Origin of the sequence: Paenibacillus sp. FSL F4-0097, from assembly GCF_038593125.1 — a bacterium.
In the GTDB taxonomy this organism is placed as follows: Bacteria; Bacillota; Bacilli; order Paenibacillales; family Paenibacillaceae; genus Paenibacillus_AQ; species Paenibacillus_AQ odorifer.
Genome location: NZ_CP151965.1, coordinates 692,055 through 807,397 on the forward strand (window position 1 = coordinate 692,055; position 115,343 = coordinate 807,397).

Below are 115,343 nucleotides of genomic sequence, written 5' to 3' on the forward strand. Positions count from 1 at the left end.
CAAGCCGGGGTTAACGGATCCAGTACGCTGCTTGGACCAGAGGAGCTTGCCAGCTTTAAATATGAGGTCTCCTCAGGCCGCTGTGGCCGCTGTGGGAATAACTGTGCGCTGACGATCAGTCGTTTTCCGGATAAGAGCTTTTATGTGACCGGCAATCGCTGCGAACGTGGCGCAGGAGTCAAAAAAGAGAAAAATGTCCTGCCGAATCTGATGCAGTATAAATATGAACGGTTTTTTGAATACGAGAGTTTACCGGAAACAGGGGCATGGCGGGGGACCGTCGGGATTCCGCGTACCATGAATATGTTTGAGAATTACCCGTTCTGGCACACCTTTTTCACCAAACTTGGCTATCGGGTGATTCTCTCCCCTAAATCCAGCAAGAAGCTTTTCGAAAGCGGAATGGATACAATTCCTTCAGAATCGATATGTTATCCTGCGAAGATGGCACATGGACATGTGCAAAGCCTGATCGGTAAAGGTGTCGATTTTATTTTTTATCCAGCGGTGGTGTATGAGAAAAAAGAAGATGAAGCCGCGGATAATCACTTCAATTGTCCAGTGGTCGCCTCGTACCCCGAAGTCATTCGCAACAATATGGATGGGTTAAAGGACAATGGAATCAAGCTTGTCAGTCCATTCCTGACCTTTGATGATATTTCTGCGCTGACCAAAGGGCTGGTGAAGACATTTACCAGCATTCCGCGAGATGAGATTACGTCCGCGGTGCAGGCGGGACTTACAGAGGCTGATAACGCCAAAAGTGATGTGCGTACTAAAGGTGAGGAGACCCTTGTGTATCTAGCTGATACTGGAACCAAAGGAATCCTGCTCTGTGGGCACCCTTATCATGCCGATCCTGAGATTAATCACGGGATAGCGGATATGATAACCGGGATGGGACTCGCCGTGCTGACAGAAGATTCTGTCTGCCATCTGGACCACAGCGAAGGAGATGTGGCTGTTGTGAATCAGTGGACCTACCATGCCCGGATGTACCGTGCAGCCCGCCTTGCTGCAGTCCGCTCGGATCTGGAGCTTGTTCAATTGACTTCCTTCGGCTGTGGGATCGATGCGATCACTTGTGATGCCGTACAGGATATTATGGAAAGACATAACAAGGTATATACATTGATCAAAATCGATGAGATCAGCAATCTTGGTGCAGCGCGCATTCGGCTTCGTTCATTGCTGGCGGCAATGCGTGAGCGTGAAAAAGGTAAGGTAGTGCCGCAAAAGCCGCCAAAAGTGCAGGCTAATGTGTTATTTACGAAGGAAATGAAAGAGACCTATACCATTCTTGCACCACAGATGTCGCCTATTCATTTTGAATTGTTTGAGCAGGTTTTTCGCGATGCCGGGTACCGTCTGAAGATACTTGAGACTACCGGACCCGAAGAGACAGAAGAAGGCTTGAGATACGTTAATAATGATGCGTGTTATCCGGCAATTGTGACGATTGGCCAGATTCTGTCGGCGCTGAAGAGTGGGGAATATGATCCGGATCGTACTGCTGTGATTATGTCACAAACGGGTGGCGGCTGCCGGGCTACGAATTATATTTCTTTGCTCCGCAAAGCCTTAAAGGATTCAGACCTTGAACAAATTCCGGTGATTTCACTCAATGCTTCGGGGATGGAGAATCAGCCGGGTTTCCGTATCAGTCTTAAGCTGGCGAATCGGTTGATAGCTGCCGCTTGTTATGGTGATCTTATGATGCGGATGTTAAATCACTTTAGGCCGCATGAGGTTGTTCCAGGAAGTGCGGAAGTTCTATTCCGCAAAGGGATGGAGCGTTGCAAGGCAAGCTTATCCAACTTTTCATTCCGAGAATACAAACGCCTGATTCGTGAGATTGTTGCAGAGTTCTGCAAGCTGCCCGTTACGGGTATTGCTAAACCAAGAGTGGGCATTGTCGGTGAGATCCTGATCAAATTCCATCCGGATGCCAATAACCGCATTATAGAGATGATCGAGGCAGAGGGCGGGGAAGCGGTAATGCCGGACTTCCTGGATTTCATTTTCTATTGTGTATATAATCCGATCTACAAAGCTGAGCAATTCGGCAAAAGCAAACGGCTCGGCTATATCAATCCCATGCTGATCTCTTATCTGGAAATTTACCGTAAGCCGATTAAGGTTGCCCTTGAGGATGCGGGGTTAGCTAAAGGACGGGAGAATATTTATGGTCTTGCCGAGAAGGCCAGCCGACTGGTGTCCGTAGGAAATCAGATGGGTGAGGGCTGGTTTTTAACCGCAGAAATGATGGATTTGTTGGATAATGGAGTGAACAACATCGCCTGTATTCAACCGTTCGCGTGCCTGCCCAACCATATCACCGGGCGTGGGATGATTAAAGGTCTTAAGGAATTATATCCGGGTGCAAATATCGTGGCGATTGACTATGATGCTGGAGTCAGCGTAGTCAACCAAGCGAATCGGATCAAGCTGATGATGTCAATTGCCAGCAGCCAGGAAGAGACTAAGCCATCTAATTTAAAACTGCCGGATAAGCCTCAGCAGCAGACTTTACCTGAAAGTTCATACAGCTTAACCTGAGCATTGTTCAGACGAAAAAGCGGACCAAGGATCTACCTTGGTTCGCTTTTTTATGCTTTGTGCACTTATGTATGATTTTCATGTTTTTCCTGCAATATAAAATTACCTTTCAGAAAGTTACAGCAAATTATTGACCGAAATTTAGTTAAGGTGTAAAATAGTACGCATGCGAACTATTAGATGATCTAACTAATTAATTCTTTGGAGGTGAAGATTTGGAAGATAAGGAGCAGCAATTAGATGATATTTTCTCCTCTTTTCGCCGGATTAGCCATGCATTCCAGCAGTTGCTGTGGAAGGATGCCGAAGAGCTGGACATCACACCAACACAGTTAATGGTTCTCCGCAAAATATCTGCAAATCCCGATATTGGCATTACAGATCTTGCCGAGCTATTACATTTGGGGAACAGTGCAGCGAGCGGCGTAGTGGACCGGATGGTGAAAGCCGATTTGATCACAAGACAGCGCTCTGAGGTAGATCGGCGTATATACAACTTGGCGATTACTGAAAAGGGCAGAGAGATCAGGGAAAGAAGTAAGCAATCGCTCAGAAGACACTTACTTCCACTATCCAATATACCTGCCAAGGATGCAGGTGAATTACTTAGGATTCATAACGAAATCATTCAGATCTTAGAGCAGGGGAGAGACAAATAGAATTTATGAGTACAATTACAGGTAACGCTGCAGCGGCAACTAAGGGAATACGTAGAGGACCGATTATTGCAGCGCTCTTAATAGGTGCGTTTGTCGCACTTTTGAACCAAACACTTCTTAATGTGGCATTGCCGAGCATAATGGACGATCTAAAAATCGCTACGAATACGGCACAGTGGCTAACAACGGGATTTATGCTCGTGAACGGTGTGCTGATACCGATTAGTGCATTTCTGGTGGAAAAGTTTACGACCCGCCAGCTATTCATCACCGCGATGTCACTTTTTTCGTTAGGCACACTTGTCTGTGGAATCGGAACAGGCTTTGAAATGATCATGGTCGGCAGAGTCATACAGGCGGTTGGCGCAGGGATTTTGATGCCGTTAATGAATATTGTGTTTCTTCGTATCTTCCCAATTGAAGAGCGGGGAAAAGCGATGGGGCTAATGGCGGTAGCCATGATTTTTGCTCCAGCTGTAGGTCCAACGTTGTCAGGGTGGGTAGTTCAGAACTATTCTTGGCGCGTATTGTTCTTTATCGTTCTTCCGCTGGCCATTCTTTCTACCTTGCTAGGTATGAAAACAATGCAAAATGTAGGGCAAACAACCTCTCCGAAGCTGGATAAAACGGGTGTTATCCTGTCTACCATTGGTTTTGGGGGATTGTTGTACGGCTTCAGTGATGCTGGAACCGATGGTTGGGGAAGTGCAACAGTCATCACCTGCCTCATTGTGGGTGTGATTGCACTGGCTTTATTCGTATGGAGAGAGCTTAAGGCTGAGACACCACTGCTTGAGTTCCGGATTTTCAGATACAATATGTATTCACTCACGACATTAATCAATATCATCATTACGATGGCTTTATATTCGGGTATGATTTTGCTGCCGATTTATTTGCAGACGATCCGTGGTTTTACACCAATGGAGTCCGGTCTTATGCTGTTGCCGGGAGCCATTCTAATGGGAATTATGTCTCCAATCACGGGGATTATATTTGATAAAATCGGGGCAAGATGGCTGTCTGTGGTAGGCCTGATTATTACAGTAATTACGACTTGGCAATTCAGCCAGCTTACAGACAGTACGACGTATACGCATATGATTATTACTTACACGGTTCGGATGTTAGGCATGTCGATGTTATCGATGCCGATTGTAACGGCTGGACTTAACCAGCTGCCACAGCGTTTAAGCTCGCATGGTACAGCAATGTCGAATACGTTGCGGACGGTCGGGGGCGCGCTGGGAATGGCGTTGTTCGTCAGTCTAATGACCAATAAGACGAAGAGCACAATCACTGATACGCTTATGAGCGGAACGGTTTCGTTAAACGATAAAGCAGCGATGCTTAAGCTTACGCAAGAGGCTACAATTAGCGGGGTTACGCATGCCTTTAACATTGCTACCTGGATCACTGTAATTGCTTTGGTATTGGCTTTCTTTATTAAAAAGACTTCACCGCAGCCAGACTTCCTGAAGACGGAGGAAGTGCAGCCACAGCAGGACAATCAATAAAAAACTGGGCTAAAAAAGAATGGAAAAAGGAGCGTCCTACGAACCGTTATGGTTCCTAGGGCGCTTCTTTTTGTTGTGCTGCTATTAGTTAGCTGGAGACACAGCTGCAGGATCGCTCCAGCGTTTCAAATGTGGCAGCTGCTCCGCGAGAAGTTTACGGGCAACATTCTCATCCATTCCTTCTTCGACCATATAGCCTGTACAAATGTCAGCCATTTCTTGCAACGTGATATTAGGCTGTTTGAATGCGCCATTCTCATAGCAGTACACACAGTAATCTTCGATCTTGTTGCCATTCTGGTCCGTTCCAAGCAATTCCGCCGTAGGCATTGGCATCCCACAGCTTTGACAAATTTTAAGATCTCCTTGCTCTACATGTTCATGTCCCATATTTAACACTCCTTTAAAGGTATGCAAGCTCTCGAGCGCCCGCTTTAAGTTCAGTATAGAACAATAAACCTGACGGCATTCCGTCAGGTTTATTGTTAGGTTGTATATTTTGATGCTATGCCTGCTGCAAGCTGCCCCAGCTTTTGCCGAATATGCGGTGGCTCTAAGACCTCTACATGCATCCCGAAGCTTAGCAGGAAACCATACAGCCATCCATCCTCAGGATAGTTGATGGTAACCTTGTAACCTCCATTACCGTCGGGCAGTAGCTCGGTAGAATCAAACCGCTCTTCCGCTAGATGTTTGCTTTCAGCCTTAAACTGCAAAACGATGGGTGTTGCTGTTGTTACGGTTGATCTCTGATACTCGTTGCTCCAAGGCAGCTCGCTTGCATCTACATCTTTTGCAATAAAAACTTGGGTATTCTTAACGAGCTCTTTCATGCGCAACAGCTTAAACAGACGGAAATCCTGACGATTCAGACAAAATCCATATAAGTACCAGGCTTGCCCCTTCAGCACTAAAGTATAGGGCTCTACCGAACGCTGGCTTGTCTGACCCGCAGCATCCACATAATCAAAGTTTACGGTCACGCTTTCCTCAAGTGCTTCTTTTAGAGTGGCAAGCTTCTCTTCCAGAATACGTTGAAGACCCCATGGGGAGAAGTCGATGATGAGCTGAGTCGTTTTGCTGCGGAAGGCAGCGGATTGGGAGGGCGGGATTACGCTGCTGATCTTTTCCATGAGCAGCGTATGTTCATTTCCTCCATAAGACGAGACGCTCTGCAGAGCCGTGAAAATATCCGCCAGCTCACGATCCGTCAAGACATTGCGGTCCAGCCGGTATCCTTCCATAAGCCCGATCCCACCGTTAGCTCCCTGATAGGTGACGATAGGAATTCCGGCTCCATTAATGCTTTCAATATCACGATAAATCGTGCGCACAGATACCTCGAACATATCGGCTAGCTCCTTCGCCTGAATTAGGCGGCGGTTCATTAGCAGGATAACGATAGAGAGCAATCGATCTATTTTCAAAAGACAATTCCCTCTTTCCCGGAGATTTCCGTGAAGTAATGCTGTATTTCATCTTAGCAAATCCTTGAAAATAAAGCATTGTCATAAATAAATGATTCGATTAATACCTAATTAGATATATGTATAAATAGATGAAATGAGGTTTATTTTATGAATAATCACTCAGCTGTTGCGATGTTTAGGAGTCATAAGGGATATTCACGATTGTTCACAGCCGGCTTGATCAATGGAATTGGTGATCGTTTTACTAGCGTTGCAGTACTGGCGCTGGTTCTGCAGTTGACGGGATCAGGCATGGCGGTGGGGATTTCGTTAGGTGTGAGACTGCTTCCTTATTTATTTCTGGCCCCGCTTGGAGGCATACTTGGCAGTAAAATTCCACGCAAATATATCATGATAGCTACAGATATGCTGAGGGTCCCAGTAGCCTTAGCCTTTTTATGGGTGGATGGGGAGGAGAACCTGTGGTTGTTATATATGGCAAGTTTTTTGCTGGCAGCGGGAGAAGCCATTTACAGCCCTGTTCGTAAGTCCACTATCCCTTTGCTCGTCACCAAAGATTCTCTGCTGACCGTCAACGGACTAGAGCAGTTAATGAGCGGCTGCGTGCTGATCCTTGGGGCGTTCAGTGGAGGGGTGGTGTCGATGTGGTTTGGTTCGGAGGCAGCGTTCATTATGAATGCAGTGTCTTTTTTAATTGCGGCGATGTTAATTTACGGTATCGAGTTTCCACAACATACGGAAATGGCGACGGTGGCTAAGAAGGCTACATATTCTCCTGAGGGGGACTTAGAAAAATCTGCTGAAGAAGCAAAATACGGTCGGCTGCGTGCTCTGGGAATGGTAATTGGCGGGAGCCTAACGCTGCAGGTCATTTTCGGTTATGAGCTGTTGGTGCCGTTGTTAAATGGTCTGGATAATGTACTGATCAGTGTATATGCGATACAGGTATTTCACACGGGCGATATTGGAGTAGGGGCATTTTATGCGGCGCTTGGCGTCGGTCTTAGCCTTAGTTTTTTTATCTCACGTTATTTAAAAAAGGGACTGCTGATTGTAGCCATCGGAGGGCTTTTGCTCGAAGGTGTATTATTGATGGGCATCAGTGTCAGCAATCATTTTGCGGCAGCATTAATGTTATACATTCTGCTGTCATTTGCCGGGGGGACGGGGAATGCCTGTCTGGATACGCTTGTTATGCGGAAAGCGCCATCTGCTATACAGCCCTTTGTGTTTGGACTTCTGTCTGCAGTAGGAAATACGCTGCTGGGGTTATCTATGCTGTTCGCCGGGTGGCTATTAGAATGGGTGGAGCCAAGAATGGTAGGGTTTGTTGGGGGAGCGGGATTTGCCGCAGTTGCGCTTTTGCTTGCAGGATATGCGGGGGTACGCAGCAAGAAAAAACGTACTTAAAAAGGGCGGTGGCTTCACCGTCCCTTGGAAGTTTTTTTGACCTGAGTCTGTAGCTTTATGGCAGCTTTGCGCGGGAACAGGCGGATGCTTATCTTTTTGCGGTAGCGATACAGGATTACAAGGGCAGCTATAGCTACACCGCCGGAGATAATCCATAGTGCATATAACTCGAATAAATGGAAAATACCCATCCACTGCGGACCAAATACCCGTCCTATGCCAAGAAACAGCACTACCCAGAATAATGCTCCACTATAAGCGTAGAGGGCGAATTTACGGAAGGGCAGCGCAACTATACCAGCAAAATAGCCGGTGAAGTGACGAACGCCTGGAATAAAATATCCGATGGAAATAAGGATGCTGCCGTATTTCTCGAACCATTTTTGCGTTTTATCCAGCTTGGCAGGGGAGAACAGCAACCACTTGCCGTATCGCTGGATGAAGGGCATTCCGGCTTTTAATCCGACAAAATAGGTGAGGCTCATCCCGGCGGTGGTCCCTGCAAACGCCACTAGAATCAGCGTTATGAAATCAAGTCTTCCCGTATAGGAAAGGAAACCTGCAAAAGCCATGGTAGTTTCTCCGGGAAACGGCAAGGCAACGAATTCGAGCAGCAATCCAAAAAACAATACGCTATATCCATATTTGCTGAATAATTCTTGTATAAAGTTCAGCATTTCCATAAGATTCTCACTCTCCAAGGGGCAGTTGCCTTATTCTATTTTGTAGCTTGTCTTCATACAATCTACCAAATGGCTTTTGAGCCAATAGAATGCTGGAGGTAGAGAAGATGAAAGGTAACAAAAACACTCACGGCCGCCGAAACTTCATACGCGGATTGCTTGTTATGGTTGTAATCGTCATCGTAATGCTGGGATGGAACGCAGGGGAGAGTGTAGATTCTTGGATGAATCGTTCATTACAGTCCGCAAGCGCGGAGTCTGTCTCTGTTAAGAATAATCTCCCGTTAGTGGCGATGCAAGAATTGCCTCCTAAAGCAGAGTCCATTGTGACTGCTTCTCCAGAAGTTAAATTGAATTCCAGTACGGCACAAGTATCCAAGGTGTCAACAACATATTCGGCAATTACAGCCGCAAAGAAAGCTTCAAAAACAGTCTATATTACATTTGACGACGGACCGAGTGACAATACCTTCAACGTTCTTGAAATTTTACAGCAGCAAGGTGTGAAGGCGACCTTTTTTGTCCTTGGTAATCAAGCGAAAAGCCATCCAGAGCTAATTAATGCCATATGGGAACAAGGACATGCTATTGGCAATCATACCTATAATCATAATTACCATGATTTATATAGTGGATTCACTGAATTTTGGAGCCAGATTAAAAAGACCGAAGAAATTATTCGGGGCATTACAGGGGTTCGCCCACAACTTATCCGCGCCCCCGGCGGAACCTTTGATCACTTTGATAATACCTACTTCAATTTGTTGAAGCAAGCCGGTTATATCGTTACGGATTGGACGGTGGACAGCGGGGATTCCAAACGCAAAGGGGTACCGGCGTCAGAAATCTTAAAAGAGTCAACCGCGGATCTGAAGTCCTCTCGGGTTATTCTGCTGCTGCATGATGGCGGCGGCCATCAGGAGAGTGTTAAAGCACTGCCTGATATTATTGCGCGTTATAAGGCTGCTGGATACAGCTTTGGCCTTTTAGATGAGACGGTGGAGCCTGTACAATTCAGAGTCTCCTCAAAAGCCAATAGCTTGGGCAGAGTGAAACCTTCGGAAGCTTGGATCACCTCGAATATCATACCGAATGCAGAGCTGTTTGCGCCCGGCAAACCTTTGGTGCTGGAGGTTGGAAAGCTGGAGACGAAGCTGGCGCCAGGTGAATATACTCTGCAAAAAGGAAAATATATGGTGCCACTTCGCGCTGTGATCGAACGGCTGGGAGGGCAGATTAGCTGGGATGCGGGCAGTCGCAGTGGAAGGATTGCCTGGAACGGAAAAAATATCATCGCGGATGTGGCGAACAAGGAACTCCTTTTAAATCTTCCTGATCATGTTCAAAAGATAAACGGTGCCAGTGTGGAGATGATTGGCGGTTCTATCTGGGTATCGCTGCGTGAGCTGCTGGAGACAGCCGATCACCCTCCTTTAAATATAAGCGTGACGGAAGGTGAGCGCCGGGTAATAGCCTTCTGAGATTTAGCGCTCGGGCAGTTTTTTTAAAAGAAAAAAACAATGTCTGGGCACCCTTTTTCATGGGAAGAATAGATAGTAATAAGTTCCTCAGCTGGGAACAAGTCTAGACCCAAAGGAAGGGTGTTCGTTCCATTGTCCTCTTCAAAAAAAGTAGAGCACAAATTAAATAACAAGACTGAAAGAGTTAGAAGCTTCTCCTATCCGCGTAGCCGTAGTGCATTGGCTGAATGGTTGCGGGTGCTGACTGTGGCTGGAATTATAGGTGTTTTATATGCATGGCGCGGAGGCGCATCACTCTTATTTCTGCTGATCGCTGTAGGCGTTATCATGGTTGGCGGACTTATCGTTCAACTTTCAGGTCCACGGGCGATAAAGATTGAACGTACAATTACTCCTGTAAGACCGATAGCTGGAAATACACTGCTTGTGAAGGTGCGGGTGAATTTCTCTGCCCGGCTTCCACTGCCATGGCTGACTATCGCTGATTTTTGGGGGGACAGAGGACATCACAAGCTACTGTTTCCGGGATTCAGACGCTCTTTTGAATACACCTACATTCTTGAGAATATGCCACGCGGACATCATCATTTGCAGGGCTGCAGAGTAACCTGGGGAGATTTGCCCGGCTGGTTCACAGGCCGATCTGAGCCCGCTGAAGAGCATAGCGTTAAAGTGCTGCCAGCCCCCCTATATTATGGCGGAGCAGTCCCGGACAGCGGCTTTATTAGCGGTGATTCTCTCTATTCTAGAAGGGGAAGAAGCAGCAATGATGAGACCATGGAATCGCGGGAATATGAGCCCGGTGATCCGCTTAGCCGAATTCATTGGAAGAACAGCGCCCGGCTAGGAAATCTGCAGAGCAAAGTTCCAGAGCGTGAAAAGGCAAAAATGAGCTGTATCGTGTTGGCTAATGATCCCAAAAGCTATGAGATTCCAGCCAATGCACTTACACCTCGTGGCAGTCGGGAGGAGCAGCTTCCGGTATTTGAGAAGGCGGTGTCAACGGCGATGGGGCTGATGCTCTTTGCTGAGCAGTCAGGTGCTTATGTCCAGTTATTCAGCGGAGGCTGGCCGGAAGGAATGGCTAGGCATGAAGGACTGGGCAAAATCCCAGGGAGAGTGCTGGATATTCTAACTGATATTTCTCCGAATGGAACAAGAACCCTGTCCGAGCTGTTGGAGGATGCTTCTAGAGGCTGGATTCCGGGAATGACCGTTGCTATAGTGACCGGAAGATTAGAGGAACAATCCGCTAAGGTTATCGCTAAATTCTTAGTGCAAGGTGTAAAAGTTGAGCTCTATTATGCTTGGGATCAGCCAGCTCCGGTGCCTGCGGAGGTAACGCTGCAGGAGATCCGCCAGCCTGTGCGGGGAACGGTTGGGGATAGTCTGGGTCGTCTGGGAGCACGGATGTTTTGTCTGGATGATGCATTGCCAGCTTACAGGCTCAGGGAGGTAGAGTACCATGAATCATCCGGAAAACCAACGCTACGGTAAGCGGATACCGGGTGACACAAGCTTCTCTATGAATGGGCAAAGTGGGAAGGAACCAAAGCAGCTCCATTTGGAAAAACTAGAGAGCAGTCATGCCGGTAAACAGAGAAAGATACCTCTGTATTATCGCATGCTGTTCTCTTTGGCTATTTTGGGGCTGTTTTTAGAATGGCTGCTCCCTTTATATAGAACGACTTCATTGGAAGATACTGCTAGATTGCTGCAGATTCTGATGATTTCTGCTGCCGTGCTGTTGATGTGGGGAATCCTTCAGATTCCCGGATGGCTATTGCTAAGTATCCAATGTTTGATGATCGGCACGGCTTGGCTATATCTATGCAGTGAGAGCGTAGGGACAGGATGGTTGGGCATTTATGCAGTAGAAATTCCAAATGATCTGATTTTGCTCTTTTCAGGGCATGTTTCTCAGCTTAGCGAGATCAGCAGACTTTTGATTTTGATTGTTGGCTGGGGGCTGCTGGTATCTTCGGTGCAGCAGCTTGCACTTTTCAGAGGAAGCACGCTGCTGTTTACAGCGGTGACCCTCATTTATCTATTGGTTCTGGATATTGGCTTTGGCGTTAATACGACAACGGATGTTGTAATATCAGTGGGGCTTATTGTATGGATGCAAGCAATGAGTGGTTTGCTCCGTCTGCGGGAACGGGTGGGCAGCATTCACCTGCCGTATGCCCGATGGGGAGTTTTGGCATTAGCGGCTGCCATATTCGTAATGATGACAGCATGGTTCGGTGGGCAGGTATATGAAGTACGACCGCCTAACCAAACTACACTCCAGTCAACCTTTGAAAAGCTGCAGGAATGGGCTTCGGGCCATATGCCGGAAGATAATGAGGCTATACCTGCAGGAACAACAGGGTATAGTACAAATGATGGAGAACTGGGTGCTCCATTGTCACGCAATACCGAGCCAGTCTTCACAGCATTGACCAGCCTGCGTACCTATTGGCGCGGGGAGAGCATTGCCTATTATGACGGACGCCGTTGGATCAGAGGTGGTGAGGAATTTACTCCGCTTAACTTGTCCAGCCTGCCTCAGATTCCGGCGACGGTAACTACTACTAATGGTGGACGGACTTTACAACAGCGGATACAATTTGCCAGCCCTTCTTCCGGAGGAATTCCTGTATTCAATGCGGGCACCATAACGGATGTTGAGACAGTTCAACTATCTAATGGCAGCCAGCTTGGTTATGTTCTGGCGAATAAGGACAGGGATACCTTTCGTCTGCCAGATTCGGCGGGTTCAACTCGGATCACTGAGTATATAGTTGATTCTATACTTCCCGAGAGTAATCCAGTACTGCTGCGCGGGTTGGGTGATGCTGATCCTCAAGAAATAAAGAACAAATATTTGCAGCTGCCTGATTTATTACCTGAGCGAGTGAAAGCTCTGGCAGAGAAGCTCACAGCTTCCTCGGATAACCGATATGACTCCGCAACCGCCATTCGGGATTATTTGCAAAACGGGTATTCTTACACGCTGGATACCATGGTTCCGCCAGCTGGCGCTGATTTTGTGGATCATTTCCTGTTTGAGACCAAGCAAGGTTATTGTGTGCATTTTGCAACAGCGATGACCGTATTGCTGCGAAGCACAGGCATTCCAGCGCGGTATGTTCAAGGGTACGGACCTGGAACCCAGCAGGAGGAAGCCATGCCGGCGAAGTATTTAGTCACCCAAGGGGATGCCCATGCCTGGGTAGAGGTTTATTTTGCCGGCGCAGGTTGGGTTCCTTTCGATCCGACGCCGGGTCCTGCGCTTGCGGCTGGCTTCCCCGCGCCGGCACGGCCTGCGGCAGCGGCGCTCGCGCCGCAAGCAACGCGCAGCGCGGAACTACCCGTCCTGCCGCTGGCGGGCGGACCCTTTTCAGCGCCGCTGACTGCCGCGGCGCTGCTTCCCGCCGCCGCTTGGCGCTGGCGGCGCAGTCTGGCTCTGCTGCTGGCCGCGTGTCGCGGCAGCAGCTTGAGCCGTGAGAGGCAGCTGCGCGCGGCCTCTCTGGCTTGGCACGGGCTGGCGGAGCGGTTTGGACCGCCGCCGCCCGGCGTTACTGGCAGGGAGTATGTGGACTCCCTGCGGATTTACGATGCCGGACTAGACGTGGCCGTCCGGCAGTTCGTCCGCCAGTGGGAGACCCTGGCGTACGCGCCAGCTTTGGCATCCACAGCCGTGATCTCTGCCCGCGGCAATTCCTTAAAATCCGCTCCCGACCTTGGCGGCGAACCTGCGGCTTCTGATGCGAACGCGTTTATTCGCGAATGTCTGATCATTACCTTCCGTTTAACATAAACGGGCAAGAACGCTTAGATCCGCTATCTAATTTATGCCATAGCAAGGAAGGTTCTGCATGAAGTTTTATCACTCTCTGATTATGAGAGGCGTGTCCTCCTTTCCTTGACGATGAGAATTAACCATGAGTATAATGAATCCAATAATCAAGGGAGGCACGTAATGAACAAGCCAAATGAAATTATCGTCGTTCTCGATTTTGGAGGACAATACAACCAACTTATCGCGCGCAGAATTCGGGACCTGGGAGTATACAGCGAACTTTTGCCGTACAATACGCCAGTTGACAAGATTAAAGCACTTTCGCCTAAAGGAATTGTCTTCTCCGGCGGACCTAGCAGTGTATACGCTGAAGATGCACCACACGTAGATCCGGCTATTTATGATCTAGGAGTGCCGATCTTCGGTATTTGTTATGGTATGCAGCTGATGGCTCATCAGCTTGATGGTAAAGTAGAACGTTCAGCTAAACGGGAATATGGTAAAGCTGATGTTGACTTTGCAGAAGGAACTGCTTTAGTTGCAGGATTGGAGAACCGCCAGACTGTATGGATGAGCCACGGTGACCATGTAGTTGAGCTTCCAACAGGCTTCAAGCTGGATGCAGGTACAGAAAGTGCTCCAATTGCAGCAATGAGCAATGCGGAGCGCAAATTGTTCGCTGTGCAATTCCACCCAGAAGTACGTCACTCCGTTCAAGGTAACGAGATGATCTCGAACTTCTTATACCAAGTTTGTGGTTGCGACGGCAAATGGACAATGGAATCGTTTATCGATGAAGCCGTTCAAGATATTCGCAATCAAGTCGGAGATAAAAAAGTACTCTGCGCTCTTAGTGGCGGAGTGGATTCTTCCGTTGTGGCTATGCTTATTCACCGTGCAATTGGAGATCAATTGACTTGTATGTTTATTGACCACGGCCTTCTGCGTAAAGGTGAAGCAGAAAGCGTTATGGAGACTTTCGTAGGCAAATTCGATATTCATGTAGTGAAAATCGATGCACGCGATCGCTTCATGAGCAAACTTGCAGGTGTTGAAGACCCTGAGCAAAAACGTAAAATCATTGGTAACGAGTTTATCTACTGCTTCGACGAAGAGTCAGCTAAGCTCGGAGATTTTTCATTCCTTGCACAAGGTACGCTTTATACGGATATCGTTGAGAGTGGAACAGCTACAGCGCAAACGATTAAATCCCACCACAATGTGGGCGGTCTGCCAGAAGATATGAAATTCAGCTTGATCGAGCCGCTAAATACCTTGTTTAAGGATGAAGTTCGTAAACTCGGTGAAGAGCTGGGCATGCCACGTGCGATCGTATGGCGTCAGCCTTTCCCAGGTCCAGGTCTTGCTATTCGTGTCTTGGGTGAAGTAACAGAGGACAAGCTTACTATCGTTCGTGATTCTGACTACATTCTGCAAGAGGAAATTGCTAAAGCGGGATTAGACCGTGAAATTTGGCAATACTTCACTGCCCTGCCTAACATGAAGAGTGTCGGAGTTATGGGTGATGCTCGTACGTATTCCTACACAGTAGGTGTTCGTGCAGTAACTTCCATCGACGGCATGACCGCTGACTGGGCACGTATCCCATGGGATGTTCTTGAAAAAATCTCTGTACGTATTGTCAACGAAGTTGAGAATGTAAACCGCGTAGTGTATGACATTACTTCGAAACCACCTGCAACGATTGAGTGGGAATAGCATATAGCAATAAGAAACCTGCAGCTCCTTATTTATTAAGGGACTGCAGGTTTTTTTATTTACCGTGAAGCTTGTGACGGACCCTATATAGCAACTTTAGAGAATGTGATAAACTGGAAAAAATAAACTTACAGGAGCCATTAGAATGGGATTCTCACTTATTGGAACACTAATAGCTATGGTTATTCTTGCCCCAAGTTTACTGATGATTAAGTTTCCGCCCGATCATGTTCCCAGCGGTTTAAAAGATGCCGGCATCGTCTACACCCTTTTGGAGAGAGTAGGGCAGTTGGGGTGTATAGCTATTCTTGCGATTTCAAAGGATAACTTCGAAAATGTAGAATTCGGGATCTGGGCTGCACTTATCTTTGTGTTTATCACGATTTATTACGGTTTATGGATTCGTTATATGGTTAAGGGACAGCAATTCAGATTATTATGGGCTCCATTATTGTTTCTTCCGATTCCCATGGCAGTTCTCCCTGTTTGTGCATTTGGATTTGCGGCTATATGGGGCAGATCTTTCTGGTTAGGTATTGCAGTGATTTGTTTAGCTATAGGGCATTTTGCTAATTCTTGGCATAGCTATCAGTATTCCAAAGGCCAATAAGCTAGGGCATGTTGAAACTGTTTTATAGGGAAAAATACCCATTTAATAAGGCTTTTGATAGTTAATAAGCTGCATGGTTTAATGGATTTTGGGGTTGAAGTTAAAGATAAAAATGTATGAATTACGAACAATAGAAAAAATAAAGTCGAAAATGTTCGCTTTTTTCATTGACAACTTATGTGATGTCCCCCTAAAATGATAAAGCACAACAACATAATTCTTTCGTATATTTCCGGGAATAGGCCTGGAAGTTTCTACGAGGTCACCGTAATGACCTGGCTACGATTAAGAAGAGCTGAGCAACCCGTATTGTCCTGAATCTAGGGCTATAGTCATGGGTGCTACTCTTTTTTTCGAGCCGGTGTCGATCAGATACCGGCTTTTTGTTGCTGTCAGCCACAACATACCTTAGGGGGAGAACAATTTGAATCGGTTTTTCAAGTTGAAAGAGAACGGCACTACAGTACGTACAGAGATAATGGCCGGCTTGACTACGTTCATGGCTATGGCTTACATCCTGTCGGTTAATCCGAGCACATTAACAGCCTTTGGCCGCATCGATATGGGCTGGTACTCTGTATTTCTAGCGACTGCGCTGGCAGCAGGTATTTTCACCATTGCAATGGGCGTGTTTATAAACTTTCCAGTAGCATTGGCACCAGGTATGGGACTTAATGCATACTTTGCTTCCGTAATTTTGTCTTCTGCAACCTCAGAACATCCATTCACTTGGCAAATGGGTCTGACTGCAGTATTTATTTCCGGTTTGATCTTCATCCTGCTCACGGTTACCCGAGTGCGGCAGATCTTACTGACAGCCATTCCTGACAGCTTGAAGCATGCCATTACCGTAGGTATCGGGATGTTCATTACAATCCTTGGGCTTAAGAACAGTGGTTTGATGACGATTGGTGTCGAAGCTGGTAAAGATATTTCCGCCAATACATTCACAGACGTCCTATCCTTTGAAACAATCATTCATATGGGTAGTCTAGAGAACACTGATGTACAATTGGTAATTATCGGATTGCTTCTTATTTCCATCCTGATGGTACTGCAAGTTAAAGGTGCGATTTTATTCGGTATCTTGGGTACAACCCTCGCGGGTATACTGATGGGTGTAGTTGATTTTGGCTCATTGTCCAGTCCGACAACCCCTTGGGTGCCTGACCTGACGCAATTGAACTTTTTCGAATTTGACTGGGATGGTATCCTGCACACCGGTATTGTTTCAGCAATCGCAACATTCACTTTTGTAGAATTGTTCGATACATTTGGTACACTTGTAGGTACTGCTCAACGCGCTGGTATTATGGACAACCCTGAAGAAGGTAACAAACGTGTAGGTAATGCAATGTTTGTCGATGCTATCGCTGTAGCTGGTGGTGCGGCATTGGGTACTTCCACTACTACTGCTTTTGTAGAAAGCGCGGCAGGTGTTGCTGAAGGTGGACGTACAGGTCTTACAGCTGTAACAACGGGTGTGTGCTTCTTGCTTGCGTTATTCCTTGCACCAATAGTGGCTCTGATCCCTGGATCTGCTACAGCTGCAGCATTGATTGTCGTAGGCGTGCTCATGGCACAATCGATTCGCGAAATTGATTTTCAAGATATGGTTGTTGCGATTCCAGCGTTCCTTACTCTAGTAATCATGCCTTTCACTTATAATATTGCTAATGGTATTTCCTTTGGTATCGTAACTTATGTAATCCTTGCTTGTGTAGCTAACCTTGCTGGCAAGAAAAAATACGATATTCACTGGATGATGTGGGTACTTGCTATTCTGATTATTCTCCGTTATGTATTTCTTGGTAGTGCGGGCTAACTCATATATAGCATACAGATGTGCATTCAAAGGCTCCTTCATAACTGAGGGGGCCCTTTTTTTATATTTTTGTTGGCACTTAACCGTTCAGGTTAGTCTATGTTTCTAGCTTTTCATCATCTATGATTTAGATTATATTGTTGAAGAGGTGATGTTCAGGACGAGGCAGCCTTGGTGTTAGAGTCCAATTTGTTACCCACCTTGATCCTGATCTCTGTTTTTTTTGCTCCGGCATTTGCTTTAGCCACTGCGATTCTTCTATTCTATATAAGAGTCTATATAAGAGCCTTGAAGCTTAGGGCGATCCTATGGAATGGAGTATTGTGGATGGAAGGGTTTGCGATCCAGATAAGGTAAACATGCCCTATATTTATATGCTCTTTTATGAGAAAATCAATCCAAATGATTTCTTAGCAACGGTGAAATACACTAATTCGGGAGCTGTTTTTCAGAAGGTATATGCTTTTGGCTGGACTAAGATGAATATAGGACGAGGTGAGGTTGGGACGATGATCAAGAGTACACGTGCGGCCGTAATGACTGTATTGATGCTGTTATTGTTTGTGCTTCCTGTAACAAGCATTTATGCAGAGGGGAATCTATTGCAGAACCCTGGCTTTGAGGAGGGGGGAGATGATGCGCCTTCTAACTGGACTAAGGATATGTGGATTTCAGGAGACAACTCAGGCCTACTTTCAATCCAATCGGAGGAAGTCCATTCCGGCAGCAAGGCGGCAGTCATTGAGAATATCGAACCCAATCATTCGAAATGGGTGCAGACGATTGAGGCTACGCCGAATAGTTATTATAAAATCTCTGGATGGATCAAAGTAGTAAGTACAGCAGGCGAGGGAATGGGCGCCAACATTCTTGCCGTTGGAGTAGGCGGGGGGTATCCCAGCGTAACTGATACGGCAGGTGAATGGCAGTATCTTGAATATATCGGCCAGACAGGACCGGAGCAGAAGTCATTTGGCATAGGCGCAAGTCTGGGCGGCTACTCTAGCTTAATTCAAGGTAAGGCTTATTTTGATGATTTTGCTGTAGAAAAATTAGACGCGGCTCCCGAAGGGGCTAACGTCATTTCGCTGGATAGTGCAGCGGTTAGTCCAGATGCAGGCGACAAAAAGGCAGACACTCCACATAAAGTATCTCCAACTAAGATGTTGCTGATCTCAGCGCTGTTTAGTGTGTTTTTTGCAGTGCTTTATACTAAAGCATTCCGTAGTGAGAAGCTTATGAAGCAGCCTGAGAATATTTATTCCAAATGGCTGAGTATTGCCATCGGAGTTGCTTTTATCCTGAGGGTGTGGATTGGTCTTACCGCGCAAGGATATCAGAATGATATGAATACCTTTATTTCTTGGGGACAGCGTATGGTGGATTTAGGTCCAGGCAAATTTTATGAAGAAGGTTATTTTGCCGATTATCCTCCAGGCTATTTGTACATATTGTACGTGCTTAGCGCCATACGTGGCGTTTTAGGATTCACTCAGGGCTCAGGTGGAGAGAATTTACTCTTCAAGCTCCCTGCGATTCTTTCTGATTTGGTGCTCGGCTACTTCATTTATCAAATGTCACGCAAAAAACTCGGCACAGGAATTGCTTTCGGCTTGATGTTGTTGTTTCTGTTTAATCCTGCGGTACTTATTAATTCAGCGGCTTGGGGACAAGCAGATTCGTTCTTTTTGATCTTCCTGCTGCTCAGTATCCACGGCGCTGCGAACAAAAAGTTTGTTCGCTCCGCAATTTTGTTTGCCTTAGCGACGCTAATTAAACCGCAAGCGTTGATATTCACGCCGGTATTGTTGTTTGCTTTTTATCATCACCGCGCTTGGAAGCAGCTTGGATTCGGAGCTTTGTATGGATTAGGGATCTTCGGATTGCTTGCGGCACCATTTTTCTGGAATAACGGAGGTCTGGTAGGGATTATTGATCTTTACAAGAGTACGTTATCTTCCTATCCGTATTCTTCAGTGAATGCATTTAATCTGTATGCACTGACTGATCCGATGTGGTCATCCCTTGATCTAACCTGGCTTGGCATTCCATACCGTGTATGGGGCTTCATATTTATTTTAGTGGCTGTAGCTGTTGCGGCATTTTATTCCTTTAAAAAGGATCGCTTGGACCTGACCAAATCCTATTTTATCGGCATGGTGCTTATAGTAGTGGTCTTTGTGCTTGGCACCAAAATGCATGAACGTTATATGTTCCCTGCTCTTATTCTTTGTTTGTTTACTTATATAGAAAGTCGGGACCGCCGCTTTTTATCGCTATTTCTCGGATTCAGCTTAACGCAATACATCAATGTGGCGTACACCTTATCTCACCTGAATGCAGATGTTAGCCCGGGTGCAGACGGAATCGTATTAGTGACTGCTATAGCTAATCTAGCATTACTGCTTTATATGCTGAATATCGGTTACGATGTGTATGTCCGCAAGGGTATAAAACCTCTTCCAGCACCAATTACACTGGAAGAACAATATGAAGAAGATTTGAGAGTTGTCGGGCAAATTAAACCGCATCAGAAGGGAGGGCGATCTAACGATGAAGTTTAAGCGTATAGATTGGATATGCCTAATAGCTATTACGGCCGTTTACGCAGCGCTTGCTTTATATAATCTTGGCTCTACTAAATCTCCAGAGACCTTATGGGAGCCTGCTGCCAGTGGTGAAAGCTTCTATGTAGATTTGGGACAGAGTAAACCATTGGAACGGGTCAATATCTTTGGTGGCGTGGGCACGGGTAAGTTCAAGCTGGAATTCAGCGACAATCCTGAGGTCTGGAGCAGTCCGATGGATGTCAGTGAGGATGTCGGGAATGTCTTCATCTGGAAAAGCCAACCCCTGAACGTTACTGCGAGATATGTGAAGTTTACAGTTACCTCTCCAGGGTTCACTTTGAACGAAATGGCCTTTTATGAGCAGGGGGGAGAAAGAATACCCCTTCCTATTGCTGGTGTGACACCGGATGCTAACGCAGTTCCTAAAAGAGGAGCAGCGGCCAATCTTTTTGACGAGCAGTCGCTCATTCCGGAATATTCTAACTTTATGAATAGCACTTATTTTGACGAGATCTATCATGCGCGAACAGCTTATGAATATACACACGGGATTGTGCCTTACGAGAATACGCATCCACCGCTTGGTAAGTTGTTAATTGCCATAGGGATGGAGCTGTTCGGGGTCAATCCATTCGGCTGGCGTATTATCGGAACCTTGTTCGGAGTTGCCATGTTACCTCTCATATATGTAATGGCGCTGCGTTTGTTTAAGAAAAGCAAATACGCCGCCCTCGCGGCAGGATTGTTTGCACTGGATTTCATGCATTTCACACAGACAAGAATCTCCACGATTGACGTATACGGAGTATTCTTCATTATGTTGATGTTCTATTTCATGCAGCGGTATTACACAATGAATTTCTACAAGCAGCCTTTGAGAAAAACATTAATTCCGTTATTCTGGTCTGGCTTATTCTTCGGAATCGGCGTAGCTTCGAAATGGATTGTGCTCTATGGAGGAGCAGGGCTGGCCATTATGCTGGCTATCTCCCTTTTTGAACGCTACAGAGAATACCAAGCCTCCGGACGCCTGCTGGCCGAGGGGAAGATTAAAGACAAGGAATTGCTGGGCACCTGTCGTGAAGCGGTAGATTCTTTTTGGAAAAAGACTATTATTACGTTGGCTAGTTGTATCGGGTTCTTTGTAATTATTCCAGTAATTATTTATAGCTTATCTTTTGTGCCAGGGTTATCTGCATCAGCAGAGGGCTTCACTATTAAAGGGTTGATTGATTCCCAAAAGAATATGTACAACTATCACAGTCAGCTTGTAGCTACACATCCCTTTGCTTCCTCATGGTGGCAATGGCCGTTTATGAAGAGACCGGTCTGGTTCTTTAGCGGCGGTGAAGGTTTGCCGGAAGGTCAGGTCAGCAGTATAGTGACTATGGGGAATCCTCTTATCTGGTGGACGGGTATTTTTGCGATGCTGGCAACGCTGTGGATTACGCTGAAACGTAAAGATAAGAACCTCTACATGATCTGGATCGCCTTCTTCTCGCAATATGTTCCGTGGATGCTTGTCCCAAGAGAAACATTTATTTACCATTATTTTGCTATGGTACCATTTATGATTCTTGGTATTGTATATATAATGAAGTTGCTGGATAGTAAATTCCCTGAGGCCCGTTACGTACAGTATGTCTATGTAGCCGTTGCTTTGCTGCTCTTTATCGCTTTCTACCCGGTACTGTCAGGGATGCAGGTCAGTGGAGATTACGTGAAAGATATGCTGCGTTGGTTCCCTACTTGGGTTTTCTAGGATTTAATAAAAATCTATAAAATAAGTTTATGCATGCAGCGTTATTATGAAGTGTAGATGGATGTAACGCTCCAAAAAGCTTGTAGGAGGAATAAAGGTGAAAGCCAGATATAGTGTGATTGTACCCATGTTCAATGAGGAGCAAGTAATTAGCCATACTTATGAACGTTTGAAAAAAGTAATGGACGAGTGCGGCGATACTTATGAGCTGGTCTTCGTCAATGACGGCAGTCGTGATCGTTCCGCCCAGATGATTCGGGAGATCTGTGAACGAGACGAGCATGTCAAGCTGATTGACTTCTCGCGTAATTTCGGACATCAGGTAGCGATTACAGCTGGCATGGACTATGCCGAAGGTCAAGCGGTTGTTGTTATTGACGCTGATCTTCAGGATCCTCCGGAGGTCATTTTGCAAATGATCGAGAAGTGGAAAGAGGGCTACGACGTTGTATATGCGAAACGCCTGAAGCGCCACGGAGAAACGATGTTCAAAAAGGTCACCGCGAAGCTTTTTTACCGCCTGCTCAGCAGTATGACAAGTGTGGATATTCCTACGGATACAGGCGATTTCCGTCTTATTGACCGTAAGGTATGTGATGTCCTGCGGGGACTTAAAGAAAAGAACCGCTATGTCCGAGGTTTGGTGAGCTGGGTTGGCTTCAAGCAGACTATGGTGGAATATGAACGGGAAGAACGTTTTGCCGGAGAAACCAAATATCCGCTGAAGAAAATGATTCGTTTTGCGTTAGATGGCATCACCTCTTTTTCACATAAGCCGCTTAAGATTGCTACGTATATTGGATTCTTCCTTTCATTCTCTAGCTTTCTCTATTTATTTTTCGTCTTGTTTCAAAAGATATTTTTCACCTCCTGGACGGTTCCGGGCTGGGCTTCCATTGTAGGCGTCAATCTGCTCTTTAACGGTATCGTTCTGATGCTGTTAGGTGTGATTGGGGAGTATATCGGACGGATTTATGACGAGTCTAAAGATAGACCGCTATACATTGTTAGTGAGACTAAAGGCTACCAGAACGAAGAACAACTGGACCGCCGGAAGGACCACAATGATGTCAGATAAGAACTTGCGTGCTGCATTCATACAGTTCCTTAAATTTAATGCCGTAGGTTTGCTCAATACGCTTATTGATTTTGTGATTTTCACATTGTTGAATTCACTAGGGATGGTATACGCATTGGCGCAGGTGATCTCCTATAGTGCAGGTACGGCGAATAGCTTTATTTTGAATAAAAAAGTAACCTTTCGTGATCGCAACCGGGGGAATAAAGAAGGCTTCGACCGCGTGCAGCTGGTCAAGTTTATCGTGCTGAATCTGGTAGTGCTCGGAATATCACTGCTGCTAATGCATCTGTTGACAGACAGACTAGGTATTCAAGTCTTGATCTCAAAGGTGCTGGTTACATTTATCACGGTGATCATCAATTTCTTTGGAAGTCGTAAATGGGTATTTTAAACATTAATTTCAGGCAGAAGGAGTTGCTATGCTTAAAGGCAAGTAGCTGTTTCTGCTTGATTTGTATATAACCATAGAAACAATATACGGAGGTGAATAACATTGCGTAAATTCTCCTATCTACTCATACTGGCTGGGATACTTATCATGTTATATCCGACAGCTAACGAATGGTACAACGACAGGCAGCAGGAGAAGTTATTAGAAACGGCTGAACTAAGCACTGCCGATAGTACTCCCCAGCCAGATTTGAAGAGCAGGTATGCTGAAGTTACTCAGCTGTTAGCAGAGGAATCGGTTCTGGATGCTCAGGCACAGCCCCAACCCCAAGAGACAGAAAAGCCTGAACCGGAGATTGAGGTCGGTGGCAAAGTAATCGCACTAATTGAAATCGGTAAGATTGATTTGAAGCTGCCTGTATTAGAAGGGGCTACAAAAGCTAATATGAAACATGCTGCAGCCCATATGAAAGAAACGGCACCCCTTGGAGAGATCGGAAATGCTGCAATCGCGGCGCATCGGGCTAGAACTACGGGTCGTTTGTTTAACAGATTGAATGAGGTTGTTGTGGGGGATGTTATCACGGTAAAGACTAGTGATCAGGTGTTTAACTATGAGGTATACGATATTTCTGTTGTAGATCCGAGTGATGTCTCCGTTCTTGACGGGAATGACAAGGATAAGATTCTTACTCTGATTACATGTGATCCGCTAGTGAATCCAACGCATCGGCTGATTGTTCATGCCAAATTAACAAAAGGAGAATAGTGAATGACAAGAAAACACAAATACCGGGAGATATTTATAAAATAATGGGTAATCTAGTAAATTAGGTCTTGTTCACAACTATAAATATGATAGTATTATACTATGAAAGCTAAACACGATAACGGCAAACCTTCCGAAAGGTAGGGACGCAAAGCTAAAGGGCCTTTTCCCGAAAGGATGGCAGCCAGCTACCGAATGAAGAGGCTTTTTTTGTTTGTTTCAAATGGATTCTATCAATTATATCTAGTAAAGCTAGAACAGATAGAGCTTATACGATAACGGCAAACCTATCGAAAGGTAGGGACGCAAAGCTAAAGGGCCTTCCCGAAAGGATGGCAGCCAGCTACCGAAAGGAGTTTTATCCGTGAAAAAGGTTTATTTTATGCTGGTGGCGTTATTCGTCCTAATGACTTCAGTTCCGATAAGTACAGCTCAAGCTGCAAGTGCAGATGCCAGCTGGCTGATTACATCCAAAGTGGCTCAAGGTGTTATTGGTATTAACTATGATATTCCGAAAGATAAAAGAATCAAACTCATGATCACCAAAGATAACAGCAGCTATACATATAACTTGTATGCTTCTGGACAAGCTGAGGACTTCCCTTTGCAACAAGGAAATGGGACTTATAAGGTTTCTGTTCTGGAGAATACAACCGGCAATAAATATAAAGCGTTATATTCCGAAGTAGTAGACGTAACCATGAGTGACTCGAATTCCGTATATTTGGGCTCCGTACAGAATGTGAAATGGAGTTCTTCTGATAAAGCGATTGTCAAAGCTAAACAATTAGTACAAGGCAAAACAACAGACGAAGAGAAAGTTAAAGCGATCTATAACTATGTAGTTGCGAATGTACAATATGATTACTCTCTTGCTAATAGTGTAACTACTGATTATATTCCAAGCATCGATAAGACATTGACTACTAAAAAAGGGATTTGCTATGATTACGCTTCTCTTTTTGCCGCAATGCTGCGGAGTGTAGATGTTCCTGCTAAGTTGGTAATGGGGAATACAAGCTACGTTACGCAATATCATGCCTGGAACGAAGTGTTGCTTAATGGGAAGTGGGTTACCATTGATACTACAGTGGATGCAGGACTTGCAAAGAGTGATAAGAAAACCGATTTAATTAAAGCCTCAAGCAAATATACTGCGGCAAAATACTATTAAATTCGTTGCTATAAACATAACTCTATTAAATAAACAACTAGCTTAATTATTAAGCTAGTTGTTTATTTTTATATTAGGGGTTGCTTTTCTATTAATAGTTGGGGTATTATAGGTAAGCGTTGTTAGACAGCGTACAGGCGATACAAACGAGGCTGATAAAAAGCTTCGAAAAATAAAGCTTGCATTTCTGAAAACAACATGATATATTATAAGAGTTGCTGCTGAGACATTAAACGGCGTCAACGAGAACTTGATCTTTGAAAACTGAACAACGAGTGAGTAGGAAATCACGTAAGTGATATCCAAAATTAGAGAATTAATTTTCTCGTCAGATGTTTCAAAATGAGCATATCGCTCTTTTCAATACTAATTGGAGAGTTTGATCCTGGCTCAGGACGAACGCTGGCGGCGTGCCTAATACATGCAAGTCGAGCGGAGTTATTTTGAAAGCTTGCTTTCAAAATAACTTAGCGGCGGACGGGTGAGTAACACGTAGGCAACCTGCCCTTCAGACTGGGATAACTACCGGAAACGGTAGCTAATACCGGATAATTTCTTTTTTCTCCTGAGAGAAGAATGAAAGACGGAGCAATCTGTCACTGAGGGATGGGCCTGCGGCGCATTAGCTAGTTGGTGGGGTAACGGCCCACCAAGGCGACGATGCGTAGCCGACCTGAGAGGGTGAACGGCCACACTGGGACTGAGACACGGCCCAGACTCCTACGGGAGGCAGCAGTAGGGAATCTTCCGCAATGGGCGAAAGCCTGACGGAGCAACGCCGCGTGAGTGATGAAGGTTTTCGGATCGTAAAGCTCTGTTGCCAGGGAAGAACGTCCGGTAGAGTAACTGCTACCGGAGTGACGGTACCTGAGAAGAAAGCCCCGGCTAACTACGTGCCAGCAGCCGCGGTAATACGTAGGGGGCAAGCGTTGTCCGGAATTATTGGGCGTAAAGCGCGCGCAGGCGGCTATTTAAGTCTGGTGTTTAAACCTTGGGCTCAACCTGAGGTCGCACTGGAAACTGGGTGGCTTGAGTACAGAAGAGGAAAGTGGAATTCCACGTGTAGCGGTGAAATGCGTAGATATGTGGAGGAACACCAGTGGCGAAGGCGACTTTCTGGGCTGTAACTGACGCTGAGGCGCGAAAGCGTGGGGAGCAAACAGGATTAGATACCCTGGTAGTCCACGCCGTAAACGATGAGTGCTAGGTGTTAGGGGTTTCGATACCCTTGGTGCCGGTTAACACAGTAAGCACTCCGCCTGGGGAGTACGGTCGCAAGACTGAAACTCAAAGGAATTGACGGGGACCCGCACAAGCAGTGGAGTATGTGGTTTAATTCGAAGCAACGCGAAGAACCTTACCAGGTCTTGACATCCCTCTGAATCTGCTAGAGATAGCAGCGGCCTTCGGGACAGAGGAGACAGGTGGTGCATGGTTGTCGTCAGCTCGTGTCGTGAGATGTTGGGTTAAGTCCCGCAACGAGCGCAACCCTTAACTTTAGTTGCCAGCAGGTTAAGCTGGGCACTCTAGAGTGACTGCCGGTGACAAACCGGAGGAAGGTGGGGATGACGTCAAATCATCATGCCCCTTATGACCTGGGCTACACACGTACTACAATGGCCGGTACAACGGGAAGCGAAGCCGCGAGGTGGAGCCAATCCCATCAAAGCCGGTCTCAGTTCGGATTGCAGGCTGCAACTCGCCTGCATGAAGTCGGAATTGCTAGTAATCGCGGATCAGCATGCCGCGGTGAATACGTTCCCGGGTCTTGTACACACCGCCCGTCACACCACGAGAGTTTACAACACCCGAAGTCGGTGGGGTAACCCGCAAGGGAGCCAGCCGCCGAAGGTGGGGTAGATGATTGGGGTGAAGTCGTAACAAGGTAGCCGTATCGGAAGGTGCGGCTGGATCACCTCCTTTCTATGGAGAATCGTTCTCTGCAATGAGGACATTCAAATCGGAAGCTCAGCTTCCAAAACTCAGGTTTAGGCCTGTTACTCACTCGTTGCTCAGTTTTGAGAGTTTAAGCTCTCAAGTAAGACTTGATCCTTGAAAACTGGATACCGAAACGAATTTGCGTTTTAGAACATCTTTTAGCAACTTGTGCAAACAAGTAAATGTTATTAGTGAGATTTTTCTTCGGAAGAATCAAGGTTAAGCTAATAAGAGCACACGGAGGATGCCTAGGCGCCAGGAGCCGACGAAGGACGTGGCGAACAACGAAACTGCCTCGGGGAGCTGTAAGCAAGCTTTGATCCGGGGGTGTCCGAATGGGGAAACCCAGCTGTGGTAATTCGCAGTTACTCATACCTGAATACATAGGGTGTGTAGAGGCAGACCAGGGGAACTGAAACATCTAAGTACCCTGAGGAAGAGAAAACAATAGTGATTCCGTCAGTAGCGGCGAGCGAACGCGGAACAGCCTAAACCAAGGGGCTTGCCTCTTGGGGTTGTGGGACGTCTCACATGGAGTTACAAAGGAATATGGTAGGTGAAGAGGTCTGGAAAGGCCCGCGATAGAGGTAAAAGCCCTGTAACCTAAACTGTGTTCTCTCCGAGACGGATCCCGAGTAGTGCGGGGCACGTGAAACCCCGTATGAATCCAGCAGGACCATCTGCTAAGGCTAAATACTACCTGGCGACCGATAGTGAAACAGTACCGTGAGGGAAAGGTGAAAAGCACCCCGGAAGGGGAGTGAAATAGAACCTGAAACCGTGTGCTTACAAAAAGTCAGAGCCCGATCTATGGGTGATGGCGTGCCTTTTGTAGAATGAACCGGCGAGTTACGTTTAACATGCAAGGTTAAGCCGAGAAGGTGGAGCCGCAGCGAAAGCGAGTCTGAATAGGGCGACTTAGTATGTGGACGTAGACCCGAAACCGTGTGATCTACCCCTGTCCAGGGTGAAGGTGCGGTAACACGCACTGGAGGCCCGAACCCACGTACGTTGAAAAGTGCGGGGATGAGGTGGGGGTAGCGGAGAAATTCCAATCGAACTCGGAGATAGCTGGTTCTCCCCGAAATAGCTTTAGGGCTAGCCTCGGTATAAGAGTAGTGGAGGTAGAGCACTGATTGGGTGCGGGGTCCGCAAGGATTACCAAGCTCAGTCAAACTCCGAATGCCATATACTTATTGCCGGGAGTCAGACAGTGAGTGCTAAGATCCATTGTCAAAAGGGAAACAGCCCAGACCATCAGCTAAGGTCCCCAAGTGTGTGTTAAGTGGGAAAGGATGTGGAGTTGCACAGACAACCAGGATGTTGGCTTAGAAGCAGCCACCATTGAAAGAGTGCGTAATAGCTCACTGGTCGAGTGACTCTGCGCCGAAAATGTAACGGGGCTAAACACACCACCGAAGCTATGGCTAGATACGTATGTATCTGGGGTAGGGGAGCGTTGTGTAGGGGTTGAAGGTGTACTGAAAAGAGCGCTGGACACTACACAAGTGAGAATGCCGGTATGAGTAACGAAAAGATCAGTGAGAATCTGATCCGCCGAAAGCCCAAGGTTTCCTGAGGAAGGCTCGTCCGCTCAGGGTAAGTCGGGACCTAAGGCGAGGCCGAAAGGCGTAGTCGAAGGACAACAGTTTGAAATTACTGTACCACCGTAATCCGCTATGAGCGATGGGGTGACGCAGGAGGGTAGTGACGCGGACTGATGGATGTCCGTCTAAGCAGTGAGGCTGATGTGTAGGCAAATCCGCACATCGTTAAGGCTAGGCTGTGATGGGGAGCGAAAATTATAGTAGCGAAGGTCATGATCTCACACTGCCAAGAAAAGCCTCTAGCCAGGAGAAGGTGCCCGTACCGCAAACCGACACAGGTAGGCGAGAAGAGAATTCTAAGGCGCGCGGAAGAACTCTCGTTAAGGAACTCGGCAAAATGACCCCGTAACTTCGGGAGAAGGGGTGCCCCGGTAGTGTGAATAGCACGAGGGGGCCGCAGTGAAAAGGCCCAAGCGACTGTTTAGCAAAAACACAGGTCTGTGCGAAGCCGCAAGGCGAAGTATACGGGCTGACGCCTGCCCGGTGCTGGAAGGTTAAGGGGAGTGGTTAGGGGTAACCCGAAGCTATGAACCGAAGCCCCAGTAAACGGCGGCCGTAACTATAACGGTCCTAAGGTAGCGAAATTCCTTGTCAGGTAAATTCTGACCCGCACGAATGGCGTAACGACTTGGGCGCTGTCTCAACGAGAGATCCGGTGAAATTTTAATACCTGTGAAGATGCAGGTTACCCGCGACAAGACGGAAAGACCCCATGGAGCTTTACTGCAGCTTGATATTGAATTTGGGTACGATCTGTACAGGATAGGTGGGAGCCGTAGAAATCGGAGCGCAAGCTTCGGTGGAGGCGCCGTTGGGATACCACCCTGATCGTATCTAGGTTCTAACCTAGTGCCCTTATCGGGTACGGGGACCGTGTCAGGCGGGCAGTTTGACTGGGGCGGTCGCCTCCTAAAGAGTAACGGAGGCGTTCCAAGGTTCCCTCAGAATGGTTGGAAATCATTCGCAGAGTGCAAAGGCATAAGGGAGCTTGACTGCGAGACCTACAAGTCGAGCAGGGACGAAAGTCGGACTTAGTGATCCGGTGGTACCGCATGGAAGGGCCATCGCTCAACGGATAAAAGCTACCCTGGGGATAACAGGCTTATCTCCCCCAAGAGTCCACATCGACGGGGAGGTTTGGCACCTCGATGTCGGCTCATCGCATCCTGGGGCTGAAGTAGGTCCCAAGGGTTGGGCTGTTCGCCCATTAAAGCGGTACGCGAGCTGGGTTCAGAACGTCGTGAGACAGTTCGGTCCCTATCTGTCGTGGGCGCAGGAAATTTGAGAGGAGCTGTCCTTAGTACGAGAGGACCGGGATGGACGTACCGCTGGTGCACCAGTTGTTCCGCCAGGAGCATGGCTGGGTAGCTACGTACGGACGGGATAAGCGCTGAAAGCATCTAAGCGTGAAGCCCCCCTCAAGATGAGATTTCCCAATTAGTAAGACCCCTTGAAGACGACGAGGTAGATAGGTTGGAGGTGGAAGTGCAGCAATGCATGGAGCTGACCAATACTAATCGGTCGAGGGCTTATCCTATACTTAGAATGCAGATTCGTTTCGGATTCAGTTTTCAGGCGATTAAGCCTGTAATACGCTTAGAAATTCATTGTCACTTCTGGTGATGAACCGAATTTCACGCGGCAGCGTCTGTTTCACAGACGCATGTTTGGTGGCGATAGCGGAGGGGTTCCACGCGTACCCATCCCGAACACGACCGTTAAGCCCTCCAGCGCCGATGGTACTTGGACCGAAGGGTCCTGGGAGAGTAGGACGTTGCCAAGCACACGAAGCCATTGTTGATTTATCAACAATGGCTTTTTTGTTCCCTTTATCGCTTAATTTAAATAATGTGGATAAGTTATGGGGAATTAACGAAATTATAAAAGTTACTAACATGTGGATGAAATAATAAAATATATTCAAAAATGAAAGTAGTCCCCAATTTATGTGGATAGAGCAGTGGTATATGTGGATACTTCAAGTAAATGCAAGGATATTTTGCATGGCAGGAGGATAAACAATGGACAACAGTAGCAATCTTGTGTGGATAGAAGATTTTTCTGTACATGCGAGCGACACGGATTATCGTTCGCAGGGTAAGTTATCCTTTATTCTGGATATCATGCAATGTGCGGCAGACTTCGCAGTGGGTAATTTGGGGATAAGTGTGGAAGAGATTCTGAATGCAGGAATGGGCTGGATGATGATTACGTTAGATCTTGATTTTAAGCGTATTCCCCGCCCAAATGATGTGCTTAGCGTACATACCTGGAGTAAAGGCACTAAAGGGGCACTGTGGCAACGGGATTATCGTATTTTCGATGCAGATCATATAGAAATCGCCACAGCACGATCCATATGGGCTTTAGTAGATATTGAGAAGAGAAAGATACTTAGACCGAATGCCCTTCCAGTTCAGGTTAAGCACTATAATGGCGATTCAGTAGGCGATATGCCTGTTAAGGTAACGATCCCTTCTGATATTACTATGGAAGAAGTTTATCGGTATCAGGTAAGATATAGTGGGCTGGACAGCAACGGACATTTGAATAATGCCCGATACGGGGATTTATGTTGTGATGCGCTCACTTTAGCGGAATGGGATAATGCAGAGTTCACACGCTTCCGGATTACTTATCTACAAGAAGCTAAGTTTGGGGATGAACTGACTATTTTACGTTCAGCTGTAACGGATGATGGTATATATGTACGCGGTCAGAATAGTGATACTGTGTATTTTGAAGCATGTATAGCGTTAAAAGGTGTCCATTAGTACGAATAAGTAAGTAATTTATAAATATGGAATATTATTATAAAAGCGATTTCTCCGAACATCAATCGGGGCAGTCGCTTTTTTTATTGAAAAACGGATAATGTTTCTAACATATTTGGAAAAATTTTTGAGCCTGTCACAATTAAAGGGATCACATTCGTTATATAGTTGTAGTCAATAACAAGGAGGTGATTCTTTGGAACGTCGCAGCCCCGGGGTCCAAGTGAATCAAACAATAATTGAAGAGGCTATCGATCAGGTTCTTGCGGGTAACCGCGAAGCCTATAGAACTATAATACAAGCCTATGAAAGAAAGATTTATACGTATTGCTATTATATTTTGAGAAGTCATGAAGAAGCAGAGGATGCTGTGCAAGATATATTTGTAAAAGTGTATCAGGAACTCAGACGTTATGAGAAACGAGTCTCTTTTAGTGCATGGCTGTATAAAGTGGCCTATCATCATTGTCTGGATCAGGTTCGCAAACGCAAGCGAAGAAACCGTCTGTTATCGCTATATAAAGAGCAGCAGCCCAAAGCCTATTATAATCCTAACGATGAGGAGCCATTGCAGAAGTTATTTATGGATGACCTGACAGCCGAAGAGAGCAATCTCCTGATTCTTAAGGTGGTTGAGCAGTACAGCTTTGAAGAAATGGGTCAGATTATGGATTGTAATTCAGCTACATTACGTAAAAAATTTGAACGTCTACGCAAAAAGTTAGTCCGGCAAAGAATGAATGAAGGAGGCAGCCCTCATGGAGAAATGGCAAGATCCAACTGAAAGTCAGAAGATGGAGCACATTCGTCAAACATTCCTAAATCATGAAATGCCGGTAGACAGTTTCAGCGATTCAATTATGAAGCGAATAGGAGACGAGGGAATGGAAAAACGAGCGTCAAGAAAAAATGGAAATAAGTTCCTAAAAAAATCATTGGTGGCTGCCTCGGCAGCAGCAGTGTTGGGTGCGGGCATAATCGGTAGCGGATTTGTATCCCCGGTCATGGCTGAAACGTTGAAGCAGATTCCTGTTGTAGGTAGTATTTTTAAGGGAATTGACGATAAAGGTCTAAATGCTGCTGAGGAAAAAGGATTATCTACTGCCCCTAACCAAAGCGTTACCCATGATGGAGTGACCTTAAAGGTTACCGATGCCTATTATGACGGCTCGCGGTTGGCTTTTGCGATTGAACGGGAAGGCATTGATAATGATAAGATGATGGCTGAGATGATTATTGAACCGATTGAGTTCGATCCATCGCTAACAGAACAACATGGGAAAGTGACAATGAACCAGTCCGAAAAAGGGTTGTTGGGTTCAGCAGAAGTGAAATTGCCGAATGGGAAAAAACTGGAGAGCCAAATGTCGTCTTTTGGTGATGTTGAGGGCAAAAAGAATGCTATTTTATACGATTACAGAAATCTAAATAATATAGAGGCTTTGGGGGATGAATTTGAATTAAGCATCAGTGTGCCGGTTACACAAATTGCAGAGCCTTTTGTAATCAAGGTGCCGGTGAAAAAAGTAACGGAAGGAATTATCAAGCTTGATCTGAACCAAACAAAAGAGGCAGAAGAATTCAGTTATACGATTACCAAGCTGGAATTAACTCCAGCCACAAGCAGATTACAGCTCAGCGAAGAAGGTAAAGCGCCAACTGTGAAAGAAAAGGATGGATACACAACCTCTGAAATGTTCTATGAAATTGTTGATGAACTAGGCAATGCGTTCTCATCGGGTGGGTCATTTAACTTGCCAGCTATAGTCTATCCTTTGGTAGACAAAGATTTCATTCCGTTCGCGCAAACACCAAAGACAATTACAGTTAAGCCGTTTACTTACTCCATTGATGAAAACCATAAAGCATTAAGGGATGAAGAAGGAAAACAAGTTAAACATTATTATCCGGAGCTTGAACAAACGATTCAGGTGGAGCAAAAGTAACTATTAATTCCATAAGCAAAAAGAAGCCCGTGTCTGCATAGCAGATACGGGCTTTTTGTTAAAAATGAGAATTTATAAGCTACAAAACTATAATATCTTTATATTTCTAAGAGTAACGGTTGTCATCTATAAAAGACGACAACGTAGTCTTTTCTTGTAAAAAATCTAACGGAATGTAGATTTCACTCACCGAGTTTTCGTTATCTGGTCCAAGGTACAATTCACCATAATACTCCAATTCAAATGAAATGGACATCCTGTATTCTGTTTTCGGCAGCCAGATTCCGTAGATATATTTATAGGTAGAAGGGATACCACAAGAGCGGCCTTTATGGATGAATTTCAGATAACGTATGGGTGGTAAGATCTGAAGGGGGAAAGTCTGATTGTGGTCTGCTTTTATAGGACTAATTTCGCAGGCACACATGATCGAAAACCCATTACTCTCATAGTCATCTGGCCAGAAGCCAAGCTGATAATATTTTTCAGGCTGTATTCTATCCGATATAGTGGCTACCTTATTGAAAAGCAAAGGCCAAGTATCAGAAATGACGGAGAAATCATGGTCTACTTTAACTACAGGTCCTTGAAGTATAATTTCCCCGAAATCAACGAGCTGGGGGGAGAGATCACTATCAGAAAGGAATTGAAGTAGATCCTGTTCATATAGTCTAGAGAGCAAAGGGAGTTTCGTTTCAGTAAGTCTTTTTCGAACAAGAGAGGGAGTCGTGTGCAGCATTCTTTTGAAGGCACGGGTAAAGGTCTCATAGTTACTAAAGTTATAGTCTAATGAGATGTCCTGGAGTGAGCGCTCTGGCATTCTATGAATGTCCAAGGCTGCTTCAGTGATTTTGCGTCTGGCTATATAGTCGCCGGGTGCTATCCCAGTGACTGCTTGAAATAGACGGGTGAAATGATAAAGGGAGTATCCCATTTCTTTGGAGAGGACAGCTACAGGAAGAAACGTGGTTAAGCGATCCTCAATGAGATCTAAGGCTTGAATGATTAGTTGGCGATTGTTCAAGAGATGTCCTCCCATAACAGTTAATAGAAATGGTGTCTAGCACGATTACTTCAATTATTTGCTGTCCAGTCGCCCCAAGCAGCAGCCCAATCGGGAACAGTCACTTCCATTACGCGATCTGCACTAGGAAAATAGGCTTTGATGTCGAGAACCGGTGTACCCGGATAGGCATCAAGCCCGGCCACCTCTACTATTCCAGAGTCTACATCGACAGACAGGATTGCTGCTACACTTAGCCCAATCGGATTAGGGCGAATAGGGGAACGGGAAGCGAATACTCCAGTTAAGGTCGCATCATAAGGAGGCTGAATCTGTGTAGTCTGGCGGAAATGATCATCTGCAAACTCATGCAGCCACCAAAGCACTTGGCAATGACTAAACTGAGATAAACCTTTAAGCGCCGGTCTGAATTCCGGGTTGATTTCAAGCCGCAAATTTTGTGCTGTACCTCTAACCCATCCTATAGGTACTATATTATAGCTTTCTTGTTCATACATTGACTATGACTCCTTTCGGGTATCAGATATGATCTAGTGTATAACAGAGGCATACGGTAAAGCCTGACGATATTTGCTAACATTCATTTAATGCTATAATGAAATTTGATGTGGAAAGGGGAGCATTATGAAGACACTAGTACTGGCGGAGAAGCCGTCTGTTGCACGCGAGATTGCACGGGTCATGGGATGTAATAATAAACAGAAGAGTTATATTGAAGGTCCAAAATATGTGGTTACCTGGGCGCTTGGTCATTTGGTCGGCCTGGCAGAGCCTGAGGATTATAATAAAAAGTTTGCAACTTGGGCCTTGGAGGATCTGCCGATTTTGCCGGAGAAGACCAAGCTGAAGGTGCTGCGGGAGACCAACCAGCAATACAAGGCTGTCCAGCATCTAATGAAACGTCAGGACATTGAGGAGCTTATTGTTGCTACAGATGCTGCCCGTGAAGGGGAGCTGCTGGCTCGCTGGATTATGAATATGGCAGGGTGGAAGAAGCCATTCCGGCGGTTATGGATATCCTCGCAGACTGATAAGGCAATTAAAGAGGGATTTGCAAAACTCCATCCGGGTCGGGAATTTGATCGGTTGTATGAATCTGCACGTTGCCGCGCAGAGGCGGATTGGATGATTGGTCTGAATGTCACGAGAGCTTTGACCTGTAAGTTCGGTTCGCCGCTCTCAGCAGGACGGGTACAAACGCCGACATTAGGGATGATCATGGATCGTGAACAGGAGATTACGGGTTTCCGTTCCGTCGATTTTGAGACGCTGACTGCTGATTTTGGGGATTTCCAAGCGGCATGGCGAGCCAGTAACGGTGATGGTCGGATATTCGAAAAGGATAAGACAGCCAGCTTAAAGGATAAGCTTACAGGACGCAGCGGCCGTATTATTAAGGTACAGAAGAGTGAGAAAAGTGAACCTCATCCACTGGCTTATGATCTGACTGAACTGCAGCGTGATGCGAACCGGAAGTTCGGCTTCTCCGCGAAGCAGACCTCCAGTGTGCTGCAGCGGTTATATGAGCAGCATAAACTTGTCACATACCCGCGTACGGACAGTCGTTACTTAACTTCAGATATGACGGGCACACTCAAGGAAAGACTGGATAGTGTTGCGGTCGGTCCATATGCAGCGTTAGCACGTCCATTGCTGCGCAAGCAGCTGCCGATTACGAAACGAATCGTGGATGATAGTAAAGTCAGTGATCACCATGCTATTATTCCTACAGAACAGACCGTATTGTTAAATGGTTTGAGTACTGAGGAACGTAAGTTGTATGATCTGATTGTGCGGCGTTTTATAAGCTTGTTCTATCCGCCAGCTCGTTATGATGCGGTAGCTGTAACCGTCAATGTAGAAGGCGAAAATTTTCATGTCAAAGGGACGACGGTTAAAGATGCCGGTTGGCGCGAAGTATACGGCGGAGATATGAGTAGTGATGACGAGGAGGAATCTGCGGACGAGCCGGCAGCGGGCAGTGTAAAGCTGCCTGAGCTGCGCGAAGGGGCTGCTGTCACGATTAGCCGCTGTATGGTGCGTGCTGGCCGAACGCAGCCACCGAAGCGTTATAATGAAGCTTCGCTGTTGACGCAAATGGAGAAACACGGCCTCGGAACCCCGGCTACCCGCGCGGATATTATTGAGAAGCTGGTAAGCTCCGATACGATTGAGCGGCAAGGTAATCTCCTGCATCCGACAGGAAAAGGTAAGCAGTTAATCGAGCTGGTATCCACTCAGCTACGTACCCCAGATCTAACCGCACGTTGGGAAGCTGAGCTGGAGAAAATAGCGCGTGGTCAAGGCAAACCGGAGCTCTTTTTACAAGGTATCCGCAGTATGGCACAGGAATTGGTAACAGGTGTGAAAACTAGCGGAGCAGAATATAAGCCGCATAATGTCTCTAACAGCCATTGTCCGGAATGCGGTACAAGACTACTCGAGAAGAAGAGCAAACGAGGGAAGCTGCTGGTATGTCCTGCAGATAACTGTGGTTACACCCGTGCAGGTGAGAAAAGACTATCGAATCGCCGCTGCCCACAGTGCCATAAGAAAATGGAGCTTAAAGAGGGTAAAGCAGGCATGTTCGTACAATGTCTAGGCTGTGGAATCACAGAGACCTTAGATAAGGATCACAAGCATGTTAATAAACGTGAACAGCAAAAGCTGGTGCAGCAATACAGTAAGCAGGAAAGCATAGGTTCTAACCTTGGGGAACTGCTGAAAGCAGCGCTTGAAGGACAAAAGAAGGATAAGTAGTAGGAATCATCGGATGGTTAGCTTCAATTAAAACGAATGATTAGAATAATGAAGGCTGCTGAGTGTGCTCAGTAGTCTTTTTTCTATCCTAGTAAGTTTATGTGGTCTACGGATAGGCTTTGAATTAGAATGGTAAGCAAATGAGTGGAGCAGGTGATTAGGTGGCAGCTGAGCAGCAGGCGAATCCGTTGAAAGCGGCAGATCGCCCACAGGGGCAGGGAAGCAGCAGGTTTTTCTTTTTGGTTATTGTATTTATGTTTTGGTTCTCTTCTTATATTTATGTGCCGGTGCTTTCACCATATGTTGAGCATTTGGGATCATCGTATTTTATGGTGGGTATGGTGCTTGGGATATATGGGTTAATGCAGATCCTATTCCGTATACCCATTGGCATCGGTTCAGATTATTTAAATAGGCGGCGGCCGTTTATCTATCTGGGATTGATTGCGAGTGGAGTCAGCTGTTTTCTTTTTATGTGGGGAGCACAGCCGGGTTGGGCGTTGGCAGCACGTGCGGTATCCGGGATAGCAGCATCGGCATGGGTTGTGTACTCTGTGATGTTCGCAGGATATTTTCCAAAAGAGGAAGCTGGAAAAGCAATGGGCATGCTGCAATTTACTACAGTAATCGCCCAATTGACCAGCATGATGATCAGCGGCTATATGGTAGAGCATTGGGGCTGGAATGCCCCCTTCCTGATTGGTGGAATTGTAGCTATTGCGGCACTAATTCTTGCGCTTCGGTTACCGGAACAAAAGCAGGAAAAACGGCAAAATGCCATACAGATCAAGGAGCTGGCTGGTGTCGTAAAGGAACCTCTGCTGGTAAAAGTCTCGCTGTTGTCTGTGCTGGCACACTGTGTGCTATTTATAACGATGTTCGGATATACTCCGAATCAGGCGCTGAATATCGGAGCAAGCAAAGAAAGTTTGGGCTGGCTAACACTCGCTTTTATGATTCCGCATGCCATCGCAACACTCTACGGTTCACGTCTGTTTGGAGGGCTACTGGGTGATAGAGGGAAGCTTATGCTAGGCTTTGCGGGAAGCGCACTGTTTACGCTGCTCATTCCCTCTATGTCAACGTTAGCGGCACTTTGTCTGACTCAGGTGGGGAATGGTTTTATGCAGGGACTTATTTTTCCGCTGCTGTTGAGTAAATCGGTATCAGAAATAGATCCCTTTAAACGGGCTACAGCTATGGGTTTCTATCAGGCCGTTTATGCGATAGGGATGTCAGCAGGGCCATTTGTAGCAGGTTGGATGAGCTCTGTATATGGCTTGACCGGAGGATTCTGGTTAGGTGGGATTGCGGCGGCGTTGGCTACAATTTTATCCTGGGTATGGATGAAGAATACGAAGCAGAAGCAGCTTAAAGAAACTTAACAGACTTGGCAGAGCGTGTAAGGATGATTGGTTTTTTGTGCAAAAGGGGAATATAATAGAGATAGGAAGCAAGGAGGAGGAGCCCGGGAGAATGGTCAAGGTTGTAATGTTGTGGTTTGTGGTAATTAATATTATCGGGTATGTAGTGATGTCCGAGGACAAGAATAAAGCCCGCAAAAGGCGGGAACGTGTACCTGAGAAAACACTTTTTCTGCTGGCAGCCATGGGCGGCGCACTAGGTGTGCTGATTGCCATGTACCGTAAGCGCCACAAGACGCGTCATACATCCTTCAGGATCGGAATTCCGCTTCTGCTGCTGCTGAATATCTTTTTGTACAGCTATTTTTTAAGATAATAGTCTTTAGGATTACAAACTAGAAAAAGAGGTGGCGTACATGTTATTCTCTAAAATTTTGCTAGCCTATGACGGTTCAAAGGCTTCTAATCAAGCATTGGAGCGCGCAATTGAACTCGCTAAAGTCACACCAGGTTCTATATTGCATGTCGTACACGCATTTGAATTCCCAAGATTTTTTATCGGAGAAGCTCTTGCACCTCTACCAGCTTCAGTAAATAAAGAATATTATGATTTGGCAGTGCAGACTACCGAAGAAGTGAAGGGACGCCTTGAGGCTGAAGGCCTGAATGCTGAGGTTGAGCTTTTACAAGGATCTCCTGCGGAAGTGATTTTGAAATATGCTAAGGAAAATGCTATAGACATCATAGTTATCGGCAGCCGTGGGCTTGGCGGTATACGTGAATTTGTTCTGGGCAGTGTCAGCCATAATGTAGTACAAAGCGCTCGTATTCCAGTGCTGGTTGTAAAATAATATAGAGTTCAAAGGGACGCTGATAGCGTTCCTTTTTTTCAATTTAAGGAAGTATAGGTCGTATTCTGGAGCTTAAACAACATAGAGTGTTAGAGCTAGGAGTGTACGGAAAGAAGTCTTTCTTCACAAAATATAAGGTTATTGAGAATTTAAATTCGTCCAAAAGCGAACATTTATTATCGTGTTTTTACCAATGTTCGTGTTTGAGTTGACATCATGTGTAGGGGATTGTTAAACTGATGTCATGAAGAGCTCGTATAAAACCGGGAATATGGCCCGGAAGTTTCTACCCGGGAACCGTAAATTACCGGACTACGAGGAAATAGGATGCTAGAATGCGATAGTTCAGTCCAGATAATGGAGTGATGCATTGTGCAGCTTTCCGTGCTTAATGCCAGTTTGGTGAGAGGCAAACGGGAGTGTTTTTTCCTAATTCCTTTACTAGTCCGATCCTCCCGCAGCAAAATGCGTCTGGACATCGGGCTTTTTTAATATAAGGAATAAGTTACACGTAATATATCAACCTTATATTATTAAGGAAAACGATAGTCATCCCTGAAGGACGAGAATGTAGTCTCTGCTTGTTCGGATTTACAAGATAAAGATATCTCATACTAGTGATTGGAAGGTAGGTCGAATCATGTCTGTGCAGGTAGCTGTCATCATGGGTAGTAAGTCGGATTGGGATACGATGGAGCACGCTTGTAGGGTGCTGGAAGAGCTGGGATTGTCTTATGAGAAGAAGGTAGTATCCGCGCACCGTACACCGGACTTGATGTTCCGCTATGCGGAGGAAGCCGCAGGCCGCGGCATTCGCGTGATTATTGCAGGAGCAGGCGGCGCCGCGCATTTGCCGGGTATGGTGGCTGCAAAGACAATCCTGCCAGTGATTGGAGTGCCCGTGCAGTCGAAAGCACTTAATGGGCTGGATTCGCTGCTCTCCATCGTGCAGATGCCTGGAGGCATACCGGTAGCAACGGTAGCTATTGGTAAGGCAGGCGCTGTAAATGCAGGCCTGCTGGCCGCACAGATCATCGGAGCGTTCGACCCTGAAGTGCAGCAGCGTGTGCAGCTGCGGCGGGATGCGATCCGCGATGAAGTATTGGAAAGCAGCGACAGCTTATGAGACCGGAGGAGCTGAAGCTGCAGGAGGCTGGCGGCGCAGCTTCGCCAGCCGCACAAGCGTCCGGTGCGGACACCGTCCGGACGCTGCTGCCCGGCTCGACCGTCGGCGTGCTCGGCGGCGGGCAGCTCGGGCGCATGATGGCGCTGGCCGGCAGCGCCATGGGGTACCGCTTCGTGGCGCTGGATCCTGCGCCGGATGCGCCTAGCGGTCAAGTTACGCCGCAGATCACGGCGGCGTATAACGACCGGGACGCGGCGCGGGAGCTGGCCCGCCGCGCGGACGTCATCACGTACGAGTTCGAGAACGTCGACGCGGGCGTAGCCGCGCTGCTGGCGGAAGAATCGTACGTGCCGCAGGGCAGCGCGCTGCTGTATACCACGCAGCATCGGCTGCGCGAAAAAGCCGCCATCGAGGCGGCGGGCGTTCCGGTCGCCCCGTACCGGAAGGTGGACAGCCTTGCGGAGCTAAAACAGGCGGCGGCTGAACTTGGACTACCTTGTGTGCTCAAGACAGCCACAGGCGGTTATGACGGCAAGGGTCAAGCTGTGATTCGTCAGGAAGAAGAGCTGGAAGAAGCTTTCCGGCAGGTTGCACCCGGTGAGGTGATTCCGGAGCTGGTGCTTGAGAAGTTTGTAGCTTTTCAATGCGAAATATCCGTTGTTGCTGCACGCAGTGCATCTGGGGAGGTCAAAAGCTTCCCGCCTTCTGAGAACATTCATGTAAATAATATTTTGCATCTGTCCATTGTACCTGCAAGAGTGTCAGCGGACATTCAGCGCAGAGCTTGCGAGCTGGCTGAGACTTTAATCGCAGGGCTGAATGCGGTTGGACTGCTTGCCGTGGAAATGTTCGTCACAGCGGACGGTGAATTGTTCGTCAATGAGCTGGCACCAAGGCCGCATAATTCCGGCCATTACACCATGGATGCTTGCGTGACCTCACAGTTCGAGCAGCATGTCCGGGCGATTTGTAATCTGCCGCTGGGCGATACAACGCTTTTGACACCTGTAGTTATGGTAAATGTATTAGGTCAGCATTTGGATGGCGCTATTAAAGCGACCTGTACACATGAGGAAAAAGATAATAAGCTGGGTATTGTACCTAAGCTTCATATATATGGCAAGACTGAGAGTAAGACTGGTCGTAAGATGGGTCATATCAATCTGCTGTGCAAGGATACCGGAGACGGCCTATCCTGGGTGGAGCAATCTAAACTTTGGAGGAACTAAAGAATATGATCGAACGTTACAGCAGACCCGAGATGCGGGCCATTTGGACTGAGGAGAATAAATTCAAAGCGTGGCTGGAAGTGGAAATATGCGCTTGTGAAGCATGGGCGGAGCTGGGAGTCATCCCACATGAAGACGCTGCTAAGCTGCGTAAGGATGCTAAATTCGACATCGCACGTATTGATGAAATCGAACAGGAAACACGTCATGACGTAATTGCCTTTACACGTGCGGTTTCCGAAAGCCTTGGCGCAGAACGCAAATGGGTACACTACGGCCTTACTTCCACAGATGTGGTGGATACAGCACTGGGTTACTTGCTGCGTCAAGCGAATGAGATTCTAGAGAAGGATATCATCAACTTTATTGAGATCCTTAAAGATAAAGCTATTGCTTATAAAGATACACCGATGATGGGCCGTACACATGGGGTTCATGCTGAGCCAACTACTTTTGGTCTGAAAATGGCATTGTGGTACGAAGAAATGAAACGTAACCTGGAGCGTTTCCGCCATGCTGCGAACGGTGTGCAATTTGGCAAAATCTCCGGAGCCGTTGGTACGTATGCCAACATTGATCCATTCGTAGAAGAATTTGTCTGCCGTAAGCTGGGTACAAGCCCTGCACCGATCTCGACACAAACTCTACAGCGCGACCGTCACGCTGAGTATATGGCAGCTCTTGCTCTGGTAGCAACCTCGCTAGACAAATTCGCTACCGAAATCCGCGCTCTGCAAAAGAGTGAGATTCGCGAAGTAGAAGAAGCTTTTGCCAAAGGTCAAAAGGGTTCATCTGCTATGCCGCATAAACGGAATCCTATTGGCTGCGAGAATATTTCCGGTCTGTCCCGCGTGATTCGCGGACATATGGTTACAGCTTATGAGAACGTGCCGCTCTGGCATGAACGCGATATCTCGCACTCTTCAGTGGAACGTATCATCCTTCCGGATGCAACGATGCTGCTGAACTACATGCTGAACCGTTTCGGAAACATCGTGAAGAACCTGACTGTATTCCCAGAGAATATGAAGCGTAACATGAACCGTACCTTCGGCGTTCCTTTCTCTGGCCGGATCTTAACCAAGCTGATTGATAAAGGCTTCAGCCGCGAGCAAGCGTACGATACCGTTCAACCACGTGCGATGCAAGCTTGGGAAGAGCAAAAGCAGTTCCGTGATATCGTGGAAGCTACACCTGAAATCACTAATGTCCTCACCCCAGAAGAGATTGAAGATGCATTTAACCCTTCTTGGCACCTTAAGCATGTGGATACCATCTTCCGCAAGCTAGAACTTATCTAAAAAAGATAAGTTAGTGGTGAACTAAGGAGCTAGGAATAGTACGAGCGGTTAATGTTGTGCAGAATTGAAATGCAACTGGTCGATAAGGAACGGAGAGAAATTTTGGAACTGTAGAAGCGTTAGCGTTCGCCTTTATCCTCGGATTTCTACCACGGGCAGTGGTTCAAATCAGGAAATCTGAGGATAACAGCGATCGGAAGTCCAAACATTTCTTGTAGTGGCCCGATTGACCCAACAGATATTTCCGATTTTGCAAGAGACGTTTTCGCTCAAGTAATAATTAATGATCATTAGTTCAAGGGAGGAAAGGTCATGACATCATCGGCCGTATCCACAGCCGTGGAACTCATCAATGCGCCGCTGCTCTACAAAGGGAAGGTTCGCGAGCTATACGATTTAGGGGAAAATGTACTGATCGTAGTTACGGATCGGATATCTGCTTTTGACTATGTGCTGGACCCGGCGGTCCCTGAAAAGGGTAATGTGCTTAACCGTCTGAGCGCGTTCTGGTTCGGACAGACTAAAGAGCTGATGGAGAATCATGTCGTTCATATCGATGTGGATCTGCTTGGCGACGTAGTTAAGGACAAAGAGGCCCTCAGAAACCGTGTCATGGTGGTACGCAAAGCGGAGCGCATTGATATCGAATGCGTAGTGCGTGGATGCATCACTGGCGGCGGCTGGAGACAGTATCAAGAAACAGGCAAGGTAAATGGTATTGAGCTTCCTGCTAACCTCCGCAAAAACGCGCTGCTGGCAGAGCCGATTTTTACCCCTGCGGCTAAAAATGATGTAGGTCACGATGAGGATATTCCGTTTGAGAAAATGCAGGAATTAATCGGAGCTGATCTGGCGCTTGAGCTGCAGGAAAAGAGCTTAAAGCTGTTCGCTTTTGCTAGAGAGTATTGTGCTGAGCGGGGGATCATTCTTGCGGACTGCAAATTCGAATTCGGCTTGTTGGACGGCAAGGTGATTCTGATCGATGAGATTTTTACACCGGATGCTTCCCGCTTCTGGGCTAAGGATAAATACGCGCTTGATATTGAAATTGATAGTATGGATAAAGAGCCTGTTCGTACGTATCTATCTGCATCTGCCTGGGATAAGAATAGTAAACCTGATCCGCTCCCAACTGAAGTAGTAGAAGAAACTACACGGCGTTATCTGGACATTTATCATCGTCTTACTGGCAAGTCTTTATAGTTCAACATAGTGTGTGCACTCATGGGAATAAATTCAGTATATATTTTTGAAGCTAAATGTACTCATTGTAGAATTTCAGTTTCAGAGGGTATGCTCATTAAAATTTAGGAGGAACTACAAGCATATGTTAAAAGCGACGGTATATGTCACCATAAAGAAAAGCGTTCTTGATCCACAAGGGGTAGCAGTACAAGGAGCACTTCATTCGGTAGGCTTCCAAGAAGTTGAAAGCTTGCGTATCGGGAAATATATGGAGCTGACTTTGGATACGGATAACCGTGCTGAAGCGGAAGTTCGTCTCAAGGAAATGTGCGAAAAGCTACTTGCCAACACGGTGATCGAGGATTACCGCTACGAATTGGAGGACTAAACGACATGAAATTTGCTGTACTTGTCTTCCCAGGCTCCAACTGTGATATTGATTGCTACAAGGCGGTAGAGGACAGTCTCGGCGAACCAGTCGATTATGTGTGGCATACAGCGACGGATTTGTCGGCGTATGATTGCATTTTGGTTCCAGGCGGATTCTCATATGGTGATTACTTGCGCTGTGGCGCGATTTCGAGATTTGCTCCTGTTATGGCGGAAGTTGCTAAAGCAGCAGAGCAAGGGAAATACGTGCTAGGCATTTGCAATGGGTTCCAAATTCTTACTGAGGCTGGTTTGCTGCCAGGTGCGCTTCGCCGCAACATGTCGATGAAGTTCCGCTGTCACGATACAGTGCTTAAGGTTGTTAATAATGAAACCCCATTTACTATTGACTATGCTAAAGATGAAGAAATCATCATCCCAATCGCACACGGTGAAGGAAACTACTACTGTGATGACGAGACTTTGGCAGAGCTGAAAGCTAACAATCAGATTGTGTTTACCTATAGCGATAATCCTAACGGCTCCGTAGCCGATATTGCGGGTGTTAGTAACGTACAAGGGAATGTGGTTGGCATGATGCCTCACCCTGAGCGCGCGGCTAATAGTTTACTTGGTTCAGAAGACGGCAAAAGAATGTTTACATCCATACTGAAGACTTGGAGGGATCGTCATGACGCAGCAAGTATCCGTTAAGGAACCGACCGCAGAACAGATTGCGGAGCAGAAAATTTACAGCCAGTTCGGTGTGTCGGACAGCGAATATGAGCTGATCAAGTCTTTTATGGGACGTTTGCCGAACTACACTGAAATCGGCGTATTCAGCGTAATGTGGTCCGAGCACTGTGCCTATAAGAACTCCAAACCACTCCTGAAACGTTTCCCAATTTCCGGACCACGTGTCCTGATGGGACCTGGCGAGGGCGCAGGGATTGTAGATATCGGTGACAACCAAGCGGTTGTTTTCAAAATCGAAAGTCATAACCACCCTTCAGCGGTAGAACCTTTCCAAGGTGCGGCAACGGGTGTGGGCGGGATTATCCGTGATATTTTCTCCATGGGCTCCAGACCTATCGCAATCCTCAATTCACTACGTTTCGGGAAGCTGGAAAGTGATCGAGTAAAATATTTGTTCGAACATGTTGTGTCTGGTATTGCTGGTTATGGTAACTGTATCGGGATTCCAACGGTTGGCGGCGAAATCATGTTTGATGATAGCTATGATGGCAATCCGCTAGTTAATGCAATGTGTGTGGGTCTGATCGATCATGACAAAATCCAACGTGGTGTAGCTAAGGGTGTAGGCAACCCAGTCTTCTATGTAGGACCTCCTACAGGACGTGATGGAATTCATGGTGCTACTTTTGCATCGGTAGAGCTTAGTGAGGAATCAGAAGCTAAACGTACCGCTGTACAGGTCGGCGATCCATTTATGGAAAAGCTCGTAATGGAATCTTGTCTAGAACTGATCGACAGCGGCATCGTTATCGGGATTCAGGATATGGGTGCAGCGGGTCTTACATGCTCTAGTGCGGAGATGGCAAGTAAAGCAGGCAACGGTCTGGAGCTATATCTTGATCAGGTGCCACAACGTGAAGAGGGCATGACGCCTTACGAAATGATGCTTTCAGAATCACAAGAACGGATGTTGTTCGTCGTTGAGCCGAAGGATGAGGCCCAGGCACAAGAGATTTTTGACCGCTGGGGTGTTATCTGCTGTAAAGTCGGTAAAGTTACGGATGATGGCCGCTTGAAATTGTATCATCACGGCGAGGTTGTTGGTGACATGCCAGTAACGGCGCTCGTGGATGAGTGTCCAGTATATAACAAACCTTCTGAGGTTCCTGCTTATTATATTGCGAATGAAAAGGTAGATACCCTTCGTTATGAGGAAGTTACGGATCTGGGCGGTGCATTGCGTACAGTACTTGGATCACCAACCGTAGCAAGTAAAGCATGGGTATACAATCAATACGATTACATGGTGCGGACGAGCACAGCTGTACGTCCTGGATCTGACGCGGCTGTAGTTACCATTCATGGTACTCGTAAAGGACTTGCGATGACTACAGACTGTAACGGCCGTTATGTTCATCTTGATCCTGAAGTGGGTGGACGTATTGCAGTCAGCGAAGCGGCACGTAACATCGTTTGTTCCGGTGCTGAACCGCTGGCTATCACGGATAATCTGAACTTCGGAAATCCTGAGAAGCCTGATGTGTTCTGGCAAATGGAGCGTGCGGTTGATGGTATGGCTGAAGCATGTCGTGTGCTGGATACTCCGGTTATCGGTGGTAATGTCAGTCTTTATAACGAAAATACTACGGGTTCCATCTATCCAACGCCGGTTGTCGGCATGGTTGGTTTAGTAGCGGACACGGATCATATTACGACTCAAGGGTTCAAGCAAGAAGGCGATTCCATTCTTCTGCTGGGAGTGACCAAGGCTGAGCTGGGCGGTAGTGAATTCCAATATGCTGTTCATGGTGTGACCGAAGGTCGCCCTCCGGCTTTGGATTTGGCTACTGAGAAAAAACTGCTGAACGCAGTCCTTACCTCAATTCGTGGCGGTCTGGTGCGTTCCGCACATGACTTGTCCGAAGGTGGACTTGCCGTAGCGCTTGCAGAGAGCTGTATCAGCGGCGAAATCGGAGCGAACGTTGAACTTTCAGCTAACGGTCTTAGATCTGATGTAGCATTGTTTAGCGAAAGCCAATCACGCATTGTGCTGACAGTCGCTCCTGAACGTGCGGAAGAGCTGAAAGCAGCGATTGCAGCCAGCGGTGTTCCAGTGGAGATCATCGGAACTGTAGGTGGAGACAGACTGCGCGTAAATCTGGACGGTGTGTCCGCACTAGATGAAGCTGTAGCAGAATTGAAATTCGTTTGGGAGGATGCTATTCCATGTCTTATGAAATAAAGACCGGGAAAGAGCAGGAGACTCCTATCCTGTGGACTGGTGACTTTTACAATGAAGGAACGGGCTCGGGAGATATTTTTGACACATTAAAAGAGGAATGCGGCGTTTTCGGGGTCTTCGGACACCCGGAAGCGGCGTCCATGTCTTATTACGGCTTACACGCCTTACAACATCGTGGAGAAGAAAGTGCGGGAATCTGCGTAGCGGACGGTCGCGATTTCAACTATCACCGCGGGATGGGGTTAGTAAAAGAAGTATTCGACAAGGACAAAATAGCCTCATTGGTTGGAGACATGTCCATTGGGCATGTACGTTATTCCACTAGTGGGGACAGCCGTTTAACCAATGCGCAGCCGCTGGTATTTAAATATCGTGACGGCGATTTGGCAATTGCTACGAACGGCAACATAGTAAATGAACCGTTGATCCGCAAACAACTGGAGCAAAGCGGATCGATCTTTCAAACTACGAGTGATACAGAAGTGCTGGCGCATCTGATTGCCCGTTCGCCAAAGGATTTTGTTGAAGCGGCAAAAGATGCGCTGCAGCAGCTCGTTGGCGGGTTTGCTTTTCTGCTTATGACAAATGATAAGTTAATTGTCGCTTCAGATTCCCATGGCTTGCGTCCGCTAGTGATGGGACGGATTGGTGAAGCTTATATTTTTGCTTCCGAGTCCTGCGCATTAGAGGTCATTGGGGCACAGCTGGTTCGTGATATTGAGCCGGGCGAACTGCTAGTCCTCGACAAAAACGGTCTCTTGGAGGACCGGTTTACCGAACCCAAACGTAAAGCGCTGTGCGCGATGGAGTATATTTACTTCTCACGCCCAGACAGTGATATGAACGGCTCTAACCTGCACTCCGCCCGTAAGCGGATGGGTAGCCGCATGGCACTGGAAGCTTTTGTCGATGCTGATCTCGTAACCGGGGTGCCGGATTCCAGTATTTCAGCAGCCATCGGGTATGCCGAGCAAACGGGAATTCCTTATGAGCTTGGGCTCATTAAGAATAAGTACACTGGACGGACCTTCATCCAGCCGAGCCAAGAACTGCGTGAGCAAGGTGTGAAGATGAAGCTGAGCGCCGTGCGCAGTGTAGTTGATGGCAAACGTGTCGTTATGATCGATGATTCTATCGTTCGTGGCACGACCTCACGCCGAATCGTCAATCTGCTTCGGGAAGCGGGAGCTGTTGAAGTGCATGTGCGGATTACTTCGCCGCCGTTCAAGAATCCTTGCTTCTACGGCATTGATACACCAGACCGCCGCGACCTCATCGCGTCCTACAAGACCATTGAGGAAATGTGCGAAGAGATCAACGCCGATTCCTTGGCATTTTTGTCGCCGGAAGGCTTAATCTCTTCCATTGGTGGACACAACAAAGATGACTACAAAGGCGGACTTTGCCTTTCTTGCTTTGATAATGATTACCCGACGCAGGTGGATTTTGGCGGGGCAGAGAAAGATGGCTGCTCGTGTTGACATCCCCCTAAGTCCCCCTTTCAAAGGGGGATTCCGAAGGGCTCTGCCCTCCGGCCACCCGAAAGCTCGGCGGTAGGAGTTGGGTTATAACTTGCTAAGAAGACTTGGGTACGAGTGCTCGCTTTGTCCCTGTGTGCTGCGCACGGACGGGACACGCTTTACGGCGCTCCGCCCCCCGGCTGCATCCGCCGCCGGGACTGGCTCGCCAAGCTTCCCTCTGTTTGCTTCGCAAATACGAGGGCCGCTTGTCTCGCTAAGGAGGCACTTGGCTGCGCTCTAAGCACCAAGATCAGCTCTCCAAGCTCGTCCCTGTTTGCTACGCAAATGCGGTACTCGCTTGTTTCGCTTAAGAAGGTGCATGGCGCAGCTCATGCACCGAGGTCTTGAGGTCCGTATGCAAGGCGCGCACTGCGGCTTGCAGTAGGGACAAACCGGTGGTTGGAGGGAGTTATGGAGAGGAAGTTTGGAACTGTAGAAGCGTTAGCGTTCGCCTTTATGCTCGAATTTCTACCGCTCAGCGGTAAAAAATTCAAAGGAATTCGAGCATAACAGCGATCGGAAGTCCAAACATTCCTCGCAGTAACTCCCCTACAACCACCCAAAAGCCGAATGCGCCCAAACGCGCTCTAAACTATTAAAAGATGAGGTGTCCAATAGTGTCGGAAGCTTATAAAAACGCCGGAGTGGATATTGCGGCTGGTAATGAAGCGGTAGAACGCATGAAAAAGCACGTAAAACGTACTTACCGTCCAGAAGTAATGACGGATCTTGGTGGGTTCGGAGCGCTGTTTGGCCTCAATAAAGATAAATATGAAGAGCCAGTGCTTGTATCGGGAACTGATGGTGTAGGCACAAAGCTCAAAATCGCATTCGCGGCGGATCGTCATGACACGATTGGCATCGACGCTGTAGCTATGTGCGTGAACGACATTGTAGTGCAAGGTGCAGAGCCACTCTTTTTCCTCGACTATCTGGCTTGCGACAAAGTGGTGCCGGAGAAAATCGAAGCTATCGTAGCTGGAATCGCTGAAGGCTGTCACCAAGCGGGTTGTGCACTGATTGGCGGCGAAACGGCTGAGATGCCGGGTATGTATTCAGCAGGTGAATATGATATCGCTGGATTCACAGTGGGCGTAGCTGACAAAGCGAAGCTGGTAACAGGCGCTAACATCGCTGCTGGAGACACAGTGATTGGTCTGGCTTCCAGTGGTGTGCACAGCAATGGCTTCTCGCTGGTGCGTAAGCTTTTGCTTGAGCAAGAGGGTTATGGTCTGAAAGACGTGCTTCCTGAGCTTGGCGCTCCGCTGGCGGATGTACTCCTTGCACCAACTAAGATTTATGTGAAGCCTTTGCTGGCACTGCTGGAGCAGCTTCCGGTAAAAGGTATGGCTCACATTACGGGTGGCGGATTCATCGAGAATATCCCACGCGTATTGCCTGATAATGTAGACGTGGAGATCAATTACGGATCATGGCCGATTCTGCCAATCTTCGGATTGATGCAGGACAAAGGAAACGTGAGCAACCGTGATATGTTCACTACTTTTAATATGGGAATTGGTCTTGTTCTGGTAGTTAGCGCTGCTGATGGAGAACGCGCTCTTGAACTGCTTAAAGCTAGCGGAGAAGAGGCGTATATCATTGGTAAAGTAACAGAAGGGGAACGCAAAGTAACCTTTACTGGAGCTGAAGTGTGATGCAATCAAGTCGAATCGCTGTTTTTGCTTCGGGGCAGGGCAGCAATTTTGCAGCACTGATCGAGGCACAGAGAGCAGGCTTGCTTGGAGACGGCAGGATTGAATTGCTTGTCTCGGACAAGCCGGAAGCGCCTGTAGCACAACGTGCGGAGGATGCGGGAATTCCCGCCCTCCTGCTGCGGCCAAAAGACTTCGCCAGCCGTGAGCTCTACGAAGCAGAGATTGTCGCAGAGCTTCAGCGGCGGGAAATCGGGCTGGTTGTGCTGGCAGGGTATATGCGCCTCATTACACCAGTGCTTTTAACGCCGTATGCGGGTCGGATTATTAACATTCACCCATCGCTGCTGCCTGCTTTTGCTGGAAAGGATGCGATCGGACAAGCGCTGGATTATGGCGTGAAGCTGACGGGAGTCACTGTGCATTTTGTCGATGGAGGTATGGATACCGGGCCAGTTATTGCTCAGCGTAGCGTAGTTGTGTTGGATAACGACACGGCGGATTCATTGGCGGAACGGATTCATAAGGTTGAGTATGAGTTGTATCCTGAAGTGGTTGGCGCTTTCGCCAGCGGGAAAGTGGAACTGAGTGGAAGAAAGACGATTATCCGCGAAAAGTAAGCCACACTGTAGTCATTCGAAGTTTTGGATCGACATTTGGTGACAGGCGGAGAGATTTCAGGGTATTTCTCGGGAAATATTGCATAAGCGGCATTATGTGTCGTGTAGTAGGTAATAGAGTCAGATTCTTTCTTATAGTAATTTCCCAAGCTTTTAGATGTCATCACATTAAATCGCACGTACAACCCGAAGGAGGACTATTCAAAGTGAGTATCAAAAGAGCGCTAGTTAGCGTATCGGATAAACAAGGTATCGTGGATTTTTGCCGCGAGTTGTCTGCATTAGGCGTAGAGATTATTTCCACAGGTGGAACAAGCACGCTTTTGGCTAAGGAAGGTGTTCCAGTCATCGGTATTTCCGATGTTACAGGATTCCCGGAAATCATGGATGGACGTGTCAAAACCTTGCACCCGGCTGTACACAGCGGATTGCTAGCGGTTCGTGACAATGAGGAACACACGCGTCAAATGAAAGAGCTTGGTCTGGACTACATTGATCTGGTAGTAGTAAATCTGTATCCGTTCGCGGAAACCATTGCTAAACCGGATGTATCGTATGAAGAAGCCATCGAGAATATCGATATCGGCGGACCGACGATGCTGCGTTCTGCGGCGAAGAACCATGCTTTTGTAAGTGTAGTGGTAGATGCTAACGACTATGCTACAGTGCTTGAAGAGGTTCGCGCAGATGGAGATACAACGCTGGAAACACGCAAACGTCTTGCGGCAAAAGTGTTCCGTCATACGGCGGCTTACGATGCCTTAATTTCCGATTATTTGGCTAATGTTACTGGCGAACCGCTTCCTGAGCGCTACACCGTGACTTATGAAAAAATTCAGGATCTGCGCTACGGCGAGAATCCACATCAAAAAGCGGCATTCTATCGCAAGCCTTTGGCTGCGGGGGATACTCTTACAGCAGCTGAGCAATTGCATGGCAAAGAATTATCCTACAACAATATCAACGATGCTAACGCAGCGCTGCAAATCGTGAAAGAATTTGAAGAACCTGCTGTCGTAGCCATTAAACATATGAATCCTTGTGGTGTAGGTGTCGGTGAAAGTGTATACGAAGCTTATCAAAAAGCTTACAACGCAGACCCAACCTCTATCTTTGGCGGAATTGTAGCCGCTAACCGGATTATCGACGCGGACACTGCTAATCTGCTGAAAGAGATTTTCCTCGAAATCGTATTGGCGCCAGGCTTTACGGAAGAAGCACTGGAAATCCTTACGAAGAAAAAGAACCTGCGTCTGCTCAAAATCGGCAATCTCAGCACGGCTAGTGCGCGTAAGAGCAGCTTCGTAGTTACCTCTATTGATGGAGGAATGGTTGTACAGGAGAGCGATGTGCATTCTGTGAACCCGGATGATCTACAAGTTGTTACGGACCGTAAGCCAACCGAAGAAGAATTGAAACAGCTGTTGTTCGGCTGGAAGGTAGTTAAGCATGTGAAATCTAATGCGATTGTATTAGCTGCTGATGATATGACAGTTGGCGTAGGTGCAGGGCAAATGAACCGCGTTGGCGCAGCTAAAATTGCGATTGAACAAGCTGGCGAGAAGTCCAAAGGATCAGTCCTTGCCTCTGACGCCTTCTTCCCAATGGGAGATACACTTGAAATGGCAGCCAAAGCAGGCATTACTGCAGTTATTCAGCCAGGCGGCTCCATTAAAGACGAAGAATCGATCAAGGTCGCGAATGAGTATGGAATTGCTATGGTCTTCACAGGCGTCCGTCATTTCAAACACTAGAACGCTGGGAGGATTTTATTCTAATGGATATTTTAGTGGTTGGCGGCGGCGGCCGGGAGCATGCGATTATTTGGAGCCTGTCCCAAAGCCCCAAGGTTGGTAAAATCTATTGCGCACCCGGCAACGCCGGGATCGCGCAGCTAGCAGAATGTGTGCCTATCGGTGTGTTCGAGTTCGATCGTCTGACGGCTTTTGCCAAAGAGAAGGAAGTTGGCCTTGTCGTAATCGGACCGGATGATCCGTTAGCAGGGGGCATTGTGGATGCTTTTGAAGCACAGGCTATTCCTGTGTTTGGTCCACGTAAGAATGCAGCTGAGATCGAAGGCAGCAAAACCTTTATGAAGGATCTTTTGCACAAATATAATATTCCGACAGCAGCCTATGAAAAATTTGATGGCTATGAAGCTGCACTGGCTTACTTACGCGAGCAACCGCTGCCGATTGTAATCAAGGCAGATGGGCTTGCCGCAGGAAAAGGCGTGACCGTTGCCTATTCACGGGAAGAGGCAGAGCAGGCACTAGCTGATATTATGGTAACCAAAGTGTTTGGTGAAGCTGGCGCTCAGGTTGTCATTGAAGAGTTCCTAGCGGGTCAAGAAATGTCGATTTTGGCTTTTGTTGATGGAGAGACAGTTCGTCCGATGGCTGCCGCTCAGGATCATAAGCCCGCTTACGATGGAGATAAAGGTCCTAATACCGGTGGAATGGGCACCTATTCGCCTCTGCCGCATATCGACGAGGCGATTATCCAAGAAGCGATTGAGACCATCATTAAGCCAACAGCCAAGGCTATGGTAGCTGAAGGCCGTTCTTTCAGCGGCGTTTTGTTCGCAGGGCTGATGATTTCTCCAGAAGGTAAACCAAAGACCATTGAATTCAATGCCCGGTTTGGGGATCCGGAGACACAGGTCGTGCTGCCTAGATTGAAGAGCGACTTGTTAGAAATCTTTTTGGCAGTAACCGAGGGCAGACTTGCGGATATCGACATTGAATGGAGCGACGAAGCAGCGGTGTGCGTGGTTCTCGCTTCTGGAGGATATCCAGGCTCTTATCCTAAGGGGGTGCCGATTGAAGGGCTTGAGGACAGCCAAGGAGGGCTGATCTTCCATGCCGGCACAGCACGGGGGGCAGATGGCAGCTGGGTAACGAACGGCGGACGGGTCTTAGGCGTGGTAGGCCTGGGTGCTACGATTGCCGAAGCTCGTTCAGCAGCCTATGCTAGGGCTGAAGGAATCTCTTTTTCCGGGAAACAGAATCGCAGCGACATCGCTATGAAGGCTCTGGTATAAGGATAAAGCACTGTATCTAGCAATTTTTTGCGCTTTAAGTCCTAAAAAAGGACTGACAAGTGATAGAAGAAGTGCTATAATACTACACGTACGGGGGAAAATGTGCGGATATATACAGATAAGGGCCTTTCCGATCATGGGAAGGCCCTTTTAAATCGGAGTCCTTCAGACTTTGTGCAGTAACCTTATAAAGGATGCCTCGTGCCTGAAAATGTTGATACTTATAGTGCATACTAGCGATACGCTTATGGCGAATGGCTACTCACAGATTTAAGGGGGAATTCGTTTTGAGTAAGATTGGAAGAAATGATATGTGTCCTTGCGGAAGCGGGAAAAAATATAAGAAATGCTGCCTAGGGAAAGAAACTTCTGCAGTGGAATCCATCATGCGACTGGTAACAACGGAAGAATCCGCTGCTACTGTGGCTGTGGCCGAGAAACCAGAAGCGGCAGCCATTTCTGAAGCTAAACTTACCCTAACCACGCTCAAAAAAAAGGTGTCACGTGATCTGAAATGGGAGCATCCGGCGCATGAACAATTGGCTATGCACCTTATTGAGACCATGAGAGACAGCTATGACCGGGAGCTAATCTGGGAAGGTCTGGTTCTATGGAATGGTTATTCCCGTCACATCAAGCCTGCAGTGAAGAAAATGGGCTCCTTCTGCGCGGCTATCGAATTTATCTTGTCTGAGGAATATGGTTTCCTTCAAACTCAAGCTGATCTAGCGATCAAACATGAGGTTACTGCACCTACCATCTCCAGAAAAGTTAAAGAGATGCTTAATTATATCGAACAGTACGGCATGGGCGGGGCAGAGGAAGAATTACTTTTGCTCAACGTTTCAGGCACTCCGAAGGATCAGGAACAGGCTTTGCTGCAAAAAGCAATGGAAACTAAAGCATCCAATCGTCGGATCCAGCTAGCAGAAGCGGCATTGGAAGTTTATCCGGACAGTCCGGACGCCTATCTCATTTTGGCTGAGGAAGCCGAGAATGAAGCAGATGCCCGTGCTTATCTGAAAGCAGGGATGGAAGCGGGTGCGCGTGAGCTTGGAGAAGCCTTTTTCACTGAGAACAAAGGACATTTCTGGGGTCTTTACGAGACACGTTCTTACATTCGAATCTGCAAAAGCTACGCTGACTCCTGCTGGTTTAGCGGAAATGCAGAAGAAGCACAAAAGACGTTGGAGCACATCCTAGAATTGAACCCAGAAGATAACACAGGTGCGCGTTACCTTCTAACGGCAACGTACCTTTACACCAATAAGCTTAAGAAGACCGAGAAGGTACTGGAGAAGTTCGGCAAGGATGCAGCAGCAACAGTAGCATATGACCGTATGGTTTTAGAATATAAGAAGAACGGGATCACTTCCCAGCTCAAAATGCTCTACCGCGTGGCGAAGAATGTGAACAAGCATGTGCCAGATTATCTGTTAGGCATCAAAAGATTGCCGCATAACCTGCCTGATTTTGTAGGTGTGGGTGACGCTAACGAGGCTATCGAATATGTTATTGTACATTCACGTTTGTGGACAAGCTTACCAGACCTGGTGAAGTGGATGCTGAAGCAACAGGACTAGTAGGTTTCATAGCGTAGGGATAGCAATTAGTAAGAGACTATAGGGTTCCTTTAGTCTCTTTTTCTTTATCACTGATTAGGATGCTTGAAAAAATGTCCTCGGGAGAGTATGTTACAAGAAGTAGAATAACAGATAGATAGTGAGGCGAGAGGGTTATGAGAGAAGAGGAAGACCGAATCGTAGGAATGGAAGATATTGTGCGGGCTCATCACGTACTGCGTGAAGTCATAATCCGGACACCCCTACAACGTGATGCTGTGCTGTCAGCCAAGTATGATTGTGATGTGTATTTGAAGCGCGAGGATTTGCAGATTGTACGTTCTTTCAAAATCCGCGGAGCTTATAATATGATTCGTAGTTTGTCAGCAGAAGATAGAGCAAAAGGCATTGTTTGTGCGAGTGCGGGCAACCATGCGCAAGGCGTAGCCTATTCCTGTAAAGCGCTTGGAATTAAAGGCAAGGTCTATATGCCAAGCACTACACCTAACCAGAAGGTTAAGCAGGTTCGACGGTTCGGCGGTGAGTTTGTTGAAGTCATTCTGAAGGGCGATACCTTTGATGACGCTTATGATGAAGCACTGCAAGCTTGTATAGATCATGGGATGACGTTGATCCATCCCTTTGATGAGCCACGAATCATTGCGGGCAACGGCACCATTGCAATGGAAGTGATGGAGAGTCTGGACAACCCTGCAGATTTTATGTTCGTAACCATTGGTGGAGGCGGCCTGGCAGCGGGTATAGCCACCTATGTGAAGACAGTTAGTCCTTCTACCAAGTTGATTGGTGTGGAGCCACTCGGAGCCGCTTCTATGACGGAAGCGATCAAGCTTGGAGAAGTGGTGACTCTAAAGGAAATTAATAAGTTCGTGGACGGAGCGGCTGTAAAACGTGTTGGCGGCCTGACATATGATATTTGCTCCCGTCATCTGGATGACATCGTGATGGTGCCTGAAGGCAAAGCTTGTACCACGATTTTGGAATTATATAACGAGAATGCCATAGTGGTTGAGCCAGCAGGTTCGCTGCCTATCGCAGCGCTTGATCAATATCGTGATCAAATCCGCGGCAAAACAGTTGTCTGTATCATAAGCGGCGGGAACAACGATATTGACCGGATGCAGGAGATCAAGGAGCGTTCATTGATTTACGAAGGCTTAAAACACTATTTCATGGTGAACTTCCCGCAACGGGCAGGTGCGCTGCGTGAGTTCTTGGGTGAAATCCTTGGACCTCACGATGATATTACCCGTTTCGAGTATATTAAGAAGCATGATAAAGAAAATGGTCCCGCGCTTGTTGGCATTGAATTATTGTCAACGGATGCCTACGAACCTCTCATCGAACGGATGCAGCAGAAGGGCGTCGATTATGTAGAGATCAATAAGGATTCTAATCTCTTTAACATCCTTATTTAATGCTCGCATCCACTTAATAATCATGTTAATGAACACGCAAAAGCCCGTCCCTATTCATTTCAGGGACGGGCTTTTGTGATTTCTTTATTAGAGAGGTAATGAAGTCTTACGATATTGCTCGACCTCATCGGTCAATTTATAGCTATTGTCTTTCATTAATTTCATGAAGCTATCCAGCTTTTGGAGAAAGGTGCTGTTGTCATTGTTTTTGGTCAGAATACTGGAGTAAGACTTTTGCGCCTCCAAATCCATTTCCAGATTGTCATAATGGAAGAGAGGAGTGTTATTCTGGCCGTAAAACGTATTATTCACATACATAGTGTACAAGGCTTTTACAGCAGAAATTCGGTTTGACTTTGGATGATTTTGAATGAATTGCTCTTGAGATAAAGCTCTGGCTGCAACCTCAGTCCAGGCGATAACTAGCCCGTTGTCCTTGGAAGAGGGCAGGTCCGATTCGGTGGCCATAATGGTAATATAAGCGCTGATATCATTGGTAACGTATAGCTTGTACTTGCGGTAAGCCCCATAATCGATCACCGGGAAAAAAGTACCCTCTGCTGTCTCCAGCTTATATCCGCTTTCGCTGGCACTTTTAAGCAGTGTACGCAGCTGGAGATCATCAGTAATAGCGGCAAGAGACGACATGCTGGCGCCTGCTTTATAAATGGCGGTGAGCTTCCGCTGGACAGCATTGGTACTGAATTTACTTTCCCAGGCTTGCAGCGCAGCTTTATGCAGATTCTCAAGCTTCAGGGTCATCATTGTTGCACGATATGACCCTACCGCATACATATTGGAGTTCAAATATTTTATGGCTTCGGGTAACTTGTCAGAGGTAGATAACAGCGGTAATGCAGCTTTATAGACAGCCTCTGCATGATTATTGCTAGCTGCTTGAGGAATTGCCTTAGCGCCTTCCCCAGTAGGGCTGGTAGCACCTTCGGCGTGAATAGCACTGGGCACTATGCCTAGCCCTAAGGCTATAGCTAGAACGGAGTAGAGAATATGATGCTTCTTAATCATGGAAGTTTCCCCCTATCTATCGGATGGAATAAAGTTTTCAGCCTAGGTATTTATTTTTTGAAAAATATAAATTTCAGTCCCAACCCCCCAATGATGCACAGAATTAAGCTTACCCACGGGGATATTGTAATGACCGGAAATAACCGATCGAGGAACATGCCGATAAATACAGCAGCTACTGCGATGCCAATATAGATGCCAAGGCTTTTTATATCAAAAGGTTTGGCACTGGGTGCGTCGCTCTCCGACAAGGAGGACATCCATTTCATAATGAGTTCAATCAAGATAATGGAGCCTACTCCCACAGCGAGCAGGGTGAAAAGGCTGATCTGTCCGAACATTCCAGGTGAATCGTCAGTCCATTGGAAGAAGAGTCCACCGATTGCCAATATCCCAAAAAGACAGGTCAGAGCTGCGCAGGGAATCATCAAGTAATAGTTCCATTTACTGCGCACCGGGCGCCCGGGAACACTGTCTATGATTTCTTTAAAATAATCGTGCGGATTCTCGCCGAATACTTGCTTGGCATTTTTCCCTTTACGTTGTTCCTTCAACAGCAGCTTGGCCGCATCCAGCAAAAGTTCTTCTCCGCGCAGGGTGTCAATTCGACTGGCCCGCATTGCAAGGATCATATCTTCTAAATAGGAGCGATTGAAGGGCGTCAACTGCTCACGCAGGGCGTTATTTTCCTTAATCATATCTTTCACTTTCATAATTTGGATGTAAACCTCCAGTGTTGTTAATCGGTATAGTCTTTAACCTAGAGTATACGTTTGCATGACAGGTCTACGCAAGGACAACCATTTCTATGGCGATATGCATAATCCTTTTAGAAGAGTGAACACTGATAATGTTGTTGCTTGATCAATATAGCATTGGGAAAGGTTGGGAGCTTTATGGAACATGAGAACAAGAAAGAACAGGGAAGATCCATGGGCAACGGTTTCGAGCCTACGCCCAATAATTCAATGGGGGATTGGGGCGGCTCCGATGGATTCAGCATGTGGGATTCCGCAGAAGATGCTCCCGAGGGCTTGCTTAAGGATTGGGAAGGCAGCCATGAAACCCATGAGATGTTTAACGACAGCTACGATTGATTAACAACCCTGGTCATTCATCTCGAAAAAACAACAGAGCAGCTATCCTCCGATCTGGGGATCGCTGCTCTTTGTTTTTTGGTGGGGTTCTCATACCCAAAGCCAAAGCCAAACCCAAGCACCCCCGGAACCCGGGAATCCCAGAGCTCCCAGAGCCCCCGGTTGTCTTAGATTCATCATCTTTCGGACTCAGATGACGTTATTAGCCAAATTATCGCCTTTTCAGCACAGTTTCGGACCCCAGTGACGCTATTGCTCGAAAAGAAGCTCGTATTTGCTGTTTTTCAGGGTGATAGCGACTATGGGGTCCGATAGAATTCAAAAGGTGTGCTAAATCTGCGAATAGGGTCTTCTGAGTCCGAAGGAGCTGCTGAGTCCGAAGGAGCCGCTGAGTCCGAAGGAGCCGCTGAGTCCGAAGGAGCCGCTGAATCCGAAGGAGCCGCTGAGTCCGAAGGAGCAGGTGAGACCGATAGAGCCGCTGAGCCCGATGAAGCTACTGAGTCTCAAGGAGCCGCCGAGTTTGATGGAGCTACTGAATCCGATAGAGCTGCTGAATCCCGCGCGATTGGCGGTTCCAATCCACTCGACGTGTGCGCCCCAGAGTCATGTTCATATCTTACAGAAAACCCTGTTTGTCGTGCAGACTCTAATGCCCAATACTCCCCGCAGATTATTAAGAATTGTCCCTTGCTGTTGACAATATGAACGAAATCTTTATAATTAGATTATAATTCATACTAAGTTAATCGGAATTCTAATAAATTAAAATAAATTAAATTATTAATATAAATATAATTATAGGAGGATGCGGCAATGGAACGGAATATTGTAATCCGGCATAACGGAGAAGAATTGACGGCGAGCATACATTACCCGAACAAAGAGAAGGGAACCTCTTCGCGTTGCAAGGATAGACTGCCATTAGCCGTGATCTGCCACGGATTTGTGGGGAATCGGATTGGTGTAGACCGGATTTTTGTGAAGGCGGCTCGTGAGCTGGCACAAGAGGGATATATGGTTATTCGTTTTGATTATGCGGGCTGCGGCGAGAGCAGCGGGAATTATGGCGGTGAAGACATGGAATCGATGATCGCTCAGACTAGAGCAGTGCTGGATTACGGAATTAGCTCTGCTGATGTGGACCCGCAGCGCGTGACGCTGATTGGCCATAGCCTCGGTGGCGCGGTGGCGCTGCTGACAAGTATTCGCGATCGCCGCGTGAAGAATCTCGTGTTATGGGCCTCTGTGGGTTATCCTTTCAATGATATTGTGAAAATTGTAGGGCGGGAGGCTTATGATCGTGCTGTGAAGAATGGATCAGCCGATTATGTGGGCTACTCGTTTACGCCGGTATATTTTAATTCTTTGGCGGCATTTCAGCCCTTCCAAGAAGCGAGCAAATTTAGCGGCGATGTACTCGTTATCCATGGCACCTCTGATGATGTCATTCCGGTGGATTACGCTTTTCTTTACCAGAAGCTGTTCTGGACACGTCCCGAAGGACGTTGCGATAAAGAGATCATTTTTCAAGGGGATCACACCTTTTCTTCTGGACCGGCACAGCAGCAGCTGCTTAAGCGGACTATAGAATGGATGAATGAACAAGAGCATCTGCAGACAGAGTGGCAGAATTGGATGATTTAGGAGAAGGTTTTTATTCGCATTAACTTGCAATAAGCGGTAAAATAAAGATGCACACCATATACTGGGTTATGGAGGTTGGCATCCTATGAAATTACCGTCATTTTTTATTGCGCACGGTTCTCCGCTCCTCGCACTGGAGGATAACGAGTATACCCGTTTTCTGGAGCGGCTTGGTCAAGAACTTGAAGCGCCACGCGGTATAGTAGTTTTCTCAGCGCATTGGGATAGCCCTGAACAGCTACTTACCGTTGATGAACTGCACGAGACACAGCATGACTTCTACGGATTCCCTGAAGAAGTTTACACGCTGACCTATCCGGCCCCGGGCGATCCGGCCCTAACAAGACGGATTTCTGAGCTCTTCAAGGATAACAATCTTTCACATCAGCCCGTTCTGGGGCGAGGACTCGATCATGGAGTCTGGGTGATACTGAAAAAAATGTTCCCGAACGCCGACATTCCGGTAGTTGCTTTATCCGTCGATTCCCTGCGCTCTCCCAAGGAGCAGTACAATATCGGGCGGATGTTAGCACCGCTTCGTGACGAAGGCATACTGCTGATTGGAAGCGGTGGACTTGTTCACAATTTGCGGATGCTAAGTGAAAGTGAGCAGCCTGAGGATTGGGCACTTGAATTCGATGCCTGGATTGCCAAGGGACTAGAAGCCTGGGATTTGCCTTCACTTTTTGCGTATGAGAAAAAAGCTCCAAATGTACGCGATGCGGTTCCTTCTTATGGAAGAGAGCATTTTGCACCTCTCTTTTACGTGATGGGAACAGCGGATGGCAGCAGGAAGGCAGAGCGGATTTTTCAGGCTTATCAGTATGGGACATTAAGTCTGAATTGCTGGAAGCTAGACTAACTGAATGAATAAGAAACCTGCAGGGTGCAGCCGCAATGGCTGTACCCTTTTTTAATATAAGAATTTATCTATTCCATGCTATAAAATTTCCTTATGCTTGCTATGAAAAAGGGAGTAGGTAATCAAGACAAATGGGACTGACTGTGATTAAATGGAAGGAATCAGTGAGTTTCATAAAACGTTTAGGAGGAACTACAAGCTTATGAAAGTAAATTGCTCTTCTTCCCGTCTGTTATCTGCCATTGTATTGACCACCCTATTGCTCTCCGCTTGCGGAACACAGAGTGCAAATAATGAGATCACCCCGACACAGCAGCCTACCGCAGAGCCCACGCCTATCGAAACGATTCAACCCTCACCTACTATTGATCCCGCTGCTGAGCTCGTATCCGGATTAACAGGTCTTCCGGTTTCTGAAGACAGTCTCCCACGTCCCTTAGCCGTAATGATAAATAATGCTCCTGCCGCTCGGCCGCAATCGGGGGTTAGTGAAGCAGATATTTTGTATGAAATTCTTGCCGAAGGTGGCATTACGCGTTTGATTGGTATTTTTCAGAGCCATACAGGTGTGGTGAAAATCGGACCGATTCGCAGTATCCGCCCCTATCTGCTGGATATTGGCGAGAGCTACGGTGGTGTGACGGTGCATGCCGGAGGAAGTCCGGCGGCTTATGCCATTTTGCAAAAAGAGAAAAAAGAAGATATGGACGAGATCGGCCGTGCCGGAGCTTATTTTTGGCGGGATAAAGCGCGAAAAGCACCACATAACCTGTACAGCAACGCAGCCAAACTGCGGGAAGGTGCCGAGAAGCTTGGGTTTGCGCAAAGTGTGAAGGTGCCCGGGTATCTTTTTAATAATCCAGATTACATACCGGCGGACGGAGAGAAAGCCGCTGAATTTAGCATAAACTATCTGCTCAAAAGTTATAAAGTTGACTATAAATATGATCCTAAACGTCAGACCTATCAGCGTTATGTGAATGACAAACCTCATTTGGATCTAAATAACGATAATCCGGTGGAAGCGGCCAATGTTATGGTTATAGGAGCGGATCATAAAGTGCTTGATGATGTCGGAAGACTTCAGATTGATGTGGAGCTTGGCGGGGAAGCGTTGCTTTTTCAGCGGGGACAGGTCACCCAAGGCAGATGGTCGCGTGAACCAGGAGATGTGATCCGCTTTGTGAGGGATGGAAAAGAAGAGCTGATGTATCCAGGAATTACCCATATTTTGGTGGTCCCTAATGCGCCTTCATTTAGCAGTCATGTGGTATATGGCGGGGCGGATGGTACAACATAAGAAAGTCGGAATATCCAGTGTTATACAGATTTGTGTTCGGAATAATGGGTATGTGTTAATAGAGTGTAAAAAAGTTCATTTCTATAGCTTCTATACCTTGTACGGATATGATAAGATAACAAGGGTTGTCATTCATTTTCATGCTTTTTACATATGAATGGCTCTGTATTCACGGTAATTTTATGTAAAGGGGTTTAAAACAATGAAGTTGAGAAAAAAGGACATATTCTTTGAGACGCTGGAAAATATGGCCGATACTATTGTCCAAGCTGCAGATTATTTTGCTCAGAATATCACTGATCTCCGGAATAATGTTGATAATTTCGCTGCAGAGATGAAAAAGTACGAATCCCAATGTGATACTTACACTCACACCGTTATCAAAGAATTGAACAAGACGTTTATTACGCCGCTTGAACGTGACGACATTATGGACTTGATCACAAGCATGGATGATGTCATCGATGGTCTGGAGGCATCCGCCTCACGTTTCTATATGTACAACCTTCTTGACCCGGATGAATACATTGTACAATTCGCCGAAATCCTTCGTCAGTGTGCTTATGAAATCCAAAAAGCGGTTCATTTGCTCTCCCAGAAGAAATTGTTGGCGATCCGTGAATATACAATCCGTCTGAATGACCTTGAGAATCAAGGGGACGAAGTGCTGCGTATTTGTACTAAGGTCCTGTTCGAAACTGTAAAAGACCCGATTGAGCTGATTAAACGCAAGGAACTGTATGAGCGGCTCGAGACCACTACAGACAAATGTGAAGATGTAGCCAACATGTTGGAATCGATCATCATGCGCAACTCATAAGGGGTACTAGAATATGGAAACATCTATATGGATTCTTGGAATTGTTATATTTCTCGCGCTTGCGTTTGACTTTATCAATGGATTCCATGATACGGCCAACGCAATTGCTACCTCTGTCTCGACACGTGCCTTAAAACCGCGAACAGCAATTATTATGGCAGCACTGATGAACTTTGTTGGGGCCTTGATGTTTACAGGTGTGGCCAAAAAAATCGGCGGAAGTATCACCGACCCGACCTTGCTTGAAAATGGGTTGGATATCATAATAGCCACGCTGATTGCTTCGATTATTTGGAATTTGATTACTTGGTGGCTCGGGATTCCATCCTCATCGTCTCATGCACTGATCGGCGCTTTAGCGGGTGCAGTATACGTGGGGGCAGGCTCAGCACACATCAATTGGGGCGGGTTTGTGGAAATTGTCGAAGGACTGATTTTCTCCCCAATCATTGCGTTTGTTATCGGTTATATTATCATGACCATCCTGAAATGGATCTTTGCTAAGCGTAGTCCACATACGGTCAACAAGGGCTTCCGCTCTATGCAAGTCCTTACGGCAGCGTTACAGTCGTTCACACATGGTACAAATGATGCGCAAAAAGCGATGGGGATCATTACTTTTGCACTCGTTACCTCAGGACGTCAAGAAACTATGGATGTTATCCCTTTGTGGGTTAAGATAGCTGCAGCTACGGCTATGGCGCTCGGTACCTCCATTGGCGGTTGGAAGATTATTAAGACTATGGGTACGAAGATTTTTAAAATCGAACCTATTAACGGTTTCGCGGCTGATATTTCCGCGGCATCTGTTATTTTCTCAGCAACGCTGCTGCATTTGCCAGTAAGCTCAACGCATGCGATCACATCAGCGATCCTTGGGGTTGGCTCTGCCAAACGTTTCTCTGCAGTGAAATGGGGAGTAGCCGGACGTATTGTGGTCACTTGGTTCATCACGATTCCAATCAGTGCGGTATTAGCAGGTCTGATTTTCAAAATCATTTTTTAAACACCCTTTAATAAAGATGTCAGTTAGCCATTGGGCTGCGGACATCTTTTTTTGTTGTGTGGACATGAGGAGAGTGAAGAATATACGGTATAAATCCCGTAGAAATGGCGGAAATCGGCGTTGGAGGGAGAATGTACGGTATAAATCCCGTAGAAATGACGGAGTTAGGCGTTGGAGGGAGAATGTACGGTATAAATCCCGTAGAAATGGCGGAGTTTGGCGTTGGAGGGAGAATGTACGGTATAAATCCCGTAGAAATGATGGAGTTTGGCGTTGGAGGGGGAATGTACGGTATAAATCCCGTAGAAATGATGGAGTTTGGCGATGGAGGGGGAATGTACGGTATAAATCCCGTAGAAGTGGCGAAGTTTGGCGTTGGAGGGAGAATGTAAGGTATAAATCCCGTAGAAATGATGGAGTTTGGCGATGGAGGGGGAATGTACGGTATAAATCCCGTAGAAATGGCGGAGTTTGGCGATGGATGGGGAATGTACGGTATAAATCCCGTAGAAATGACGAAGTCTGGAGTTGGAGGGGGAATGTACGGTATAAATCCCGTAGAAATGGCGGAGTTTGGCGATGGATGGGGAATGTACGGTATAAATCCCGTAGAAATGATGGAGTTTGGCGATGGAGGGGGAATGTACGGTATAAATCCCGTAGAAATGATGGAGTTTGGCGTCGGAGGGAGAATGTACGGTATAAATCCCGTAGAAGTGATGAAGTTTGGCGTCGGACGGGGAATGTACGGTATAAATCCCGTAGAAATGATGGAGTTTGGCGTCGGAGGGAGAATGTACGGTATAAATCCCGTAGAAGTGATGAAGTTTGGCGATGGAGGGGGAATGTACGGTATAAATCCCGTAGAAATGACGAAGTTTGGCACTGGAGGGGGAATGTACGGTATAAATCCCGTAGAAATGACGGAGTTTGGCGTTGGAGGGGGAATGTACGGTATAAATCCCGCAGAAATGATGGAGTTTGGCGATGGAGGGGGAATGTACGGTATAAATCCCGTAGAAATGACGGAGTTTGGCGTCGGAGGGGGAATGTACGGTATAAATCCCGTAGAAATGATGGAGTTTGGCGATGGAGGGGGAATGTACGGTATAAATCCCGTAGAAATGACGAAGTCTGGAGTTGGAGGGGGAATGTACGGTATAAATCCCGCTGAATTTACGAAATTCGAGGGTGGTGACAAAAAGAAGAGCATAACTGCCCTAGAATTGGAGACACTTCGTCGAAGAAGCAGAAAGAAAGGCATAAATGCCTTAGAATGACGGCACCTGACTTGTATGAAGGTGGACCAGCCCAACTAAACACATTTCAAGGGAACCCAACGCACCTTAATCCAGTCCATCGTAACGCAACCTAACACAAATCAACTCAACGCAGACCCAACTTACCATATTTCAACGAAATCCAGTCACCTTAATCCAGTCCATCGCAAAGTAACCTAGCCCAGATTAACTCAGCCCAGTCACGCGTAACACATTTCAAGGGAACCCAGTGCACCTTAATCCAGTCCATCGTAAAGTAACCTAGATCCAACTAACTCAACGCAGCCCAACTTACCTCATTTCAGCAGAATCCAGCGCACCGAAGTCCAGCCCTGCACAAAGTAACCTAGCCAAAGTTAACTCAGCATAGTCCCACGTAACACATTTCGAGGGAACCCATCGCACCTTAATCCAGTCCATCGCAAAGTAACCTAGTACAAACTAACTCAGCCCAATCCATCGTAACGTAACCTGGCCAAATTAACCCAACCCAACCCAACCCAACCCAACCCAACCCAACCCAACCCAACCCAACCCAACCCAACCCAACCCAACCCAACCCAACCCTCTTCCTTTCTCCCTGCTTTTCTGCCGTCCATGAGCATCGCTATATTCACAGTATCCTGCCAAGGATTGCATCCCAATCCCACAAATCACTACCAGCCCAAAGTAAAACATATGTTACTTACGTTAAATGAACGCGAGGCGATGGACTCAATCTTTTGCGAATTCAAGTCCAGCTTGCTTACGATCGAAGGGTTGTTTACCATCCCCAAAGGAGCACTTTTTCACCAACTAATTAGTAAAAATAGCGATAGTAATTCACAGCTATGAATTCATCTCACTCATAAACCCGATACCGACAGCGAGAATAAAGACAGCTCGCCCCTGCGCAACCAACCAAGCACAGATGAATCGAGCATTAACGAACGACGAAGCACCAAATGTTTCTTAGTCTAGCTTAAGAGGTGCTGCTGGTTATGTTTTTTGCTTTTTGGAAGACTTGTCTTCTTGCTGTACAATAGAGGCGTGGAAGAAGATGAAGCGGAGGAACATTTATGATACGTACACTTGTTGTCACACATAAAGGTGAGGTGCTGACAGAGATCCCTCTGCAAAATATCCGGCTGGAGGATTATGCTTGGATATGGGCAGATTTTGCTACGCCTACGCCAGAAGAGACGCTTTTGCTGGATCAATATTTTCATTTTCACCCCTTGGCGATAGAGGACTGTATGCATGTGTTGCAGCGGCCGAAGCTGGATCATTATGAGAATGTGCAGTTTTTTGTGCTGCATGCGCTGAATGAGCGGACGTTGGATGCTGAGGAGGTTGACCTATTTTTAAGCTCGAACTTTCTTGTCTCCTATCACCATCAGGAAAAAGCAGAGATGAATGAAGCGTGGGAACAGGTGAAGAGCGAAATACATAGTCGAAAAGGCTGGTCGGGTGGGCCGATGGCAGCTGCATATACGGTGATGGACAAGCTGGTGGACAAGTATTTTCCATGTCTCTACAGTTTAGAGGACGAGCTTGCGGATCTGGAAAGTAGCGGCAGCAGTGAGTCGGTGGAGGAATTGATGAGCCAGGTGTTTGGCGTGCGCGGAAGACTCCTCAAAATGCGGCGGACGATTGTGCCTATGCGCGACTTGATGTACCGGATCGTGAATTCACAGCATGTCCAGAGCAACGGCGAGGAACGGATTTATTTTGGCGACATTTATGACCATCTGCTAAAGCTCTCGGATATGATTGAGGCTGATCGGGAAATGACCGCGGATTTGCGTGACAGCTACATTTCACTCAATTCCAACCGGATGAATTCGATTATGAAAACACTAACGGTAATCACGACCGTATTCATGCCGCTGACGCTTATCGCCGGGATCTACGGGATGAACTTTGTGAAGATGCCTGAACTAGAGTGGAAGTATGGTTATTTTGGCGTGCTGTTGTTTATGCTGGTGGTTGGTTTTGGGATGTTCCGATGGTTTCGACGGAGTGGCTGGTTTAAGTAAAAATAGAGCAGAAGTGCCAACAGCAAATCTCTTTCCCGCGAGAATTGCTGTTTTTCTGGTGCATAGCTAGAAAACGTCACCGCTATTTGCGGCGACGTTTTCCGGTGGAAGAAGTAGAGCGCCGGCGAGTAGTTGTAGTAGATTTGCGACGGGGTGAGGTGGAACGCTTTTTTTTGCGGCGATTAGGACTGTACAGGGCGGCATCCTCTTCGGCGGCTAGTGCGCCTGCTGCGCCTTTGTTTTTACCGAAGCTACCCATGAACAGCTTAACCATTGGAGCCATCTGCTGGAAGCCGGACATCACCTTTTGTACTTTACCCATAGAGTTTACGATCCCGTCAATGCCGCCCATACGGTCGATGATGCCTTTGATTTGCTCCATATTCCCACCAATTCCGCCACCGCCGCCTAAGCCGCTGAGCAGTCCGGCAAGCCCGCCGCTTGCCTTTGTTGCAGCTTCAGCTGCAGGGAGCGCTAGCGCAGTTTCGGTGGCAGCTTCTGCTCCTAAAGCAGGAAGGATTCCGGTCTCACCTGGGAGAGCTGAGGGCGCATATGAACTGAGGCCAGGGTAGGCAGAGGCATTATACGAATCGCTCAGTGAACGCTGATTCCGGCGGGAATGATTATAGTAATGATCAGGCATAATATCACATTCCTTTGTTAGTGGTCTGCTATACTGTATGTCATGGGCGAACATACGGTATAGACGAATGCCCGGGTAATAGGGATAGGAGCGGAAAAGGGCGTATGCCTATAAACAGGTTAAAGTAGTGAAGAAACCGTGTACGAGCTTGATTTTCGGCGCTTTTGTAGTACTATAGTGTAGGCGATAATTCTTATGTAGAGAAAAATACTTGTATTGGGGTACATAAATGGTGTGCGCGTGGGGTGGACGTTTGTCCATCATTTTCGTTCTTTACAGCGTGAAATCGTTAATGCTTGAAAAATGCGCTCCAGTGCAATATAGTAAAGGCAGGATAGTGACATTAGGTTGATGTTTCCGGAGCTAGTTTTGTACGGAGCTTAATCAGAGAAACTAATGCTGATAGAACTTTTAGGGGATGAAAAATTGATGCAACTTAAGAAGTTAAATGATAAAAGTATAGACCAATTATTTGAAGCCATTTTAACATTGAAGAATATGGAAGAATGTTATGTTTTCTTTGATGACTTGTGCACCGTGAACGAGATTCAATCGCTGTCGCAACGACTGGAAGTAGCGCGTATGCTTGGCAAAGGCTCGACCTACAATCAGATCGAAGCAGAGACAGGAGCAAGTACAGCTACTATTTCCCGTGTAAAACGTTGCTTGAACTACGGAAACGATGGTTATAAATTAACGCTGGAACGTTTGGGACGCTAATTTATGGTACCGGGCGTACTTATTATCAGTCACGGCTCCCGCGACGAGGTTTGGGTGTCGATCGTGGAAGAGGCCGTAAGCGAATTATCGCTAGATGAAGAGATGCCAGTGGTGGTCTCTTTTTTAGAGCTGGTAGAGGGCCGTCTGATTCAAGATGGAATAAATGAACTGGAACATGCAGGGGTCACAGATATAATTGTGATCCCATTGTTCGTTTCCTCGGGAAGCACACATGTCGATGAAATAGAATATGCACTAGGGGCTAAACCTGAGCCTGAACGTGAGACCGATTTAGAGCCGTTCTACGTGAAGGCTAAGGTTCACTATGGCTATCCTGTCGACGATGACCCGGACATCGCTGTGATGATCTGGGACAAGCTCCGTAAGCTGTCTACGGAACCTGAACGTGAGACGATTCTGCTGGTAGGTCACGGCAGCATTTATGATGGCTTCCGCCAGCGTTGGCAGCAGGGCATCTCTTCACTGGCAGGACGTGTACGTGAGGTAAGCGGCGTAGCGGCGGCCGATTACGGTCTGCTAAATCCGGACAGTGTAAGAAGCAAAGTGGAGTATTGGCAGGAGCAGGGTCACGAGGTATTGGTGGCGCCGCTTTTTTTGAGTGAAGGTTATTTCACTAAACATGTGGTTCCGAACAGACTTAAAGGGTTAACCTATAAGTATTCTGGCCAGACGCTTTTGCCGCATCCGCTTCTTCCGCATTGGATTGAGAGACAGGTAGAGACACTCCTCGAACAGATTCGAAAAAAGAGTTAAAAAGCTTCCTTTTTAGCCCACTTAATCATGAAAAATAGTGCCCATTTCCATGGATAATACGGGATTTGCTGCATAGACATATATATAGTTGTTTTTGCCTAATAAGTTGTCGTGAATTGTTGTATAATGGAATATTTACGATAAATGTCCTCTGACATTGATTGTAGTGGTCCGAATTAGGTATAATCAATTAGGTTATTCTATTATAAAAAACAGGTGGCGTTCCGGTAATGAAAACTGCGAGATTGATTTATAATCCCACTTCTGGACGGGAAGAAATGAAGAAGCGGCTCGCCGACATTTTGGACCGGCTGGATACGGGTGGCATTGAAGCCTCCTGCCATGCAACGACCGGAGAAGGCGATGCTATGTTAGCTGCTGCGGATGCAGTAGAGCGCGGTTATGATCTAATCATAGCAGCCGGTGGGGATGGCACTTTAAATGAGGTTATCAATGGTATGGCGGAGAAACCTAATCTCCCCCCGCTTGGCGTATTGCCACTTGGGACTACCAATGATTTTGCACGTGCGATGGGGATCCCGAAGAATTGGGAAGATTCCGTTGATTTGATCCTTCGTCAAGAGTCGCGTCCGATTGATATCGGTAAAGCCAATGATCGTTATTTCATTAATATAGCAGGCGGTGGCAGTCTAACCGAACTGACCTATGAAGTTCCCAGTAAGCTGAAGACCATGATAGGACAGCTTGCGTACTATTTAAAAGGTATTGAAAAAATGGTCAGCTTATCTCCTCAGGAACTAATCATTCGTGCCAATGGTCAGGAGGTTATTCATGATGAGTTCATGCTGTTCCTGATTGCAAATACGAATTCTGTCGGCGGCTTTGAAAAGCTTGCTCCCGGCGCTCGAATCGATGACGGTCTGTTAGATGTTATTGCGGTCAAAAAATGCAACCTAGCAGAGTTTGTCCGTTTGGTTAGATTGGCCCTTCGTGGCGAGCATTTGCAGGATAAAAAGGTTGTGTATTTCCGTACGGATGCAATGGATGTAATCTCTCCAGGGCATGTCCAATTGAACTTGGATGGAGAACTTGGCGGAGAGCTGCCGGGTCGTTTTCGGATTTTGCCGCAGCATCTGCGGATTTTTGCTCAGAATAATTAGGGTTGTTTGAAAGTAAGAGTGTGGGATTATACAGCGATGATAATGAAAGAAGTGAACAATAAATAATGAGTAAACACCGCAGTGGACGCAGCACCAGCCGCCCAGCCGGCAAGGCGCCTGTCGCCGGACTGCCTGTGAATAAAAATGATGAGGTTATGCTCGATATTATCGGCATGACCCATGAAGGTGAAGGGGTAGGCCGCGTAGAAGGCTTTACCCTTTTTGTGCAGGGAGCCCTTCCCGGAGAGAAAGTCCGGGCAAAGGTGCTCAAGACCAAAAAGCAGTATGGCTACGCCAAACTGCTGAATATAGTAGAAGCAAGCAGCGCCCGCATCGCGGCGCCTTGCGAGATCTATGACCAATGCGGCGGCTGCCAGCTGCAGCATATGGACTACACCGCACAACTGGCGTGGAAACGGCAGCTGGTGGTGGACAACCTGGAGCGGATTGGGAAGCTCCGGGTGGATGGTGGCGGGAACAGCGGAAAGGGCAAAGAGAGTAATGCTGGTGGAAGTCAGACGGACAGTGCCAACGATGGTGGCATCGTGGATGGTGCGACTGATGGCGCTGGAGTAGCTCATACAGATGGCATTCTTGTTCGCCCTACACTCGGCATGGACGAACCTTGGCGTTACCGCAATAAGGCACAGGTGCCAATTGGGGTTACAGAAGGCGGTCTTGTGGGCGGCTTCTACGCACGCGGAAGTCACCGTATCATCGATATGGAAACCTGCTTGATTCAGCATGAAGATAATGATGACGTTGTGCGCAAGGTGAAAGATATCGGCAGAGAACTTGGCATCTCTGCTTATAGTGAAGAAACCGGCCGTGGCCTGCTGCGTCATGTCGTCGTGAAGAAAGCTTTCCGCACAGGTGAAATGATGGTCGTCCTCGTAACCAACGGCCGCGACATCCCGCATCTGGACGCCTGGATCGGCAGCATCCGCGAACAGCTGCCGGATGTAGTCAGCATCTGCCAGAACGTCAACACTCAGCGCACGAATGTCATCTTCGGTGGCGAAACCCGCGTCCTGTGGGGCAGAGACGTCATCTATGACTACATCGGCGATGTACAGTTCGCTATCTCAGCGCGTTCGTTCTATCAAGTGAACCCGGCACAGACCGAAGTGCTGTACGGTAAAACCGTTGAATATGCCGGACTAACTGGCAACGAAACGGTTATCGATGCCTATTGCGGCATCGGTACGATCTCCCTCTTCCTGGCACAGCATGCGGCTAAGGTATACGGTGTCGAGATTGTACCGGAAGCTATTGAGGATGCCCGGGCGAATGCGAAGTTAAATGAGATGAAGAATGTAGTGTTCGAGGTTGGTGCCTCTGAAGATGTCATTCCGAATTGGAAAGAGCAAGGGGTTACGGCGGATGTTATCGTGGTCGATCCACCGCGTAAGGGTTGCGATCCGCGGTTGTTAGAGACGATTCTGGCTATGAAGCCGGAGCGTGTGGTGTATGTGTCGTGTAATCCATCGACATTAGCAAGGGACTTGCGTGTGTTGGAGGATGGCGGGTACAAGACAGTGGAGGTAACTCCGGTGGATATGTTCCCGCATACGACACATATCGAATCAGTCGCGTTGCTTCAGAGAACTGATACAGATGTTTAGATTCATGAATATATAAAGATTTATTTGCTAATACAGTATATTCAGAATGGGTATAACAGAAGCGTTGTTAATGAGTTGCCGTAAAATTGCCGTAAAAAACTACATGCAAAGACAAGATAACAAGGCATAAAACAAAAGAAAAAGACGCTGGAGGAATAATTATTCCAGCATCTTTTTGCCTACTTGTTCTGCATCCATTTTGAACAGACTTTCGAACTTATCGGCAGCGGCTTGATCGGCGGAACGGAAGGCATGTCCGTATATGTTCATAGTGGTAGTGATGCTACCGTGACCTAATCTATCGGAAATTAATTTTTGGGGGACCCCCTGATTTATGAGGAGAGATGCGCTGGCATGCCGCAAACTATGAAAATTGTTATACCGGAAACCGTTCTTTTTTACGAATTGCCGAAACCACAGGTAAGGGCGTTCGTGGTGAAAGGCTCTACCGTCCGCATGAGCGAATACAAAGAAGTATGCGCCGCCTTGCCATGCGTCACCCATCGTATTCCGCTCGTTAACCCGGTAAGTGTAATAATTGCGTAATTTCTCCAGTGTTGAGGGGGGGAGTGCAATTTTCCGTTTGGAATTCTTTGTCTTTGGCTCCTTAACGATGATTTCGCCTTTCAAGGAAATAGAAACGCTTTGCTGTACGTCGATAACGCCAGTCTTCCAGTCAATATGCTTCCATTCTAACCCCAGTAATTCACCGCGCCGCATCCCTGTAGTTAAAGCCAGCGTTATCATCATCCTCCAGTGGTGCGGTTCCTTCTGTAGCGCTTGTAACAAGGCAATTAACTCTGCTTCATCATAGGGGATAATTTCCTTATAAGTTACTTTTGGCTTTTTCACATCCGCCGCTGGGTTATCTTTAATGATTTTCCACTCAACCGCGCGGGAAAAAATATTTTTTAATACTCGGTGATTCATTTGGATTGTTCCAGACGATAGTGCGCCTGCCTTATCGTCTTTTCTGCTTCCGTCTTTTCCTAAAGATTCGAGAAAATCAACAATGTGCAAAGGTTTTATTTGATCGAGTTGCAAATTTCCGAATGCTGGCAAGATGCGAGTATTCAGATTCACCATATACGTATAGATGGTTTTCCGTTCAAGATGCTTGTCCGCATATTTCTCTTTCCATAACCCTACAAATTGGCTAAACGTTAGCTTTGCGGGGGCTATGTAACTCCCCGCCTCGACTTCTTCTTTGAATTTGAGCCACTCTTGATCCAAAAACATTTCTAAACGCTTGGGTGCTCTTAAAATGCGCTCATCTTCTACCGTAACCGTTTTTGTGCGTCGGGTGTATTTGCCTTTTACACCGCGTCCAAGGCTGATAGTAAGTTCCCATGAGTTATTACCTCGTTGACGATAGTTTGCCATGGTGTTGACGCTCCTTTTTTAACTATTTATGAAAGAACTTAATTTCTATGTAAAATTTAGATTGGGTTTGACGATTACCCCATTTTATTTTCTATGCATGGTTCCCGATGAACTGACTCTATAAGCTGCACTATTCTCGCGTCGTTTAGAGCAATTCACCAGCCAACCATTTTTCGAGCGTTGGACGATAAAATAATATCCTACTTCTTGCTTTTGTATGTGGCAGTTGTCCAGACGCACACATGTTGTAAATTGTCGAAGTAGATAAGCCAGTCATTTCTGCTGCCTCTTTTACCGTTAAAGTAACTTTATTCATTCGGATCGTTGCCATCTTGATTACCTCCGTGTTTTGTCTTGAATGGTTAAATGTATAGTAAATACAATCTGTGAGTTGAGCTATGACCTAATCTGCTGGCTGTGCTTTTTGAATAACTCCTGCTATCAAAAGATGCATGGTGTTGAAGTTCTTCATGAAAATTAAACTGGGCTCCTACTGGAATTGTCTGTAATGAACCAACTACCTGGATAAGTTGCAATTATTTTAGTTTTATTCGACACGCTTCCATAAATACGTTAAACAACTCGTCTCCCCATGTGCCAAGCGCTAAATAGAGATTAAAATCATCTGCTGCATCATCATGATAATGATTGTTATAGAGCTCCAAGCCTAATTTGACCAAGTGTAGATAGCCCGAAGATAATCTGCCTACATCCTTTGCTTGGTTACCATTTTCATCGAAATACCAGGCATATGGACCATGTCCACTTGCAACCGAATAACGATTTCGATGATCATAGATGACTGGGTGAGCAACAATGTAGCATGCTGCCTGATATTGCGAATCGTGTAATGCAACAGGATATCTTGTAAGTAATTCCTGAAAATTATCCTCATGGCTCTTGTTTGTGAAGTGCATTTGATATGTCCTCCCTATGAATTGTTTGTCTTGTCTTGAATGCTCCCAACCTGATGGTTCGGATTTTTCCAAAAGCATAATACTTTCGAAAATGCCTTGCAGTCCAAACTGTAAGACTGTGAAATTTTGCAAATGATAAACCGATTTAAAAGATAGTCAATCAAAATCCCCTGTGTACTAGACCTTTTGTCAGATTTCAAAAAAAGTTTACTTGTTTTGGAGTGCAGGATATTAACCGTTCGTACTCCGCATTTCGGCAAGTAACGGTGCCATTTTAAACACACTCCTTAATTTGTTGCTCAATCGGGAAAAAGCGATCGCACATTAATTAATGTGTTAATGTCACTGTTTCGGATTTTACAAGCTTGTGCAAAAATATTTGTGATCTCTTCGTTCCAAGTTGAAAGGGGAGTAGTTTTCTTGCAATCTCTATAAAGCCTCAATCCGGCACGAGCTAATTGATGATAACTGCCTGAGAGTTCGCCACTCACATATGGTAAAAATGCTCTCTGTAAAGGAGATACACCTACTCTTGCCCAGTAACAACAATCGTAAATTGCAGGGTGTGCAGCGATATAAAGACTTGATTGATATCTGGGACTTGGGAGTACCGGAGCAATAGTTTCCGATACGGAATAAAACCAACCAAGTAATTTACGGAAATTTTCTTCGTGTAGCTCATTTAAAAAGTACATTGATGATTCCTCCAATTTTCTTAGTGAACAGATTCAAAATGATTGGGAGTGGGACTCGTTTCCATACCCTGAACGCATTTAGGAGGATACCTGCCATTCAAATAAGCTTATAAAGCTTTGATGCTGAATTAAATTCTGCGACCGATCTGAGCTCCTTGCGTTTGATCAGCTCGTATGCTTGAACTCTTCCAATACCAATGGAATGTCATTGAAAGACTTTGTTTTAATGTGTTCAGTGAATAGTGCATACAATCTTTATGTTTTCATTATATTCATCTTCTGTTAATATTGCAATAGGTGTTTTGTATATAGTGCTTACAATTAGGGAATTATGATATTAGGAACTTGGGACGGAGTTGATTAAATTGATGGAATTTGGAGTTTGGTTAAGAAACAGCCGAAGTAAACTGGGAATTTCAACACGACTGTTAGCGTCAACTTGTGAAGTATCACCTTCGTATATCAGTCAAGTTGAGCGCGGACATATTCAAAAGCCGAGTCTTGAGGTAGCAAGGAAAATTATGGCTGCCCTTGCAATTGAAAATGCTGAAAGTATATTAAAGCAATATGGATTCATTGAGGCTGGCGATACATTTATTGAAAATAACGATTACGAAACAAAAAGAAATCAATTAATTGAACACCTTTCGAGAGAAATTCAGAATATGGATTTTGAACAACTAGAAGCCATTAATTTGTTTTATAAATATCAAGATATGTTTATGAAAATAAGCAAAGTTGAAAAGCATGCATCTGATTTAAACACAAAGATTCCTATGAGGGCGTTAAGTGAATACATCGATTTTTTACATCACAAGTACGTTGTTAATCGATTAAAACGTATATTTGAAATGAATGATGAAGCCTAGGCATATACGCTTAGGCTTTTTTTATACGACGAAAAAATAAAAAGGGAAAAAGAAAAAAAACGAAAAAGAAATGAATGGGTCGTTGTAAAATTTTACGACACCCATTGGAGAGATTTGGCGGCGATGAAGATTTAGCAAGTGAATAAGGATGGTAATCTTTCCTCCAAACAAGGGAGGTAACTTAACATGTATTTAAAAAAGAAAAAAGTAAGTTATGAACAAAAGGTTGATTTAGAGACCGGTAAAGTCAAGGAATATGCATCGATTGAATTGGACGAAGATACTGAATTTTCGGTTGGAAGCTGTTTAGCTCGCCTGGAAAGAGAAAAGCAACTGAAAAAGCTTAAATATCGCGAAAAAGGAAAGCAAAAGAAACATTTTGCGCAAACGATGCCAGCTTTTGAGGAAGGTATTGTAGGAAAGTATCCATCCAGGATGCTTGAATGCCTTCTACGTACTTTACCGTATATGAACTACAATGGAGATGACGTTACCAATGCGGACGACTTAATCAAAATTAATGGGTTGATTGCAAATGTTACAGCATTATCAAATCTATGGGGTGTTTCAAGACCGACAGCAATCAAATACATAAATCAATTTGTTGCAGATCATGTCTGGGAAAGGAAATCTCCTGAGGGATTTAACGGGAACGCTTACCGTTTCAAAAAGGATGTTTTTTTAAAGGGGAAAAAATCAGACAAGAAATATTTCAGTAAAAAGATAGTTTTGGAAAACCTCAAAGCCATTATTGAACAGGCTGATCGGGAGAAAATTCGTATTATGACACATCCAAACTCACGGGAAGAAAGGTTATTTGCTGAAAAATTATCCGATTTTTATCCAATTGCATTTCTTGGCGGGCTGATGATTAAAACGCATTACAAGTCGTTTTTTCTAGTGAATAATCATTGTGAAGATGAAATTGTGAAAGATGAAGAAACGGTTATGGACGTTTTAAAATCATCACATAAAAAACGCCGATTCAAATTTTTGAAGAAATATGAAATGTGGAATTTATATTCCAAAACAAAAACAAACAAATTATCATCAGAGCGAAAATTGGAACTCGAAGCATGCATACTAGTGCTAAAGAGAATCAAAGCGTTGGGGAAATGGGAAACAGGAAAAAGTGAATATTTCATTATGAATCCTTCACTCGTATATGCATCACCTAATATGAAATGCGATAATGATTGGTATAATTTTATTTACAGCTTGTTCAATCTTGCGTAATCGAAATAGCAACCTTATGCTAATCGTAAAAAATGAATCGTTCCCTTACTTGAGGGGTGAATGGTTCATTTTTTTATCAAATGATACAGAAATAAATCAACAAAAATCCGTAGCCAATTTTACAGCATTCAACAAAACCCCGCAGCTTCGTTTACACCTTGTTCTTCGTAATCCTAGATGTGATGCGGAGAAGAACGCTGTTGGTTATTCGTAGTTAATTGTGTACCGGTTAAATTATTTTTCAGCCATGCTTATACGGACACGTTGCATCATTGCGCGAGTGCCCCAGCAGTTGAGTCAGATACTGATTGATCAACCATCTTTTTTGGCGTTGTAATAAGGTGGAGTGCTCATATTTGTGTTTCTGAATATTGCTTTTCTTGAACATAGGATTCAGCTTCGGATCAACGTTAACAAAGCGCATGATCTCGGTAACCAATCGTTCTTTGCTCCAGGATTTCAATCGGCGAGTATGCCATAATACTCCAGCCTTTCTAAAATCATGTACGCCGCAATATTTCACTTTACCATAGCTGGCGCAGCTTTTAACAAGTTGTCGTACATGCTTTTCATTCATTCGGTGTCCCCAAATATTGGTTTGATGGTTTGTTAGGAAGGGTTCGATCATTTTTAACTTTTGAAGTGTAGCTTCAGGTACGGGAATTAATCGAGGACGATTATTTTTGTTTTGATTTTTCTTATTCATCACTATACATTGGTTTTCAAAATCAATCTGATCATACGAAATTTTCAGCACTTCGCTGATTCTCGGGCAGGAATATAAAAGGATTTCCAACAATGCATGCTCATAAGGGCTAAAATGCTTTTCGGATTGTCTTACAATTACTTGAGCTTCCCGGAGTGAATAACCAATTCCTCCAACGCTACCGCGTCTTCGATCGGTTTTTCGAGCAATCGGAATCATTTGTCTGTGTTTGTTATTGACTAGATTAGCGTGTCCTTTAATTCCAGTTTTTACGGTTAATTCCGCCATTTTTTTTATGGCACTGGCATAAGCAGAAATGGTTTTCGGGGATCTATTGTTCTCTAATAAAGATTGTATAAAGTGACCAACCATTCGGGGCTTGATGTCTCGTAATTGCTTGACGTTCTCAAAATTTTCGTAGCAATATTTAAGGAAAGTTCGGCATGATCTTTTGTATCGGCTATAAGTTACGGATGACCAAATTCCCTCAACGCCCAAGTTACCGTTACTTCCTTTTCTGGCTTGATGCTTGGTTGGTTTGCCGTAAGAGCTTCGTGTTACCTTCGAGTTGGAAATGAAAATTTTATCCAAATCTGCATGAAGACGTAGTAATTCGTTCCTGCTCTTGCTGGATAAGTGGCTAATCCTTCGCTGCTTATCGGATATTTTCACAGGTTCCTTTCTCTTGCCTCGTTTCTTTTGACCTGTAAAGTGTTGCCCATCATACGTAGGATTCTTTGATAAGGCTCTTTTGAGCTTATTCAATTCCTCATGTTCCATCATAATCACCTCACTTTGAATGGAAGTATAGCAGCTTTTCTGAATTTGTGTGTAAAAGTTGCTTCTCAATGGTATTAGAAACTTCCGACTAAATCATCCCCACTGTCTATCGTAGTAATCACGCATTGCAGTAATAATACCCCCTCTACCTGCCTAATGATGAAATATCGCTGACGCGATACTTCATCAACGCCAGATAAAGGGGGCGTGAAATGTGGTTTTGTCGCTTCACGACAAAACCGCTGAATTTCTTTTTTACGATGATGCAACGCAAAAAAGCACCCAGCCCACTAAGGCTACATGCTGCTTTCATCGAAAGGCTGAACACATTTACTAAAGCAAGAGGCTGCGCCTCCCATTGTTACAAACCTTGCAATTGCAAGGTTATACGTGGCGTGGTGACCATTTTTGTGTTCAAGAGAGAAGGAACTTAAGTGTTCCTCCGTAAATGAGTAATTATATTAGATTGTGTTCCTTCATGCTGTAGTAATTGTCTTCACAAACTATTATTGAATCGATCAGATCAATGCCCAGGATTTGTCCAGCTTGTTTAATGCGTTCTGAGATTTCTAGGTCTGGTTGTGATGGAGTACAATCTGATGATGGATGATTATGTGCGAATATCACACTGGCACTTGAACTTACGATAGCGATTTTAAACACTTCACGAGGATGAACGATAGCTGAATTGAGGCTACCGATTCCAATTGTTTGAATACAGTTAATTTTGTTTTTCGTGTCCAAGCAAATTAGGATACAGTGTTCACGGTCTTCGTCGCCAATAAACTCCTTTGCTATTTCAAAGGCATCTTGTGGATTGCGAATCACATTTGTTCGGTACGATATGGTCGCTTCTTTTACCAATTTCAAGCTAACAACATTCAATTTTTTCATTCTTGATGGTTTTTCAAGTTCTTCGGTTAGTTGCATGATATGCATCCTCCATTTTTTATAGTTATCTTTGATTATTCCGCGAATTATAGATTAGCGGCGCACTTTACTCGTTATAAAACAGGTAAAGCTTGTCCGAAAAATAATCTCCGAACAAATTAAGCGATAATACGCCAGCATTATAGTTTCATACGAATGATTGTCAACAAAAAGATTGACAATCGTATATTTGGTTTTATCATTTAAGCACAGAAAAGAAGGTGATTAATTTGTATCAATTTATAAAAGATTTAGAATCAATGAAGTGCCCTCCACTGCTTGTAAAAGAAAGGGAGCTTTCAGCGGATAGTCAGATTCGTAAGAAGTTTACTCTGGAAGAAGCGGATATTCGCCCAGACTTCGCTAAGGAATATTTAGAACAGGGATACGTGGTCTTTCCTGTTTATCGTGATAGTCGGATACTTCCACTACAGTTTGGGGCGAAATTTTGCGATTATCGAATCATCAACTACGGTGATGCATGCGAAATCATTCAGGAATATGGAAAACTCGAGATGAATCCTCAGGACACACGATATATGAAGCCGTCTCATGATAATCCTAAGTTTCGGTCTTTTCGTTTCTATTATGATAGAACGGAAGGACGGTACAAGCAGGAGAATAGTGAAGCAAAATGGCTGTTAAGGGTAGCTGAGATCAAATCAATCAAAGAAAGTGATACTGTTAATGATTTGGTCTGGATGTTCTATGATTTTTACAGTGATTTTTGGATCGACCGTGTTCGATTCAGAAGCAGATTCAATTTGGATGGCAAGTCGACGCATTTAGATTATATGGACTTTATCTATTATCTTGATTGCCAATTAGAAAATGTAAAGGCGTACACGCTTCTCCTTCGTATCTTCAGCGAGCTTGACGAAGAAGAATACCAACTATCCGTTCAAATGGTAGATTCACTGGAACAACAAATTGAAAACTGCAGACAGTATCTCCACAGTAAAGAGCTGGAGGATAGATTCGACCCGAAGAACGATGCCATGCATGGAAAGACGATCGAGAAACTTCACAAGCATATCAATATTCTTTTTAAACCAGGATATTTCGTTGATCCTTTGAAAGAGAAGCTATATCCGAATATTGGTCAGATTTATGATCGCTTGCAGCTTAGTAGAATTTACAATAGCTTCGAAACGCTGCGTGAGAAACAGCAGAATATTATCATTAAGGCGAAGAAGGCTTTTGAAATCCAAGGTAAAACTGCCTTGAATACATTAACCGACTATCCTGTGTATTTCGTCAACTAAACTAACGAGCATGACTCCTTTCCAGAGCTCTTTTAACAGGGCTCTTTTTCTTTCCATGACTTCTGCACTAGATTGAATTATGGTAAGATAGCAGTATTGTCAGAAAAGGATATTATTTGGAATGGAGAATTTACCTACATGCTACGCTATGAAAAGGTTGACCATGAATTACAGTAAATTATATGCTCCATTTTGACCATAATTATCGCCTTTACATGGATGTCATCGATGGTGAAGCTTACTATGGTGTCTGGAGCAAAATAGTAGAAATGAACCCAATAAGCGGTATATATATATTAGATTACATTACATTACAAGTTGGATCGTTCAGAGCTTGTATGACTTAAAGCCCTCCCTTTTCAGGTCTTTTTCACTATAAGAGCAGCAAAGAATAACTTTCGATAAGAAATAAATGCAATCAGAACAGGTGTTTCCTGACAGATTGAGGTCGCAATACTTTATAATAAATAGAGAAATACACAACGGAGGCATACACGAATGGCAAAAGAAAACTTAGTTACCAGCATGGAAGACAAATTATGGGCAGCTGCGGATAAGCTCAGAGGCAGTATCGCTGCTTCCAAATATAAAGATGTCGTACTCGGCATCATTTTTCTTAAATACATCTCCGACCGCTTTGACCAGCGCTACAATGAGCTGGTTGCGGAAGGTGATGGATTTGAAGATGACCGCGATGAATATGAGCGTTTCAATGTGTTTTTTGTTCCTGAGAAAGCACGTTGGAAATTCATTATAGAGAATGCAACGAAGCCGAATATCGGTCAAGTCATAGATGAAGCTTTTATCGCCATTGAAAAAGAGAATAAAATACTGGCAGGTGTATTGCCGAAAATTTATTCCGGTGCAGATATCGACCAACGTAGAGTTGGCGAAGTCGTGATGGTATTCGAAAACTCCGATACACTTCTAATTGAAGAAGACGCACTCGGTCGTGTATATGAATATTTTCTAGGGAAATTCGCCTTTATGCTTGGTCAAGGCGGCGGAGAATACTATACGCCGAGTAGTATTGTTAAATTACTTATCGAGATGATTGAACCATTTGAGGGTACGATCTATGACCCATGCTGTGGTTCCGGAGGTATGTTCGTTCAAGCACAAAGATTTGTTAAAGCACACGGTGGTAATGCCTTTAACCTGTCTGTATACGGTCAAGAATTGAATGCTGAGACTCGCAGACTTGCAACAATGAACCTTGCTATTCGCAGTATTGAAGCGAATTTGGGCAATACTCACGAGGATACATTCCATGGTGACCAATTCAAAGATGAGAAGTTTGATTATATTCTGGCTAACCCTCCATTCAACATCAGTGATTGGGGACAAGACAGCCTATTGACGGATGCGCGCTGGAAATGGGGCGTTCCAGCAAAAAACAATGCCAACTATGCGTGGCTATCTCATATGCTTACGAAGCTGAAACCGTCTAAAGGCGTTGCTGGTATCGTTTTGGCAAACGGTTCTTTAACTTCCCAAACATCTGGTGAAGGGAATATCCGCGCGCAGTTTATTGAAGAAGATTTGGTAGATTGTATCGTTGCTTTACCTGATAAGCTGTTTTTCACAACGGGTATTCCAGTTTGCTTATGGTTTTTACGTCGCGGTAAGAAACGTAAAGGTGAAGTTCTCTTTATTGATGCGCGTGATAAAGGTACGATGATTAGCCGCAGGCTACGTGAACTTGAAGATTCGGATATTTCACTGATTGCGGAAACCTACCACAAGTGGTTGAATAATGACGGCTATGAAGATGAGATCGGCTTCTGCAAGTCGGCTAGTCTCGAGGAAATTCAGAAGCATGATAATGTCCTGACTCCAGGACGTTATGTCGGTGTGAAAGAGATTGAGGATACCGAACCATTCGAAGGAAAGATGGAGAAGCTTGTATCTGAGCTTGCAGATTTGATGTCGGAGTCTTCTGTATTGGACGAGAAGATTAAGAAAAGTCTGGAGGCAATTGGGTATGAGTTTTGATACAGAAAGAATAGAACACCGACCATTAACGAGTTTATTGAAATTTATAGTAGATAATCGCGGGAAAACAGTACCAACATCAGAGACAGGCATTCCTCTAATTGCGACAAATTGCATTAAAGACAATGAGCTTTATCCTGTATTCGAAAAAATACGTTATATATCCAAAGACACGTACGATAATTGGTTTAGAGCACATCCTATGCCAGGTGATATTATATTTGTGAACAAAGGAACTCCAGGTAGAGTATGCCTTGTTCCAGATCCCATAGACTTTTGCATAGCACAAGATATGATGGCATTACGCGTCGATGAATCTATTATTGATAACAAATACTTATTTGCTGTTCTAAGAAGTCCTCAATTCCAAAACCAGATTAATAATTATCATGTTGGAACATTGATACCACATTTTAAAAAGGGGGATTTGGATAAGTTATTGATTCCGATTCCTTCAATGCAGATACAAAAAAATATTGGGGATTACTACTTCACACTATCTCATAAAATCGAACTCAACAACCGTATGAACAAAGTGCTGGAACAAATGGCTCAGGCGATCTTCAAGCAATGGTTTGTTGATTTTGAGTTTCCGAATGAAAACGGAGAACCCTATAAGTCTAGTGGCGGAGAAATGGTATGGTGCGAGGATCTTGGAAAAGAGATTCCGGTGGGATGGAGGCAAGGGCAGTTAGGAGAAATAGCGACATATAGGAATGAGAATATTACTCCAAATCAAATTCCAGTAGGTACCCCTTATGTTGGTTTAGAACATATTCCACGTAGAAAATTGGATCTAGATTCCTTTGGTGATTCAAGTAAATTAGGGAGCAATAAATCATGTTTTAAAAAGAACGACATTTTATTTGGAAAGCTTCGCCCATATTTTCATAAAGTATCAATAGCCCCCTTTGGTGGCGTGTGTTCAACAGACATTATTCCTATCTATGTGAAAAAAGAACATTATTTCGGACAACTAGCATGTACCTTATTTAGTGATGAACTGATTAATTATGTAACTCAAAGCTCAAATGGTACTAAAATGCCTCGTACAAACTGGAAGGACATATCTCAGTATGAAATTATATTGCCTGATGAACATACGAGTGGGAATTTCACAAATATATTCAGAGATATTGCAGAACAGTTTCAAGTTCACTTTAAGGAGTCTGAAAGATTATTCAACCTCCGCGATACCCTACTCCCCAAGCTCATGTCCGGGGAAATTGACGTGTCCGAGATCGAATTTTAGATTGGCGGTGAAACAATGTTTACCGAAGATAGCTTAGAATCAGTAGTTCTCGAACTACTACGGGATGAGCTTAACTATAAGGTTCAAAACGGCTATGACCTTGTTCGTGACTATCATACGGTTGTTCTAGAAGAGGAATTGCGTGAGGCGCTTTATGTAATCAATCCAACATTGTCATCAGAAGTCATAGAAGCTGCGGTTCGTAAGCTTCTATATATTGACGATGCCAGCCTGGTTTCAGCCAATCAACAGTTTCACCGTTATCTTATTGAAGGTGTTCGGATTGAAGTATATGGGGATGATGTCCCTGCACGTATCGTAAAGGTGATTGATTTCGCCCATCCGAACAACAACAGTTTCATAGCGATTAATCAGTTCACTGTCATTCATAAGGCTGAGAAACGACCTGATGTTGTTTTGATCGTTAATGGCTTGCCTCTAGTCGTTATTGAATTGAAATCAGCGGTTCGAGAGGATGCGACGATCCATGATGGTTATCTTCAAATCAAAACGTACCAAGATATTATCAAGCCGCTATTCCACTATAACGCCTTCAGCATCATTAGTGATGGAGTAAATGCGCGTTTTGGCTCCATTACTGCTGATTATGATCGTTACATGCAATGGAAACAGGTAGATAGCCACTCTCCCATTGTGGATGAAGCGCACATCGCTCAAATTGGGACTTTGATGAAGGGGCTTTTGCATAAAGAACGTTTACTTGACGTTATACGTAACTTCAGCTTCTTTGCCGGAGGCAAAGCTAAAATTATATCTGGCTATCATCAATACTTCGGTATGAACAAAGCAATTAATAGTGTGGTTCGTGCGGTTGACGGGGATAAGCGCGGGGGTGTAGTTTGGCATACGCAGGGGTCAGGGAAATCATTCTCAATGGTGTTTCTATCTGCTGGTCTGATTACTCGCTTGAACAACCCAACTATCGTTGTAGTAACAGACCGCAACGATTTGGATGAACAAATACATGGGACATTTAGCAGCGCGGCAGAGTATCTCCGTCAAGCCCCTGTTCGCGCAGAGTCGCGTGAGAATTTAATCGAATTGCTGGAGAATCGCTCTATTGGAGGTATCTTTTTTACCACAATTCAGAAATTCACCGAGGAAACAGGCTTGCTCTCGAATCGCCACGATATTATTGTTATTGCGGATGAGGCGCATCGTTCCCAATATGGTATAGACCCTGATATCAAAATTGATAAAAAGACTCTTGAAGCCGAGCTTGTTTATGGATACGCGAAATATTTACGAGATGCACTTCCGAACGCGACCTTTATTGGATTTACAGGTACCCCAGTAGACTCTAATGATAAATCGACCATAGGTGTATTTGGTGAACTTATTGATGTATATGATATGACGCAAGCAAAGCTAGATGGTGCGACTGTAGATTTGCATTATGAGAATCGTCTAGCGAAAGTGCATTTGGATGAAGGTATTCTCGACCAGATTGACAAAGAGGTTGCGAGTATTGAAGCGCAAGGTCTTACTCCCGAAAAGATTGAGAAACTGAAAAAAGACCTTGTCACGATGGAAGCGGTCATTGGTGATGAAGATCGGTTGAATTTAGTCGTAGACGATATTCTCACCCATTATGCTATCCGTAAGGATATGCTAAAAGGTAAAGCGATGATTGTTGCTTATTCTCGCAAAATTGCCTACCGCATGTATCAACTCATTAAAGAAAAGTCTCCTGAAATTGGATCCCAGATCGGTCTCGTGTTGAGTGATAGCAACAAGGACACGAATCAGGAAATGAGAGATATTATCGGTAATAAACAACATCGCCAGACGCTAGCCAATCAGTTCAAAGATGATAATAGTGAGTTGAAAGTCGTCATTGTTGTAGACATGTGGCTAACCGGATTTGATGTTCCAAGTCTAGACACCATGTACATAGATAAAATTATGAAAGAACATAATTTGATGCAAGCGATCGCAAGGGTTAATCGCGTTTATAAGGATAAACAAGCGGGACTGATTGTTGATTACATCGGGCTTAGCAAGTATTTGAAGGAAGCGCTTAACACTTATACAAGTCGTGATAAAAACGGTATTACAGAGATTGAAAAAGCTAAGGAAATCCTCATGACGGAAGTAGAAATTCTAGAGGGAATGTTCCATGGATTTGATTTCAGTATATATATGAACGCAACTCCAAAAGAACGATTCGAATTAATTCAAGACGGCGTAGAGCATGTGCTTAAGGAACGAGCGAAAGAAGTATTTCTCAAGCATGTAGCTAGGCTCCAAAGTGCCTATAACATCTGTGCTACTGCTTTAGATTTCACCGTTCGGGTGCAGGTCAGCTTCTTCACGGCGGTAAAATCATTTATCGTTAAGGTCGAACGTGATGGAATGCCGGATGTAGAGGATTTCAAGCGGAAGATTACAGCGATGATTGAGCAAGCCATTATTAAAGATGGCGATGAGGTTGTTTCTATCTCGGCGAAGAAAGAGAAGAGTCTTCTGTCTGTCGAGAATCTGGAAAAAATCATGGCAATGAAGCGAAGAAATGTCGCAGCAATAATCTTAAAGAAGCTGATCGACGATAAAATAAAATGGTTCGAACAGACTAATATAGTTAGGTCTGGATTTTTTTCTGAGAAGCTTAAGAATATTGTGGAGCGGTACAATCAGGCTGAAGACATTGACGTGTTAATTACTCAGATGATTGATATCGCCAAAGAAATTGAGTCCGCAATCAGCGAAGGTATCGATATGCGGTTGTCGCCTGAAGAACAAGCTTTCTATGACGCTCTAGCAAGACCTGAATTGGTTAAGGAACATTATCAATCTGATGTGCTTCGGGAGATGGCGAAAAATCTTATTCAATTGATCTCTGAGAACAAGACACCAGATTGGTACAAAAGAAATGATGCCAAAGCAAACATGCGCTCACTTATCAAACGCTTGCTTAAAAAATACAAATACCCGCCTGATGAAATTCCAGAAGCGACAGAGCTTGTTATTAAACAGGCGGAGTTACAGATGAAGTATAATTTATATGAAACAAGCTCGAATAAATATACTCATTCCATAGCTGCTGAAAGTAAGGGCACATATTAAATATAAAGGAACCAGTAAGCAGGGAATCTATTGATTCATCCAGCATACTGGTTCTTTGTCATACTGCCTTTGCTTCATTCTCGAGAATTTCTATGTATTCATAGATCTTCTTCACTAGTAGAGAATCAAATTCATACAATTCTTCCTCTTCGTGTGTTCCTTTATTTAGGTAGTTCCATGCAGTATTATTTGTTGTTTCAAGTCCGGTTAAGTAGTCATATGTTTCTATGATACGATCAAATTTCAAGATACCTTCCTTCTTTTTTAGGTCTTTCATTAATTTAGAGAGACCTTGTGCAGCTGACATAGTATCTGGCATACCTTTTGGATGACGGATTTGTACCGAAATCAAAGTGTTATATGATTTCCCTAGTCGTTTCCATAATGAGCTATTAATATTTTCCAATGCACTCCTACAATAACGTAGACAATCCCGTTTCTGTGATCTATCTAAGAAAGTTTTTGCATTGGTGAGATAATGGGAGGTAGAAACAGTATCTGTCCGGATAACTCTATTCTCTGGAGGGAGAAAAGTAACTCTACTAATTAATTTATTATGTTGCTTTTTCGCAACTTGATTTTCCAGGTCCTTAATGAATTCTTCAGCGTGCGAAGTGAGAATTATTTGTTTGTTGTTTAATAGTGGGCTATTAAATAGTAACTCTCTTATTCCTCCCCGATGGTCATCATCAATAGCATTGACAACATCATCAAAAATAATAATATTGATGTTGTCTCTTACGATTTTAGATAACAGTAAAGATAACCCAAGGCATCTTACATGCCCCTCACTTAATACGTGTAAAGCATCAACAGCTTTAGTTGGATTATCCTTGAAATAAGCATTAATTCTATCATCTGGTTTTACTGGTAATTCGATTTTTTCAAGTAATTCGAAATCTGCGTCGTGTTTATTAATTTCATTATAAAAGTCTCGTGTGAGATCATTCATATTGGATATCAACTTAACTGGTAACTCCGAGTTGTACGTCTTCAATTTTGCTAAAGTTGATTTATATGCAATAACAAACTGCTTATTTATCGCGATTTGTTTTTTTTCAGCTTCAACCTCACGTATTAACTCTTTATTTAATATGTCAAAATTTCTTAGCCTTACTTCAGCATCCCTTATTAAACTTTGATAGGTACTTTCTTTTGTTTTGATAGCCTTTAACTTATCTGAAATTATTTGTAAGTTATTTTTTTCTTCTTGAAGAATAGTTTTTCTATGGATAGAATTCTCAAATTCTAAATTCTTGAATTGAAGCAATTTCTCAATTGCTTCGAGTGATTCCTTATTACGTTTGACCTCGTTTACGAGTTCTTCGACATTTACTAATTTATCATTTATATTGTAATGTTTCAGTTCTTTTGATAATAAATCTTGGGTAAAACTAAATTGTGCGGATAAACTAAGCTCTTTTGCGTATTTGATTTTAAGTTGTATATCAGCTAAAAGCTTTATGGTTTTGGAGATGATATCTTCGGAGATTAATTTTATTTTGTCCTCCATTTGTGATAACTTACTTAGTTCGGATAACTTTTCTACTGCATGGTCAAATGGATTTAATAGAGTAGTAGTAATAGGAGTATCGCAAGCAGGACATTTGTTTTCTGATATCTTTCTCAGTTCATTTACGGCTGTGAAAAGTTGTTTAAAGCTAATTTGGTCTTTAGATTTATCTAAACTTTCTTTTAACTGCTTATATTCATTTAAAGATAAAAGTAATTTATCATTATCTCCAGTCATATTTATTAAGCTGTTACTTTCGTAACGGATAGAACTCATGTTTTGTATTTCATTATCAACATCGAATAGTCTACCTTTTTTAGTTTCATCTCCATGAATATAGATATCCAATTCATGAAAAGTCATTTTTAATTTACTTTCTGTTATAAGACGTTCTTTTTCGCTGGATAGATTGGAGAGTTCATTCATATTCTTCTCGATATTTGTTCTATCTAATTCTGTTTCTCTTGTTTTTTGAGCTAATTCTTTGTGCTTTACGCCATCTTGTTCATTTATATTAATATAATTTTCTATGTTTTCTGTAAAGCCAGAAACGTACGAATTGAAGTCCTCTAATCCCAATAATACTGATAACAATTGCGTTTGGTTTGAAGGAGTGTTTGCTGATATCCTAGCAAACCCATCAATCCTGTTTTTTTCAATAAAACAAAAGTGATAAGAGTTGGGGGATGCAGTCACTAATAATTCCTTATCATTGTTATCAATTACAGTTAGTTTAGGAGTCTGACCTTTACCTGTAATAGAATTAATAATATATTTATTTGAATCGTACCGTTTTGATTCGGCTTCACTTAAATATCCCAGTAAAGAGTATTCGAGTGCTTCGCAAAAGCTTGTCTTACCTGTTCCGTTGGATCCAAAAATTAGTGTATAAGGTTTTGGAAATTCATGTGAAAAGACTTGAGAGAATCCTCTGAAATTTTCAATTTCAATTTTTTTTAGTTGCTTTATTGGAAATGAGGTTGTTTCACTATTGGAATTTACAATATTCAATTGATCTGAAACATTCAACCATTCGCGTATAAGTAAATCTTTTAGTAGTTTTGCACGCCTATTACCACCAGAAGTACCTACTTCTGCAATTTCATTAAATTTCTCGAAAACTAGGTTAATAAATTTAATCTCATCGGAAGAATACAGACTGGATTCATTACTAAGCACAAAGTTTTGAAAATCATTCTTTAATTTTGTATATTTACTCAAACAAGATCACACCTCGCTTTAAGAAATTTGTATTATTTTGTAACCTCCTCATTATACAAATAATAGCTAGAAACATCCATCACTTATCAAAGGACCATTTAAAGATAAAATTCCCCTCATCTAAATATGGTAACTTTACTGTAACAAAGCGGTAACAAAATACCGATAATGAGCCAGATTTAGTAGTAACCAGAAATAACACAAAACGTCAAAAATCGATACAATACAAGGCTTCTAAGACTTTTCAATAATCAGAAATAACTAACGGCGAACACTGGCAGTGTAGAAGTCAGAACATAAAAGCAGTGATTGATATTCGCATTATGCTACCGTTCGCCGCTCCGACTCGTTCATATCAAATTAGGTATGTTGCCGTAAATCTGCCGCAAAAATTCGTAATAAAGTATGATGATTTAAGAGAATACCGATTATAGAGAAGCTAAATAGCTGGATATTACGCGGTTGTAGGCTATTATCACAGAAGGTATAATAACAGGGAAGGTTCCCGCATACGGTGCACGTGGAGTCGGTGGCAGTGTTGGTCAGGAAAGACTAATAGTTGAGGTGTATTGGTAGATATAGCAAAGGGTGGGGAGGAATCCCTACTCTTTTTTATTTATATATGAAAATGTGGCAGGGGAGCATCGATCCGTAAGCCTAACTCAAACCGCCATATTAAAAAACAAACCCATGTTGATGCGTCAGCATATAACATAAAATCAATAAGACAGGAGTGCTTGTCAGTACATTTAATGCAGGATGGATGCACCGCTGGAGAAATCACTTAAAGTAATTTTTTACCATACAGCGGTTATATTTTATGATAACCTATTGGTGGAAGTTATTTCTTACCGAAAATGATGGAAGGGGTGACGTGTTTTGATAAGGAAGGATAATCAAAATTGTATGTTTATGAGAGGGCTTGCCTCTTAATGGAGTTTAGTCCTCTTATAAATAACGGGAGGAAAACATCGAAATGATGAAGTTAAGTAACATGGTTAGAGGTTTAGCTTCAGATGCCGTTGCAAAAAGTCTTATTCAAAATTGGGAGCATGACGAAGGTACATTAACATTCTGGCGTGCCAGTTCCAACTTCGTATATGCTTTCGAGAATAAGCAGGAGAAATATTTTTTGCGGTTCAGCTATGATCAAGAAAGTTCTATCGAACAAATTACAGCAGAGCTTGAATTCATGGAATATTTGAAATCTAATGATTACCCTTGTGTTTCTCCTATTCTTTCAGTAAACGGAAAGTATATTGAAACAGTACTGAAGTCAGAAGGAACATATTTTGCAGTTGTGTTTAGTTCAGCCCATGGCAACACATTGGATGAGAACATAACCGAGGTGCAGTGCGAGGACTGGGGACGGTCACTTGCTTCTTTGCATCAATTATCGAAGGTGTACGAGCCTGTTAGTACGAAGCGATTCAATTGGCAGGATATACTATGGAAGATTGATGTTATGTTACAAGCCTACCCAGATGAAAAAGAAGCAATTGAGGAACTTGATATACTTACTGAACGGCTTCAATCATTCCCTATTTCAAACACCAATTATGGAATAATCCATTATGATTTTCAACTGGACAACATATTTTATGAAGAGAATAATCGTGTGTTCAGTGTTATTGATTTTGATGATGCTGTTTATAGTTGGTACGCTCTCGACATTGTAACTGCACTTGATGATTTTCTTGGAGATGATATGAATTTGGTTCACTCTCAAGTGAAATCGTTTCTTAAAGGTTACAGTTCAGTATTTCCGCTGAACAATGAGGATATTAACCAGTTTTCGTATTTTCAAAGGCTAATGAAGTTATATAGGTTCTCGAAATTGTTATGGTCGTTGGAAGGCTCCGAGGTCGTGGATGCACCAAAGTGGCTTGATGATGTAAAGTTAAAGTTCGCTCGTGTTAGAGACGAATTGAGACGGGGATTTTAAGAACAAGACTGAGTAAATAACAAACAAGATCCTCCAAGTGTAATGCAAGGTGGATCTTGTTTATTTTAGTTCTGTTAAACTATATTGCTCATTTTTTGAAGAATAGGTAGAAAGTGCAATAAAGGTTGGAGTGAAAACAATGCATGTGATGACGGATAGATTAATAATTCGAATATTAGTGTCATGAAATATATACCTGAAGGGGTTTTTGACGAAGAGACAGTCAAAGAATTTATAAAGAATCCAGAAATTTCCTTGTCGTATTAAAGGATAATGGAAGGTTATTTGTCATATTGTTTTTCATGAATACTTTGGTGAGCATACATATGAAATTGAATGGGTACTCAGGATTTCCTCGTTGCTTACGTCTAGCATGGCGAATTTCGTTAACTCCGCCTTGAATTTCGATATGGGTCATTCGAGGCATCGTCCATTGTGTAGAACATTGATCACTTTGTAAATGATTCCTTAAATCGGTCGATCCACCAACGTCTACGAATTTCTTTTCCCCATTTATGACCATAAACTCTTAATGTATATATTCGCCAGTACATAGGTGGGTGATCCATCATTTGAAATTCCAAGAACCTTAAGAACCTAGGTGACCTTGCAAGAGAGGACTTTATTTCTTTCAGATCATTTTTCTTCATACTATACTCTGCTGTTTTCTTCATCGCTTCATCTTGAGATGTAGCAAGAGTTGCTAAGCTATTAGCCATTTGCAGCGTTCCTCCATCAAGAAATGAAGCGCCTAGATGATCTGCCCTTACTTCCATCAATTGAGAACAAAATGATTGAAATAATGGAAATAGAATTACGAGTAACCAAACTAAAAAAAATAAAGGAATAGCAAAAGCTTCAACATCAGAAATTTGTTTGAAGATAAATAAAAGTGAAACAACCACAATTAACATTAATAGAACTCTATACAGTTGCCCAAACAGGATATCTCTCTTCTTTACATGAACTGCTTCGTGGGCTAATATCCCTTCAATAGCATCTATGGGCAATTTTAATGTAGCGGTTGTTAAAGTTACCATTGACCGTCCAATATTCATACCTGTTGCTAGTCCATTGTATTGTGCGGAATCAGTCTCATAAACTTTCACGTTTGGAATATTAGCTTTAGCAAATACCTTTTTAGCTACTGATATCACTTCAGGATCGGTTGCAAGTTTAGCATCCATGGCAACCTTTAGTACACGATCAGATATATATATATTAAATAACCAATAAACAATCGCTATACTAACCATCAACCACGCAGGAGTTCTAAAGTAATATAGGAGCAATATCATCCCAGTATAAGCGGATACCCCCTTTACTGTTATAGCAAAATAGAACTTGCCAAGAAGCCGTTTGATATTCCTTTTATGATAAAATGGCAGAATGTAAAGCTCATTTTCAATAGTGTTTTCAAATTTGGTTCCCGTTCCCAATTCAGTTTTCCACTTTTCTGTTTCTTTAATTGTCAGGTATATTGTTTCTCCTGGTAATTGAAGTCGTAATACTTTGTTAAAGCTAGTTGTAAAGTCGGTATTTGATGTGAAGAGGGTAAGATATGGATGAAGTTTTAACAGGTCTACTGTTGATTCGATAGTTATCTCCTGTATATCTTTGATTGAAAATTTTCTTGAGTCCAAGCGGGAAATGATATATAAGTTTCCTTGTTGTTTAGAAAAATACAGGCTAGTTGTAAAATAGATCACAAGACGTTTGATCATTTCGGTAATAGCAATGAGCAGCCCGTATACAATAAAGTATTTTAATGGGCTATTTTCGGGTCCATATATCAAATATAAGAAGGCACCAGTAAATACAAGGATTGAAATTCCCAATTCCCCAAGCATCCGTTGATTATTTCGAATAATTCCTATTTCCTCGACTTCTAGTTGGATGACTTCTTCCTTTAACTCTCCAAACTTCCCCTGACCCGTCATTAAAAGAGACATCGATAAGTACCCAGCCGAAACAAACGCAAAATAAATGAAGCCTTCTGGAAAGCCCTGTTGATAGAAGATAAATCCAATTGCTAAAATAGCTCCGGTAATTTCACTTGCATAACCAAATTTACTACTCGATCTTCCAGTTAAGACGCCAACCATATAAATAATACAACCTAGTAATAGATATAACATAGTTTCAAAGATACTTGGGAACATATAGTTACCTACAATTCTAATTAATTTTCTCATTGATCTTAATGATTAACAGATGAGTGTGTTCTCGTTCTAACTAGCGTAGTAGCACTCTTTGCTTTATTGTGTCGGTCAACGTTTCTTTTTCACAAATGTACCAAATAACGAATAGAGAATGATAACAAGGCTGACCGTAGCGGTAATATAAGCAGCGCCATCATGAAGAACGAGATGTGGTCTAGCAGGCAGAATACGATCGGACACAAGAAAGAATCCAACATATACGAGTATAATGACCATTCCTAGTCCGTAAATCATCCAGAAGGATTTGTGCTTTGAGGAGAAAGAGCCAGCACGAAGAATGGTAAATAAAACATAGGACAGGGCTAGTGAGAGTGCTAGATATACGATATTCTCGTATAGCGGAATCGTTAGTTCTCCGCTGAAACCGTTTAGAAAACGCCAAATAAGAAGCAAAGGGACCATAGGTGCAATTGTTTTTATTTGTTCCCATTTCGATGATTTGGGAAGCTCCTGAATGATCTCATTACAAAAGGACTTGGGATCTTGGCCAAATACTTGTTCGAATGATTTCCCCTCCCGCTGAGCCGTTAATAAATGATCTTCGAGTTCCATGAGGATCTCACTAGCGCTGGTATCCGATACGGCAGAGTTGCTCTGAATGTAGAATCTCATTTCGTTTAAGAGGGATTTGTTTTTTTCGTTCAGCATTTCGCACCATCCTCTTTTTTTATAATACTGTTTACCGCATTACTTAGTTCGTTCCAATTTCCACGGAATAATTGAAGCTGCTGTTCTCCTTTTAGGGTTAGGCGATAGTATTTGCGGTTAGGCCCCGATGCAGAGGGATGTAGTGTACTTGCTACAAAATTTTCTTTCTCCAGACGAAGTAAGAGGGGATAGATGCTCCCTTCCTTTGCGAACACGAAGCCACTAAGAGCAAGCTTTTCCATAATTTCATATCCGTATGTTTCCTCTTCATCAATGATTGCAAGAAGACATCCCTCAAGCACCCCTCTAACCATTTGAGTGAACACGTGCATTCCTCCAATTGTAGCCTCTAGCTATATTGTTCAACAAGGTACTGAGTAAATAAATAGGTAGCTTGTATTGCAAGCTACCTATTAAATACTATCCAATTGTTACTTGTAATGCAAGTCAAGATATTATCATTTGAGGAATATGTTTTTTGGAAAGTTACTTTATTTCGTTAATAATAGAACATACTGTAGCAATTGACGAGCGTAGCCCCTAGGCTCCGCTATAAAAAAAATCGTGAAGATCATCGTGGTCACACTTTTGGTCACAGTGCTTATTTTTTTCATGACGATGACACGAATACATAAATAAACCGCCCTGTTCGCAATGTTGCTAACAGGGCGGTTTGCTATGTCATAGAGGGCAGCTTGAAAGTTAGCAGTCAACCGGCACTCTACAAGTTATCTTGCACGTTTTTAAGTCTACCTTATTAATAGAGCAGTTACACAAAAAATAAGATTACTCTGCTACAACTTGTTTGCCTGCAATCCGGCCGAATGTGAAGATATCAGCGATGGCATTACCGCCAAGACGGTTTGCACCATGAATGACCCCTGTTACTTCACCTGCAGCGAACAGCCCAGGGATGACCTCGCCTTTTTCATTCAATACGCGAGTCTTCTCGTCGATCACCAAGCCGCCCATTGTATGGTGAACGGAGGGTACAGCTTTTTCGATGTAGTAAGGGCCTTTTTCAAGAGATTTCAATCCACCGCGATGTTTGAAATCAAGGTCATTACCTGTTTTCGCATAATCATTTACTTTATTAATCGTTTCTTTCAAAGTGTTCACGTCGATTTTGAAGAAATCAGCTGCCTCCTCAATCGTATCGGCTTTAAAGAGCAAGCCTTGTTTAACGAGTTGATCGTATTCGTCTTGATGAACTTCTATCGTTTTACCGATATCCTCAATACCTTGGTTCCATAATTGATACGTATATCCGCCCGTTTGGGCAAGAATTGCTTTAGAAATAACGTCTCGACGTTCTAATTCCTCAACGAAGCGCTTGCCTTCTTGGTTAATCAGGATCGCACCATCGAAGCGGGAATCTGCAACCAGGGAAATAACACCTGTCTCAGGATTACAGATTGGATACGTTTGAATACTCTCCATGTTTGTCAGTTTGGCGCCAATCGTTTCTGCCATAACGATACCGTCACCTGTAGATCCTGGTGTATCGGTAGACATATATTTTTCATCCATTTTAGGGTTATACTTCTTACGCATCTCTACATTGGATCCAAAACCACCGGTAGCGATGATGACGCCTTTGTTCGCATGGAATGTGATCTTGTCGCCAGTACCCGAAGTCGCAGTTACACCTGTTATTTTGCCGCTTTCGTCCTTCAGCAAGGTTTCGGCTTTCATATTCGTTTTGATCGTGATTTGATCAGCGTCTGTTTTGGCTTTTAACTTAGTAATCAATTCAACACCTGTATGACCTACAGGAATCAACGCACGTTTTCTGGAATGGCCTCCAAATTGGAACAGATGATCAGGTAAGAACTCTACCTTGATATCATCGCGCAGCCATTCGGCAGATGCTAGAGCATTGTCGGCAAGAATACGAACCATCTTTGGATCCCCGAGGTTGTCTCCGCCTTTCATCGTATCATCATAGAACAAGTCAGCCGTGTCATCAGTGATGCCAAGAGCACGTTCAACCCAGTTGTCCGGCGCATTCATCTCACCACCGGAGATCAATGTGTTGCCGCCAACAGCTGGCATTTTCTCGAGCAGAACTACATTAGCTCCAGCGCTCTTCGCTTCGATAGCCGCACTAAAGCCAGCACCCCCGGCACCGATGACGACAACATCATAGGTTTGCTCGACTTCTTCTTTGTCTTTGCTTCCACTGACTGCAGCGCCAGCGACAAGGGTAAGTCCAGACTTCGTAATTGCATCTTGAATGGCTTCGAGATATCCTTTGCTTGTAACTGTAGATCCGCTAATGGCATCAACTTTTGCGCTGTTAGTTGCCATGACATCTTGCTTGAGCTGCGTATAAACAGGTTCTGCAAGTACTTCATTTTCCTTATGCTCTGTCACTTTAATGTCAGTGATCTTGTTATCTAATAAGGAGACTTGTACTTTAATATCGCCATGTTTACCTTGCCCAACTCCTTCAAAGACTTGAACTCCGTTTGCATCTGCAGCGGGTTCTGCATCTTTACCGCCGCAGGCAGCAAGCGTGAACATAAGACTGAGGACTAGTAGAATAGATAACAGCTTTTTCGTGTGAGTTCGCATAATATCTCCTTCATTCTGTTGTGAATTGGTTACATACACTAGGGAGAGGAAGATTTGCTAGACAAATCCTTTATCTCTAGCCTAGACATGAATGGTGTTTCATGTGAAAATATGCACAAGACCTATTATAGATTTAGTACAGCATTATGTATTTGCACAGATTAGTGTTTTTTTGTCTTTTTCGGGCATGTAAGAAACGGATATTGTGAAGGGCTATGATTACAATGAAATCAATTCACTTAAAAATTACATTAATCGCAGGAAGCTGCTTCTTGCTGCTGTTTATTGCATTGCTTGTAACAATATATTTGGAGATGAACCATACGGTTGTCCCTTTGAATAAGAATTTAACGCAGCAAGTGGTTAATGCACGCAGCGACCAGATCGATTATTGGTTTAATCAGCGCATCGGTGAGATAGACATGCTTGCTTCTCTAGCTTCGGACCATCATTGGACACGAGATGAATTGCTGCAAGAGATCGATAAGTTCGAGGCGAAGAAGCAAGTAGAGTACGAATCCATACGAGTGGTGGATATTCACGGAAATTCCTGGTCAGCAAAGGACAAGCCTTTTTCGATACTAAACCGACCCTACTATCGAAAACTGCTGAATTCAGATACCAATTATGTGGTGAGCAATCCGATCGTATCCAAAGCGAATGCAGCCGAAATCGTCGTCATTCTTTATCGCGTGAATCCATCGGTGAATGATGAGGTAGCTTATATTGCCGCAGCCGTCTCCGTCAAGAAGATGAGGGAGATTGCTCAAGATGTAATGCTATATGACCAGTCAGGCCAGCTTATCGTCGATTGCAGAGAGCTGGGTGAAGAAGATGGAGCGGAGGAGGCAGCAGATAAGAAGAACATGAGTGTATTTGAGGCTCCAATTCAAAATGTGGAAGGCTGGAAGTTAGTACTCAAAGTACCGAATTCAAGTCTATCGTTAGCGGTGATCAAAACCCAGCGGACTGCATTGCTGGTAGGTGTTCTTATCGGTAGTGCGTTTATCGTCTTTCTGGTGCTGCTTGCTTCTTCCATTATTCGTCCAATTCAGTCGCTTCGCCAGGTAATGGAAAATGTGCAGAACGGCAACCAAACCATACGAGCAGATGTTACGCGCTCGGATGAGATCGGCGATCTTGGACGAAGCTTCAATGACATGCTTGTTCAATTATACGCTGTGGAGCAGGACCGAAAGGAGATGGAACTCAGACTGATTCATGAGCAGATCAAGCCGCACTTTTTATACAACACATTGGATACGATCCAGTGGATGGCAACGGAACATGGAGCAGACAATGTGGTGGAGATGGTGGAAGCGCTTAGCGCGTATTTCCGATTAGGGCTTGGCACAGGCAGTCCCTACATTCTGCTTGATCAGGAGTTGTATCATGTCGAGAGTTATCTTCATATTCAAGGTGTGCGATATGAGGAGATTCTGGACTACGAGCTTCGATATGATGAAAAGCTTGCTCAGTGCCAAGTCGTTCGCTTCATGCTGCAGCCTTTGGTGGAAAATGCGATTTATCACGGGATTAAGCCACTTGGGGATCAAAAGTGCAAAATTTCGATTACAGCATATAAACAGGCCGATTATTTGGTCATTAAGGTTGAAAATAATGGGGTTATGATTCCCGAAGAGAAGCTTGAACAGATGAATCAAGCCCTTCTTGATGATACATATGATCGTTCTGCCACAGGCTTTGGGCTATACAGTGTAAACCATCGCATTCGACTAGCTTACGGAGTGCCATATGGCCTTGCAGTGAAGAGCGAAGATGGCATTACCGTTATGGTCATTCGAATACCTTTGGACGGGGAGTGGAATGAAGATGTGGAAGATTGTCATCGTCGATGATGAAACGATCATTCGCAAAGGCTTGCGACAATACATTGAGGAGAGTCCGTATCTTTTTGAGGTTGCAGGAGAAGCGAAAAGTGCAAACGAAGCATTGAATATGGTGGAGGAAGCCCCACCACATGTATGTCTTGTGGACATCAACATGCCGAATATGAATGGGCTCGATCTGATGAATATATTGCGCGAACGCTGCCCGTCGGTTCTGGTTGTCATCATCAGCGGGTACGATAACTTTGAATATGCGCGTCAAGCCGTGCAACTGCAAGCATTCGATTATGTATTGAAACCTGTGCCGAAGAGTGATCTGAACAAGCTGCTTCATCGGATCGATGAGCATCTTCAGGCAAAATATCCTTTGCATTCACATGAAGGCAGGGTGGATAAAGAGCAGGAGCTTCCCGGGTATACAGGGGATGGAACAGTGCTTATCCAAAAAGTGACCGAGTATATTGACAGTCATTATCAGGATCCGGAGCTGTCTATTACTCGAGTAGCAGCGCTATTTCATATCAACCAAACCTATCTTAGCAAGCGAATGAAGCAAGAAATCGGTGCTTCATTCCTTGACTATGTCACCGAGCTTCGGATATCGAAGGCGAAGGAGATTCTGGATGACGTAATGCCGAATATCAAAATCGGGGATCTGGCCGTGAAGGTAGGGTATAAGAGCCAGTACTATTTTAGTCGTGTGTTTAAAAATAGAGTCGGCTCAAGCCCCTTAGAGTACAAAAAGCATCCGTTCGGTTATGGGTAGGAGGGCTATTCTCGTCCCTCTGCAGCATGCCATAGATGCTATGCTCGGAGTCGCCTTCTATCAAAACGGTTGGATTTTAAACATGAGCGAGAAGATGAAGTTAAAGCATCCGATTGTGCAATATTTTTATGAACTAAGGCGTAGTACATTATAAAAATAAATAAATTCATTGAATATTCAAGAGCAGATAAAATGTCCGGAAGTGTCTTAGGGCTCCTCATATAAGTTTGTTCACACTGTCTACCCACGCATGTGGAGAGTGTCGCTCTACTGGTAAGGAAGGATACAGTGCTATGAGATCCTTATATTTATTGGACTTTACGGACAACTATGAGAAAAAATGTTGTTAAAGGAGATGGCATCATTGCCGTCTCTTTTTTGTTTCACTTTTTTAGTATTGCTCTGACTCTGGTTCCCGCTACGGCATCCTACGATCACAAGCATGAAAGACTGAACGGGAATTAGCATTGATGCTACTTTGTTTATATGTTTAATGCCTCTCTACTCTGTTAGGTGACGGGCATCATAGACGTACTTACGTGAGGTTGCTACGATGTTCCATGGAAATTAAGTGAAAGTGATCACAAGAAATTAAAGAAGGAGTTATTTATCGTGAAAAGAATCGTAACACTAAGCACCCGCAAACTGATGGATACCGCAAAACACGGCGGATGCGGCGCATGCCAGACCTCTTGCCAGTCCGCTTGCAAAACTTCCTGCGGCGTTGCAAACCAGAAGTGTGAAAATGCAATGAACAGATAGGATTCGGAATTTTACCGCCCATTGCTCTGCTGATGGGCGGCTATTTTTAAGAAATGGATACTATCCCTAAAGGATGGCAAGGCCGTTTCTACTTGTGTGCAAAAGGAGCTTGATTAGTAAGTATGATTCATCAATATAAACTAAACGGATACAATATCGTGCTCGATACCTACAGTGGCTCGGTGCATGTTGTTGATGACCTAGCATATGAAATTATAGCGGATTATGAGAAAACCTCTGCCGAAAAAATCGTGACAACGCTGTTGGAGAAATATAAAGATGATTCAAGCATTTCCGAGAGCGACATTCGAGAAACCATCGCGGATATCGAGGCGCTTAAAAATGATGGTCAGCTTTTTACAAAAGATGAGTATGAGAACCTCTCGCTTGATTTAAAAAAACGAAAAACTTATGTTAAGGCACTCTGCCTCAATGTTGCGCATACCTGTAATTTGTCATGCGACTATTGCTTCGCTAGCCAAGGGAAATACAACGGAGATAGGGCAATCATGAGCTATGAGGTTGGACAAAAAGCTATCGATTACCTGCTTGAAAATTCGGGTCATCATCGAAACCTGGACATCGACTTTTTCGGCGGGGAACCGCTCTTGGCCTGGAAAGTGGTTAAACAGATCGTAGCTTATGCAAGAAGCAAAGAACAAGAATACAAAAAGAAGTTCCGCTTCACCTTCACGACGAACGGGATGCTGCTGAACGATGAGGTCACCGAGTTTTTAAATCAGGAAATGTACAATGTCGTATTAAGCCTGGATGGAAGAAAAGAGGTTCATGACCGGCTTCGCCAAACGGTTAACGGAAAAGGCAGCTACGATCATATTCTTCCGAAGTTCAAGGAATTCGTTCGTAAGCGCGGGGACCAAGAGTACTATGTACGAGGAACCTATACCCGTAACAATGTTGATTTCACCAATGATATATTTCATATCGCAGACCTTGGTTTTGACAAAATCTCGATGGAACCGGTCATCTGTGATCCAAGGGAACCCTATGCACTTACCGAGGAGGACCTCCCGGAGATATATAACCAGTACGAAATTCTCGCGAAGGAAATGATCGGGCGTGGTGAGCAAGGCAAGGGATTTACCTTTTATCATTACATGCTTGACCTCTCGGAAGGACCTTGCATCCAGAAAAGAATCACGGGCTGTGGTTCAGGAACCGAATATCTTGCTGTCACCCCTTGGGGAGAGCTTTTTCCTTGCCACCAGTTCGTAGGGGATGAAGAGTACAGCATGGGAAACCTCTGGGATGGCATCACAAAGCCAGAGCTGCAATGTCAATTCCAAGAGAGCAACTGCTACTCGAAGCCGGAATGCAAGGACTGCTGGGCTAAACTCTACTGCAGCGGCGGTTGTCCTGCCAATGCGCTGCACGCGACAGGTTCCCTGGTCGGAACCTATGACTTCAGCTGTGACGTCTTCCGCAAAAGAGTCGAATGTTCCATGATGGTGAAGGTTGATGAATCTATTAGAGCGATGGAAGGGCAATCTAGCTAGTTAACGTAACGGACGAATAAACTATAACCGAGAAATAGACACTTCAAAATAAGGTGTTATTTCTCGGTTTTTTTGTACGGAGAAGAAGGACTGTAAGACAAGAGAGACTATCAGTTTCTGCAAAGGGCAGATCACTGATTGTCTTTTAATTTGAATCTATAGAATGAATTCCACGCGATAGGTTGGTATATCGTTGTTCTAGCTATGTATTATTTGATGTCTACATAGCACGATGAATGACACCTGAAAGCGGACCGAAGGATAAAATCTGGGGGTCAGATATTGCCTCAGGCCTCCATTTTATTGGACGTCGTAGGTACGTGTCTATATCTGAATAATAAATCCCTTCAGGGATTTTGCATAAAAAATTTGCAGATCTATGTAGTATCTATTTAAATGAAAATAACGATCTATTCCAAAAACAGAGAGTTATCTCCCACTATCACTTCACTAACCTTCCCCCAACAACTCTCCAACAGAAACCTCCAATGCTTTCGCAATGGCAACCACCTCATAATCCTGCACAAGTCTATATTGACCTTCCAATCGCGATAAACTGGTTGGACTGATGTCTAAACCGAAGGTTTGCAACCTGGCAAGGAAATCCTTTTGCTTCATTCGCTTAGCTTTTCGAATAGCTACAACTCGGGTTCCAATGATATTTTTGTCACCCGGGGGCTCTTTGCGATGCCTCATTTTGGTGTCACCTCACAATTTAACTAAATTGTATGCGAGGTAAGTATTGTTTTAATGCGGATATCGAATTAAAATAAGATAAACCGATAAACGCATTAAAATTTCCATACATCGTCTACAGATATAGCTTTTCCCGGAAGGTGGGGGTGCAATGCAACATCTGATGTGCAAATATGAGGAGGAAAAGCGCAAGCTGAATGAACTCGGACAGCAATCACTGGAGCAGGGAATTCCGTTAAGCAGCAATGAAGCGGTTCAGGCCCAGAGTCGTAAGGTTGACGAACTGATTAATCGGATGTACCAAGAAAAAAACGGACATGCAGCGTCATTTCGTTTGAGTTTCTATCTTGGAGGGGATATGTTGAGCTTTCCTGCATGGTTTTTACAGACGATTCAAGGTCGAGTGGATGAGGTGACCGCACTGATTGAACATCAATCCGAGCCTAGGCATGTTTTTGAAGAAGAGCGCAAAGCTTTTCAAACGTTGTTTGACTCCATGGACATTGCACGTATGCCAGAGTTTGAGCATTGGGAGGATAAGCTTCAATCGAAGCAAGCTGTTCTTTATGAACGTCTATATCTTCAAGGACTAAAGGATGGCATGCAGCTTGCAAATGCCTTTACTGCCCCTTCAGTTCTCTCGGACTAAGACATGTCCTGCGGGTAGCGGAGAAGCACATAGGTATCGGAACCAAAGGGGATATATGCATATCTTATCTTCGGACTGTCAATGCGACAGTCTTTTTTTCTATATATATATTTGGAATTTTTGTTTTTTTAGATGCTGTTCATCTAAAAAGAGGGCAGACCTTCATTCATGATTTGAATAAAGGGATATCTTCCCATATTGTCGAATAACCATACATATTGTAAATCTATATCAGACGAGGTTTTGCTATGTTTAAAGCGCTATTGTCTCTCTTTAAAAAATCCGACACTAAGCCACCACAGGCAGTGCGTAAGGCACAAACTCCCAAGTCGAAACCGAAGGTTGCTTCCACACGAATTGGAGAGTTAGGTGAGCATAAAATCAATATTCAACTCGACCAGTTACCTAAGGAGTGTAAATCGTTAAGCGATCTAATGCTCCCTAATCCCAAGTCTCGAACAGGTTACACCCAGATTGATCATATCGTTATTTCCCCGTATTGCTTATTTGTCATTGAGACGAAAAACTACAATGGGAAAATTAAAGGTGGGCGAACGGATCAACAATGGTCAGTGAGCAACCGTTACAAGATGTATAATCCGCTGAAGCAAAACTATGGACATATCAAGGCCATCGAGAGCCTGATACAAGGTATAGCTGCAGTGAAATTTATCTCTATGATTTCATTCACTATGAGATGTCGATTCAGTATTGATCCGGATCTTCGGAAAATCCACTCGGACGAACTGGTTGTCTATGATGTGGAACTAAGTGAGTTTATCTCTAGGAAGTTGATTAGTTTAAAAACGGGAACCCCTGAACCTCCTATTTCTGCGGCGCAGGTCCAAACTATATATGATCGTTTGGCTCAGGCTAATGTTACCGATTCCGAGATTCGCAAACTTCATGTACAGAGAATAAAGGGAGGTCCACTATGAAAAGTATGTGGCTTGTTCGAGCAGGAGAAAGGGCATATCTTATTAATGAATTTAAAGATAAGCAAGCTGTAGCGATTGGTTGGGCTCCATTGGGAGATATCGGTGGGGTAAATACACTGCAAGAGATGAAGAGGCTTTTGAAGGTACGGTATCCTGGATATAAAGAGGGTAAGATCAATATTACTGCTGGTCAGATTTTTCGTTTTGTAAGTGAATTTAAAATAGACGACCAAGTAATCACATATAATCCTGAAGAGCGACTCTATTACATAGGAAGAATCAAGTCGAATTATGAATTTAAGCCAAATTATATTACGGATAAGCCTCATATTCGCAGAATAGATTGGGAGGGGACTGTATCTAGAGATGTTTTGACGGCAAGCGCCCGGAATACGCTTGGTTCCATAATGACTATTATATCTATCCCGAATGATGTTCAGAAGGAATTGCTCAAACAAATGGTAATCGGACAGACCGATGGTAATCAACCAAGTCAACCCATAGAGTCTGTGCAAGCTGAGACGGAGGAAGAAGCCGAAGAATTAGAGCTAATTAAGGAAGACGTCATTGAGAAGTCCAATGAATTTATCAAAGATAAGATTGCTAAGTTAGACTGGGAGCAAATGCAGGAACTTGTTGCGGGCATCCTTAGAGGAATGGGCTACAAGACACGAATATCACCCAAAGGGCCGGACCGGGGAAGAGATATTTTTGCATCCCCAGATGGTCTAGGGCTTGAAGAACCCAGAATTATAGTGGAAGTAAAGCACCGTTCTGGCAGTATGGGATCTAATCAAATACGTAGTTTTACCGGAGGATTAAGAGTAGGAGATCGGGGGATTTATGTATCTAGTGGTGGATTCACAAAGGAAGCAAAATATGAAGCGGAAAGATCGAATATTCCTTTATCGTTAATAGACTTGGATCTGCTCGCGGAGTTAGTAACACAATACTATGATCAATTTGATTCAGAGACACGGACATTAATACCGTTAAGAAAAATATATTGGCCGTTATAAATTTGAATGTTTTTCTATATAGACATTCTTTTGAAGAAGAGCAAGGCCTTCTAAGCGTTATTTGTCTCCATGGATATTGCACGTAAGCCAGAGTTTGAAAATTGGGAGGATAAAGTTTCTTTAAAGCAATCTGTTGTTTATGAACTTTTATATCTACAGGGACTTAAGGATGGCATGCAGCTTGCTAATGCATTTGCTCCTTCTGTTCTCTCGGATTAAGACGGAATTACAAGGTATACGTTAACTATATGTTGGGGCTGTCCATGCGACAGTCCTTTTTCTTATATGCATGATTGGAAGGAATACATTCCCATATTGTCGAATTACCAAATATATTGTAAATCCAGATGACTACGTATTGCTTATTTGTCATTGAAAGACGAAAAACTACAATGGAGAAATTAAAGGTAAGCGGACGGATCAACAATGGTTAGTGGGTAACCGTTACAAGATGTATAATCCACTAAAGCAAAACTATGGCTATATTAAGGCCTCAATTACAGGTTGAATCGATCTATGACCAACTGAGCCAAGCAAATATTACAGACTCAAAGATTCGCAAACTTCATGTAAAAAAATATGACTACTAGAAATCGTTAACTAGTCTTGGAGGTCAACATGCCATTACCGGAATCAGTCACGCAGATTTTCAAGCGTAAGCAAAAATCATACAAAATGGTCCTCATCCTATCCTTAATTGAAGAGCTGAGAGCAACCAATCTGGAGCGCGTTTCGTTCGATCACGTTAAGGATCGGTTTCTTGAATACTTTATAGCTGAACAGGAAAGAGGAAATCGGGTGGATCAGCCACCAGGACGGGAGCTATGGAAGGATGCACCTAAAAGCCAGCTTAAAGATATTATTAACAGTCCAGTTAATGCGCTCTCGCATATTTTGTTTGTGAACTCGGAAGATAACACCATAGGATTTCATAGCCAGCTTCGAAGCCAGCTAGGGGAAGAGGGGCTTTTGCAATTGGAAAGTCTGGCCTATAACGAACTGGGTTCTTATAACGGCGCTTTGCAGCATTTCTCTTTGCAAGGTTATCTGGAGAAGATCATGGCGGAGTACACTTCTGCCAAAAAAGAAACCTTTGCAAGTCATGCACTAGGTACGTTATTTCGTCAGACACTTCCTTCTGAGCTCAAAGCGTTACCATTCTTAGATGATCAATATAAAATTCAAGGTTCTGTTGGTCAAGGGAATTGGGCAACAGTTCCTTGGCTTGCAATACTGGATAAGCGGATCACGGAAACGACTCAGCGTGGGGAGTATGTTGTGTATCTGTTTGCTGAGGATATGAGTGCTGTCTATCTTACTTTTAATCAAGGAGTGACGGCGCCTATTCAAGAGAAGGGGCGTAGAGAAGGTTATGCCTATCTGCGATCTCGAACACAAGACATACAAGGGCTCCTTTCACTGAACCATATGAATAAGGATGATAATATACACCTGGTAGATAGTGGTCTAGGTCAAGATTATCAGGTGTCTACTATCGCTTACATCAAGTATGAAAGAGGAGCCGTTCCGAATGACGAGCAACTAATCCAAGATCTCGAGAATGTGATGGAAGATTACCGTCTATATGTGGACACTGTGACTTCTACAGGTAATGTAGCTGATAATGAGGAAGTGGAAGTAGTGACGCAAGAAGCGGCGCCCTTACAGGATGAACAAGTAACAGGTATCCTCCACCAAATCCAATCCCACATCCGCCGCAAAGGTTTCTTCTTCCCTGAGCACCTTATTGAAAACTTTTACCTCTCACTAAAGACTAAGCCTTTTGTCATTCTGGCAGGCATATCGGGCACGGGAAAGACTCGGTTGGTGAAGCTGTTTGCTGAGGCTCTTGGTGCAACGGGAAATAACGGCCAGTTTACCTTGATCCCAGTGCGGCCGGATTGGAGTGATCCTGCGGATCTGCTGGGGTACAAGGATCTTTCGGGCAGGTTCAAACTGGGTCCGCTTACGGAAGTATTAGTAGAGGCGCGGAAGCCGGAGAATGGACATAAGCCATATTTTATCTGTATGGATGAGATGAACCTGGCGCGGGTAGAGCATTATTTCAGTGACCTGTTAAGTGTGCTGGAAACGCAGGACTGGCAGGAGGGGAAGATCCAGACACAGGATCTCATATCTTCTACCATGCTGGATACGCCTGAGGATCAAGTGAAGTTTGGCAGCCTCGGTATCCCGGAGAATGTGTTCTTAATCGGGACTGTGAATATGGACGAAACGACACATCCTTTTAGCAAAAAGGTACTGGATCGAGCCAATACAATAGAATTCAATTATATTAATCTGCAGCAGTATCCGGATTTGGGTGTGCAGGTAGAGACGGATGATCCCGCTGATCTTGCCGAACTGAATCATCTTTTTCTGCGCTCCGATTATTTGCAGCTAGTGGATGCCTATGATGCCAACAAGGAGCTAGTTGTTCGGACGACAGAGAGATTGGTTAAGATCAATGCTCTGCTTGAGGATGTCCTTGCTCATGTAGGTTTCCGGGTACGCGATGCGATTTGCTTCTATATGATCTATAACGAACGGTACAAGCTGATGAGTGAGGAAGAAGCTTTTGACTGGCAACTGCTGCAAAAGATACTGCCGCGCATTCAAGGGAGCCATTCATCGGTTCGCCGGGTATTGTTGAACTTGATGAAAGAGGCTCTGAGTACCAGATCTGGTGTTACAGTAGACTTCCCAGCTTTTATGGATGATGCTACTCCGCTGTATATGAGATGGGCTGCTGGACAAACTCCCCCTACGGCCAAACATCCACAAAGTGCGCGTAAATTGGCTTTTATGCTTAGGAGGCTGGAGGAAGATGGATTCACCTCATACTGGCTCTCTTAATCAGGCGGTAGAATTGCTCCGTGTAGAAACGGAGCTTTTTACGCTTTTTCTGCAAGGACGGCCTTATCATCCTACGGTGGAGACCTTGCAGCTTCATCGTTCTTCTAGTCAGGAGTGGGTGAATGCGCAGCTTGGGCTTGTTTGCTCCGAACGGCTTGGTAAGGTTCAGATTAAAGTGTTTTCCCCTGAAGTCCACGGAATGGTGGACTGGCAGCCGGGGGAGTCTGTTTTTCCTTGTTTTTATGAGACACAGTCGTATGAGCTGGTGATTCAGAAGAAGACCGCTGCTAACCTATCTTTTTATCATGAAAATGTGCTGCTTCGGCAGGCAATTAAGCCCCTAGGTGAGTCTATTCTTGCGGGTGTGCTGAACTTTGGGAATGAGGTCGGTTTGACGGAATGGGAGATCCGTAGTTCAGGACAGGCTTTGCTGCGGGTAGAGATGGAGATCTTTCCCTCAAAAATGGATTACAAGCTGGATTACCAGAATATTTTAAATGAAGTGAATGAGCAGATTTATAATTTGGCTTTTGATTTTTTGCGCAAAACCTACCAACTAACAGGCTTGCGGGAGACGCAGCATCAGAGCTTGACGGAGTTTTTTACCATACTTCAGCATGTATTTAGACAGCTTCTGGATGCGGTTGAGCGGATTAACAAGAATCCCCATTACGCTCTGCTCCAGGACCGCCGACTAGTGGATGCTAATCGGGTCAAAGAGGCAGGAAGAGAGAACATCCGCGAGCTCGCGAAGCATCCCGAACGATTAAGAGAAGACATGAACCATGGATTCTTGACCATCGGCAGCCGAAATTACACAGCCACACATTTAATGGAGACACGAAGACGTCTCGCCTATGATACTAATGAGAATAGGTTCATCCGCTGGATGCTGGAACGCATTCATGGAAAGCTGAAAGAGCTCAAGGGTCGCTGGAAGATTAAAAACCGAACCCCAGATCCATTACTTATAAAAAGGTTAGACACCATGCTCACTCAACTAGAGCGGGTGCTCAAGATGGACTTTTTACGTGAGGTTGGAGTACTGAGGCAGATGTCCGTTACACTGGTGCTGCAGATGGCCCCTGGATACCGCGAAGTCTATCGCTGTTATCTCATGCTGCTCAAAGGCCTGTCGATCCAAGGCGATCTGCTGCGCCTGTCTATGAAGGATGTCGCGCAGCTCTATGAATACTGGTGCTTCCTCAAGTTGAATCAGCTCCTGGGGCAGAAGTACAAACTGGTGAAGCAGGATATTATTAAGGTGAATCGGAACGGTATTTTTGTTACACTTGACCGCTCACAGAGCGCTAAGATGGTGTACGAGAATCCAGTTAACGGAGAGCAGTTCATCCTGTATTATAATGCGATTCCTAGCTCGGATAGGACCCCGACGCTCAGCCAGCGTCCGGATAATGTGCTGACACTGAAGAAGAAGGATGCTGGCAAAATCAAAGAGTATAAGTATGTTTTTGATGCGAAATATCGCTTAAATCCGGCTTATGAAGGGACTTCCTATCACCGCACTTATAGGCAGCCTGGTCCTGAAGAGGATGACATCAACACCATGCACCGTTATCGGGATGCCATTGTGTATCAGGAGAAGGGATCGGGAGAATATGAGCGAAGCATGTTTGGCGCCTATGTGTTATTCCCCTACCCGGATGAGGAGCGATATAAGACCCACCAATTCTACAAAAGCATCGAGCTATTGAATATTGGCGCTTTGCCATTCCTACCGAATTCTACAAGCCTGATGGAGCGATTCTTGGATGAGATTATTCAGGATAGTCCGGAAAAAGCTTATGAACGCTCGACTCGTCCGCGCGGCACGAAAGAATACTATGCCAACCAGCTTGCGGGCAAAAATGTGCTTGTTGGTTCTGTCCGGGGACCCGAACAAGTGGAAGTGGCGCTGCAGAAAGCTTTTTATCACATGCCGTTAAGGAATCTTGCAAATCAGAAGATCCTAACGCAAATTGAATACGTAGCGATGTGCCAATCCCGCAAAAAGTTCATTGATCCTGTAAAAACGGGGATTCACTGGGTAGGGAAAGTAGCGGATTGGAAGGTGCTGCGGCGTAATGAGATTAAAGAGGTTCCTTGTCGCCCGGGTACTGAAGAAGATCTGTATGTACGATTTACGGTTGAGGAATGGAAAGCAATTACGTCTCCTATCATGCTAGGTGGTCAAAGAATACAAACGGTGCTCTATACGAGTAAATATATTCTGGATCGTGCCTTGGAAATCGCGGAGCTTCGCTTAGAAACGGAGGGAGATCTTCGTGAATGGCGTGAGAAGCGCCGAAAGGGCAGAGTGAAGGTGAAGTTGGATCATGAGCAGTATGTGGACTTAGGGAAGGTTGTTGAAGTTCGGAATATTTAAGGTTAGTGAAAATGTAGTAAGGTGAACGAAAACATCATCGAACTCAAGCTGAATCATACGTAAGTGGAATTGGCTATAGTGTAGCTAGCACGAATACTTTAAGTATTCGTGCTAGCTTCTGGTTTTGAAGTGATGGTGTATAATTCGCAAAATGTGCTAAAAGAGGTATACTCCGGTGAATTATTGTTTTTTTGGTTCGTGACAGATTAAATTGGAAGATTAGTGCTGTGAAAATTATAAATGAAATGAAAGAGAATTTCATTTGAACAATTGAAGTACATAAATTATGAAATTAATTGTAACGCAGAGATTCTCCCCTTTTTTACCTCCCTATATCCACCTCGCAATTCTAGTATCAACGCTTTCGCGGATAACACTCTTTTACCGCCATTGTTTCGTCCACTTGCCTATAAGCTCGCCGAAACATCAGCTGACCTTGTTCATAATAGATTTCCCCTTATCCCACAAATTGGGTTCGAAGTTGCTGTATCTTCTATTGAATGAATGTTGAAAAAAGCCGCTGGCTTCCGCGTTTTTTACTCACTATCCACAATTATCAAAACATTTTGTTAATGCTCCGCCCGTTTTTCCGTATTAACATATGTAAGTTTCTTCACAACAAATTGCGCAATTTGTTTAGCTTTTCGATGAAGGTGAGGTGGAAGGAGGGTGGAGATGGAGGTTATTCAGGGTAAAGTGGAGCGTTACATGAATACCGAAAGATCACGTGAAGCTATCATGTCCAAAGAGGAATTTACCCGGATGTATGATACGTACTACCAACGTGTTTACAAATATATCTGTTATCGGATTAATAACCACCACGCGGCAGAGGACATATGCAGTCAGGTGTTTGAGACTGTGATGTGTAAGTATTATAGTTTTTCACAAGAAAAATCGAATTTTGAGGTGTGGCTGTTTGCCATTGTAAGAAATGCTGTGACGGATTACTTTCGGGCGCAGAAGAAAAGAAGCTATACCTCACTGGATTCGTTGCTGGAGCTTATATTTCCCAAGCCGTCTCCTGAGGAGCTGGCGATCCGTGAGGATAATAATCAGGCACTATTCAAGGCGCTCTCCAAGCTGCGTGAGAAAGAACGCAATATCATTGCAATGAAATATGGGGCTGGGCTGAAAAATTCCGAAATTGCACAGATCATGGGAGTTAGTGAGTCCAATATCGGTGTCGTAGTATATAGAAGCTTGAAAAAACTGCATATTTCCTTAAAGGCAGGAGGGTTCAAAAATGAATAAGAAAGATGATCTCACCAAATTCAGCAAGACCATAGAACGGCTTGAGAATGCCGAACAGGACAGCACTACCGCCAAAGAAAGAATCTATAACCGCTTGATATACAAATTGGACCATGGGGCTCTTAGCCCCCAATCAGAGATAAAGGACGGGATAACGATGAAAAAAAACAGCTGGAGAAATGCAATAGTGATTGGCAGTGCAGTAATTTGTCTGGGTGGAGCATTCTCTGCAACCTCCTATGCACAGGATATGTTCCAGTCGATCATGGCAAAGTTTGAAGTGGGAAATCTCGAAATCACACAATACGATAAGGAAATCCCATCGGCAACACAGTCAATGACTCCATCTGAAGATGCCCAAGGTGGGGAGAATGCGGTCATTGAATTGCCGGTTGCAGCTAAGTTGAGTCTAGATGAAGCACGTGCAGCACTTGGCATGAACTTCCCGGCACCCGATTGGATGGGAGACTATGAGTTTGTGAATTGTGTTCTTCAGGGGACCAGCATGGTTGAAGTGCAGTATAATTCCGGTGAGAATGCTGTGAATTTTCTAATCTCCAAGGGCGGGGACAATGGGATCAGCACTACGGAAGAAGTGAAGACAGAAGTAATTAACGGGACTAAGGTTTATTATGCAAATGGAATTGTGATTTGGGAAGAGGATGGCTATACAGTAGAGTTGTATTCCCAAGTAGACTTTGACCAAGCTACACTAGGGAAAATCATTGATAGCTTTAACATTGGTGCTCCTGTTCAGCCTTTAGAGCAAGGTCAAGTGAAGGAGAACTCGCAAAAGAATGGCGCAGCAGTTGCAGCTCCGGCTCCGGCTCCGGCTCCGGCTGTAGATTCAAAATAAAAGACTTACTCCGGGCAGCAGCAGCCTATAGTTACACACAGAAGACGCGAGGGGATTAGTCCCCTGAGCGTCTTCTTTTTTGAGCACACTTTTATAGAACGTTCCCCAACCATTGCCACCCCCCAAAAACAAAAGTATAATTGATAATGATTATCAATTGATGAATGAATAAAGAGTTAAGTGCATTTATATAAGCAGTAAAGAGGTGACAGAATGCAAAAACAATCGCAGAAGACAGATTTAACTGAAGTTAGAAGATATATAGAAGAGAATTTCACGAAGCACTTGTCTTTAGCACATTTAGCTAATCTTTCTGGACTTAGTTCCAGTTATTTTTCCTCGGCGTTTAAACAGGAATATATACAAAGTCCAATGGAGTATGTTACTCAGCTGCGGATTCAAAAGGCTAAACAATTATTGCAGAAACAAGACGTTCGCTTGAAGTTTATAGCAGAAGCGGTTGGATATAGTGATGAGTTTTATTTTAGCCGAGTGTTCAAAAAGGTTGAAGGGATCTCCCCAACGATGTATTCCAGCCAACAAAAATCAAATATCGGTGTTGTAACTGGGAATATGATGGGATATCTACATGCGGCAGGAGTGGTCCCTTTTGCTGCACCCTTAAGTGCAAAATGGACACCGTACTACTATAATTTGTGGTCGCAAGAAATCGAGCATAAGGTAATCTTGACCCAAAACAAAAATTATTGCAGCCCAAATGAGCTATTGCATTTGCCAATTGATCTTCTTATTTCTCCAAAAGATCTGTCGTCAGAGCTGGTAAAACAGATAGAGGATCATTTTCCAATCTATTGGCTGGATGATAAACAAGATTGCTTAATAGCGTTAACTGAACTTGCTGCCCGATTAAATAAACAAGAAGAAGCGAAACAGTGGATCACGCAGTATAGGGCAAGATTGGAAGACGTTCGTCGCGAGT

General features: G+C 44.6%; 93 protein-coding genes, 3 rRNA genes and 4 riboswitches (2 of these 100 cut by a window edge). Of the genes, 75 read left to right on the top strand and 21 right to left on the bottom strand.

The genetic code is table 11. The features are described from left to right. From MHH86_RS03070 to MHH86_RS03080, 3 genes are all read left to right on the top strand, one after another. Positions 1–2,559, top strand: partial view of a 2-hydroxyacyl-CoA dehydratase gene (locus MHH86_RS03070; RefSeq protein WP_081390389.1) — the 3' portion only. 1,725 nt of this gene lie to the left of the window's left edge; 2,559 of the gene's 4,284 nt are visible here — the last part of the coding sequence; its start codon lies beyond the left edge, outside the window; the stop codon is at positions 2,557–2,559. A 215-nt stretch (positions 2,560–2,774) separates the two neighbouring features. Then, positions 2,775–3,218, top strand: a complete 444-nt coding sequence (locus MHH86_RS03075; RefSeq protein ID WP_036679864.1) for a MarR family transcriptional regulator — start codon at positions 2,775–2,777, stop codon at positions 3,216–3,218. A 5-nt stretch (positions 3,219–3,223) separates the two neighbouring features. Beyond that, a complete protein-coding gene (locus tag MHH86_RS03080; protein WP_036679866.1) occupies positions 3,224–4,735 on the top strand; it encodes a DHA2 family efflux MFS transporter permease subunit in 1,512 nt (503 codons plus the stop codon). Between the two features lie 84 nt (positions 4,736–4,819). On the opposite strand, the gene MHH86_RS03085 is transcribed toward MHH86_RS03080, so the two are convergent. Together MHH86_RS03085 and MHH86_RS03090 are read right to left on the bottom strand one after the other, a co-directional pair. Beyond that, on the bottom strand, positions 4,820–5,125 hold the full coding sequence (locus MHH86_RS03085; protein WP_052096752.1) for a zinc ribbon domain-containing protein: 306 nt from the start codon (positions 5,123–5,125) through the stop codon (positions 4,820–4,822). Positions 5,126–5,220: 95 nt separating this feature from the next. Then, on the bottom strand, positions 5,221–6,162 hold the full coding sequence (locus MHH86_RS03090) for a YafY family protein (RefSeq protein ID WP_076223343.1): 942 nt from the start codon (positions 6,160–6,162) through the stop codon (positions 5,221–5,223). Between the two features lie 150 nt (positions 6,163–6,312). Here MHH86_RS03090 and MHH86_RS03095 point away from each other — a divergent pair, with 150 nt between their 5' ends. Then, a complete protein-coding gene (locus MHH86_RS03095) occupies positions 6,313–7,575 on the top strand; it encodes an MFS transporter (RefSeq protein WP_342479630.1) in 1,263 nt (420 codons plus the stop codon). A gap of 14 nt (positions 7,576–7,589) precedes the next feature. On the opposite strand, the gene MHH86_RS03100 is transcribed toward MHH86_RS03095, so the two are convergent. Continuing rightward, positions 7,590–8,258 carry a DedA family protein gene (locus tag MHH86_RS03100; RefSeq protein WP_342479631.1) on the bottom strand — a complete coding sequence of 223 codons (669 nt, stop codon included), beginning with the start codon at positions 8,256–8,258 and terminating at the stop codon, positions 7,590–7,592. A 107-nt stretch (positions 8,259–8,365) separates the two neighbouring features. Between MHH86_RS03100 and MHH86_RS03105 the strand changes: the two genes are divergently transcribed. The 18 genes from MHH86_RS03105 (at position 8,366) to MHH86_RS03190 (ending at position 33,691) form a co-directional block, all read left to right on the top strand. Then, positions 8,366–9,739: a polysaccharide deacetylase family protein gene (locus MHH86_RS03105; RefSeq protein WP_342479632.1), complete on the top strand. Its 1,374-nt coding sequence runs from the start codon at positions 8,366–8,368 to the stop codon at positions 9,737–9,739. A gap of 132 nt (positions 9,740–9,871) precedes the next feature. After that, entirely contained in the window at positions 9,872–11,236 is a 1,365-nt protein-coding gene (locus tag MHH86_RS03110; RefSeq protein WP_342479633.1) for a DUF58 domain-containing protein, read from the top strand. Further along, entirely contained in the window at positions 11,205–13,544 is a 2,340-nt protein-coding gene (locus MHH86_RS03115) for a transglutaminase domain-containing protein (protein ID WP_342479634.1), read from the top strand. The genes MHH86_RS03110 and MHH86_RS03115 overlap by 32 nt, the downstream gene beginning before the upstream one ends. A 162-nt stretch (positions 13,545–13,706) precedes the next feature. Next, positions 13,707–15,245, top strand: a complete 1,539-nt coding sequence (guaA, locus tag MHH86_RS03120) for a glutamine-hydrolyzing GMP synthase (protein ID WP_036679874.1) — start codon at positions 13,707–13,709, stop codon at positions 15,243–15,245. Positions 15,246–15,390: 145 nt separating this feature from the next. Then, entirely contained in the window at positions 15,391–15,855 is a 465-nt protein-coding gene (locus MHH86_RS03125) for a hypothetical protein (protein WP_076106071.1), read from the top strand. Between the two features lie 202 nt (positions 15,856–16,057). Further along, a riboswitch (purine riboswitch) is annotated at positions 16,058–16,157 on the top strand. A gap of 122 nt (positions 16,158–16,279) precedes the next feature. Continuing rightward, a complete protein-coding gene (locus tag MHH86_RS03130) occupies positions 16,280–17,680 on the top strand; it encodes an NCS2 family permease (protein ID WP_036679893.1) in 1,401 nt (466 codons plus the stop codon). A 308-nt stretch (positions 17,681–17,988) separates the two neighbouring features. Next, a complete protein-coding gene (locus MHH86_RS03135; protein ID WP_342479635.1) occupies positions 17,989–20,244 on the top strand; it encodes a glycosyltransferase 87 family protein in 2,256 nt (751 codons plus the stop codon). Next, positions 20,234–22,012 (top strand): phospholipid carrier-dependent glycosyltransferase, encoded by a 1,779-nt coding sequence (locus tag MHH86_RS03140; protein ID WP_076106075.1) that lies wholly within the window; start codon positions 20,234–20,236, stop codon positions 22,010–22,012. Before MHH86_RS03135 ends, MHH86_RS03140 begins: the two co-directional genes overlap by 11 nt. A gap of 97 nt (positions 22,013–22,109) precedes the next feature. After that, positions 22,110–23,090 carry a glycosyltransferase family 2 protein gene (locus tag MHH86_RS03145; RefSeq protein WP_038568643.1) on the top strand — a complete coding sequence of 327 codons (981 nt, stop codon included), beginning with the start codon at positions 22,110–22,112 and terminating at the stop codon, positions 23,088–23,090. After that, positions 23,077–23,484 (top strand): GtrA family protein, encoded by a 408-nt coding sequence (locus MHH86_RS03150; RefSeq protein ID WP_036679899.1) that lies wholly within the window; start codon positions 23,077–23,079, stop codon positions 23,482–23,484. The genes MHH86_RS03145 and MHH86_RS03150 overlap by 14 nt, the downstream gene beginning before the upstream one ends. 102 nt (positions 23,485–23,586) lie before the next feature. Beyond that, the gene (locus MHH86_RS03155; protein WP_244886418.1) at positions 23,587–24,252 is read left to right on the top strand and encodes a class D sortase; all 666 of its coding nucleotides are present in this window, start codon (positions 23,587–23,589) and stop codon (positions 24,250–24,252) included. 113 nt (positions 24,253–24,365) lie between these two features. Next, positions 24,366–24,448: riboswitch (cyclic di-GMP riboswitch) on the top strand. A 74-nt stretch (positions 24,449–24,522) separates the two neighbouring features. Further along, positions 24,523–24,603, top strand: a riboswitch (cyclic di-GMP riboswitch). A gap of 13 nt (positions 24,604–24,616) precedes the next feature. Beyond that, a complete protein-coding gene (locus MHH86_RS03160) occupies positions 24,617–25,426 on the top strand; it encodes a transglutaminase-like domain-containing protein (protein ID WP_081383731.1) in 810 nt (269 codons plus the stop codon). Positions 25,427–25,793: 367 nt separating this feature from the next. After that, positions 25,794–27,349 (top strand): 16S ribosomal RNA (locus MHH86_RS03165). Between the two features lie 232 nt (positions 27,350–27,581). Continuing rightward, a 23S ribosomal RNA gene (locus MHH86_RS03170) occupies positions 27,582–30,508 on the top strand. 129 nt (positions 30,509–30,637) lie between these two features. Next, positions 30,638–30,754, top strand: a 5S ribosomal RNA gene (rrf, locus tag MHH86_RS03175). Together the 16S, 23S and 5S rRNA genes form the textbook arrangement of a ribosomal RNA operon. Before the next feature lie 238 nt (positions 30,755–30,992). Next, entirely contained in the window at positions 30,993–31,745 is a 753-nt protein-coding gene (locus MHH86_RS03180; protein ID WP_076179745.1) for an acyl-ACP thioesterase domain-containing protein, read from the top strand. Positions 31,746–31,968: 223 nt separating this feature from the next. Beyond that, entirely contained in the window at positions 31,969–32,529 is a 561-nt protein-coding gene (locus tag MHH86_RS03185; protein ID WP_340397706.1) for an RNA polymerase sigma factor, read from the top strand. Beyond that, complete coding sequence (locus MHH86_RS03190) at positions 32,504–33,691, top strand: DUF4179 domain-containing protein (RefSeq protein ID WP_076179746.1); 1,188 nt, start codon at positions 32,504–32,506, stop codon at positions 33,689–33,691. Before MHH86_RS03185 ends, MHH86_RS03190 begins: the two co-directional genes overlap by 26 nt. Positions 33,692–33,797: 106 nt before the next feature. Here the strand turns inward: MHH86_RS03190 and MHH86_RS03195 are convergent, their stop codons facing one another. Both MHH86_RS03195 and tsaA read right to left on the bottom strand, forming a co-directional pair. Further along, positions 33,798–34,715 carry an AraC family transcriptional regulator gene (locus MHH86_RS03195; RefSeq protein WP_076215794.1) on the bottom strand — a complete coding sequence of 306 codons (918 nt, stop codon included), beginning with the start codon at positions 34,713–34,715 and terminating at the stop codon, positions 33,798–33,800. 50 nt (positions 34,716–34,765) lie between these two features. After that, positions 34,766–35,212, bottom strand: coding sequence for a tRNA (N6-threonylcarbamoyladenosine(37)-N6)-methyltransferase TrmO (gene tsaA / locus MHH86_RS03200; RefSeq protein ID WP_036680929.1), 447 nt, complete (start codon positions 35,210–35,212; stop codon positions 34,766–34,768). 127 nt (positions 35,213–35,339) lie between these two features. Here tsaA and MHH86_RS03205 point away from each other — a divergent pair, with 127 nt between their 5' ends. The 12 genes from MHH86_RS03205 (at position 35,340) to purF (ending at position 49,319) form a co-directional block, all read left to right on the top strand. After that, the gene (locus MHH86_RS03205) at positions 35,340–37,475 is read left to right on the top strand and encodes a DNA topoisomerase 3 (protein ID WP_076215798.1); all 2,136 of its coding nucleotides are present in this window, start codon (positions 35,340–35,342) and stop codon (positions 37,473–37,475) included. Positions 37,476–37,636: 161 nt separating this feature from the next. Continuing rightward, positions 37,637–38,860, top strand: coding sequence for an MFS transporter (locus tag MHH86_RS03210; protein WP_081388178.1), 1,224 nt, complete (start codon positions 37,637–37,639; stop codon positions 38,858–38,860). Positions 38,861–38,951: 91 nt separating this feature from the next. Next, positions 38,952–39,215, top strand: coding sequence for a DUF1294 domain-containing protein (locus tag MHH86_RS03215; RefSeq protein ID WP_036680925.1), 264 nt, complete (start codon positions 38,952–38,954; stop codon positions 39,213–39,215). 40 nt (positions 39,216–39,255) lie between these two features. Continuing rightward, positions 39,256–39,690 carry a universal stress protein gene (locus MHH86_RS03220; RefSeq protein ID WP_036680923.1) on the top strand — a complete coding sequence of 145 codons (435 nt, stop codon included), beginning with the start codon at positions 39,256–39,258 and terminating at the stop codon, positions 39,688–39,690. A 233-nt stretch (positions 39,691–39,923) separates the two neighbouring features. Further along, positions 39,924–40,025, top strand: a riboswitch (purine riboswitch). Between the two features lie 305 nt (positions 40,026–40,330). Beyond that, a complete protein-coding gene (gene purE / locus MHH86_RS03225) occupies positions 40,331–40,816 on the top strand; it encodes a 5-(carboxyamino)imidazole ribonucleotide mutase (protein WP_038568659.1) in 486 nt (161 codons plus the stop codon). Further along, positions 40,813–42,045, top strand: a complete 1,233-nt coding sequence (gene purK / locus MHH86_RS03230; protein WP_051491162.1) for a 5-(carboxyamino)imidazole ribonucleotide synthase — start codon at positions 40,813–40,815, stop codon at positions 42,043–42,045. The genes purE and purK overlap by 4 nt, the downstream gene beginning before the upstream one ends. Positions 42,046–42,050: 5 nt before the next feature. After that, positions 42,051–43,346 (top strand): adenylosuccinate lyase, encoded by a 1,296-nt coding sequence (purB, locus tag MHH86_RS03235; protein ID WP_036680917.1) that lies wholly within the window; start codon positions 42,051–42,053, stop codon positions 43,344–43,346. Positions 43,347–43,658: 312 nt separating this feature from the next. After that, positions 43,659–44,549 carry a phosphoribosylaminoimidazolesuccinocarboxamide synthase gene (locus MHH86_RS03240; RefSeq protein ID WP_036680914.1) on the top strand — a complete coding sequence of 297 codons (891 nt, stop codon included), beginning with the start codon at positions 43,659–43,661 and terminating at the stop codon, positions 44,547–44,549. Between the two features lie 124 nt (positions 44,550–44,673). Next, positions 44,674–44,919, top strand: a complete 246-nt coding sequence (purS, locus tag MHH86_RS03245; RefSeq protein ID WP_036680912.1) for a phosphoribosylformylglycinamidine synthase subunit PurS — start codon at positions 44,674–44,676, stop codon at positions 44,917–44,919. Positions 44,920–44,924: 5 nt separating this feature from the next. Beyond that, the gene (gene purQ, locus MHH86_RS03250) at positions 44,925–45,614 is read left to right on the top strand and encodes a phosphoribosylformylglycinamidine synthase subunit PurQ (RefSeq protein ID WP_036680909.1); all 690 of its coding nucleotides are present in this window, start codon (positions 44,925–44,927) and stop codon (positions 45,612–45,614) included. Continuing rightward, positions 45,592–47,838 carry a phosphoribosylformylglycinamidine synthase subunit PurL gene (purL, locus tag MHH86_RS03255; protein WP_342479636.1) on the top strand — a complete coding sequence of 749 codons (2,247 nt, stop codon included), beginning with the start codon at positions 45,592–45,594 and terminating at the stop codon, positions 47,836–47,838. The genes purQ and purL overlap by 23 nt, the downstream gene beginning before the upstream one ends. Next, positions 47,823–49,319, top strand: coding sequence for an amidophosphoribosyltransferase (gene purF, locus MHH86_RS03260; protein ID WP_036680905.1), 1,497 nt, complete (start codon positions 47,823–47,825; stop codon positions 49,317–49,319). The genes purL and purF overlap by 16 nt, the downstream gene beginning before the upstream one ends. 158 nt (positions 49,320–49,477) lie before the next feature. Here the strand turns inward: purF and MHH86_RS03265 are convergent, their stop codons facing one another. Continuing rightward, a complete protein-coding gene (locus tag MHH86_RS03265) occupies positions 49,478–49,606 on the bottom strand; it encodes a hypothetical protein (RefSeq protein ID WP_342479637.1) in 129 nt (42 codons plus the stop codon). A gap of 369 nt (positions 49,607–49,975) precedes the next feature. On the opposite strand from MHH86_RS03265, the gene purM reads away from it, so the two are divergent. The 6 genes from purM (at position 49,976) to ilvA (ending at position 57,677) form a co-directional block, all read left to right on the top strand. Next, positions 49,976–51,016 carry a phosphoribosylformylglycinamidine cyclo-ligase gene (gene purM / locus MHH86_RS03270; RefSeq protein WP_076273585.1) on the top strand — a complete coding sequence of 347 codons (1,041 nt, stop codon included), beginning with the start codon at positions 49,976–49,978 and terminating at the stop codon, positions 51,014–51,016. Further along, a complete protein-coding gene (purN, locus tag MHH86_RS03275; protein WP_076104161.1) occupies positions 51,016–51,633 on the top strand; it encodes a phosphoribosylglycinamide formyltransferase in 618 nt (205 codons plus the stop codon). Before purM ends, purN begins: the two co-directional genes overlap by 1 nt. A 206-nt stretch (positions 51,634–51,839) precedes the next feature. Then, positions 51,840–53,387 (top strand): bifunctional phosphoribosylaminoimidazolecarboxamide formyltransferase/IMP cyclohydrolase, encoded by a 1,548-nt coding sequence (purH, locus tag MHH86_RS03280; protein WP_076136910.1) that lies wholly within the window; start codon positions 51,840–51,842, stop codon positions 53,385–53,387. A gap of 23 nt (positions 53,388–53,410) precedes the next feature. Continuing rightward, complete coding sequence (purD, locus tag MHH86_RS03285; RefSeq protein ID WP_076142419.1) at positions 53,411–54,676, top strand: phosphoribosylamine--glycine ligase; 1,266 nt, start codon at positions 53,411–53,413, stop codon at positions 54,674–54,676. A gap of 287 nt (positions 54,677–54,963) precedes the next feature. Then, complete coding sequence (locus MHH86_RS03290) at positions 54,964–56,259, top strand: SEC-C metal-binding domain-containing protein (protein WP_076142417.1); 1,296 nt, start codon at positions 54,964–54,966, stop codon at positions 56,257–56,259. Between the two features lie 155 nt (positions 56,260–56,414). Then, positions 56,415–57,677 (top strand): threonine ammonia-lyase IlvA, encoded by a 1,263-nt coding sequence (gene ilvA / locus MHH86_RS03295; RefSeq protein WP_076104158.1) that lies wholly within the window; start codon positions 56,415–56,417, stop codon positions 57,675–57,677. Positions 57,678–57,764: 87 nt separating this feature from the next. Here the strand turns inward: ilvA and MHH86_RS03300 are convergent, their stop codons facing one another. Continuing rightward, on the bottom strand, positions 57,765–58,703 hold the full coding sequence (locus MHH86_RS03300) for a hypothetical protein (protein ID WP_342479638.1): 939 nt from the start codon (positions 58,701–58,703) through the stop codon (positions 57,765–57,767). Between the two features lie 50 nt (positions 58,704–58,753). Then, positions 58,754–59,416 (bottom strand): DUF1129 family protein, encoded by a 663-nt coding sequence (locus MHH86_RS03305; RefSeq protein WP_036680887.1) that lies wholly within the window; start codon positions 59,414–59,416, stop codon positions 58,754–58,756. A gap of 183 nt (positions 59,417–59,599) precedes the next feature. Between MHH86_RS03305 and MHH86_RS03310 the strand changes: the two genes are divergently transcribed. From MHH86_RS03310 to corA, 10 genes are all read left to right on the top strand, one after another. After that, positions 59,600–59,800 carry a hypothetical protein gene (locus MHH86_RS03310; RefSeq protein ID WP_036680885.1) on the top strand — a complete coding sequence of 67 codons (201 nt, stop codon included), beginning with the start codon at positions 59,600–59,602 and terminating at the stop codon, positions 59,798–59,800. Between the two features lie 327 nt (positions 59,801–60,127). Beyond that, positions 60,128–60,505 carry a hypothetical protein gene (locus MHH86_RS03315; RefSeq protein WP_076142598.1) on the top strand — a complete coding sequence of 126 codons (378 nt, stop codon included), beginning with the start codon at positions 60,128–60,130 and terminating at the stop codon, positions 60,503–60,505. Between the two features lie 108 nt (positions 60,506–60,613). After that, a complete protein-coding gene (locus MHH86_RS03320) occupies positions 60,614–61,444 on the top strand; it encodes an alpha/beta fold hydrolase (RefSeq protein ID WP_036686864.1) in 831 nt (276 codons plus the stop codon). An 85-nt stretch (positions 61,445–61,529) separates the two neighbouring features. Next, positions 61,530–62,306, top strand: coding sequence for a class III extradiol ring-cleavage dioxygenase (locus tag MHH86_RS03325; RefSeq protein WP_036686867.1), 777 nt, complete (start codon positions 61,530–61,532; stop codon positions 62,304–62,306). A 202-nt stretch (positions 62,307–62,508) separates the two neighbouring features. Continuing rightward, a complete protein-coding gene (locus MHH86_RS03330; RefSeq protein ID WP_036686869.1) occupies positions 62,509–63,606 on the top strand; it encodes a DUF3048 domain-containing protein in 1,098 nt (365 codons plus the stop codon). A gap of 202 nt (positions 63,607–63,808) precedes the next feature. Further along, positions 63,809–64,426 (top strand): DUF47 family protein, encoded by a 618-nt coding sequence (locus MHH86_RS03335; protein ID WP_036686871.1) that lies wholly within the window; start codon positions 63,809–63,811, stop codon positions 64,424–64,426. 13 nt (positions 64,427–64,439) lie between these two features. After that, positions 64,440–65,432 (top strand): inorganic phosphate transporter, encoded by a 993-nt coding sequence (locus tag MHH86_RS03340; RefSeq protein WP_036686873.1) that lies wholly within the window; start codon positions 64,440–64,442, stop codon positions 65,430–65,432. A 104-nt stretch (positions 65,433–65,536) separates the two neighbouring features. Further along, entirely contained in the window at positions 65,537–65,824 is a 288-nt protein-coding gene (locus MHH86_RS03345; RefSeq protein ID WP_342479639.1) for a hypothetical protein, read from the top strand. A gap of 18 nt (positions 65,825–65,842) precedes the next feature. Next, positions 65,843–66,712, top strand: a complete 870-nt coding sequence (locus MHH86_RS03350) for a hypothetical protein (protein WP_342479640.1) — start codon at positions 65,843–65,845, stop codon at positions 66,710–66,712. A 1,058-nt stretch (positions 66,713–67,770) separates the two neighbouring features. Beyond that, on the top strand, positions 67,771–68,730 hold the full coding sequence (gene corA / locus MHH86_RS03355; protein WP_036680727.1) for a magnesium/cobalt transporter CorA: 960 nt from the start codon (positions 67,771–67,773) through the stop codon (positions 68,728–68,730). Positions 68,731–68,812: 82 nt separating this feature from the next. Here the strand turns inward: corA and MHH86_RS03360 are convergent, their stop codons facing one another. Beyond that, entirely contained in the window at positions 68,813–69,373 is a 561-nt protein-coding gene (locus MHH86_RS03360) for a hypothetical protein (protein WP_038568686.1), read from the bottom strand. A gap of 429 nt (positions 69,374–69,802) precedes the next feature. Here MHH86_RS03360 and MHH86_RS03365 point away from each other — a divergent pair, with 429 nt between their 5' ends. The 4 genes from MHH86_RS03365 to rlmD all read left to right on the top strand — a co-directional run bounded on the left by MHH86_RS03365 (position 69,803) and on the right by rlmD (position 73,613). After that, on the top strand, positions 69,803–70,093 hold the full coding sequence (locus MHH86_RS03365; protein ID WP_019913624.1) for a YerC/YecD family TrpR-related protein: 291 nt from the start codon (positions 69,803–69,805) through the stop codon (positions 70,091–70,093). A gap of 3 nt (positions 70,094–70,096) precedes the next feature. After that, positions 70,097–70,867: a CbiX/SirB N-terminal domain-containing protein gene (locus MHH86_RS03370; protein ID WP_076317064.1), complete on the top strand. Its 771-nt coding sequence runs from the start codon at positions 70,097–70,099 to the stop codon at positions 70,865–70,867. A gap of 230 nt (positions 70,868–71,097) precedes the next feature. Further along, a complete protein-coding gene (locus tag MHH86_RS03375; protein WP_036680719.1) occupies positions 71,098–71,988 on the top strand; it encodes a diacylglycerol kinase in 891 nt (296 codons plus the stop codon). Between the two features lie 65 nt (positions 71,989–72,053). Next, on the top strand, positions 72,054–73,613 hold the full coding sequence (gene rlmD, locus MHH86_RS03380; protein ID WP_076317065.1) for a 23S rRNA (uracil(1939)-C(5))-methyltransferase RlmD: 1,560 nt from the start codon (positions 72,054–72,056) through the stop codon (positions 73,611–73,613). 159 nt (positions 73,614–73,772) lie between these two features. Here rlmD and MHH86_RS03385 read toward each other — a convergent pair whose 3' ends face one another. The 4 genes from MHH86_RS03385 to MHH86_RS03400 form a co-directional block, all read right to left on the bottom strand. Beyond that, a complete protein-coding gene (locus tag MHH86_RS03385; RefSeq protein WP_076317066.1) occupies positions 73,773–74,996 on the bottom strand; it encodes a site-specific integrase in 1,224 nt (407 codons plus the stop codon). 145 nt (positions 74,997–75,141) lie between these two features. Next, a complete protein-coding gene (locus MHH86_RS03390; RefSeq protein WP_256717393.1) occupies positions 75,142–75,327 on the bottom strand; it encodes a helix-turn-helix domain-containing protein in 186 nt (61 codons plus the stop codon). Positions 75,328–75,532: 205 nt separating this feature from the next. Beyond that, positions 75,533–76,045, bottom strand: coding sequence for a DUF2538 family protein (locus MHH86_RS03395; RefSeq protein WP_143766158.1), 513 nt, complete (start codon positions 76,043–76,045; stop codon positions 75,533–75,535). 167 nt (positions 76,046–76,212) lie between these two features. Continuing rightward, on the bottom strand, positions 76,213–76,608 hold the full coding sequence (locus tag MHH86_RS03400) for a hypothetical protein (RefSeq protein ID WP_076317068.1): 396 nt from the start codon (positions 76,606–76,608) through the stop codon (positions 76,213–76,215). A 368-nt stretch (positions 76,609–76,976) separates the two neighbouring features. Between MHH86_RS03400 and MHH86_RS03405 the strand changes: the two genes are divergently transcribed. Next, on the top strand, positions 76,977–77,477 hold the full coding sequence (locus MHH86_RS03405; RefSeq protein WP_076317069.1) for a transcriptional regulator: 501 nt from the start codon (positions 76,977–76,979) through the stop codon (positions 77,475–77,477). A 186-nt stretch (positions 77,478–77,663) separates the two neighbouring features. Then, entirely contained in the window at positions 77,664–78,713 is a 1,050-nt protein-coding gene (locus tag MHH86_RS03410) for a hypothetical protein (RefSeq protein WP_076317070.1), read from the top strand. A gap of 241 nt (positions 78,714–78,954) precedes the next feature. Here MHH86_RS03410 and MHH86_RS03415 read toward each other — a convergent pair whose 3' ends face one another. Further along, positions 78,955–80,184 (bottom strand): site-specific integrase, encoded by a 1,230-nt coding sequence (locus MHH86_RS03415; RefSeq protein WP_218640738.1) that lies wholly within the window; start codon positions 80,182–80,184, stop codon positions 78,955–78,957. A 471-nt stretch (positions 80,185–80,655) separates the two neighbouring features. Further along, positions 80,656–81,129: a JAB domain-containing protein gene (locus MHH86_RS03420; protein ID WP_256717394.1), complete on the bottom strand. Its 474-nt coding sequence runs from the start codon at positions 81,127–81,129 to the stop codon at positions 80,656–80,658. A gap of 260 nt (positions 81,130–81,389) precedes the next feature. On the opposite strand from MHH86_RS03420, the gene MHH86_RS03425 reads away from it, so the two are divergent. From MHH86_RS03425 to MHH86_RS03440, 4 genes are all read left to right on the top strand, one after another. Then, positions 81,390–82,394 (top strand): hypothetical protein, encoded by a 1,005-nt coding sequence (locus tag MHH86_RS03425; protein ID WP_179088441.1) that lies wholly within the window; start codon positions 81,390–81,392, stop codon positions 82,392–82,394. Positions 82,395–82,892: 498 nt separating this feature from the next. Then, the gene (locus tag MHH86_RS03430) at positions 82,893–84,389 is read left to right on the top strand and encodes a class I SAM-dependent DNA methyltransferase (protein WP_076317075.1); all 1,497 of its coding nucleotides are present in this window, start codon (positions 82,893–82,895) and stop codon (positions 84,387–84,389) included. After that, positions 84,379–85,641: a restriction endonuclease subunit S gene (locus MHH86_RS03435; protein WP_143766159.1), complete on the top strand. Its 1,263-nt coding sequence runs from the start codon at positions 84,379–84,381 to the stop codon at positions 85,639–85,641. The genes MHH86_RS03430 and MHH86_RS03435 overlap by 11 nt, the downstream gene beginning before the upstream one ends. A gap of 15 nt (positions 85,642–85,656) precedes the next feature. After that, positions 85,657–88,728, top strand: coding sequence for a type I restriction endonuclease subunit R (locus MHH86_RS03440; protein WP_076317076.1), 3,072 nt, complete (start codon positions 85,657–85,659; stop codon positions 88,726–88,728). Positions 88,729–88,786: 58 nt separating this feature from the next. Here the strand turns inward: MHH86_RS03440 and MHH86_RS03445 are convergent, their stop codons facing one another. Further along, positions 88,787–91,462: an AAA family ATPase gene (locus MHH86_RS03445; protein ID WP_076317077.1), complete on the bottom strand. Its 2,676-nt coding sequence runs from the start codon at positions 91,460–91,462 to the stop codon at positions 88,787–88,789. Positions 91,463–92,438: 976 nt separating this feature from the next. On the opposite strand from MHH86_RS03445, the gene MHH86_RS03450 reads away from it, so the two are divergent. Further along, entirely contained in the window at positions 92,439–93,407 is a 969-nt protein-coding gene (locus tag MHH86_RS03450) for a phosphotransferase (protein WP_076207560.1), read from the top strand. Between the two features lie 449 nt (positions 93,408–93,856). Here the strand turns inward: MHH86_RS03450 and MHH86_RS03455 are convergent, their stop codons facing one another. The 4 genes from MHH86_RS03455 to MHH86_RS03470 all read right to left on the bottom strand — a co-directional run bounded on the left by MHH86_RS03455 (position 93,857) and on the right by MHH86_RS03470 (position 98,854). Further along, positions 93,857–95,602, bottom strand: coding sequence for a M56 family metallopeptidase (locus MHH86_RS03455; protein WP_081384436.1), 1,746 nt, complete (start codon positions 95,600–95,602; stop codon positions 93,857–93,859). 75 nt (positions 95,603–95,677) lie between these two features. After that, complete coding sequence (locus MHH86_RS03460; RefSeq protein ID WP_076317079.1) at positions 95,678–96,277, bottom strand: DUF1129 family protein; 600 nt, start codon at positions 96,275–96,277, stop codon at positions 95,678–95,680. Beyond that, on the bottom strand, positions 96,271–96,609 hold the full coding sequence (locus MHH86_RS03465; protein ID WP_076317080.1) for a PadR family transcriptional regulator: 339 nt from the start codon (positions 96,607–96,609) through the stop codon (positions 96,271–96,273). The genes MHH86_RS03460 and MHH86_RS03465 overlap by 7 nt, the downstream gene beginning before the upstream one ends. 454 nt (positions 96,610–97,063) lie before the next feature. Further along, complete coding sequence (locus tag MHH86_RS03470; protein WP_076142561.1) at positions 97,064–98,854, bottom strand: flavocytochrome c; 1,791 nt, start codon at positions 98,852–98,854, stop codon at positions 97,064–97,066. 224 nt (positions 98,855–99,078) lie between these two features. Between MHH86_RS03470 and MHH86_RS03475 the strand changes: the two genes are divergently transcribed. From MHH86_RS03475 to scfB, 4 genes are all read left to right on the top strand, one after another. Further along, complete coding sequence (locus tag MHH86_RS03475; protein WP_179088442.1) at positions 99,079–100,713, top strand: sensor histidine kinase; 1,635 nt, start codon at positions 99,079–99,081, stop codon at positions 100,711–100,713. Further along, positions 100,688–101,470 carry a response regulator gene (locus MHH86_RS03480; protein ID WP_076317082.1) on the top strand — a complete coding sequence of 261 codons (783 nt, stop codon included), beginning with the start codon at positions 100,688–100,690 and terminating at the stop codon, positions 101,468–101,470. Before MHH86_RS03475 ends, MHH86_RS03480 begins: the two co-directional genes overlap by 26 nt. Positions 101,471–102,082: 612 nt before the next feature. Beyond that, positions 102,083–102,232, top strand: a complete 150-nt coding sequence (gene scfA, locus MHH86_RS03485) for a six-cysteine ranthipeptide SCIFF (RefSeq protein ID WP_076098734.1) — start codon at positions 102,083–102,085, stop codon at positions 102,230–102,232. Positions 102,233–102,354: 122 nt separating this feature from the next. Beyond that, complete coding sequence (gene scfB, locus MHH86_RS03490; protein ID WP_076098733.1) at positions 102,355–103,749, top strand: thioether cross-link-forming SCIFF peptide maturase; 1,395 nt, start codon at positions 102,355–102,357, stop codon at positions 103,747–103,749. Positions 103,750–104,199: 450 nt separating this feature from the next. On the opposite strand, the gene MHH86_RS03495 is transcribed toward scfB, so the two are convergent. After that, entirely contained in the window at positions 104,200–104,445 is a 246-nt protein-coding gene (locus MHH86_RS03495; protein WP_036684794.1) for a helix-turn-helix transcriptional regulator, read from the bottom strand. A 151-nt stretch (positions 104,446–104,596) separates the two neighbouring features. Here MHH86_RS03495 and MHH86_RS03500 point away from each other — a divergent pair, with 151 nt between their 5' ends. The 10 genes from MHH86_RS03500 to MHH86_RS03545 form a co-directional block, all read left to right on the top strand. Then, the gene (locus MHH86_RS03500) at positions 104,597–105,094 is read left to right on the top strand and encodes a hypothetical protein (protein ID WP_076098732.1); all 498 of its coding nucleotides are present in this window, start codon (positions 104,597–104,599) and stop codon (positions 105,092–105,094) included. Positions 105,095–105,342: 248 nt separating this feature from the next. Next, positions 105,343–106,032, top strand: a complete 690-nt coding sequence (locus MHH86_RS03505; protein ID WP_076098731.1) for a nuclease-related domain-containing protein — start codon at positions 105,343–105,345, stop codon at positions 106,030–106,032. Beyond that, positions 106,029–107,051 (top strand): restriction endonuclease, encoded by a 1,023-nt coding sequence (locus MHH86_RS03510; protein WP_076098730.1) that lies wholly within the window; start codon positions 106,029–106,031, stop codon positions 107,049–107,051. Before MHH86_RS03505 ends, MHH86_RS03510 begins: the two co-directional genes overlap by 4 nt. A 69-nt stretch (positions 107,052–107,120) precedes the next feature. Further along, positions 107,121–107,270 (top strand): hypothetical protein, encoded by a 150-nt coding sequence (locus tag MHH86_RS03515; RefSeq protein ID WP_176462595.1) that lies wholly within the window; start codon positions 107,121–107,123, stop codon positions 107,268–107,270. Positions 107,271–107,451: 181 nt separating this feature from the next. Beyond that, on the top strand, positions 107,452–107,559 hold the full coding sequence (locus MHH86_RS03520) for an NERD domain-containing protein (protein ID WP_081382388.1): 108 nt from the start codon (positions 107,452–107,454) through the stop codon (positions 107,557–107,559). A gap of 110 nt (positions 107,560–107,669) precedes the next feature. Continuing rightward, positions 107,670–109,907 carry a DUF3578 domain-containing protein gene (locus MHH86_RS03525; protein WP_340888486.1) on the top strand — a complete coding sequence of 746 codons (2,238 nt, stop codon included), beginning with the start codon at positions 107,670–107,672 and terminating at the stop codon, positions 109,905–109,907. After that, a complete protein-coding gene (locus MHH86_RS03530) occupies positions 109,879–112,293 on the top strand; it encodes a restriction endonuclease-like protein (protein ID WP_342479641.1) in 2,415 nt (804 codons plus the stop codon). The genes MHH86_RS03525 and MHH86_RS03530 overlap by 29 nt, the downstream gene beginning before the upstream one ends. Before the next feature lie 675 nt (positions 112,294–112,968). Further along, entirely contained in the window at positions 112,969–113,547 is a 579-nt protein-coding gene (locus tag MHH86_RS03535; RefSeq protein ID WP_081383426.1) for a sigma-70 family RNA polymerase sigma factor, read from the top strand. Then, positions 113,540–114,403 carry a hypothetical protein gene (locus MHH86_RS03540; RefSeq protein ID WP_076224367.1) on the top strand — a complete coding sequence of 288 codons (864 nt, stop codon included), beginning with the start codon at positions 113,540–113,542 and terminating at the stop codon, positions 114,401–114,403. Before MHH86_RS03535 ends, MHH86_RS03540 begins: the two co-directional genes overlap by 8 nt. 213 nt (positions 114,404–114,616) lie before the next feature. Further along, positions 114,617–115,343: the 5' portion of a helix-turn-helix domain-containing protein gene (locus MHH86_RS03545; RefSeq protein WP_340888491.1), read on the top strand. It continues 386 nt past the right edge of the window; the window shows 727 of its 1,113 coding nt (coding positions 1–727); its start codon is at positions 114,617–114,619; the stop codon falls past the right edge of the window.

Coding starts and splice junctions, on each gene's coding strand:
- MHH86_RS03350 (WP_342479640.1), top strand. CDS start 65,843: ATGATGGAGTTTGGCGATGGAGGGGGAATGTACGGTATAAATCCCGTA.
- MHH86_RS03505 (WP_076098731.1), top strand. CDS start 105,343: ATGTTTAAAGCGCTATTGTCTCTCTTTAAAAAATCCGACACTAAGCCA.
- MHH86_RS03475 (WP_179088442.1), top strand. CDS start 99,079: ATGAAATCAATTCACTTAAAAATTACATTAATCGCAGGAAGCTGCTTC.
- MHH86_RS03095 (WP_342479630.1), top strand. CDS start 6,313: ATGAATAATCACTCAGCTGTTGCGATGTTTAGGAGTCATAAGGGATAT.
- purD (WP_076142419.1), top strand. CDS start 53,411: ATGGATATTTTAGTGGTTGGCGGCGGCGGCCGGGAGCATGCGATTATT.
- MHH86_RS03365 (WP_019913624.1), top strand. CDS start 69,803: ATGCAACTTAAGAAGTTAAATGATAAAAGTATAGACCAATTATTTGAA.
- MHH86_RS03385 (WP_076317066.1), bottom strand. CDS start 74,996: ATGGCAAACTATCGTCAACGAGGTAATAACTCATGGGAACTTACTATC.
- purS (WP_036680912.1), top strand. CDS start 44,674: ATGTTAAAAGCGACGGTATATGTCACCATAAAGAAAAGCGTTCTTGAT.
- MHH86_RS03325 (WP_036686867.1), top strand. CDS start 61,530: ATGAAATTACCGTCATTTTTTATTGCGCACGGTTCTCCGCTCCTCGCA.
- MHH86_RS03335 (WP_036686871.1), top strand. CDS start 63,809: ATGAAGTTGAGAAAAAAGGACATATTCTTTGAGACGCTGGAAAATATG.
- purB (WP_036680917.1), top strand. CDS start 42,051: ATGATCGAACGTTACAGCAGACCCGAGATGCGGGCCATTTGGACTGAG.
- MHH86_RS03150 (WP_036679899.1), top strand. CDS start 23,077: ATGATGTCAGATAAGAACTTGCGTGCTGCATTCATACAGTTCCTTAAA.
- MHH86_RS03465 (WP_076317080.1), bottom strand. CDS start 96,609: ATGCACGTGTTCACTCAAATGGTTAGAGGGGTGCTTGAGGGATGTCTT.
- MHH86_RS03450 (WP_076207560.1), top strand. CDS start 92,439: ATGATGAAGTTAAGTAACATGGTTAGAGGTTTAGCTTCAGATGCCGTT.
- MHH86_RS03085 (WP_052096752.1), bottom strand. CDS start 5,125: ATGGGACATGAACATGTAGAGCAAGGAGATCTTAAAATTTGTCAAAGC.
- MHH86_RS03425 (WP_179088441.1), top strand. CDS start 81,390: ATGAAGTGCCCTCCACTGCTTGTAAAAGAAAGGGAGCTTTCAGCGGAT.
- rlmD (WP_076317065.1), top strand. CDS start 72,054: ATGAGTAAACACCGCAGTGGACGCAGCACCAGCCGCCCAGCCGGCAAG.
- MHH86_RS03530 (WP_342479641.1), top strand. CDS start 109,879: ATGGATTCACCTCATACTGGCTCTCTTAATCAGGCGGTAGAATTGCTC.
- MHH86_RS03205 (WP_076215798.1), top strand. CDS start 35,340: ATGAAGACACTAGTACTGGCGGAGAAGCCGTCTGTTGCACGCGAGATT.
- MHH86_RS03115 (WP_342479634.1), top strand. CDS start 11,205: ATGAATCATCCGGAAAACCAACGCTACGGTAAGCGGATACCGGGTGAC.
- MHH86_RS03515 (WP_176462595.1), top strand. CDS start 107,121: ATGGATATTGCACGTAAGCCAGAGTTTGAAAATTGGGAGGATAAAGTT.
- MHH86_RS03440 (WP_076317076.1), top strand. CDS start 85,657: ATGTTTACCGAAGATAGCTTAGAATCAGTAGTTCTCGAACTACTACGG.
- MHH86_RS03540 (WP_076224367.1), top strand. CDS start 113,540: ATGAATAAGAAAGATGATCTCACCAAATTCAGCAAGACCATAGAACGG.
- MHH86_RS03500 (WP_076098732.1), top strand. CDS start 104,597: ATGCAACATCTGATGTGCAAATATGAGGAGGAAAAGCGCAAGCTGAAT.
- MHH86_RS03410 (WP_076317070.1), top strand. CDS start 77,664: ATGTATTTAAAAAAGAAAAAAGTAAGTTATGAACAAAAGGTTGATTTA.
- MHH86_RS03220 (WP_036680923.1), top strand. CDS start 39,256: ATGTTATTCTCTAAAATTTTGCTAGCCTATGACGGTTCAAAGGCTTCT.
- purQ (WP_036680909.1), top strand. CDS start 44,925: ATGAAATTTGCTGTACTTGTCTTCCCAGGCTCCAACTGTGATATTGAT.
- MHH86_RS03190 (WP_076179746.1), top strand. CDS start 32,504: ATGGAGAAATGGCAAGATCCAACTGAAAGTCAGAAGATGGAGCACATT.
- purL (WP_342479636.1), top strand. CDS start 45,592: ATGACGCAGCAAGTATCCGTTAAGGAACCGACCGCAGAACAGATTGCG.
- MHH86_RS03215 (WP_036680925.1), top strand. CDS start 38,952: ATGGTCAAGGTTGTAATGTTGTGGTTTGTGGTAATTAATATTATCGGG.
- purN (WP_076104161.1), top strand. CDS start 51,016: ATGCAATCAAGTCGAATCGCTGTTTTTGCTTCGGGGCAGGGCAGCAAT.
- corA (WP_036680727.1), top strand. CDS start 67,771: ATGATACGTACACTTGTTGTCACACATAAAGGTGAGGTGCTGACAGAG.
- MHH86_RS03470 (WP_076142561.1), bottom strand. CDS start 98,854: ATGCGAACTCACACGAAAAAGCTGTTATCTATTCTACTAGTCCTCAGT.
- purE (WP_038568659.1), top strand. CDS start 40,331: ATGTCTGTGCAGGTAGCTGTCATCATGGGTAGTAAGTCGGATTGGGAT.
- scfB (WP_076098733.1), top strand. CDS start 102,355: ATGATTCATCAATATAAACTAAACGGATACAATATCGTGCTCGATACC.
- MHH86_RS03360 (WP_038568686.1), bottom strand. CDS start 69,373: ATGCCTGATCATTACTATAATCATTCCCGCCGGAATCAGCGTTCACTG.
- MHH86_RS03510 (WP_076098730.1), top strand. CDS start 106,029: ATGAAAAGTATGTGGCTTGTTCGAGCAGGAGAAAGGGCATATCTTATT.
- MHH86_RS03300 (WP_342479638.1), bottom strand. CDS start 58,703: ATGATTAAGAAGCATCATATTCTCTACTCCGTTCTAGCTATAGCCTTA.
- MHH86_RS03480 (WP_076317082.1), top strand. CDS start 100,688: ATGTGGAAGATTGTCATCGTCGATGATGAAACGATCATTCGCAAAGGC.
- MHH86_RS03080 (WP_036679866.1), top strand. CDS start 3,224: ATGAGTACAATTACAGGTAACGCTGCAGCGGCAACTAAGGGAATACGT.
- MHH86_RS03240 (WP_036680914.1), top strand. CDS start 43,659: ATGACATCATCGGCCGTATCCACAGCCGTGGAACTCATCAATGCGCCG.
- MHH86_RS03405 (WP_076317069.1), top strand. CDS start 76,977: ATGGAATTTGGAGTTTGGTTAAGAAACAGCCGAAGTAAACTGGGAATT.
- purK (WP_051491162.1), top strand. CDS start 40,813: ATGAGACCGGAGGAGCTGAAGCTGCAGGAGGCTGGCGGCGCAGCTTCG.
- MHH86_RS03370 (WP_076317064.1), top strand. CDS start 70,097: ATGGTACCGGGCGTACTTATTATCAGTCACGGCTCCCGCGACGAGGTT.
- guaA (WP_036679874.1), top strand. CDS start 13,707: ATGAACAAGCCAAATGAAATTATCGTCGTTCTCGATTTTGGAGGACAA.
- MHH86_RS03400 (WP_076317068.1), bottom strand. CDS start 76,608: ATGTACTTTTTAAATGAGCTACACGAAGAAAATTTCCGTAAATTACTT.
- MHH86_RS03330 (WP_036686869.1), top strand. CDS start 62,509: ATGAAAGTAAATTGCTCTTCTTCCCGTCTGTTATCTGCCATTGTATTG.
- MHH86_RS03100 (WP_342479631.1), bottom strand. CDS start 8,258: ATGGAAATGCTGAACTTTATACAAGAATTATTCAGCAAATATGGATAT.
- MHH86_RS03455 (WP_081384436.1), bottom strand. CDS start 95,602: ATGAGAAAATTAATTAGAATTGTAGGTAACTATATGTTCCCAAGTATC.
- MHH86_RS03180 (WP_076179745.1), top strand. CDS start 30,993: ATGGACAACAGTAGCAATCTTGTGTGGATAGAAGATTTTTCTGTACAT.
- MHH86_RS03105 (WP_342479632.1), top strand. CDS start 8,366: ATGAAAGGTAACAAAAACACTCACGGCCGCCGAAACTTCATACGCGGA.
- MHH86_RS03320 (WP_036686864.1), top strand. CDS start 60,614: ATGGAACGGAATATTGTAATCCGGCATAACGGAGAAGAATTGACGGCG.
- MHH86_RS03525 (WP_340888486.1), top strand. CDS start 107,670: ATGCCATTACCGGAATCAGTCACGCAGATTTTCAAGCGTAAGCAAAAA.
- MHH86_RS03310 (WP_036680885.1), top strand. CDS start 59,600: ATGGAACATGAGAACAAGAAAGAACAGGGAAGATCCATGGGCAACGGT.
- MHH86_RS03140 (WP_076106075.1), top strand. CDS start 20,234: ATGAAGTTTAAGCGTATAGATTGGATATGCCTAATAGCTATTACGGCC.
- MHH86_RS03495 (WP_036684794.1), bottom strand. CDS start 104,445: ATGAGGCATCGCAAAGAGCCCCCGGGTGACAAAAATATCATTGGAACC.
- MHH86_RS03430 (WP_076317075.1), top strand. CDS start 82,893: ATGGCAAAAGAAAACTTAGTTACCAGCATGGAAGACAAATTATGGGCA.
- MHH86_RS03135 (WP_342479635.1), top strand. CDS start 17,989: ATGGAATGGAGTATTGTGGATGGAAGGGTTTGCGATCCAGATAAGGTA.
- purF (WP_036680905.1), top strand. CDS start 47,823: ATGTCTTATGAAATAAAGACCGGGAAAGAGCAGGAGACTCCTATCCTG.
- MHH86_RS03345 (WP_342479639.1), top strand. CDS start 65,537: ATGGCGGAAATCGGCGTTGGAGGGAGAATGTACGGTATAAATCCCGTA.
- MHH86_RS03420 (WP_256717394.1), bottom strand. CDS start 81,129: ATGCAACTAACCGAAGAACTTGAAAAACCATCAAGAATGAAAAAATTG.
- ilvA (WP_076104158.1), top strand. CDS start 56,415: ATGAGAGAAGAGGAAGACCGAATCGTAGGAATGGAAGATATTGTGCGG.
- MHH86_RS03460 (WP_076317079.1), bottom strand. CDS start 96,277: ATGCTGAACGAAAAAAACAAATCCCTCTTAAACGAAATGAGATTCTAC.
- MHH86_RS03125 (WP_076106071.1), top strand. CDS start 15,391: ATGGGATTCTCACTTATTGGAACACTAATAGCTATGGTTATTCTTGCC.
- MHH86_RS03390 (WP_256717393.1), bottom strand. CDS start 75,327: ATGGCAACGATCCGAATGAATAAAGTTACTTTAACGGTAAAAGAGGCA.
- MHH86_RS03435 (WP_143766159.1), top strand. CDS start 84,379: ATGAGTTTTGATACAGAAAGAATAGAACACCGACCATTAACGAGTTTA.
- tsaA (WP_036680929.1), bottom strand. CDS start 35,212: ATGTATGAACAAGAAAGCTATAATATAGTACCTATAGGATGGGTTAGA.
- MHH86_RS03340 (WP_036686873.1), top strand. CDS start 64,440: ATGGAAACATCTATATGGATTCTTGGAATTGTTATATTTCTCGCGCTT.
- MHH86_RS03535 (WP_081383426.1), top strand. CDS start 112,969: ATGGAGGTTATTCAGGGTAAAGTGGAGCGTTACATGAATACCGAAAGA.
- MHH86_RS03375 (WP_036680719.1), top strand. CDS start 71,098: ATGAAAACTGCGAGATTGATTTATAATCCCACTTCTGGACGGGAAGAA.
- MHH86_RS03305 (WP_036680887.1), bottom strand. CDS start 59,416: ATGAAAGTGAAAGATATGATTAAGGAAAATAACGCCCTGCGTGAGCAG.